Here is a 115,343-nt window from a genome sequence, read left to right on the forward strand (position 1 = left end):
GATTATGACGGACAAAGAGTATTCTAGAGTCGCTCCCAACGTTGATTTCTTCCCAAACGACATATAAATCACGATCACCCTGGGAAGATAATTGCGGATTTATTGATGGACCCGATATCTCACTGTTTAATTGTTTAATCTCAAACCAAGTACCGGAATCCTCCTTGTAGAGATTCGCCCATATATGGGAATCATCATTGGTATCACTCTCCTGCTGCCAGACCGCAATGGCGTGTCGCTGATCGTCTTTATCTATTACCATCTTTGTGGTCTTGCTCGCCACCTTTTGAAAAATCGCCTGCTCTGTACGCCAGGAACGACAACGAACCTCTATATCATCGATATTTTTTTCCAACACAACGCCAGTGCCGTTCTGAACCTTACAGATCTGCACACCCGGTTGTTCAGCAACATCTACAGAGTATGAATCACCTTCCCTTAGTTCTTTTTTAAAAGAAAACTGGCGACCGATTACATCAACCACTTCGCCGCTTTGACTGACAATTTTCAACCCCTCGGCTGCGAGTTCTCCTGAAATAAACCCGCCAATCCGATAGGTATCATCGGAATAGGGTCGTGTCTCACAGCTGGCACACAACACTGTCATCAGGCCGATCAAGACCGCCTTACAAAGGACTTGAATTTTATTATTGACATGCATGACGCAACCTCCAACCTGTTATTGCCATCCTCAGGTACGTTCACTGAATCGTTGATGACGTCCTTAACCATCGGGTAGATAAACATCAACGAAACTTCGACGGTGAAACCCATGTACCTCGATCACTTCCAATAATCACCGGGTATTCCGATGAGGCTGTCAATCAAACGCCGACTTCCGAACTCCTTTGCATCCGCGCTCTTCGATCGGAACTGACTTCACTCACCAACAGGCTGCCCAATAAATACTGAGCAATGCGATAGGGATCTGCCTTGGCACGAGGGCGTTGATCAACAACATATCCAGATCGTTCCATCACCACAGGAGCTGGAATTCGAAAGGCTGAATGGCGGCTGGTATAGCCCGGGTTAAGGTCTTCAGAACGATAGAACTGCCGCTTAAACTCGTTACTGCCCCTGTCCACTATTTCCAGGTTTTCGAGCACAGATATGATGCGCTGAATCTCTGCGATGCCACCCACTTTGCCTCTCGTTTTTAGCGTTGAAATACTGATACTTAACGGTGCCGGCGCGTTTAAGCTGTCGTAGACAACGCTTTGATGGTCGTGTTGTGCAGTCTGCTCCAACAAGTAGCGGGCAACCCATAGATCATCGGCGACTTTCAATGGGTCGTAGTGACTACTGTCATCACGCACACCCAACTGAAATACCCAGTGATCTTCATGCGACGACAGATGCCAACTGTGCAGATGCAAACCGGCACTCAAACAGGCATTGGCATGAGCTTCAGCAATACGGGCACTGGTGCTGGGTTGCAGGTCTTTGTCAAACGTCGGCGCGCCGTTACCACCCTCAGTCTCATCGGCAACCAGGCTATAGTGCTGCACAAAACCCACCCATGGCTGGTGAGCTATAAGGCTAATGTTGTCCAGCAACAGTCGCAACCCGGAACGATGGCTGGTTGCATGTGCATAGCCAGTGGCATCGTTAACCTCGCACAGTACGAGGTAATTTCGCCCACCTTTAAAAGGATTGACGTACTGCCGGACAGGCACCAGGTGCAAATTTTCGTTGCCACCTTGGTCAGTCAAGCTGCCATCAAATGTCCAGCTGGGATAATCCTCGATCTGAGGTTCATCTGGTAACGACAGGATACGCCCCTTACTTCTAATCCTCGCGGCGTACTGATTTCCATCCACCCATATATAATCGACCGAACTGAAGTTGTTGCGATTAAATTTCGTCATCTTCTCCCTCACTTGTCTTTCACATACCCGGGTTGTTTTACGATCACTTTCCAGGTAAAAATGTTCGCCAGTTGATGAGCTTCCATGCCACTGTTGGCTCTTCAATACGTCTCTACATCAGTGTTTTCACCGCAACACCCCCTTCTCCTGAGATGCCCCGATACGAACGAAGATAACTTAAGACCGTTTAATTGAACGTTTAAACCATCGTTGTATTTCTTTGGCTTCGTTTGAAAAAAGCTCGGTTTTAGGTGTCTTTACACTTATGACCCAGGGGTTCTATATGACACTGACGATCAGAACGATGGGCGGGCTGTCGATTTTCCAGGATGGCCGACGCCTCGACCTGCCACGCTCACGAAAGACAAGAGCACTCTTGGCTTACTTGGCGATCTCGGAAAAAACCTTTCGGCGTGACCAGTTGTGCGAGTTTTTCTGGAAGGAACCGAACGATCCGCGCAGCACCCTGCGCTGGTCGCTCAGCAAAATACGGCCGTTGGTCAACCAGTCCGACAAGAAACGGCTGGTCGCCGACCGCGAGCAAGTATCACTGCTGACTTATGATGTCTATATCGACATTCGCGAAATGGAACTGAAAACCAATGACCCCTTCACCACCGCGCAGGAGCTCGAGAGCATTAGCGAGTCTCTGGAGGAAACTTTTCTGGATGGCACAGAGCTGCCCGACCAGGACAAGTATCAACGATGGTTGATGGTCAAGCGCCAGAGCCTGGTGCAACTCAAAACCAGAGTTCTGCACCGGCTATCAACCCACCCCGAACTGTCCACCATAAAACGCTTGCAATGGGCCCGGCGAAGACTGCAGATGGAACCATTCAGTCCCTCTGCCGCCACTCGTCTGCTAACGCTGCTGGAATCGCTTGGGCTGAACAAGGAACTGGAAGAGCAAAGCATTGAGCTGACCATTCGTTTCCGCAATGCCGGTATTGCCTGGTCCGCAAAGAAACGAGATGACAACGTCATTAATGGCTCACTCAACGCCGACTTACAGGACTATAAACAAACACTCAGCAACACCGGCCCGAAACAGAAGATCGAGTTCTGTACCACCAAAGACAATGTGCGCATTGCCTATGCTTCCGCCGGCAGAGGCAAACCGATCGTCAAAGTTGCAAACTGGCCAAACCACATTGATTACGATTGGGATTCGCCCATTTGGAGCCCTCTGTTCCAGGACCTGGCAACAGACCATCGTTTTGTCCGCTACGATCAACGCGGCAGCGGCCTTTCCGAGTGGGAAGTTGATGACCTGTCTTTCGAATCCTCTGTCAGCGACCTGGAAACCGTCGTAGCCGCGTCCAATACGGATCAATTCGCATTACTGGGTATTGCTCAGGGCGCCGCTGTGGCCATCGCCTATGCAGTAAAACATCCGGAAAAAGTGTCCCACCTGATCTTATTTGGTGGCTATGCGGTCAGTTCAGGGTTAACCGCCAGCGCCGATACAAAACGCGAGAAGGAAGCACTGATTACACTTGCCAAGTCCGGCTGGTCGCGCGATAACCCGGCCTATCGGCAGATCTTTTCTTCGGTCTATATCCCCAACGCCAACACCAACGAGCTGGCTTGGTACAGTGAATTCCAAAAAGCAACGACGTCCCCGGGGAATGCCGCACGCCTGCTGACCAATATCGATCAGATTGACGTTCGCGATCTCCTGGCGAAGGTGACGGTTCCCACTCTGGTCATTCATGCCCGAGGCGACCAGCAAGTCCCTATCGGAAACGGGTTAGAACTGGCGGCACAAATTCCCAACGCGGAATTTCTCAGTCTCGACAGCAGTAATCACTCACTGCTGGGAAGGGAGCCCGCTGCGAAAGTGTTTCTACAGGCCATTAGAAATTTCGTAGACAAAGAGTCCTAGTCAGATGTACGAAGTTTAGTTGTCACCAGGTATTTTCACTGAATGGTAATGCAACGACGACTACTGAGTTAGAGCGAATGCGTGATCACTAACCTCAAGTATTCGTCGTTGAATACCATCATTCATGAAGTACAACTCTGTTTTTTAAAGCAGCGCCAAGACAGCTACAGAGTGTTGAGCTATCCAGAAACTGAACGCCTCTTTATTCCAGTCCAGCACCTTTCAATCAGTTTTTGAATGCCGCTCCCACTCTGGTGGCTTCCACAGATGTTGTAACCGCAGCAGCCACGGACCACCAGGGGCGGCCATGGCTTTGAACAGGTCGCGGTATTCATGACACCAGTTGACGATCAGGTTATGGCTATAGACCGGGCGAGTGATGCCGTATTCCACCGGTTCGTCATCGCGCTCCGATACAAAGGTTCCGAAGCAGCGATCGAAAACAATAAAGACGCCCCCGTAATTACGATCGATATAGCCCGGATTTCTGCCATGGTGCACCCGGTGGTGACTGGGCGTATTGAACAACCATTCGATCATCGGATGCAGTCGGCCCACCAGAGTGGTGTGAATAAAAAACTGATACACCAACGACAGCGCATAGCACACGCCGATCCATACCGGATTAAAACCAAGCCACGCCAATGGCACATAGACCAGCCAGCCACCGTTAAAAATATTGGTCGCGTTCTGACGCATGGCAGTGGAAAAATTCATGCGCTCAGAGGAGTGATGCGTCACGTGCGCCGCCCACAGCCAACGCACGCGATGCGACGCCCGGTGAAACCAGTAAAAACAAAAATCGGTCAGCACCCATAACAGCAAAACCGTTGCCCAGTTCAGCGGAATATCCATCACCCGATAGTGATAAGCCAGCGCATAAACCGGGAAGGAAATTACCCCGGCAAACAACAGCTCGGTGGTTTGGTAACCCGCGCCCAGCATGAAATTACGGACTGATTCACGAGCATCGACTCGCACCGGGTCGTGACGGATTTTGAAGTATTCCCACAAGAACAGGCCAATAAAGAAGGGCGTGGCGACCACGAAAATCAGCTGCCGCTCATCAATGGCCAGCCAGGGTGCCAGCGCTTGCCACCAGCTGGCGAGACCGCTGTCGTGCCAAACCGCCTGGAACATCGGCATCAAGGTCATAGAGCATCTCCGGTCTTATTATTATAGGTTTGGCGACGCCACCGTTTCGGCGGACGCCCGTTCATCGCTGCTTTTCATCTCCCCTATAGTGCGTTGCACCACTGATGTTTAATTGACGAATCGTGCCTAGTTTTTGACAATTTGTGCCAAGGTCAACAAGGAGATCCAAGATGGCCACAAACATCCGTGTCACCGGTGCCTGGGTACAGTTATTAAGCGATTGGCTGGATCAGCAGAACCTGCCGGCGCCAGAGCTGCGTGCGGTGCTCGATAGCCGTGGCCCGGCCGATGTGGTGGCTTTGCCGTTGTGGCGAAGCTTGCTGGCAAACGCCGTGGCACTGCGTCCGCAGCAGTTGGCGCCGGGTTTGGCGATTGGCGCGCTGGTACAACCGCGGCATTTGGGTGTTCTGGGTTATCTCAGCCTGACCTGCCAGACCTTGGGCGAAGCCATGCTGGCGTATCAGCGCTATGAAAGCCTGTTTTACGGCCAGGATCTGGTCGAGGTGATTGGCGAGGCAGAGGTCATCAACCTGCGCTGGCCAGCATCGGCTTCGGTGGGCGACCTGGCCGACAGCGTCTCCATTGCCGCTCTGATCAGCTTTATACGACGGCTGGTCTCACAACCACCAGCACTGACCGGAGTCAGCTTCGTCTTTCCTGCCCCGGCACCGGCTGTGCAGCAGACCTATGAAGACTTTTTCGGTTGCCCGGTCAGCTTCGGGGCCAGCCACACCAGCGTCCGATTTCCTCAGGCGCTACTCGCCGTTCGCCTGCCACACAACGACGCCAGCCTGCGAACTCTGCTCGACCGCCAGGCTCAGGCGCTGCTGCAAGCCCTGCCCGACTCAGACAACTTTGACCGCGCCCTGCAACACGCCATGGTTCGCTTACTGCATGAAGGCCAGGTCAGTCTGAAACGGGTAGCGGCGCAGCTGCATGTCTCAGTGCGCACTCTGCAACGCCGCCTGGCACTGCGGCAACTCAGTTGGCAAACCCTGCTCGATCGCACCCGCGAACAACTGGCCAATCATTACCTGGCCGACGCTTCTTTAACGCTCAGTGAAATTGCCCTGCTGCTGGGATATTCCGAGCACAGCGCCTTCAGTCGTGCTTATCGGCAGTGGACCGGGCAGACGCCCGCCCAGGTGCGGCGTACGACGACTCAGCAGTAACGGCAGTATTTCTAACCGTCGACGATATTCCCGCGGCGTCATGCTGGCTCTGGCCGCACTGCTGTTCGCCACCGCCATTATTGCCATTGGCACTGGGCCAGTTGGTTTCATCCAACAACGGTAGTGCGCGTGCTCGGGCATGTGCTGTTCAATCACTCCGCCCAGGCCGACTGGCCCGCCAGCACTGAAGCCATTATCCGGATCAGCCGTTTGCCTCGGGTGTTGATGACCATGGCGGTGGCGCCGCTCGGTAACGAAGATGAGCAAGGAAGCTCAGTCGTTAAAGTCGTTCCTTCGCTGCATTTTAAACTGCCCGATGAAACATTAATGTTCATTCTTCGGACGCGGCGGCAAGAATCAAAACGGATAAAATAACATTACAACGCCGGGATAGAACTCGCGCCCTTGGAATATTTCTCCGCAAGACATCAAGTATTCATAAGCATCTTCTTGATTACTATCGTTAACGACAAATAAGTGCGGCACAAATCAGCTAACTAGCGGACAGATGTTTCACCAAACCGGACAGATGTGACTACTGATTATTTGCTTTCAAAAGCGTGCCTTGCTTACAGTTTTAGTGCACCGAATAGAGGCGAATCCGACTAAAGGACATTACTGAACAATAGATCGCGGTGAACAACATACTGAGTTTCGATGCGAAGGTATAAATCGATTCTTAAACTCTGAAAGGAGGTGAATAGAAACGAAACAAACCTGATAGGGATATCACCAATGTACATCACCACAATCATTGAGCTATATCTTTAATAAAGGGATAACATCATGAAAAAATTAACGACAACGCTGTTAACGATAATTGGCTTTTCAGCCGCTATCCTCAACGTAAATGCAGCAGAGCTCTCCCAGGAAGTCTACGACCTTTCAAGCGCGGTCGTCGGTAATGCCGGTCGAAGTAGTGAGAGTGTAGCGGAACCAACCTATGCGCCTTCTGAGCTTGCAATAGCAGCCTCCAACCCCTCTTACGACTCCACTACGGTAACAGTAGGGGCTCGCGGTAACTATTACATTGGCTATTTGGTCACTACAGCGCCTTTTGGTTCCACCATTGATGGTGTCGAATTTTCTCTTCAAATTTATGGCATCGATTCAGTGGATGAAGAACATCTTCTCGTTTACTTCTGCCGAGGCAACGGAACCAACTGCCGTCAATTTATCGGTGAAGGAAACATCACCACAGACTCCTATGATGGTACTGCCACCTGGGCCGGAGGAACTGAGCTTTCCCCGGGATGGGAAGTCTGGGTTGGTGTTCAGCCCTATGATGGCCAACAAGTCCCAATGACGCAGTTTAGTGTTGATGCTGCCGTGTGGATGGGCTGGGAAGAGTAAGTAATCTTGAAACGCCAGAGCGCTACCTAGTAGGCTCTGGCATGATCGTCTTGTTAAATCACAGTCATTTGCTAACCACTTTCTATCCATAGAAAGGTACTGCTCCGCTCTGAACAGGCAACACCAGTTCAATCCCCTTATCAGAAAGCAAACCAATAGACGGAAAAATATAATCGCTAATTAGAACTGATCCAGATATTCCAGCTGCGCGAGATAGAGACAAATAAAGGCATCCTTAACAGACGCCCTTATCGCCACTTTAAAACCATTAAGACGTTTAAAACCAATGGCGCCGACATAGCCACCCGCTGATGTCGTCTTAGAAACGTATGAATAAGGTTGATTATAAAAATCGGTTTGCATGAAAATTCAGCGTATCGAAGTCAGCCTAAAAAGGCTCACAACCGCGTACGATTGCGGGCCCAGACAGCCGTTTTTAGACGGTAAAACGATCGACAGAAAGCTTCAGCGATGAAGATAGATTCACCAGCTCTCTAATCAGGCTCGATGTTTTCTTCGAGCCATCAGACGTTTTGATGGCCAGCTCATTAACAACACTGACGTTCTTGCTGATGTCTTCAACCACAATACTCTGCTCTTCAGCGGAGCTCGATATCTGAATGCTCATATCAGAGATGTTTTGAATCGCTTCCTGCATCGACGAAATCAACGCATCGGTATTCTGTACGCTTTCACTCACTGATTGTGATTGGGCCTGGCTCGAACTCATTGATTGAACGGCTTCCTGCACCACCGTCTGCAAGTTGGCAATCATGCCATTAATTTCGTTAGTGGAATGGCCGGTGCGTTCTGCCAGGGTTCTGACCTCGTCAGCCACCACCGCAAAACCGCGACCTTCTTCACCTGCACGCGCCGCCTCAATGGCTGCGTTGGCCGTCGTTTGTACGCTGCTAGCCACTTCCCGAACCGTAGCACTCATTTCTTCAATGGCGGTTGCCACCTGAGTGGTTTCAGATACCTGAATGCTGCTGGCGTTACTCGACTCTTCAGAAATGGTGGAGATTTTTTCCGCTTCACCGTTAATTGTATCGGCGGCACGTTTCACATCTGAAATCAGCGCTTTCAACTGCTCCACCATGTTCTGCAAAGAGCTGTACAGGCTGTTTGCCGGCGCCTTGCGATTCACATCAATATCTAGGTTGCCGTCGGCCACTTTACCCAGCAAGTGCGCCACCTCGTTTGGCTCACCACCCAGGGTATTCAACAGTTCCCCTATGACGAAGAGACCAATGCCAATAGCGATCAGAAAAGCGGCCAAAATGCTGTACATCAAAACCCGCTCGGTCTGCAGAATCGTAGCGGCGTTTTGTTGTTCACGCGTCGCCAATAAATCTGATTCGATTTGTTTAAATTCAGCGACTAGTTACCGCACAGAGTCGAAGTAAACCTTGCCTCGGGCTTCTGCCACCCGGTCGACAATGCCCATCATCTGGAGCGGCGTCTGCACATTCCGACGCATCTGGATAACCGGCTCGGTCACGTTCGCCTGCCACTCAGTCATGGTGGTTTTGACGGTCTGCAACCGCTCAACCTGAGGCGGGTTATCTGAAACGGTGTTCATCAACTCGTCCAGCAGAGTGTAGAGCCGGGTTTCGCCGCCTTTGTAAGGGTCGAGGAATTGCTCTTGCCCAGCGAGCAAGTAGCCCCGCATGCCGGTTTCCATATCCACCGCGGCTGCCATAATTGCATCCGCCTTGGCAAGAACACGGTAGGTATGCTGAACCCAGACTCCTGACTGCTCTATTTTTTGGACATTGGTGAATATCAAAGCGCAGGCAGAGGCCATTAATACGAACGGCATACCAATGGCAAAAGACAGCTTTGCCTTGGTCGACAGACGCGTCCAAAACATCTTTGGGTTCCTCTAACTGGATTGACTGAGTTGAAAAGAATACGCACCGGATGTGCTGAGAGGAAAGTTAGAACAGAATTCAGAAAATGCTAATTTTCTAAATTGAAATTTGTTAAAAAAAGTTAGGTCCAGGTAGGGCGGCAAACTAACCGGTGGTCGAAGACCCCAAGGCTGGCGCAGAACCTTTACGACGGTGGTTGAAATGCACAGGGAATAAAAGATCCCACACTGAAATTTGGATGCAGTGCAATATCGTCTTACCACCGCTCAGACTGAGAAGCGTCGTTCAGAAGCTCGCTTGAATTAATCCAGCGATAGCGCTTGACTCGCCAAGCGAGCCGAAGCCAGCAACCTTGCTACGTCATGCCCTTCGCGGGCTTTTGCCGAAAGACCCGCCATGACCGTGCCGATAAAATCGGTCACGCCGTCCGCTGCCCCAGGAAAACGTTCTGCCACATAAGAGTGAATCCTACTTTCCGCTGTACGGTGGAAGGTTCTTGCGGCATCGCGCGCTTTTTGGTCGTGACAGCGCGTTCCTTCCAGCACCAGACAACCCGGCGTTTCAGGGTTACTTCCATAGCGACGGGCAGCGTGCTCGAGCAGACTTTTCAGACACTCACCAACTGGCCGATCATCACGAAGAATATCCGTGAGCGGAATGGCGTCGGTTTCAGCGTAGCGGTCCAGCACCCGGGTGAAGAGCCCGAATTTATTGCCGAACGCTGAGTAAAAACTCGGTGGTTTTATCATCAGCGCTTGCGTCAGGTCGTCGAGGCTGACGCGGTCGTAGCCTTTGGCATGGAACAACTGCTGCGCCGTCGCGACAGCCTGCTCTGGATCAAAACGCCTGGGTCTACCGGGCGTGCGCTTATATTTTGTAGTGCTCACTATAAATACCTTGACCCTGTTCTCAAGCCATTTATATAGTAGCCACTACAAAACATCAATGAAGGGCGTTCAATCATGTCAACAGCAAGATCAGTATTGGTCCTCGGCGGCAGTCGGGGCATTGGTGCGGCTATCGTACGGCGCTTCGCCAGTGACGGCGAAAAGGTGACCTTCACCTACGCCGGATCAGCAGAGGCGGCAGAGCAACTTGCCCGCGAAACCGCCAGCACCGCCATCCTGACCGACAGCGCCGACCGGGATGCGGTGATCAATTGCGTCCGCGACTGCGGCCCGTTAGACGTCCTGGTGGTGAACTCCGGTATCGGTGTCTTCGGCGACGCTCTGGACCAAGACCCGAATGCCATCGACCGGCTGTTTCGAATCAACATCCATGCGCCTTATCACGCTTCCGTCGAGGCCGCGCGATACATGCCGGAGGGCGGCAGGATCATCGTGATCGGCTCTGTTAACGGCGACCGAATGCCGGTTCCCGGCATGGCGTCCTACGCCGTCAGCAAGTCTGCGCTGCAGGGACTGGCACGTGGCCTCGCCCGCGATTTTGGGCCGCGCGGCATCACTATCAATGTGGTACAGCCGGGTCCGATCGACACCGATGCCAATCCGGCAGACGGACCAATGAAAGACCTGTTGCACTCCTTTATGGCGATCAAGCGCCACGGCCGACCGGAGGAAGTTGCCGGCATGGTTGCCTGGCTGGCCGGGCCGGAAGCCAGTTTCGTCACGGGTTCCATGCACACAATAGACGGCGCTTTCGGCGCTTAAATTAGGATTATTTTAAGCCAGGGCAAACCCTGCACTGGCAGTGCGTGGCAGAACCGTTGCGCACGTTTGGGAGAAACAGCAATGAACACCATCGGCATCATCGGTGCGGGAGAAGTTGGTAGCCAGATTGCTCGTGCCGCCATCAAACACGGCTACCAAGTGGTGATCGCAAATTCGCGCGGTCCGGAAACATTGCTTGACCTGGTTGCCGAGCTAGGTCCATCTGCCCGCGCCGCGACCGCAGCCGAAGCGGCGCTAAGCGGAGATTTCGTAGTCATCGCCGTTCCGCTCAAACTGAACAACGACATGCCGGTGAAAGAACTCGCCGGCAAAATTGTGCTCGATACCAACAACTACATGCCCTGGCGTGACGGCAACTATCCCATGATCGATTCGGGCGAAAAAACCGAACACGAACTGAGGCAGGAACAACTCCCCAACTCGAAAATAGCCAAGGCTTTTACCCATATCCAAGCGCCAAGGTTATTTATTTCGGCAAGCCCGGAGGGAACACCAGGACGTCATGCGCTTTCGGTGTCGAGTAATTATCCTGAAGCCGTGGCACTGGTGCGCGAGTTCTACAACCAGCTCGGTTTCGATACGGTCGACAACAGCCCTCTCAGTGAATCCTGGCGCAGTGGTCCAGGACAACCTGCCTGGCATGCGCACGCCCACCAGAGTAAAGAAGAATTGGAGGCTAACCTGAAGAAAGCTCGTAGATTGTTTCGTCGTTGAGGTAGGTCGGAAAGAACGGCTACCTGCAAATGTTTTATGTAGAAGCCCAGCAATAAATCACTAACATCAAATACAACTTCAAAACTGAAAAACTGGACAACTTGAATCGCATTGCGACCATAAACTGTCCGAAGCGGACAAGTTATGGTCGCAACAACAAGATATCTAAAATGCGCCTTTCATGGTGGGCCCAGCTGGACTTGAACCAGCGACCAATCGATTATGAGTCGACTGCTCTAACCAACTGAGCTATGGGCCCTTAAGATCAGCCAGCGAACGCTGGTCTGAAAACGAAGGGCGGCATTATAACGTGGGTGACGGCCAAGTCTAGGTTTGGGTGGGTAAGGGCGCGATCCCGGCTCCGCGCTGTGCGCGGGCCGGGATGACAAGGGATTGAGTCGCGCGGTCCGGTATATAACAGCGCAGCCCGGGGTGATGGGCTTTATAGTGCCCCGCCGGAACTGGCCTGTGACATCAACGGGTGTGAGTGGTCACTTGCACTTTCAAACCCTGTTTTAACGTATTCGAGGCGATGCAGCCGCGCTCGGCAATGGTGACGAGTTTTTCCAGGTCGTCGATGCCGGCCGGGCCGGTGACGGCCATGTCGATGGCGTTGAAGACCGGTGGTGTGCCGTCCAGGTGGCCGGTGATGGCAACGTCGACTTCGCCCAGGTCGATGTCACGAGCCGCCGCGGCCGCTACCAGGTTGGACATAAAGCAGCCACCCAAGGCAGCCAGCAGGGTTTCGCCGCCCATGGGGCCTTGGTCTTCGCCGCCTTTTTCGGTGGGTCTGTCCATCACCACACTGTGGTTGCGGATGTGCGCTTCGCTGGCGGTAGCGCCTTTGCGGTTCAGGCTGATTTGGATCTCTGGCATGGTCACCTCTGTGTTTTTGGTGTGGTTTATGGCACTGCCCGGCTTGATCGAATAGCCCGGCCTGTGCTGATATTCCGTGCTTCATGGTAGCGTCGGCTACTGTCTCACCAAAGGATGAAAAAAGGGACCCTTGTGATGATTCGCCAATGTCGTGTGATCACCCGTCTGCTCAAAAGTTCCGTTGTGATGTTGTCTTTGCTGCTCTCGGCTGCGCCGGTGTTGGCGGTGGATGCCCTGGCCGTGAGTGAACGTGCCTGGCAGATTACTCAGGTGCTGGAAAAGCACCTGGGCAACCGCATGGCCGGAACCTATATAGAAGAAGCTACCGCCGACGTGCTGGCCGGTGCGTGGGAAGAAGCCGGTTTAAACATTGAATGGCAGACGTTCGAGTTTGAGTTCGCCAGCCGCACCCGCACCAGCCGTAATTTGTGGGTGACCATTGAAGGCGCGTCCGATCGCCATGTATTGATCGGTGGGCATTACGATAGCGCTGGCCAGATATTCGAGTCGAACGGCACCACCGATAACGGCATCAGCGTGGCGCTGATGGTGGCGTTGGCCGAATACCTGGTAATGAACGGTGAGCAGCCGCCCTTCACGCTGACCTTTGCCTTGTTCGGTGCCGAAGAATTGGGCATGTACGGTTCGCAGGCCTTTGTGCGCGCCGGGCACGCTGAGGGCGTGGATGCCATGATCAACCTCGATACCATCGCCGGAGGCGATCTGCTCTATATTCACAGTGCGCCCAGTACGCCGTCGGAACATTGCGCTGATGCATCGACCTACAGTGCCAGTGCTGAACTGCGCGAAGAATTGATAGCGGTATCGGAACAAGCCGGTCTGGCGTTTATTGAACACCCCGGTTACCCCGGATATGCACCGGGCGAAACCGGCGACTGGTCCGATCAGCGTCACTTTGCCTGCTCGGGCCTTCCCATCGCCTATGTCGAGGCCAGTAATTTCAGCATTAATGGCAAAGAAGGCCACGATGGCTATTCGCAAACCACGCACGAAGCCCTGTGGGATTGTTACGACGCCGAAGCCCGTACTGCCTGCAACCGCGATGAAGAAACTCAGTGGGGCAAAATCATTCACACCCGCAATGACCAGTTAGAGCGATTGCTGGAATTGTTCGGCAACCGAGTGCCGCAGCAGATGCATCAATCGTCGCAACTGCTGGCCGCCTGGCTGGATCAATAAAACTCAATCACCGGTTGCGACCCGCTAACCCCTAGGGTGATTTTTGCGGGTCGTTACCGACTTGCTATCAACTCCGCACAATGCCCGCTTGAACCGCCCGGGCGGCGTGCAGTTTCTGGTAGCTTTCAATCAAGCGCTGATGTTTTTCCAAGCCGTCCAACTGCATGTTGGTTTCGGTAAGTCCATGGAAACGCACGCTGCCGGCGCAGGAGCCGATCACCGCGTCCATGGTTTGTTCGCCATACATCCGACGCAAATTAGGCTCGAAATCATCGAGCTCAAGATCGTCATCAAGCACAATTTCCAGCACGGCGTTAACGGCACGATAGAACAGGCCGCGTTCGACGGTGTTGTCGTTAAATTGCAAAAAGGCTTCGACCAGATCGAGCGCATCCTGATGCCATTCCAGCGCCAGGCAGATCAGCAGTTTAAGCTCCAGAATGGTGAGCTGACCCCAGGCGGTATTCTCATCGAACTCGATGCCGATCAAGGTAATGATGGTCATATAGTCGTCGAGCTGACTGGCTTCGAGGCGTTGCAATAAGTCTTCTAATTCTTCATCGCTTAAGCGATGCAGGTTGAGAATGTCGGCGCGGTAATCGAGTGCCACATTGGTGTTGTCTTCGATCAGATCTTCGACCGGATAGACTTCCGAATATCCCGGTACCAGAATGCGGCAGGCCGGTGCACCGAGAGCGTCGTAGTTGGCGACGTAGGCTTCTTTGCCCAGCTCATCGAGAATACCGAACAGCGCTGCGACCTCTTCGCTGTTGGTTCCGGAAAAATCCCACTCTTCGAATTCGTAATCAGCTTTACTACTAAAAAAGCGCCAGGAAATTACGCCGGTTGAATCGATAAAGTGCTCCACAAAGTTGTTCGGTTCCGACACCGCCAGGCTGTTAAAAGTCGGCTGCGGCACGTCGTTCAAACCTTCAAAACTGCGGCCCTGCAACAACTCGGTCAGGCTGCGTTCGAGTGCGACTTCGAAACTCGGATGGGCACCGAAGGAAGCAAATACACCACCGGTACGCGGGTTCATTAAAGTGACGCACATCACCGGAAACTGACCGCCAAGTGAGGCGTCTTTGACCAGCACCGGGAAGCCCTGCTCTTCCAGGCCAGCAATGCCCGCTTCGATATTCGGGTATTTGGCGAGCACCTCTTTAGGTACATCCGGCAGCACCATTTCCTGCTCGATAATGTCGCGTTTTACGGCGCGTTCGAAAATTTCCGACAGACATTGCACCTGCGCTTCTTCGAGGGTATTACCCGCGCTCATGCCATTGCTGAGAAAGAGGTTTTCGATCAGGTTCGACGGGAAGTAAATCGTTTCACCGTCGGAGCGGCGCACGAACGGCAGTGAACAAATGCCTCTATCAGTGCGGCCGGAGTTGGTGTCGTACAGGTTAGAACCGCGCAGCTCGCCATCGGGGTCGTAAATGGCGCGGCAATGGTCGTCGAGAATGCCTTCGGGCAAGGCGTCGTCTTCGCCGGGCTGGAACCATTGTTCATCGGGGTAATGGACGAATTCGCTGTTGGCGATTGCTTCACCAAAAAACTGATCGTTGTAGAAGAAGTTGCAGTTCAGGCGTTCGATAAATTCGCCCAGTGCCGAACAGAGCGCCGCTTCTTTAGTCGCGCCTTTACCGTTGGTAAAACAGGCTGGCGAGGCGGCATCGCGAATGTGCAGCGACCAGACATTGGGCACGATGTTGCGCCAGGACGAGACTTCGATCTTCATGCCCAGATTCGCCAGAATGCCGGTCATATTGGCGATGGTCTGTTCCAGCGGCAGGTCTTTGCCTTCGATATAGGTTTGGGCGTCGCCTTCGGGCAGGTTCATCAACAGGGCGTTGGCGTCTTCGGCCAAGTGCTCGACCGATTCGATTTCAAAGCTGGGACCGGTCTGCACCACTTTCTTAACCGTGCAACGCTCAATGGCGCGCAAAATACCCTGGCGGTCTTTGTCGGAAATGTCTTCCGGCAGTTCCACCTGAATTTTGAAAATCTGGTTGTAGCGGTTTTCCGGGTCGACAATGTTGTTCTGCGACAGCTTGATATTATCGGTCGGAATATCGCGCGCCTTGCAGTACACCAACACAAAGTAGGCCGCGCACAGGGCAGAGGACGCCAGGAAATAGTCGAACGGGCTGGGCGCGGAGCCATCGCCTTTGTAGCGAATAGGCTGGTCGGTGATGACGCTGAAGTCGTCGAACAGCGCTTCGAGCCTGAGGTTGTCGAGAAAACGAACGTTGATTTCCATGACGAGAATACCGGGTAATGGGGTTTGCCTGGGGCTTGAACTGCGCCATTGTCCAGATTTTCAGCCGTTCGTCTTCCCTCATTATGTTTCTGTGCGTCGCCCGCGGGCGCTGCGGCCGTTAAAAGCGGTAATCGACGGTCCAGTAAAGCCGGTCATTATCGGCGGCGAGGCTTGGTAAAGCGGCGTCGCCCTCGCGGTAAATCACCCAGCCGGCTTCAGTTTGCCAGTGGTCACTCACCTCCAATTCCGCGGAAGTGCGCATCACCTGGCCTTCGTCCAAGTCGTTACCGAAGCCGAGCAGCATGGCTTTTAACGTCAAGCGGTCGTTCCAGCGGTTGTGCTCCAGACCGATGGCCCATTGCTGTTCGAACTCCTCACCGATGGATGCCATGGCTGCCTCGTAGTCGGGCAAATAGCGGCTTTGGTGTTCGACAATCAGCCGGCTGTCGGCGGGCAAGGTGATGTCGGCGCCGAGCGTCCAGGCGAGGCGCTTGGTCGTTTCGCCAGCGAAGACCAGGCCGTCTTCCCAGCGCAATTCGGCTTTTAATACCGCTTGATCGACGGGCACGCTCAGACCACCACCGACCTGGGTCAGGCGTTCGTACTGGCGGCGGCCACTGCCATTATCGATATGGCCGGTGCTGTTAAAGCCGCGCCAAACAAAAGCGCCGACATCGGCACCCAAGAGCAAACCGCTAAGCCGAACGCCACCGGATAAAGCGTCTGGATCGTCAAAAGGAGTGTCTGGAGTCTGGTCATCGATAGCGGCTGGCCCCGGATAATAGTCGCTGCCGAAAACCGGTTGTTCGGCAACGGCGTTATCGAGGGCGATAACGCCCTGCACCGTCCAGTCGCCGATATAGTAACGGCCTTCAGTTAACCAACGCGGCACAAAGGCATCGTCCGGGTCTTGCAGACCGGGCTGGCTGCGCTTGGGCGGATTGACCGGTTCGTTGACCGAGAGCACGTCGTTAAAACCCCAGGCCAGGGTTTGTTTGCCGATGGAAGCAGCACCGCCCAGGGAGCGATAACTGAACGTGGCCTGTTCAATGTCGAGCCGGGTTTCGCGTTCGTCGCGGTAATCGTCTTGCCAGTCGACATCGGGTTTCAAGACGAAAATCCAGTCCTGTTCCAGGCGCACATCCAGGACCGCTTCCAGTGCATCGCTCGGTCGCCATTCCAGCCGAGGTTGCCAGCCGGTGGTCAGGCTCGATACACCGCGGTGGTCGGTTTGGCCGGCGCCCGGTTTGTCATGCGCGAGATTCAGTTGGCCGCGGGTGAATAGCCGATGTGACAGATGCAAAGACTGTTGTTCCGGGGCGTCGATGCGCACCTCCTCGAAACCCGAGTCGAAGGCATCGCCAAAGGGATCGTCTTCGGCTCGCGCCGACAAAGAGATCAGGGCGATCAACACAGCGGCGGTCATCGATTGCGTCGTTTTCACAACCCTTGCTCCAGACGTTGCACGGAAAATTCGGCGTCCGGCGCATCAACATTCAGATCGATATTGCTGAACGTCAGTTGAGTGCGATGCACCGTTTGTCCGCCCTCCTGGCTGACCACCTGCATCACCTTGGGCAACCAGTAGCCGTCGCGCTGTTCCCACTGCGGAATGTTCAGCAGCTTGCGCTGGTTGGTGCCGGTCTGGGTGTGAATGGCGCGAATAACGCGGTAATTACTTTGTTGCACGTAAAGCAGCGATTCGGTGTAGCCGGTCTGGTCGATAACCTCGTCGTTGGCGGCCGTGGCGTTGATAACCCACACCGCTTCATCCCCGACGCTGTCTTCACGCACCAGCTCGTAAGTCCAGTCTTCCAGGTTGCGCGAGGCCAGGTCGGCGTAGGATAAATCGGACCCCATAAAGCTGCCGCTCTGGTCACTGCCAGCGATGCGTTTCGATTTATTCAGGCTGGGCAGAAACAGCCATTGGTCGTCATCGCGGTCGGCATCGTGGTAATCGACCACTAAGAAACCGGTGCCGCGTACGTCGGAAGGTTCCAGGAAAAACAGCCGCTGGCGGTCCGCTGCATCGAAAGTTTTACTCAAAGAACGCAGGGATCGTACGCGCTGATTATTGTTGCGGTCGATCAGCGACATAATCATATCGGCGGCCATAACGGGTGGATCTTCCTGGGCATCAACCTGCGTCATGATATCGAGCCCGGTTTCTGCCTGAGCGCAAAAACTGAGTGCTGCGGCCATCAGGATGATTAATAGCGCAATAACGGGGTTGAGCGAAAAACGGGTCATGGTTAGTGCTCCTGTTGCGAAGAAAAATGACGGAGTAACACCGGCGCATACCAACGCAGTAGCACCGGTGTCAGCGTAAAGTTGGACAGCAGCGCCAGCAAAAAGGCGGTGCCGCTGAGAAAACCAAAATTGAAAATGCTCGATACATCGCTGAACAAAAACACGTAGAAACCGGCGGTTAATACCACCGCAGTGGTCAGCAAGGCTTTGCCGGCATTTTGAAAAGCGATGTCGGTGGCGCGGCGAATATCGCGCTGTTCAAACAGGGCGCGACGGAAGTGATGCGCGAAGTGCACGGTGTTATCGACGGTGATGCCGATGGCGATGGTCGCCACCAGCATAGTGAATAAATCGAGCGGTATGCCGCTGTGGTGCATCAGGCCCATGACCACAACTATGGGCGCCAGATTCGGCAACATGGCCACCAAACCCAAACCGACCGAACGCAGCAACACCATCAGCATGATGGCAATCACCAGAGCCGCCAGCGCATAACTCCAGGCGGTGGTTTGAATCACCGCATTGAGTGCTTCGCTGAGCAGGGGCAATAAACCGGTAACCGACACCTCGGCCCAGGGTTCGACGGCATCACCCAGACGCTGCTCAACCACTTCAATAAAATCCTGATAGGCGAGAATATCCTGCCAGGGCACAATTAAAGTCACCTTGGTTTCACTGAAAGCCGGATCGACCAGACGGCTTAATTCATCGGCACCGCTGTTTTCAAACAACAGTAATTCTTCAGCCAGTAAACCGGCGTCATCGGGCAGGCGATAGAAAGCCGGATCACCTTCGTTCAATGCCTGATGCGTGCCTTTGACAATATCGATCAGCGAATTAACGTGACCAATGCGCACGCCGCCTGGCGCGCCGGCCTGCAATTCAGTCAGGGCGTTATCGAGTGCCTGTAACAGTTGCGGGTTTTTAATGCCGTTTTCGCGCTCGGTAGTGACCACCACATCCATATTAATGGTGCCGCTTAAGCGTGAATCGACGGTCTCGGTGGCCTGGCGAATCGCCGAACTGGCAGGCATCCAGTTCAGTGGGTTAAAGGAAAAACGCAATTGCAGAACACCGACCATGGCGATGGCAACCACCACCAACCACAGGCCAGCAAAGAGCGCCCCAAAGCGCCGGTTCAGGTTCGCCAGGTGCTGCAGCAACTGCTCCTGCTGCGCAGAATGCGTTGCCGCTTTCGGTGCGGCCAATGGCCAGAGAGCTATTAAGGTTGGCAACACCACCAGCGTTAATAGCAGCGCCAACATAACGCCAATGGCCGAGAAAATACCCAAATTGGCGATGGGAATTAAATCGCCGCTGGCGAGCGTTGCCAGGCCGGCGGCGGTGGTCAGTGAAGTTAATAAAATCGGCAAGGCGGTAACGCTAATGGCGTGCCTCATGGCATCACTGCGCGCTTCACCGGCGTTGTAGCGGTTAAAGAAATGCGTCAGCAGATGCACCGAATCGCCGACCGCAATGGCCAGCAAAAACGATGGCACCAGGATCAATGGCATTTGTACTTGCTGTCCGGAAATTGCCAGCAGCGAAAAGGTGATGATGATCGCCAGACTCACCGCTGCCATCGGTGCGACGACCGCGCTGACGCGGCGGAAAAACAATACCAGTACAACAACAATCAAGGCGACGGTAAGACGGATAAACGTCAGCATCTCCGTCTTCATGGTTTGTTCCAATTGCTGATTCACCACCGGCATACCGGCAACGACACTGTTCAGGTTCGAGGCCGCCAGTTGTTGCTGCAAAGCATCGATCAGTTCGTTGGTTTTTTCGATGGGCAGGAATTCATCGCGGGTGGTTAGCGTTTTGGACTCACCTGCGTCGGCCATAAAGCCATCGCCAAAAGCATCGCCGAAGGCGTCGTTATCCTGAGCAACAGACTTGGGATCAAAGTCGTAGGTGAACGGTTCAATGACCAGGGTGGTAAAGTTGTGGTCGGCATTAATCACCATGCCTTCCAGCGTCGGCGTTTGCGCCAGTCGCGCTTCGATCTCTGACCGGCTCAACGTGGCTACCGGTTGCGGTATCAAATCATCGACCAGCAACGAATCGCCCCGCCCTTCCTGATAGGGCGCGTTGATCAGGCTGTTCACGCGCTTAACCCAGGGCACATCCTGTTCAATATGGCGATGCAAATCGGCCAGTTCGGTCAGCGTCGATTCGGCCAACACATCCTCAGCGCTGATGCCGACGACGATGACATCGTTGCGACCGTAGATGGTTTTGACTCTGTCGTAGGCCTGACGCGCCGGATTTTCTGCGCTGATAAAATGCTCCAGATTAGTATCGAGCACCAGCGTCGGTAACTGACTGGCCAGTGCCACGACGAGCACCAGCACGGTCAGCAAAATACGTTTGGGATAGCGCATCAGCGCATCGCTGTAGCGGTCGAGCCAGCTTGCGTGGGTGTTCATTGGTCGGCCTCCGGTGCGAATGCCCGATCGAGCAGCAAACCGAAATAATCGGCCAGGCCATCAAAAAAGGCGTCGTCCATCGGTTCACCGCGCACCGATTCAAGCAGCGTCTGGCCGAGGATGGGAAACACCAGCAAAGATTGCAGCGCCAGCCGCGCCTGCTCCGGTCGATGCAGCGGGCCTTCGGGCAAGACGCGGCCAAAGCGTTGCTCCACTTCCGCCAGCAAGGGCCGCAGCAGATGATCGAGAATCCATCGCCAGTTTTCGTCTGGTTCAAAGAGGGCGTTGCGGATGATCAGCCGCATCAGGTCGCGCGGCGCATAACGGAAGAAATAGCGGAACAGTTCGGCGTAAGTCAGTTCCGGCGTTTGCACCAGCCGTTCGAGCATGGCGTTGCGCAGCGGGTCAACGTAGCTGAACAGCACCGCCTGAAACAGGCCGTTTTTGTCGCCAAAGTAATAGGCAATCATCGCCGAGTTCACTTCGGCACGTTCGGCCAGTCGCCGGATGGAAACGCGGTGGTATTCCTGGCGCAAAAACAGAGTGCGGCCGGCTTGCAATAATCGCTCGCGGGCGTTGTCGTCATTGAGTTCGACCATGCTGACTCCACATTAATCGGTTGATTAACGCGACTTTAGTCAGTCCCTGGGACCTCAGCCAGCACTGTTGTTCATCAAATCTCACGCAATGATCAATACCATTGGCAGTGGTGCTGTCCGGCTAAAGCATGGACAATGAAGCGATAACCACAGGACGGATTTTCGAATGCTCAACCCCTTGATCACGGCCAAGCGGATATTGCAGGCGGCCGCACAAGCGACCGACAGCAGCGCGCTGGTGCGGCTGATCGTGGAGCGCATCCGCACCACTTTGGCGGTCGATGTATGCAGTCTTTATGTTATGAACGAAGACGGCGAACTGGTGCTGACCGCGACCCAGGGCCTGGCCCCCGAAGCCATCGGCCAGATTCGGATGACACCCGGCCAGGGTCTGGTGGGTACCATCGCCAAACGCCAGCATCCGCTGAACCTGGACCATGCCGATAAGCACCCGGCGTTCCGCTATTTCAAGGAAACCGGCGAAGAGCACTATCAGGGTTTCCTGGGTGTGCCGATGATTCATCTGGGCCGGACGCTGGGCGTGCTGGTAGTGCAGGTGCGCGAAACCCGCCGCTTCACCGAGGAAGAAGAAGCCTTTTTGATCACCATGGCGGCGCATCTGGCGGGCAGCCTGGGTGGCAATATCAAAAAGTCGGTGCGGCCGGTGGACCCGAACCCGACGCAACAATTGCCGGTCACCCGTTATCAGGGCATCAAGGGCGCGCCGGGGATTGAAATCGCCCCGGCCTGGGTGGTGAAAGACGACATTCGACTGGACGACATTGCCGAACGCAGCGGCAGTGGTGAGGCCGTCGAGCGGCGACGCATCCGCGACGCCATCGACGAGACCCGCGAAGAGCTGGATTCCGGTCTCGACCAGTTGGGCAACAGCGGCGATGACACCCTCAATTCACTGCTTGATGTCTACAAACTGCTGCTCGATAGCCCCGAACTAAGCACTGCGATTGAAGCCGAAATCGCCACCGGCGTCAGTGCCAGTACCGCGCTCAAACACGCCATTCAACAGCAGGTTGATGTGTTCGAGGCGATGGCCGATCCCTATCTGAAAGCGCGCGCTGAGGATTTGCGCGTGCTGGCGATTCGTATCTATCGGCGTCTGCAGGACGATCTGAACGAACGCATCGATCCCGAGCAACCGGTCATTCTGGTCGGTCGTGAAATCAATATCTCGCACTTCACCCGCATCGACCGCAGCAAGCTCGCCGGCATTGTCAGCCTGGAAGGCTCGGCCTTGTCGCACACAGCGGTGCTGGCGAATGCTTTGGGTATTCCCGCGGTGGTCGGTATTGGCGATGAAGACCTGACCAGTGTGAACGGCTCGGAAATCATTCTCGACGGCTATCGCGGCCAGGTCATCGCCCATGCTCCGGCCAGTCTGGTGGCGGAATTCGAGCGCATGAAGCGCCAGCAAAAAGCGCTGCAGGCGGACTTATCGCATTTGAAAAAACTGCCGGCGGAAAGCAAAGACGGCACCACGGTGCAATTGCACACCAACACCGGTCTGCTCGCCGACATCACTCCAGGTCTGGAACGTGGCGCCGAAGGCATCGGCCTGTACCGCTCGGAAATTCCCTTTATGGTGCACAACAACTTCCCCACCGAGGAAGAACAGTTGCGCATCTATCAGGGTGTGCTCGAAGCCTACGCGCCCAAACCGGTGACCATGCGTACGCTGGACATCGGTGGCGACAAAGCCCTGCCCTACTTTCCGATCCAGGAACAGAATCCGTTTTTGGGCTGGCGCGGCATTCGTTTCACGCTCGATTACCGTAATATTCTGCTCGACCAAATTCGCGCCATGTTGCTGGCCAACCTGAATACTAAGAATCTGAAATTGATGATTCCAATGCTCAGCCGCGAAGATGAGCTGCTGAAATTCCACACCATTGTTGATGAAGCCGTTGCCCAGTTGAATGAAGAAGGGCATGCCGTCAGCAAACCGCCGGTGGGCATTATGGTGGAAGTGCCGGCGGTGTTGTGGCTGCTGCCCAGGCTGCGCGACAACATCGACTTTGTCTCCATCGGCTCTAACGATTTAACCCAGTATTTGCTGGCGGTCGATCGCAATAATCCGCGCGTGGCGTCGTTGTACAGCCATCTGCATCCGGCGGTTCTGGATGCCTTGCAAGGCCTGGTTCGCGAGTGCCGGCGGCTGAATTTACCGGTGAGTATTTGCGGCGAAATGGCGTCCGACCCGGCCGCGGTGATGCTGTTGCTGGGGATGGGTATTCGTACCCTGAGTCTGTCGGCGTTTCACCTGCCGCGCATCAAATGGCTGATTCGCCATCTGCATCTGGACGACTGCGTCGCCCTGCTCGATAAGTCACGCGATTGCAGCACCGAAACCGAGTGCCGCGAATTGTTGAACGCCCATATTCGCAGCCTGGGTCTGGGCGCACTGGTTCAATAACGGCTTTCAGTCAGCGCTGGCGTAACGCTCGATCAGTTTATCCAGCGGTGCAACGCCGCTGTCGTCGGCTTGTTTGAGCGCCTGCAAAGCACTCTGAAAACGTTCAACCAATTGCGGATCCACCGCTGGATGAAAGCCAAAATACGCTTCAGTGGACGACAGCACTTCCAGCACTTGCCAGTCTTCATGGCCGGGCAAGGCATCGAGCCGGCGTTGCGCCGGTAACTCTCCATAAGCCCAGACGTCGATGCGTTCGGCTTGCAACATGCGCGCAATCGACGCCGGGTACTGGCTGTACACCAACTGATCGTGGCGGTGACCGGCGGCAGTAACCAGACGCACGGCAACGTCATCGCGCACCACCCCAATGCGCCATTGTTCTGCGGGAATCTCAGCGGCGGTGGGCAAACCGATCATGACAATACGAATCGGCACCACCGGCCCAGCCCACTGATACTGCGCTTCACGCTGCTCAGTTCGTGCCAGACTGAACAACACGGATTGATCGATGCTGCCAGCGTTATGCACGGCGCGTGACCAGGGATAGACCTCAATGGTGTTTGGGTCGACCGGCTCTTCCAGCGCAGCGCTAACCGCTTGCAAAACATCGACCATCAGGCCGCCGGCGCCTTTGCCTTGAGCGTAGTTATAGGGCGGGAAATCTTCGGTGAACCAGCGCAGCTGGTTAAGGGTTTGCGCCGATGAGAAGCCGACGAAAAAGGCGGTCAGACAGAACAGCCAGGCTTGCTTCATCGAACCGCGACTCCTTCAGTCAAGGTGAAATGGTTACAGCAACACGATCAGTCCTTGCAGTACTACCCAGGCAAAAACGCCGGCGATGACATCATCAATCATGATGCCAAAACCACCGGCGACGCGTTGATCGATCCAACCAATCGGCCAGGGTTTGATGACATCGAAAAAGCGGAACAACACAAAGCCGCCGACCAACGTCCAGGCATTTAATGGCACCGCGATAAAGGTGATCCACAAGCCGACAAATTCATCCCAGACGATACCGCCGTGGTCGTGCACGCCCATGTCCTGGGACACCCGCTCACATAAATAACAGCCGAAGCCGAACGCCAGGATGACAATCAGCACATAAAGCCACAGCGGCAACGGCGCCAACAGTAACAAGAACGGCATCGACGCCAGAGTACCAAAGGTGCCCGGCGCTTTGGGGAAGCCACCACTGCCCAGCCCAAACGCCAGGAAGTGAGCCCAGTGGTTGTACCAACGGCGTTGACCGGGTTCGATCATGGTCTTCCTCAAATTAAAAATGGCTAAAGCCCGGCCAGGACGACCGATAGTGGTTGCCATTATGCCGAATCGAAACCGTCGCGTCGCCTGCCCGAGCGCGACCGATGCAAGTCAGCGGCAGCGCCAGCTCACGGCTGAGTTCGAGCAGTTCGTTATGACGCTCAGCCGGGGCGGTAAAGGCCAGCTCGTAATCGTCGCCCCCGGCGAGCACCTTGCCGACAGCCTCATCAAAACCGAGCCGTGCTGTCAGGCTTGAAGCCAGGGGCAATTGCTCCACGGCCAATTCGATATGCACTTGACTGGCCCGCGCCAAATGAGTGAGATCGGCGACCAGACCATCGGACACATCGATAGCCGCGTTAGCCAGACCCACTAAATGCTGACCCAGCAACAAGCGCGGTTCTGGTTGCCAATAGGCATCGAGCCAATCGGAGGGTATATCGGTTTCACGTCCAGCCAGAACCGCTGGCAACGCCGCCGCTGCCCGACCGGGCTGACCCGAGACCCAGACCTCGTCGCCCGGCACAACACCGCTGCGTTTCAACGGCTGGGTGACGCGGCCATGCATTTGCAGACTGATCACCCGCGCCGGGCCGGCCGTGGTGTCGCCACCGGCCAAAACCAGACCGTATTGATCGGCCAGTTGCACCAGGCGCCGGGCAAAATGACGCGTCCAGTTTTCATCCATCGGAGTCGGCAGTGTTAACGCCAGGGTGAAGAAGGCGGGCGTCGCGCCCATAGCAGCGAGATCGCTCAACGCCGGCAAAAAAGCGCGTTGGGCGACGCGTTCGGGAGCGGCGTCTTCGGGAAAGTGGCGGCCAGCAACGGCGGTGTCGATCGACATGGCCAGCGGCGCGGCATCCTGCCAGACCAGGCAGTCATCGCCATTAGCGACGATCAGGCTGGCGTCGCGCACTACGCCACTGCGGAAGCAGGCTTCGATCAATTCAAATTCAGTCATGATCGAAGTTTGACGAGCCGCCTGGGCGAAGGCAAGGCTCGTCGGTTTTATCGTGCAGGTCGCTCAGCGATCAGCCTTGTGGACCGGCGGCGACAATGGCATCGGCGACGTCGTACTTGGCAAAGTTTGCTTTGAACTCAGCGACCAGCGCCGCCGCGCGAGCATCGTAAGCAGCGCCGTCGGCCCAGGTCTGACGCGGGTCGAGCAACTGGCTGTCAACGCCCGGCACGGCCACCGGCACATCCAGATTCAAAGCATCCAAGTGACGGGTTTCAACGCCGGACAAAGCACCACGGGTAATGGCACTGATCACTGCACGAGTTACCGGAATGCTGAAGCGTTTGCCTTGGCCGTAGGCGCCACCGGTCCAGCCGGTGTTGACCAGGTAGACATCGGTGCCAGCCTCCTCGATGCGCTTCATCAACAGGTCAGCATAGACGCCGGCCGGACGCGGGAAGAAGGGCGCGCCGAAGCAGGTGGAAAAAGTCGTCTTAATGCCGGAGCCCGCACCCATTTCAGTGGAGCCCACCAGGGCGGTGTAACCACTCAAGAAGTGATAGGCCGCTGCTTCCTTGCTCAGTTTCGATACCGGCGGCAACACGCCGTTCAGGTCGCAGGTGAGGAACACAACGGCGCTGGGTTCTTCCCCCTGATTGGTCGGCTGACGCTTATCGATATGTTCCAGCGGGTAAGCCGCGCGTGAATTCTGCGTCAGGCTGTCGTCGCGGTAATCCGGGTCGCGATCGGCGTCGAGCACGACGTTTTCCAGGATGGTGCCAAAGCGAATGGCATTCCAGATCACCGGCTCGTTTTCGGCCGATAGATCGATGCACTTGGCGTAGCAGCCGCCTTCGATATTGAACACCACACCCGGACCCCAGCCGTGTTCGTCATCGCCGATCAAGAAGCGATCCGGGTCGGCACTGAGGGTGGTTTTGCCGGTGCCCGACAACCCAAAGAACAGCGTGGTTTTGCCATCGTCGCCGACGTTGGCCGAACAATGCATGGGCAGCGTTTCGCTCGCCGGCAGCAAGAAATTCTGCACCGAGAACAGCGCCTTTTTCATTTCACCGGCGTAGTACATACCGGCGATTAATACACGACGCTCTTCGAAATTGATGATCACCGCCGCATCGCTGTTGGTACCGTCGCGGTCCGGATCGCACACGAAGGATGGTACATTCAGCACCTGCCAGACGTTCTTACCGCGCTCATTCCAGTGCTCGGGCACGATAAACAAATTGCGGGCAAACACCTGATGCCAGGCTAACTCGGTGGTCACAGTAATCGGCAGCGCATGCTCGGCGGCTGAACCGACTTCCAAATGGCTGACAAAGTGTTCGCGGTCTTGCAGATAGTCACTGACGCGGCGCCACAATGCATCGAACCGATCAGCCGGATAAGGCTGGTTGACTGTGCCCCAATCGATTTCATCGCGACTGCCGGGGGCGTCGACAATAAAGCGGTCCTTGGGTGAGCGTCCGGTGCGCTCGCCGGTCCGGGCAACGAAGGCACCGTTGCGGGCGAACTCGCCTTCTTCACGGCGAACGGCGAATTCGAGCAACAAAGGGGTGCCCAGATCGAGGTGAGCATTGGGGGAAAAAGCGGCCATGACGGTTTCGACTCCAGCGGTTGGTCCAGCGTGTTAGGCCCAACCAGTCTAAGCCGCAACGACCTGCGTCTTAAAACGACAAAACGTCAATATATTTTTGACAAAGCTATAAAGCGGAAGCCGCACTGAAAGAAAACCACATTGACGCCGCCCAGGGGGCAGACCAGGCAACGGCATAGGTCGGCGAAAAAGCCCGCAGCAAAAGCACTGATAGAAAATAATACAGCCAACCATCCGCCGTCAGCCTGTTACCGACACACTCCATCCGCGCAATAGACAGACAAAAAATGTCAGTGGCAAACGGCCATTTGTTGTTATGTTACAAGATTATGAGGTCGCAGCGTCGATTTTGGTAAGGGAATTTCAATGATGCAAATTTTGAAACACAGCCTTTAAACCGACACCTCAGGCTGACAACGACCGTTAAATCGGCCGGCTGCCATATTGGTTGGACGGTGCCTTGGGTGGGTCGGCACGTTTGCCGCGCTCGACTTCTTTCACTTCACCGCCGGCCGCCAAAAAGGCTTCAACATCGCTGGCGACCTTGGCGCGCAATTCATCACGACTTTTCGGGGCTTGGCCGCTGTCCTTCTGGGCCTCGGTTTTCGACGTAGACTCGGTGCTCATCTTCACCTCTCCTGATCACACCCGTTGAAGATTCCCTCTTTATAGACCATCAGCGCCAGTTCGCCATCAAAAACACGACAAAATTTTACCCATTGTCACAGTAAAACCGACTGACTTTGCTAGCGCAGCTCTGCATAACCCGCAAGGCAGTTTTGCAGCGACCACCATAGCCAGCGACGGCAGCGGCTATATAATGCGCACTGAATCTTTGCCGGAATCTCTTTGTCATGTCTGACACCAACAATAAGGACACCAACGCTGCCTGGGGTGGACGCTTCAGCGAAGCAACCGATGCCTTTGTGGCCGAATTCACCGCCTCCATCGGCTTTGACCAGCGCCTGTACCGCCACGACATCGCCGGGTCCGTCGCTCACGCCACCATGCTGACCGAAGTCGGTGTGCTGAGCGAGGACGAAGGCCGCACCATTGTCGACGGGTTAAAAGCGGTGGAAGCCGATATCGATGCCGGTCGCCAGCAGTGGTCGGTGGCGTTGGAAGACGTGCATATGAATGTTGAAGCGGCGCTGACGGCCAAGATCGGACCGGTCGGTAAAAAACTGCACACCGGTCGTTCGCGCAACGACCAGATTGCCACCGACATCCGGCTCTATCTGCGCGCGGCCATCGACGGTTTGGTCGGCGAACTGAACCGCTTGCAGCGTGGCCTGATCACTCTGGCCGAACAACAGGCCGATACCATCATGCCCGGCTTTACCCATTTGCAGACGGCGCAACCGGTCACCTTCGGTCATCACCTGCTGGCCTGGAATGAAATGCTGCAACGCGACGCCGAGCGCTTTATCGATTGCCGTAAGCGGGTCAATGTTCTGCCGCTGGGTGCCGCTGCTTTGGCGGGCACCACCTACCCGATCAATCGAGCGCGCAGTGCCGAGTTACTCGGTTTCGACAAGCCCACCGAGAATTCCCTGGACTCGGTTTCCGATCGCGATTTCGCCATCGAATTCACCCACGCCGGTTCGCTGCTGATGATGCATCTGTCGCGCATGTCAGAAGAATTGGTGTTGTGGACCTCGGCGCAGTTCGACTTTATTAACCTGCCGGATCGTTTCTGCACCGGCTCATCGATCATGCCGCAAAAGAAAAACCCGGACGTGCCAGAACTGGTGCGCGGTAAAACCGGCCGCGTCTACGGCCATCTGATGAGTCTGCTGACGCTGATGAAAAGCCAGCCGCTGGCGTACAACAAAGACAATCAGGAAGATAAAGAACCGCTGTTCGACACCGTCGATACCCTCGCCGGCTGCCTGCGTGCGTTCGCCGATATGGTGCCGCACCTGGAACCGAAAAAAGACAGCATGCGCGCTGCGGCTTTGCGCGGTTACAGCACCGCCACCGATCTTGCCGACTACCTGGTAAAAAAAGGCATGGCGTTTCGCGATGCCCACGAAGTGGTCGGCAAGAGCGTCGCTTACGGCCTGCAAGCCGGCAAGGACTTGAGCGAGATGTCGCTGCAAGAACTGCAGCAATTCAGCGACACCATCAGCGACGATGTGTTCGAAGTATTAACGCTGGAAGGTTCGGTCGCGGCTCGCGATCACCTCGGCGGCACAGCGCCGAATCAGGTGCGCGCGGCGGCGAAGCGTGCCTTGGCGCGGCTCGACGCCTGACGGGAGACGGGAGACGGGAGACGGGAGACGCAAAACAGCGTCCTGCGTCTCCCGTTCAGCGTCTCCCGCCGAGGGCCCTACAGATTCCGCTGCAACCACACCACCAAATCATCCGCCGCCAACGGCTTGGAAAAGTAGTAACCCTGAATTGCATCGCACTGCATTTTAACCAGCTCAACCAGGGTGGCTTCGTCTTCCACCCCTTCGGCGATAATTTCCAGACCCAGATTGTGAGCCATCTTGATGGTCGATTCGACAATGATGCGATCCTGAGGGTCTTCCAACAGATCGGCGATAAAACTCTTGTCGATTTTCAGCGCATGAATGGGCAAGGATTTTAAATAGGCCAGGGATGAATAACCGGTGCCAAAGTCGTCCACTTCCAACTGCACGCCCAACTCCGCCAACTGCTCAATAATATCGACCGCGCGCAATGGATCGGACAGCAAGGTGCTTTCGGTTAATTCCAACACCAAGGCTGAGCCGGGCAAATCAAAATCGTCCAGCAACGCCGCGACCTGTTGCGGCAACGCATGGTCGAGCAAAACGCGCGACGATAAATTCACCGCCATATAGAGATCCGGTTTTACCTGTCGACGACACTGCGCCACCATGGCCAGACTGGTGCGCAGCACAAAGTCGGTAATCTGCCGGATGCCCTGCCCCATTTCCGCGATGGGAATAAAGTCAGCCGGCGACAATTCACCCAGCTCCGGATGACGCCAGCGCACCAGCGCTTCCAAACCGGTAACCCGGCCATCGCTGGAACAAATAACCGGCTGATAGGCCACCCATAAATCACCGGCCTGCAAGCCCTGATCGAGCTCGGACAGTACCGCTATACGTTGCGGCGTGCTGGCATCGAGATCGGCATTAAACACCACCACCGCCTGACCTTTGCTTTTGGCGGCGTACATGGCAACGTCGGCGCAGCGCAGCAGTTCGTGACCGTCCTTACCCTGTAGCGGGTAATGCGACAGTCCAATGCTGGCCTCGACCTGCAACTTCATGGTGTCGATCAAATAGGCTTCGCGCAGCGCTTCACCAATTAATTCAGCCAGCGCCAAAGCCTGCGCCGGTGTTTGGTCGGGCAGAAAAACCGCAAACTCATCGCCACCGAGACGAGCGATGCCCCAGGTGTCATCACGGTTCAATACCTCAACAATGCGCGGCCCAATTTCGCACAGCAGCCGATCGCCAAAGTGATGCCCGAGGGTGTCGTTGATTTCCTTGAAGCGGTTTAAATCGAACAACAATAAGGATGCCGTCTGTTCCGGTTTCTGCTCCAGAGACTCCCGGATCCAACGATGCAATTGCGCCCGATTCCCCAGGCTGGTCAAGCTGTCTTGCATCGCCTGCTGATGCAAAGTCAGCCGCTGCATCAGATTGTCGAATGCCAAACTGATGGTCTGGTACAACAAATCCATAAACTCACGGTCACTAAAACCCGATTCGCGGCTGCCGATCACCAATACAGCAACCGCCGTACCGCTATCGAAAAGCGGCAAATAAACCCAGGGTTCCGGTCCTTGCTGCAACAGCAGTTCACCGCTATTGATGACGCTCTGAATGGCTTGGGTGTGATACGCCAGGCTGTGACTGGGTTGTTGCGGATCGTTTAAATTGTGCCGCCACACATCGCGTTCTACCCGGTAATAAGCCACCTCACGGCAGCCATCCTGGCGCAGCAATTCCTGCAGGCAGGCGTGCAGGAAATCGTTCAAATCGCCCTGACGTTCGAGTTCGGTAGCCAGGCGCACCAAACCGCGCAAGCGACTTTGGCGTTCATTCATCAGGCGGTTTTGTTCCGCCAATACCAGTTCAGCTTTAAGTCGGTCGGTGATGTCTTCGATGGTCAGCAGCGCGCGCTCGGTCTGATTCATCATGGTGGGTGAGATGTGCAAGGTCACCGTCAACTCACGCCCACCCAGAGTGTGCATCTGCCATTGACTGGGCACAGCGCCGCTGTGGCGAGCTTCACGAACCCGACGCAGTAATTGATAGAGCGAACCACGACCATCGGGTTGATGACGCGGCAACAAATCAGCCAGTTGCAGATCGTCTCCGTCACCGACTTCAAACAGGCGTCGCACAGCCTGATTGAAGTTGGTCACCCGGCCGTGCGGATCAATCACCAGCGCTGGCTGCACAGCGGTATCAAAAAAGGCGCGATAACGCGCATCGCTTTCCTGTAACTGACGCTCCAGGCCGAGCCGCTCAATCTCGGTAATGGCCCGGTCGGTATAAAGCTCCAGCACCCGATCGAGTGTCTGACTGGTGGTAAATGGCTGATCATGTAACAGCAGCAAGGCGCCCAGCCACTGGCCCTGATGATTGTCGAGTCGGATAACGATGGTATGCGTCAGCTCATCTAGATTACTGAACCCCTCCAGCATAGAAGCGTCGAGTAAAAATTCAGCACGAGTCTGCTGCTGGATCACCGACAACTGGGAGGAACTGGTCAACACCGTATAGGGGGCAATCAATAACCCATCGTGCACCCGAGCCAGAGTTTCCAGATTGTTGCCTTCAACCACGCGCATGATGGCAACCTGACGAATGCTCAACAAATAGGCCAGGCGACGGCACAGGCTCTCCAAAAAAGCCTGACCGGTGGCAATAGCGACATCGGCATTGAGGTTTTCCAACCCCGCATCCAATTGAGCATGACGTTTCGACTGGCGCTGCAACTGATCGGCATCGAGCAAAGCGCCATAAGCATGCAGTTGCCCCTTGGCGTCACGTTTGAACGACGAGCGCTCTTCGACGACTCGATAGCCGTCATCGCAGTGTTTGATCCGGTAACGCAGACTGATCGGGCTTTCGGTAATGCGGCTGCGATCATACTCAGCCCCTACCCGAACCCGATCGTCCGGATGAATCATTTCATAGAGGAAGCGAGTGGGATGGGCACCAATAAAGTCCGACGCCGGATAACCGGTCAGCTCTTCCACCGCCGGGCTGACACTCAACAGGCGCCATAAATCAGGATTGTGTTCAGAAACCACTGCATCGTAGAGCACCAGTGGCAAATGCGTTAACCAAACCGAAGCGTCTATTGTCGCCGTCTGATTGTCACCGCTGTCAGCAGACTGTTTTACCTTCTCCACCATGCTTATCCGTACTGTTTGGCTACATCCTGTTTCGGCCAGAGTCTAGCGAGTCATTAGCGGCTTTGCTGATTTTTTGTAATTGGCAGGCATAAAAAAAGCGTGGCCGGAAGCCACGCTAAGGGTTTGCCTATCATTCGGCACGAACACCTGAACGGCGTTCGCCAGTGCTTAGATGCGGTTTTCAGTCTGAGCGTCGAAGAACACCGCCTTGCTCATATTGAACAGCAAGTCCATCTGTTCTCCCGGCTTGCCCGCTTCAGTCGGGTGAACCCGGCATTCGCATTCCTGACCGTTGATATGCGTCAGCACCAGAGTGTCGGCACCGGTCGGTTCAGTGACTTCGATCTTCACCGGCACGCGGGTGACAAACGGCTGGGTTTCAACATGCGGCATCACGTGTGTGATCTGCTCTGGGCGAATACCCAGCACGACGTTCTTGCCTTCGTGTGCAGACAGGTCGGCCTGACTCGGATCAACCGGCAGTTCGAAGTTTTTACCCTGAGATTCGATCTGTACCGCAAAGCCGTTCGCCGTTTTAATCACAGCGCATTCCAGGAAGTTCATCGACGGCGAACCCATAAAGCCAGCGACAAAGATGTTGGCCGGATCGTCATAGACTTCCTGGGGCGTGCCAAACTGCTGGACGATGCCGTCTTTCATCACCGCGATGCGATCGGCCAGGGTCATGGCTTCGATCTGATCGTGGGTCACATAAACGATGGTGGTGCCCAGACGCTGGTGCAGTTTCTTCATTTCGGTACGCATCTCGACGCGCAATTTGGCATCGAGGTTCGACAGCGGTTCGTCGAACAGATAGGTCTTGGGACGACGCGCCAAAGCACGACCCATGGCAACACGCTGACGCTGACCACCGGACAATTGCGACGGCTTGCGATCGAGCAGGTTTTCAATCTGCAACAGCTTGGCAACACGTTGCACTTCGGCAGCAATTTCGTCCTTCGGCATCTTACGGATTTCCAGACCGAAAGCGATGTTCTTGCGTACATTCATGTTCGGATAGAGCGCGTAGCTCTGGAACACCATGGCGATGTCGCGATCTTTCGGCGCGGCATAGGTGACGTTGTCGTCACCGATCATGATGTCGCCGGAAGTGACGTCTTCCAGACCTGCGATGCAGTTCAGCAGCGTCGATTTACCACAGCCGGACGGGCCGACCAGGATGATGAATTCACCGTCCTGGATATCCAGGTTGATGCCCTTGAGCACATCGGTGGTGCCAAAACTTTTATTGACGTTCTTGATGTTCAGTTCAGCCATGAGGGAACTCCATTAACCTTTAACAGACCCGGCCGTCAGGCCGCGTACGAAATACTTGCCGGCAACGACATAGACGATGATGGTAGGCAGCGCGGCGATAATGGCGCCGGCCATATCCACGTTGTAACGCGTCTCACCGGTGGTGCTGTTGACCATATTGTTCAGACCGACGGTCACCGGCTGCGATGACGGATCGGAGAACACCACCCCAAACAGGAAGTCGTTCCAGATCTGGGTGAACTGCCAGATTACCGTGACCACCAGAATCGGCGTCGAGATCGGCAGAATGATGCGGAAGAAAATGGTCCAGAAACCGGCACCGTCGAGCTTGGCCGCTTTGACCAGTTCGTGTGGCAGATTGACGTAATAGTTGCGGAAGAAGAGGGTGGTAAAGCTCACCCCGTAAGCCACGTGCGTCAACACCAGACCAGGAATGGTACCGCCCAGATTCAACCAGCCAAGCAATTGAGACTGCGGCAACAGAATGGCCTGGAAAGGCACAAAGCAACCGAGCAACAGCGCAGCAAAAAAGAAATCACTGCCGCGGAATTTGAAGAAGCTCAGCACATAACCATTCAGTGCACCCAGGATGGTGGAAATCGCCACCGCCGGAATCACAATCTTGATGGAGTTAAGGAAATAAGGTTTCAGACCGGTATCGCTGCGCGCACCGATCTGCACTTCACTCCAGGCCTGACGCCAGGCTTCGAGACTGAACGATTCCGGCCAGGCAATGAGTTGCCCCATGCGGATGTCTTCCATCGAACGCACCGATGTCAGGATCATCAGAATCAGCGGCAACAGATAATAAGCGGCCACAATAATCAGCACACCGTAGAGGATGGCGCGCCCGGTAACGGGTTGGTAACGCTTGCTAGTATCACGCATCTTTTGGCTTCCTCAATTCGGAGTACAGATAAGGAATCAGAATGGCCAGGATGGTCATCAACATAATGACCGCCGACGCCGCGCCCACACCCAGACGTCCACGCTGGAAGGAGAACTGATACATGAAAATAGCCGGCACGTCGGTGGCATTACCCGGACCGCCGCCGGTCAAGGCAACGATCAAATCGAAACTCTTGATCGCCAGGTGCGCCAGCATAATAAAGGCGGAGAAAAACACCGGTCGCATGGACGGAATAATGATGCGCGAGTATACCGAAAACAGGCTGGCACCATCGAGCTGGGCTGCCTTGATGATGGAGGTATCAATACCACGCAGACCGGCCAGAAAGATCGCCATGACAAAACCACTCGATTGCCAGACCCCTGCGATCACCACCGTGTAGATGGCCATATCCGGGTTAACAATCCAGTCGAACTGGAAACTTTCCCAACCCAGGTTATGAACAAACCGCTCGATACCCACGGTCGGGTTCAGCAACCATTTCCACACCGTACCGGTGACGATAAAAGACAGCGCCATCGGGTACAGATAGACAGTTCGCAAAGCACCCTCAGCACGAATCTGCTGATCCAGCAGGATGGCCAAAACCAATCCCACCAACATGCAGACACCGATAAACAGAGAACCGAATACCACCAGATTCCACAGCGAAGATAACCAGCGCGGGTTCTGGAACAGCTTGATGTACTGTTCAAAACCAACGAAGTCGTAACGCGGCAAAATGGTCGAATCGGTCAGCGAAATCACGCTGGTCCAGATAATAAAGCCGTAGATAAAAATGATGGCAATGGCCACCGTGGGCGACAACACCAGCTTGGGCAGCCAGTAGTCCAACCCCTTTTTGCTTGTTACCGACATAAGTCTTCCGTCCGTTCACACAAAGCAGATTCAAAAAGTAGTTCAGCAGCGCAAAGTCAGGTTGGCCGACTGAGCCCTTTTTGAAACAGCCTGGGTATAAAAAGGCGGCGCGGATGCGCCGCCTTGTATCACTGCGTTATGGCAGTGTTATGTCACTTACTGAGCCGCACGGATAGCGCGAGCCATTTGAGTGGCAGCTTGTTCAGCAGTCATGCTGCGAGAGTTGAAGTATTCAGTCACAGTATCGAAGATCGCACCCTGAACGCTGGAGCTGGTAGACATGCCGTGTGCCATGGAAGGAACCAGACCACCGGTTTCAGCGGTTGATTTGAAAGCATCCATCGCTTGTACCGCACAGCTGTCAAAAGCGCTCATGTCCATATCGGTACGAACCGGGATAGAACCTTTGTTCAGGTTGAAGGTCTGCTGGAACTCATCGGACAGTACCAGAGCAGCCATCGCCATCTGAGCTTCGGTGCTGTCTGCGTTCGGCTGTTTGAACATCGCCAGAGAGTCGATGTTGAAAGTGAACGCATCTTCAGTACCCGGGAACGGCGCACAGACGTAGTCAGAGCCCGGCTCCATGCCAGCGGCGGTGAATTCACCCTTGGCCCAGTCGCCCATGAACTGCATAGCGGCTTCGCCACGGATAACCATGCCAGTCGCTACGTTCCAGTCACGACCCGGAGCACCCTGGTCGATGTAGTTGCTGACGCGCTTAAACTGTTCCAGCGCTTCAATCATGGTGTCGCTTTGCAGCGCGTCCTGATCGTGGTCAACAAAGACGTCTTCGAAGAAGTCCGCACCACCGACAGCCAATACAATGCTTTCGAAGGTAGTCGCGTCCTGCCAGGCCTGACCGCCGTGAGCGATCGGAGTAACACCGGCCGCTTTCAGGGCGTCAGCGGCTGCCCACAGTTCGTCCATAGTGGTCGGGATTTCAACACCAGCACTTTCGAACACAGCCGGGTTCGCCCACATCCAGTTGACGCGGTGTACGTTAACCGGAGTCGCGACGTATTCGCCGTCGTGCTTCATGTAGTCAGCAACGATGGTCGGCAGTTGCTCGTCCCAGTTATTTTCTTCAGCCACGTCATCCAGGCTGGCCAGGAAGCCGAGGTCGCCCCATTCCTGAATTTCCAGACCTTTGATCTGGGCCGCTGCCGGCGGGTTGCCAGACACAGCGCGTGAACGCAGTACGGTATAGGCGTTTTCACCGCCGCCACCAGCGACCGCGAAGTCGATCCAGGTATGGCCTTCGTCTTCGACCATTTCTTTCAATACGGAAATAGCGCGTGCTTCACCGCCGGAGGTCCACCAGTGCATCACTTCGATTTCACCAGCTTGAGCGCCAGCAGCCAGGGTGCCACCCAGTGCCATTGCCATCATAGTTTTCTTAAACATATCGCTCAGTCCTTCTGTTGTTGTTGTGACTAGCTGTTCTTACTAGTTTTCGAGGCAAACCGAACCGGAATTGCCGGTCCAGCGCTTGGAAAGGGCATCGTTCGGACTCGGTACAACCGCCTTCCAACACCGGGACTCTAGTTGCAGCGAAGGTCAATGACACGTCTAAAAAGGCAACCGAGCGTAACAAAGGCTAACAGGGAGAGGGCAAAGCAAAGTGTTACCGGTGTTACTGTGAGTGACACAATATTTAGCCGTCGCCAACAGGCACAGCATTGGGTGGTTATTGGCGGAGCAAAACGGTGCAGAGGGTAACAGCCGGTAACGATGGTTACCGGCGCCATGTAACAAGGCTGTTACACTTGTGAAGTTTGAAACAGTTCACTGCACAGGCTGGCGATGGCCTGTAAGCCTTCGACGTCGGCTTCGGTGAAGTCATCAAGCTGGTCGCTGTCGATGTCCAGCACGGCAACGACATCGTCATCGACCAAAACCGGCACCACCACTTCCGAACGTGACTGGCTGCTGCAGGCAATATGACCCGGGAAGGCATCGACATCGGGCACCCACTGAGTGGTCGCTTCCTGCCAGGCCGCACCACACACGCCCTGGCCGAAACCAATGCGCGTACAGGCGATATCGCCCTGGAACGGGCCCAGCACCAGTTCATCGCCATCAACCAGATAAAAGCCCACCCAGAAGAAACCAAAAGTCTGACGCAAAGCCGCCGCCAGATTGGCCAGGTTGGCGGTGCGATTGGGTTCGCCACTGATCAGGCCACGCAATTGCGGCAATAAGTCAGCGTACTGCTGCTGACGATCAGCAGCGCGGTTGATGTTGAGAGTCTCAGCCAAGGTTAGGCGCTCCAGGTGCGGCGGCCTGCTGGGCCGCCAGTTGTTTGTAGATAGTCAGGGCGCGGTCTTTGTCACCGCGACGCTCATACAGCGCCGCCAGTGCCTGGCCAGCCTGAACCGACGGTTGTTGTTGCCAGGCCGCCTGCAAATAGTTTTCCGCCTGCCCCCACAGCGCCTCGCGCTCACTGAGCAAACCCAGGACCGTCTGCGCCGCAGCTGACGGCTGGCGGGAACGGGTCATAACCGACTCACCCAGACGCAAGGCATCGCTGTTGTTAAAGGGCAGCTCGGCCAGTAACTGCCAAAGCTCGTCCGCAGGCGCGCGCTCCAGGGCTTTTTTCAGCCGCTCATAGGCTTCATTCAAGCGCTCATGCCGCGCCAGACAACGCACTTCTGTGGCCACCAGGCCAGGCTTTTGGCGCATGCCGCGAGGCAAGGCTTTCAACACCGAACTGTTCGGCGTGCCCGAGGCGTAGGCTTGTTCGACCAAAGCGCGGCCGGCCAGCCGTTGCCACTGTTCACGATCGTCCGGGTTCAACGTCGGCGCCGCTTCGATACGACGCAGTGCTTTGTCGGCTTGGCCTTCATCGATCAGCGCGCGCCAATAAGGCGGCTGAATAAAACGCACCGCGGCCAGCTCCGGCTGACGTTCAACCAGATCGACCAGCGCCTGGCTGTTGCCGTGCTGAATCAGTTGATTAGCCTGCAGCGACCAGGCCGCCAACGCCATGCCCGGATCGGCTTCAATAAAGTCGGCCAGCCGTTCCGACCAGCTGGGATGATTACGATCGGGAACCAACGTCATCAAACGCGGCAGGCGCTCCGAACCGCCGGCTTTGACGACCTTGTTCAACGCCGACAAGGCAGTGGCATCGTCGCCGGTCAGCCAGGCACGCACCGCGCGCTCGGTTTCCACCCGGGCGGCGCGACGATCGCGATGGTCGCGATAACGCCGCACCAAGCGCACCGGATTCACACCGCGCCACAACCGCAGTACCAGCCACAGCGCCAGCAAGCCGACGACCAACAGACCGAGTGCCGCCCAGAGGGTGATTTCGACCATCCACTGACCCCAGGCCAGCATGACGTAACCCGGGTGACGCACCATAAAATGCGCCAGCACACCGGCGGCTAATAACAACAGGAACCAAAGGACGATTTTGACGACAAGACGGCTCATTGGTCAGCCTCCGTCGTGGCAGAACGGCTTAGATAATTCTCCAGTGCCTGAACGCTGGCGTTGATATCCGGCAAGTCCGGGTTCAATGCCGTGCCTTCCAATTCAGCCAATTGCTCAAGCAGCGGCTGCACATCCAGTTCCTGACGCATCGGCGCTAATTGTTCACTGAGCTGACGTAAGGCGGCATCGAACAACGCCTGCTCGCGCGACAGCAAGGCCAACTGCACTTCTTCGAGCAACAGACGGCTGTGCTGACGCCAACGTTCGAAATCATCCAGCAGCGGCGACGCCTGATGATCGGCTTCCAGACGGCTGATGGTCACCAGGCTGCCCAGGCTGTTGCGGAACGCGGCCCAGGGTGAGAGGTCTGCTTCGGTGTCTTCTTGCTGCTCCGGTGCCAGCCGTTGCGCGGGCGTCCATTGCAGGCCGGCCAAGCGTTCATCAATGGCATCGAGCCGGAAATAGAGTCCGTTGATATCCGGCGCATCGATGGACTGCAACGCCAGACGGTCCTGCGCAATTTGCCGACGCACCGGCAACACCGCAGCAGCGCTCAGATCAGCCAGTACCTGATCGGCGGCATCGAGCAGGTTCATGGCCACCTGAGCATTGCCGTCCAGTTGCAGGCGACGCTCGGCCAGGCGCAGCAGCGCCAGCGCTTCTTCCAACGGCCATTGGTCGGCACTCAGGTCTTCGCGGCGCGACAGGCGCTGAGCGGTATCGACCACCAACTGCTCCATCTCGTCGCGAGCGTTATTTAATTCGCTGCGCAGATCATCGCGCGCCTGCTCGGCCCGGTTCAGTTCATCGTTCAGCCGCGACACTTCAGCAGCCAGGCCAGCTTGCTGTTGTGGCAGGCTGGTCCAGGCGGACCACTGCACCATAAACTGCTGATAATAAGGACGACCCCAGTAGTAGCCGGCGGCGGCTAACAGGCCAATCACAATCAACAGCACCAGCACAATACGCCAGCCGCGACCACCGCCGTTGCGGCCCTTGGTTTTACGGGGTTTGGCTTTTGCTTTGGGTGGCGCTGTGGCGGCATGAGCTTCCGCGGTTTTGGACGACGCTGGCTCTGGCGTATCAGTCGTCGTGGTCTGCTTATCTTGATCGGTCATGGGCTCGCTTCAATCTCCGCTGGGCCGGGCACCGGCACAGTGTACGAGGTTCGACAGCAAGTCGTCACCTCAGCCTTGCTGCAAATAGTGCGCAACCAGTTCCAGCGCTGCACCACCGGTGTCTTCGCCATCGATGCCTTGTTCCTGCGCCCAATCGAGCAAACGCGCCGAGCTGAACAACCAACGACCGCGCCAATCACGCCAACCGGCATCCTGCGCCAGCAAGCCTTCAGCCAGGGTCAGCGATGACACCAGCACAGCGTCTGCCTGAGCACGCTGCGCGGAAAGCTCGATCAACGCCTCGGCTTTCAGTGCGCGTCGATAGACGGTCATTTCAGTCACTTCCGCGCCACGACGCTGCAGGGTTTCGGCAAAGACCGAACGGCCACCCTCACCTTTGACCACCAACCATTTCTGGCCGGCGACCTCGCGTGTGGACGGCAGTGTCAGCACCGCTTCGGCGGTGTTGGCCGAGTCCGGAAATTGCGCCGCCAGATCGGCTTGCGCCAGCACCTCGGCCGTGGCCGGACCGTTGCACAGCCAATGCAGGCGTACCGGCGGCATTGGCCAGTAGCGATCCAGCGCCTCGGTTAAGGCTTCGGCGGCGCGACGGCTGACGCAGATAACGCCGGCGAACTGATCCAGTTCCAGCCACAAACTGCGCTGAGCAGGCGTTTCTTCAAGCCGGGTCAGTCGCCATGGATCGACCAGCATCAGCTCAATGTCCAAAGCCGCCAGACCGTCGCGCCAACGCGACCAGTCGGTTTCCGGCTTGGGCAATAACAGACGCATCAGTCAGCCAACTGTGCCAGGATGGCATCGGCGCCTTGATGGATCAGCTCTTCGGCCAGCGACAAGCCGAGTTTTGACGCCTGATCCAGACGTTCGGCTTCGCTGGCCGCCAGAGCGACTTCGCCCTGAGCGCGCAGCAACGTCTTGCCATCGGGTCGACCAACGCGGCCTTCCATACTCAGACGACCATTACCCAGCACGGCAAAGCCGGCGATCGGCACCGAGCAACTGCCTTCCAAACGGCGGTTCATGGCGCGTTCAGCGGTCACACGCAAACGGGTATCGGCGTGCATCAACGGCAGCAGACGCTCGCGCACGGCCTCATCGCCGGCACGAATTTCAATGCCGACAGCGCCCTGGCCGACGGCTGGCAGGCTGAGCTCGGTATCGATGGTGTGACGAATACGGTCTTCGAGTTCCAAGCGGCGTAAACCGGCCGAAGCCAGCACGATGGCGTCGTAATCGCCGTTATCGAGTTTGCCCAGGCGGGTGCCAACATTGCCGCGCAAAAAGCGGATTTCCAGATCCGGCCGCGCCGCCAGCAATTGCGACTGACGCCGCAGCGACGAAGTACCGACGATGGCCCCCTGAGGCAAATTATTCAGGTGCGCATGGTTGTTGGAAACAAAGGCATCGGTCGGGTCTTCGCGTTCGCAGATCACCGCCAGTTCGAAACCTTCCGGCATCACCATGGGCACGTCTTTCATGGAGTGCACGGCGATATCGGCCTCGCCCTTTTCGATGGCGCGCTCCAGCTCTTTGATAAACAGGCCCTTGCCACCGACCTTGGCCAAAGGCTGATCGAGAATCTGGTCGCCGCGCGTGGTCAGCTTGACCAGTTCAATGACGAGATCACTGTGCAGTCGCTCCAGTTCCTGTTTAACGAACTCCGCCTGCCACAGAGCGAGTGGGCTTTCCCGGGTGGCGATGCGCAAGATCTCAGACATAAAAACGGCTCCTTTCAACAAGGCGCGCAGTGTAACAAATTCATGCCCGGCGACGGAAAAGCAATGACACAAATGCTGTGACCACCTACCACCCATGGCACTACGCCTCACGCCGTCATCCCGGACGAAGTTTAGTGAGGTGCCTTAAATTTGTTTATCCGACATACCAGCCCTGGACTATTTAGCTATGGACACAAAAAAGCCGGCACGTGGCCGGCTTGTTCATGCCCGACGCGATCAGTCGCGCAGCGTTTTCATCGCCCCGGTCCAGGCGACCAGTTCGTTGAGCATGGCGGTCAACGCATCCAGCTGCATGGCTTGCGGCTTGAACTCGCTGAAGTTTTCGAAATCGGTAAACAGGCTCAGTTGCACCTGGTCACGGACATGCGCCATGCGCAGTTCAGAGGCGATCTGACGCAGATGTTCAACCGCACGCACGCCACCCGCGCTGCCGAAACCGACAAAGCCGGCGACCTTGTTGTTCCATTCAGCGTTCAGGTAATCGAGGGCGTTTTTCAGCGCACCCGGCACGGTGTGGTTGTACTCGGGGGTGACAAAGACATAGCCATCGTACTGGGCGATTTCCGCCGACCAGGCTTTGGTATGTTCTTTGGTGTACTGCTGCATCATCGCCGGTGCCGGTTCGTCCAGCAGCGGCAGATTAAAGTCGGCAATATCGACCAGTTTAAATTCAGCGTCGCTGCGCTTGCTGGCTTCGGCCAACACCCAATCAGCAACGGCTTTGGCATTACGACCCGGGCGAGTGCTGCCCAGAATAACGGCGATCTTCAACATGGTTTGGCTCCTTTTGGCTGGCTGAGGTCAGCCTAGCGCTATTCATCAAAGCTGTGCCCGCAATATGACGGCTACCGAAAAGCAATCAATACTATTAAAATTCACGCAACATTTCCTGACAGGAAACCTTATGGATACCCTGACCAGCATGAAAGTCTTCGCCAACGTGGTGGAAGCCGGTACCTACGCAGCGGCAGCCCGGCAAATGGGACTGTCCAAAGCCATGGCCAGCAAGCACGTCATGCACCTGGAGCAGCGGCTGAATGCGCGCTTGTTGAACCGCAACAGCCGCCATCTGAGCCTGACCGAGTCGGGTCGGTTGTATTACGAACGCTGCCAGACACTGCTGGAAGATCTCGATGAAATGGACGCCATCGTCAACCGTTCGGCAGTCACCCCAAGTGGCACCATCCGCCTGACCGCCCCGATCTGGCTGGCCAATACGCGCTTTACCAGCCTGCTGGCAGACTACCGGCGGCTGTACCCGGAAGTGACCTTCGATCTGGACATCAGCGGCCGTTTCAGCGACATCGTCGAAGAAGGTTTCGATCTGGCATTGCGCGCCAGTAATGATCTCAGCCCCAACCTCATTGCCCGACCGCTGGCGGTACTGGGTTTTGCCCTGGTCGGCGCGCCGGATTATCTCGACCGTCGCGGCCGCCCAACCGCCATCAGTCAACTCGAGGAGCACGATGCATTGACCTATTCGCTGGTCAAACAGAGCGATCAATGGAGCCTGGAAGGACCCGAAGGTACAGTGCGAGCACCATTAAAACCGGTGCTGACCAGCAACAATGAAAACCTCTTGCTGGCGGCAGCCCAGGCGGGCATGGGCTTGGCCTTATTGCCGCGGGAGATGGCGCGACGTGAATTGGAAAACGATCGGCTGGAGGAAGTGTTGCCGGCTTATTCGCCCACACCAGGGCAGCTCTATGCGGTCTACACCAGCCGGCGTTTGCTGTCGTCCAAGGTGCGCACCTTTATTGATTTTCTGGCCGAGCACATGCCCGACCAGTGCGATGAGCAGTTGGGTTAGTCGGCATCCCGGCTGCCACTGGTCACCCGATTGACAGCGTCGGTGACCGCCTCACGGGTTTCGTCTTCCATCTTGGCCAAGGCGCTGACGGTCAGAAAGAACGCCATATCCACCGAGTGGCGGTAGTAGCGCGCCGGCAGATTGCTCAGCGCCAGGCAGGCGATGTCGGCCAGCGTATCTTCATCGAGTGAGCGCGCTTCTGGTCGTTTCAGCAGGTCTTCCACCACCAGTTTTTCATAGTAATTGGCAATCTGACTATCCAGGCTCATTGCGCCTTCTCCATACGTTTAAGACGGCCTACGTAGCGGACACCGCAGGCGATGCCCAATCAGCTTAGCGTTCGACATCCATACTCGCCACGCTTTGGAAACCGCGCGGCAATTTATTACCTCGGCGACCCCGCTCACCCAGATAGTGCTCCAGATCAGCGCCTTTGAGTTTCAATTTGCGTTTGCCCGAATGCACCACCAGGGTGTCATCCGCACCGAGCACCACAACAGCAACCATAAATTCTTCGTGCTCCGCCGCCCGCGACGCTGGCACGTTGATAATTTTGTTGCCCTTGCCTTTGGCCAGTTCCGGTAAATCGCGCACCGGGAACACCAAGAGGCGGCCTTCGTTGGTCACCGCAGCCAGATAATCACTGGCCAATTGAGTGATAGGTGATGGCGGCAACACCTGAGCGTTGGTCGGCAAACTCAGCACGGCCTTACCGGCTTTTTTATTGCCGGTCAGATCGCTCAATTTGCCAACAAAACCATAGCCCGCGTCCGAGGCCAGCAGGTACTGTTTATCCGGTTCACCGATCAACAGGCCTTTCATTTCTGCGCCCGGCGGCGGGTTAACCGTCTTGGAAATCGGCTCACCCTGACCCCGCGCCGACGGCAAGGTATGAGTCGGCAAGGTGTAGGTGCGACCCGTGGAATCGAGCAGCACCGTCGGCTGATTGCTCTTACCGGGGCCGGCAAAGGCGAAACCATCGCCGGCTTTATAGCTCAGACCGTGCGGATCGATATCGTGGCCTTTGGCGGCACGAATCCAGCCTTTTTTCGACAACACTACTGTGACCGGTTCGGACGGCAGGATCTGATTTTCGTTAAAGGCCTGAGCCTCTTCGCGCACCACCAAACGGGTGCGACGGTCATCGCCAAACTGATCGGCATCGGCAAGAATTTCTTTCTTGATCAGGGTGCGCAGACGCGCTTTGGAGCCGAGTGTTTTTTCGATGCGATCGCGTTCAGCCGACAGCTCATCCTGCTCACCGCGAATCTTGATCTCTTCCAGTTTCGCCAACTGCCGCAAGCGAATTTCCAGAATGGCTTCGGCCTGAATTTCGCTCAACCCGAAGCGCTTGATCATTTCCTGCTTGGGTTCGTCTTCGGTGCGGATGATGTGGATCACTTCATCGATGTTCAGATAAGCGATCAACAAACCATCGAGAATATGCAGCCGGGCGAGAATCTTATCGAGCCGGTGCTGCAGACGACGCGTCACCGTCGTAGTCCTGAATTCCAGCCACTCGCGCAGGATGTGATCCAGCGATTTCACCTGAGGACGGCCATCGATACCGATCATATTCAGGTTGATGCGGATGGTTTTTTCCAGGTCGGTGGTGGCGAACAGATGGTTCATCAGGTCATCGACATCAATACGATTCGAGCGCGGCTCAATCACCAGACGGGTCGGGTTTTCGTGATCCGACTCGTCGCGCAGATCCGACACCATCGGCAGCTTTTTGTTCTGCATCTGCTGGGCAATCTGCTCGATCACCTTGGAGCCAGAGACCTGATAAGGCAGCTCATAAATCACGATGTCGCCGTTTTCGACCTGATAGCGGGCACGCATCTTTACCGTGCCACGACCACTTTCATAGATTTTGCGGATGTCGTCGCGCGGCGTAATCAGCTCGCCGCCGGTGGGGAAATCCGGGCCTTTGATATGCAGCATTAAATCCGGTACCGAGGCATCGGGCGTATCCAGCAGATGCACGCAGGCCGCGGCGATTTCCTTGATGTTGTGCGGCGGAATGTCGGTGGCCATACCCACGGCAATACCGGTGGTGCCGTTCAGCAGAATATGCGGCAGGCGCGCCGGCAATACCGCCGGCTCTTCCATGGTGCCATCGAAGTTCGGCACCCAATCGACCGTACCCTGGCCGAGCTCTTCGAGCAGCAGCGCTGCGTGGGCGTGCAAACGCGATTCGGTATAACGCATCGCCGCGAAGGATTTGGGATCGTCCGGCGAACCCCAGTTGCCCTGGCCGTCGACCAGCGGATAGCGGTAGGAGAACGACTGTGCCATCAGCACCATGGCTTCGTAACAGGCGCTGTCACCGTGCGGATGGTACTTACCGAGCACATCACCGACGGTCCGCGCCGACTTCTTATATTTGGCCGAAGCGCGCAGCCCCAGCTCGCTCATCGCATAGACAATGCGCCGTTGCACCGGCTTCAGGCCATCGCCAATGTTCGGCAAGGCCCGGTCCAGAATGACGTACATGGAGTAATCCAGATACGCCTTCTCGGTGAACTGGCTTAACGAGAGGGTTTCAGTGTATTCGGTGCTTTGATCGGTCATTCGCGCGCCTCAGAGGAAAACAGCTCGGGCGGCCAACACAACCCGCCCCGGCAATTCAGGCAGAAGTGTCGCAATTTCAGGGGGTTATGACAATCGGGAAGGGCATTAGTTTGCCAGCTCCAGCAACGGCAGAGGGCGCCGGTCGGCCAATGGCATCATCGATGAATGTGGGCATAATCGACGACAGACAAGCGACTAAAGGTTAAACAGCCCGCCATGTTTCAAAACGGCGCTCTATTAATTCTCGCCGGTGGTCGCAGCCGCCGTATGGGCAGCGACAAAGCTCAGTTGGTGGTGGCTGGTACGTCTTTGCTGAACTGGCAGCGCGAACGCTTGAGCAGCTTGGAACTGCCGGTCTGGCACAGCGGGCCGGATGGCATAACGGATCAGTGGCCCGACTTCCAAGGGCCGCTGGCCGGGTTACACAGTGCGCTGCAAAAACATCCTGAAATTGGCTTTTGGTTACTGATGCCGGTGGATATGCCCGCGCTGCCGGTAGCGCGATTGCGTCAACTGGCAATGAGCATAATGGACAAAGCGGTACCAGTGGCGTTCCAGCATTCACCGCTCCCTTTGGCGGTTCCCGCCAGCACCCAACTTTTCGATACGCTAACCAACTGGTTGCAACAGGTCGATGGCCCGAGGTCGATTCGTGCCTTGATGACAGAATTTAACGGCTGCTGGCTGCAAGAATCGCTCAGCGAAAACGAGCAACTCAATGTGAATACCCCGGAAGACTGGCAGATGTTTTTGCAGGCTGTGAAATAAAAAGGTTACAACAAACGCACTGCCTTAGCGGCCAATCTATTTAATTCACAGCCATCATTTTCCAGATAATCTTTGATGTCTGCGCGCATCGGTGGCGCCCAGAATTTTGTGACGTGTGCGGCCACAACCTTGGCGGCGTTTTCTTCGCCATCTTTAAGCGGGGTGTGATCGGCGATCTGATTGATCATCTTGATCAGGTTTTGGGTTCGGTGACTCATGCTAATCACTCATTCAAAGACGGATGCTGTTTTATCAGCAATAAACCAACTGACGCTGATCACGGGCAAAACCGACCAGACGAATGCCGTAGTTTGTCGCCTGTTGTACCGCCAGGCTGGAGGCGCCACTGACGGTCACCATCGCGCCCAGATCACACTGGGCGGCCTTGGCAATCAGTTCAAAACTGGCGCGGCTCGACAGCAATAAAAAACCGCTGTCGGTGTTGATCTGTTCGCGGCTTAACGCGCCGATGAGTTTATCCAACGCATTGTGTCGACCCACATCTTCACGCGCCGCTTTAATAGTGCCCGTTTCATCGCACCAGGCCGCGGCGTGAATGGCGCCGGTCAGTTGCTGCAAAGGCTGATGGTGCCGCAGATGATTTAAAGCAGCTTGCACTGACTCGGCCGTCGGTACCGATCTTGGTGTGACCTTCGGCAAATCACGCATCACCTGATCGAGCGAATCCTTACCGCAGAGACCACAACCGCTGGGACCAGCCATGGTTCTGCGTTGCTGTTTCAACGCATCCAGGCGTGCGCCGTGAATATGCAGGTCGAGTTCAAGGCCTTTGTCGCCGTGATCAACAAGGTTCAGATCGTAGAGCTCCTTGGCGTTTTCGATAATGCCTTCGCTCAGGCTGAAGCCCAGGGCAAAGTCTTCCAGATCCGTCGGCGTTGCCATCATCACCGCCTGGGTCTGGCCGTTGTAACTGAAGGCAACGGGCAGCTCTTGCGCCAGGCTGTCATCCTGCTGAGTTTCATTCCAGCCCCGATCAGCGCGGTGGCGCACGCCTACCTGAGCGATTCGGTAACCCCGGTGGCCGGTCTCTTTCAGTGCCTTGATCGCCATCTTTATTTCACTGCGGTCGCGTCGGCTTCAACAGCGGTTTTCAAAAAGCCCCATTGCTTTTTATGGTGTTCGCGATGGCGCTGCTGCCAGGCACTGGGGTTGGCGACTTTTTCACATTGCACTGCGGTTACCTTGTATTCCGGGCAGTTGGTGGCCCAATCGGAATTATCGGTAGTGATCACATTGGCACCGCTGACCGGGTGATGGAAGGTGGTATAGACCACGCCCGGTTGCATCCGTTCGCTGACCTTGGCTTGCAGCACGGTGTCACCGCTACGGCTGGTAATGCCGACCCAGTCACCGTCGTTAATGCCGCGCTCGTCAGCGTCGTGCGGATGAATTTCGAACCAGTCCTGATCGTGCCAGCTTTGGTTATCGGTGCGCCGGGTCTGAGCACCGACGTTGTACTGACTGAGAATTCGGCCGGTGGTGAGCAGCAACGGAAAACGGCGATTGGTGCGTTCGGTCGTGGGCACATAATCGGTGACCACAAAGCGGCCTTTGCCGATGGGGAAATCCTGTTCGTGCATGATCGGTGTGCCATTCGGATGGTCGTCGTTGCACGGCCACTGAATGCTGCCCAGTTCATCCAGCTTTTTATAAGTCACGTTTTTAAAAGTCGGCGTCAGGCTGGCGATCTCGGCCATGATCTGCTCCGGGTGCTGGTAATTCATGTTGTAACCCAGCGCCTTGGCTAAATCCTGAGTGATTTCCCAATCGGCTTTGCCCGCTAAGGGTGGCATCACTTTGCGCACGCGATTGATGCGGCGCTCGGCGTTGGTGAAGGTGCCATCTTTTTCCAGGAACGACGAACCGGGTAGTAAGACGTGCGCGAACTTGGCGGTCTCGTTGAGAAAAATATCCTGAACAATTAAACATTCCAGCGAACCGAGTGCTTGTTCTACATGCTGGGTATTGGGGTCGGACTGAGCGATATCTTCGCCCTGCACATAGAGCCCTTTAAAGCTGCCGTCGATGGCGGCGTCGAACATATTGGGAATGCGCAAGCCGGGTTCGTGATCAATAGTTACGCCCCAGGCGGCTTCAAAACGCTGACGCGAATCGTCCTGCGCCACGTGCTGATAGCCCGGCAATTCGTGCGGAAAACTGCCCATGTCACAACTGCCCTGGACATTATTCTGACCACGCAGCGGATTCACGCCGACGCCTTCGCGACCAATGTTGCCGGTCGCCAAAGCCAGGTTGGCGATGCCCATCACCATGGTCGAACCCTGGCTGTGTTCGGTCACACCCAGGCCATAATAGATGGCGCCATTACCAGCGGTGGCATACAACCGCGCGGCTTCACGGACGCGCTGCGCGGGCACGCCGGTAATGCTCTCAGTCGCTTCCGGTGAGTGACGTTGTTCGCGAATAAAAGCATTCCAGGCGGCGTATTCGTCGGCGTCGCAACGCTCGGCAATAAAGCGGCGATCTTCCAGCCCTTCGCTGACCACCACATGCGCCAGCGCATTGACCAGAGCAACGTTGGTACCCGGACGCAACGGCAGATGCAAACCTTCGGTTCCGTGCGGCGTTGTTAGCAGATCGATGGCGCGCGGATCGGCAACAATCAGCTTGGCGCCCTGGCGCAAACGACGACGCAATTGCGAGCCGAATACCGGATGCGCATCGGTCGGGTTGGCGCCGATGACGATGATGCAATCGGCCTGCATGACCGAATCGAAGGTCTGAGTGCCGGCGCTTTCGCCGAGCGTCTGTTTCAGGCCATAACCGGTCGGCGAATGGCAGACGCGCGCGCAGGTGTCGGTGTTGTTATTGCCGAAGGCGGTGCGCACCAGTTTCTGTACCAGATAAGCTTCTTCGTTGGTGCAGCGCGAACTGGTAATGCCACCGACGCTGTTGCGTCCATGTTTAGCTTGAATGGATTTAATGCGTTCGGCGGCGAACTGAATGGCGTCTTGCCAACTGACCGGCCGCCAGGCTTCGTCGATATGATCGCGAATCATCGGCGTGGTCAGTCGATCTGGGTGCGTCGCATAACCGAAGGCAAAGCGCCCCTTCACACAGGAATGGCCATGATTCGCCTGGCCGTCTTTGAACGGCACCATACGCACTACCCTGTTGCCTTTTAGTTCGGCCTTGAACGAGCAACCGACGCCGCAGTAGGCGCAGGTGGTGACCACCGAACGATCCGGCTGACCCTGTTCGATGACCGAGTTTTCCATCAGCGTCGCGGTCGGGCAGGCCTGCACGCAGGCGCCGCAGGAGACGCATTCGGAAGCCATAAAGTCTTCGTCCTGGCCAGCGGCGACGTGCGAATCGAAACCACGGCCGTCGATGGTCAGCGCGAAGGTGCCCTGCACTTCTTCGCAGGCGCGCACGCAACGCGAGCAAACGATGCACTTGCTGGCATCGAAAGTGAAATAAGGGTTGCTGGTGTCTTTGCCAGCGTCTAAATGATTTTTGCCATCATAGCCATAACGCACTTCACGCAGGCCAACGGCACCGGCCATATCCTGCAATTCGCAATCGCCATTGGCGGAACAGGTCAAGCAATCCAGCGGGTGGTCGGAGATATACAGCTCCATCACATTGCGGCGTAATTTGGCGATGCGTTCGTTCTGAGTGGTAACGCTCATGCCTTCAGCCACCGGTGTGGTGCAGGACGCCGGCAAACCGCGCCGACCTGCAATTTCGACCGCGCATAAACGGCAGGAACCGAAGGCGTCGAGATTATCGGTGGCGCACAGTTTGGGAATCTGAATGCCGGCGATGGCAGCGGCGCGCATCACCGAAGTACCTTCGGGTACGACAACGCTTTGACCATCAATACTCAGCGTAACGGATTGACCCGTTTCAACCGGCGGCGGTGTACCCAGGTCGCGGTCGGAACGGGTGCCGGGATCGTAGATATGCAACATGGTCAGGCCTCCGTGACGCGGGCTGCGTCGCGTTGGAAATCGTCGGGGAAATGGTTGAGCGCGCTGCGCACCGGATTCGGTGTCATGCCGCCCATGGCACAGAGCGAACCGTCTTCGAGGGTGTCGCACAGATCGCGCAGCAAAATAAGGTTGTTGTCGCGTTCGTCATTGGCGCGAATGCGATCGATCACTTCCACGCCGCGCGTCGAACCGATGCGGCACGGCGTACATTTACCGCAGGATTCCACAGCGCAAAACTCCATGGCAAAACGCGCCTGCTTGAGCATGTCGACGCTGTCATCGAACACCACGATGCCACCGTGACCGACCACGGCGCCGACCTCACCGAAGGCTTCATAATCGAGCGGGGTATCCCACTGACTTTCTGGCAGATAAGCGCCGAGTGGTCCGCCGACCTGAACCGCGCGCATGGGCCGACCGGTTGCAGTACCGCCGCCGTAGTCTTCCAGTAATTCACGCAGCGTGACGCCAAAAGCCAGTTCAACCAGACCGCCGCGTTCGATGTTTCCCGCCAACTGAAACGGCAAGGTGCCGCGCGAGCGACCCATGCCATAGTCGGCATAGGCCTGACCGCCATTGGCCATAATAAAGGGCACTGCTGCAAAGGTGAGGACGTTGTTGACCACCGTCGGTTGACCGAAAGCGCCATGCAATGCCGGCAATGGAGGTTTCACCCGTACCTGTCCGCGCTTGCCTTCCAGACTTTCCAACAGCGACGTTTCTTCACCGCAGATATAGGCACCGGCACCGAGGCGAACTTCCAGATGAAAAGCGCGACCGCTGTTAAGGACGTTCTCGCCCAAATAGCCCGCGGACTCTGCTACCGCTATAGCTTCATTCAAAATCTCAAACGCAACCGGGTATTCCGAACGCAGATAAATAAAGCCGGTGTCAGCACCCACCGCCAAGCCCGCGATGGTCATGCCTTCGATCAGCATAAAGGGGTCGGCTTCCATCACCAGCCGGTCGGCGAAGGTGCCGGAGTCGCCTTCGTCGGCGTTGCAGACAATAAATTTGCGGCCGGAATAACGGCTGTGTTCGCGACTGGCATCGGCATCCAGTACCGTCTGCCATTTAATACCTGCCGGGAACGCCGCCCCGCCACGACCACGCAGGCCGGAGGTTTTTACTTCCTCGACAATCTGCTGCTCGGTTTTATGCAGCGCCTGGCGCAAGCCAACATAACCACCGTGCTGACAGTAATCATCCAGCGACACCGGGTCGGTAATGCCGGCACGGGCGAAGGTCAGGCGTTGCTGGTTTTTTAAATAGGGGTGCTCTTCAATCGGTCCCAGATAGAGCGCGTGGCCGGGCTGGCCGTCGAGCAAACCGCTGTCGAGCAAGGCCGGGATGTCTTCAGGTGTGACCGGGCCATAGGCGACGCGACCGGCGTCGGTTTCCACTTCGACCAGAGGCTCTAACCAAAACAGGCCGCGCGAACCGTTGCGCACCAGATCGAATTCAGCGCCGCTGTTCAGCAGGGCGGCCGCCACTTCATCGGCACCGAGCGATAAAGCCGTGGTGTCACGCGGCACAAATATACGCGTCATGCTTCCGGCTCCTGAATGATCAACGGACGAGTGGCAGCCTGGTCCAGCAAGGCATCCAGCCGCTGATTCGTCACCCGGCCATAAATGCGGTTGTTCAAGCGCACCGCCGGGCCAGTCGCGCAATTACCCAGGCAATAAACCGGCTCCAGGCTCACTTCACCATCGGCCGTGGTCTGATGGAAACCAATGCCGAGTTTTTCCTGAACATAGGCTTCCAGCGACTGGCAACCGCGCGCTTGGCAGGCCTCGGCCCGGCAGATTTGCAGGCGGTTACGACCGGTCGGCTGGGTATGAAAATCGTGATAAAAACTGATCACCCCATGCACTTCGGCGCGGGTGATTTGCAGACCCTCGGCAATAACCGGCACCGCCGCTTCGGGGATATAACCCAACTGGTCGCGGATGCGGTGCAACAGTGGCAACAGTGGTCCCGGCCGGGCTCTAAAGGCCACAATTTCGGCGTTTAACCAGTCCAGCGGAAAATCCGACTGGGCGGGCGAAGATTGAGAGGCATCAGACATAATGATTCTTGTACGGCACGGTCGTTATTATTGTGAATGGCGCTTATCGAATGTGGCGATCACGCTGTAGCAGTATAGCTGGGCCAGCTGAGCAACACCGCGCTATTGTGATCCGAACACCATCGCAAAGCCCGACCCCGGCCGCAAATAGACCGAATAGCGTCGGTGCTGAGCATCCCGGCCGCAGTGTGCCACGCCGGAATGCTCTGGCTTCGGTTTTAAGCAGCCACCGAACCGTGCGGGTCAATCACAAACTTCTTCGCCGCCCCGCCGTCAAAATCGGCATAGCCTTGCGGCGCCTGGTCGAGGCTGATCAGCTGCACATTCACGGCCTCGGCAATCTGCACCCGATCGAATAAAATCGCCTGCATCAGCGCGCGGTGGTATTTCATCACCGGGCACTGGCCAGTATGGAAGGAGTGCGACTTGGCCCAGCCCAAACCAAAACGCATGCTCAGTGAACCCTGCTGAGCAGCCGCTTCGGCCGCGCCCGGATCTTCAGTCACGTACAAACCCGGAATACCGATTTCGCCACCGGCACGGGTGACCTGCATGGCCGAGTTCAACACCGTGGCCGGTTGCTCAACATGGTGATGATGGCCGCAGGCATGCGCTTCGAAACCAACGCAATCAACAAAGCAATCGACTTCCGGCTCACCGAGAATCTGCTCCAGCATCTCGGGCAATTCGGCATCCTGTTTCAAATCGATGGTGGCGCAACCAAAACTGCGCGCCTGGGCCAGCCGCTCATCGATCATATCGCCGACAATCACACAGGCCGCGCCAAGCAACTGCGCACCCGCCGCCGCAGCGAGACCAACCGGACCGGCGCCGGCAATATACACCGTTGACCCCGGACCAACACCGGCAGTCACGCAGCCGTGGAAGCCGGTCGGAAAAATATCGGACAACAACGTCAGGTCGCGGATTTTTTCCATCGCCTGATTCGGGTCAGGAAATTTCAGCAGGTTAAAGTCAGCATAGGGCACCATCACATATTCGGTCTGGCCGCCAACCCAGCCGCCCATATCGACATAACCATAAGCAGCACCCGGACGTGCCGGATTCACATTCAGACAGATGCCAGTTTTGCCTTCTTTGCAATTCCGGCAACGGCCACAGGCAATATTGAAGGGTACCGACACCACATCGCCGACGCTCAGAAATTCCACATCACGGCCGCACTCGATGATCTGACCGGTAATTTCATGGCCCAACACCAGCCCCTGAGGCGCAGTGGTACGGCCGCGCACCATATGCTGATCGGAGCCGCAGATATTAGTAGTGAGCACTTTCAGAATAACGCCGTGATCGCAACGGCGCTTACCGATGGCAAGCTCGGGAAAGGCAATGGATTCGACCGAGACCTTGCCCGGACCCTGGTAAACAACACCGCGATTAGATGCTTGAACACTCATCACTGTGATCTCCTGTCATTATTGTTGTTGTCGGCGTATCGAGCCTAACGGGGTGCCGGGATCAAACACCGAAGCTGCATACTAGAACTTTGAGTGCCCGCGAAGATTCCGCAAACGACATTCCTGCGTCGTTTTATTCCCCTAAACGTCATCCGTGGAAACGGCATTCAGACAGCTGGATAAAAGAGGAATTAAAACGACCCGGCCGTGATAAGTGACCGCTGTTCGAACCCAGCAAAAACGCTCCTTTCTATTAGGGCGAGTATTGACCTGTTTGAAGACTAAAGTGGCCGTTCAATTTTCATAAGCAAGGAACCCGATGAGCAACGCAAACCACTTCCCCAAACCCAGTTTTGTTTCTGTTAATGGCGTGGAACTCGAGGTCTTCGAAGCCGGCCAGGAAAACGCCGGAAAACCAGTCGTTCTGTGCCACGGCTGGCCAGAACTGGCCTACACCTGGAAAGAGCAAATACCGGCACTGGTCGACGCCGGCTACCACGTCATCGCTCCCAACCAGCGCGGCTTTGGCAACTCCTCCCGCCCCAGCGAAGTAACCGCTTACGACCTGGAACACTTGAGCGGCGACCTGGTCGCCCTGCTCGACCACTACGACTATAAAGAGGCCGTCTTTATCGGCCACGACTGGGGCGCCATGGTGGTGTGGGGATTGGCGTTGTTGCACCCGACCCGCGTCAGCAAAATCGTCAACCTGAGCGTGCCCTATATGGACCGCGGCGAAATGCCCTGGATCGACATGCTCGAAGCCATCATCGGCGCCGATTACTACATGGTCGACTTCAACCGAAAGCCAGGCGTCGCCGATGCCATTTTGGAAGCCAATACCGAAAACTTCCTGCGCAATCTTTATCGTAAAAACGAACCCATGGCCGCTCCAGCACCGGGCAATATGATGAGCAACCTGGCTCAGTCCGACAGCCCGGCCGGCGAGCCGTTATTGAGTGACGAAGACCTGAGCGTCTTTGTTGAAGCCTTCAAAACTTCTGGCTTCACCAGCAACATCAACTGGTACCGTAACCTCGACCGCAACTGGCATTTGCTGGCCAACGTCGACCCCATCATTCAAAAACCGGCGCTGATGATTTACGGCGCACGCGATATGGTTCAGCCCTCTCCGACGCTGGCGAACTCTGTGCCCCAGGTTGAAGTAACAACCCTGGACTGCGGCCATTGGATCAGCCAGGAAAAACCCATCGAAACCAACCAGGCCATTATCAGCTGGCTGGAAAAGAACTAACCCATCCCCGCAGCAACCCTAGTTAAAGGTTTGGCGCTCTCTTTCACAGAGAGCGCCACAACCATTTATTTCATTTTTTAAATAAGGAAATTCCGCTTTGGAAGACGCCATTTTCTTCGCCAGCCAGGAAGAATTCAGCCAATGGCTGGAACAACACCATCAAAGCGAAACGGAAGTCTGGGTTGGCTATTTCAAAAAAAGCACTGGCCGAGCCACCCTGAGCTGGTCAAATTCTGTAGACGCTGCGCTGTGCATCGGCTGGATCGACGGCATCCGAAAAACGGTTGATGCTGAACGCTATAAAATTCGTTTTACGCCGAGAAAAGAAGGCAGTGTTTGGAGCGCGGTTAATGTTAAAAAGGTAGAGGCTTTGATCGAAAGTGGGGATATGCGACCTGAAGGATTAGAGCTGTTTTACGCCCGCAAAGATGCTGAGGGGTACTCAGTTGACAGTATGAATGTAGAACTGGCCAAAGCGTATCAAGATCGCCTCAAAGCCAACGCAAAAGCCTGGGAATTTTTTGAAGCACTGGCGCCTTCTTATCGAAGACAGTCGGTTTATTGGGTAATGAGTGCAAAGCGGGACGTGACTCAATTACGGCGACTGGAGACATTGATTGCGTCGTTTGAGGCTGGGGAGAGAGTGGGGGGTCTGGGTTAAGTCACTGAGCCTATATTTTAAGATAGATACCGCATGAATTAATTTTCTGACAGCGATGAAATAGATTTCACTATCTGCATTACGCTTTCAGTCGACGGATCTTCGAGATCATCATAAAACACATGTAGATATTGAGGGTATCCTATAGTGTCAGAGAAATCAGCAATAACGCTCCCACTACTACCCAAGTCGCTATCCCATAAAAATCCATAAACCAGGACTTGGTTATGCTCCCACTCTACCACTTCAACATCTTGCGACGGTGGATCTGGAAGATTTGGCTGATTTCCTACGTAGAAATTAACATAACCACCACCTTCCAGAACCGCATCAATCAGAATAAAATCATCTAATGGATGACGCACCTCTGCCATAACAACTGGATCTAGATATATAGAAATACCGAGTTCATTAAAAAGACTCGCCAATTCCGATTGACTTAGTTGCTGGTTATTTATTGTGTCACCAGCAGTCACATAGCCAATCGATAGAAAAAGTATCAATAATAAATTTCTTATAAACATCGTGAGTACTCCATCATTAACTCCTGCAATTTTATAGAGTCATAATAGTTACCCTGATATTTTCCTTCCTTATCGGCGAGCATCAAGGTGCACCAGGCCAGTAACTGTAGAGCAACAGGTGGCGTTGACTGGCAGCGCTCGTGCATTGCTATGAATGCATTGACGGTCGATCGGGCCGACCGCTAGAGCGCACTTAGCAGCAGCGCTGTGCCGCTGAGGTAAAGCAGTATCAACACCACGCTCTCAACCCCAATCCGCCCCGGCCCCAGACGTTCGCGCCGGAGTAATCCCATCATCAACACCGCAGCCATCAACAGCGTCAAAGAGACCCAAAGCTGAGCCGATTTAGTCATGGTGTGATAGATCGAGCCATCACGATAGGCGATGTCTGAAGCCGCCATAAAAAGCGTATCGAAGGCGTTACCACCGATAATACCGCCGACCGCCAGAGTCAGGGCGCCTCGTCGAACCGCCGCTATGGACGTCACCAGTTCAGGTATGGACGTAGAAATAGCCGTCAACATCACCCCAACAACGGTCTGGGTTAAACCCGTCTTTGCTGCGATCACAGTCGCCGCCGGTTCGAGCGTCCACCCCGCCAAACCGAGCACCACAAATAACAGCGTGAATTCAACCCACAAACGCACCGTCGACGGCATACGGCTGGTATCGTCTGGCTGGTCTGCACGGGTTTCCCGGGTTTGAGTCGGCGTCCACATCGGTTTGTTATGCGCACCCTGCGCCAGATGGAGGCCATACACATAGAAAATAAACAGCAGTGGGGAGGCAAAATGCACCTGCCACAGAGTGACCTCAGGCAGCAGAGGCGTAATCATAATTAACGCCAGCAACATGATCAGTAATGCATTCTGGATCATGTTGGGTACCGAAGCCGCCGCGTGTTCCAGATTGGCTCGGCGGTAGACCATATCGGCTACGGCCAGAAAGAAGGTTTGCACGGCGATGCCGCCCAAGGCGTTACTGACAGCCAGTTCCGCATTGCCGTTCCACGCAGCGGTGACCGACAATACCGAGCCACCAATAGAGGTGCTAAAGCCAAGCAACACCGCCCCTGCTGCCGCTTCACCGATGCCGGTACGATCCGCCAGTTGGTCAACCACCGCAGTGATACGAGTACCGGCCAGAGCAATAACCAGAGCGCAGCCCGCAAAGACCAGCAACCCTTGCACCAGGGTCCAGCTGTCAGGATTCAGCAAGGAAGCGCTCCTTCTTTGACTGGAAGAATTTGGGTAAGTGGCGTGATACCGATAGAGGCAGGCTAACCGTGGCTATGCCCGGTGACAAGTCCGCCGTCAGCGTCCCCCGAAGCATCTTATTAGGAGGTGAAATAAATAAGACCTTCGGAGAACCAGTACTCTCAACTCTTATCTTATGTCGTTCAGGTGTTCTCTTCAGATTGAGAGTCTGTTTTGGTTTTATGCGTTTTGAAACCCCTCGCCAAAATAAACAGAAACACCGGAATCAGAAAGTAAGGCAATGCGATTACAAACGCCAAGGTTTCCGGATCAGACTCGCCACGCGATCCAAAATAAGCGTTGATGAAACCGACGGCGACGCCTCCGATAAAATTACCGATCGCAAAGCGTGTCACTGACATCCCTGAAAGACCAGCCACGCAAGCGAGAATCTCTGGCACCCAAGGCAAGAGACGCGAAACAGCGATTGCCCACATACCGTAATGCTCGAAGAATCCGCTCAATCGCTTTATCTCACTCTCGCTGGCAATCCAAGCGGCAGCGCGTGGCCCAATGGCTCGGCACAGAGTAAAGGCTAAGAATCCCGACAGGAAGCTGGCTAAGGTTGCGAGCAAAGCGCCCGGCAAGAAACCATAAATAAGCCCCAGCCCTGCCATGATAGCGGGCCCTGGCATCGGTACAAAAAGGTCAGCACATACCAGCGCAATGCCGACGATTGCAGCCCAGGGGCCTTGTGCGCGGAGATATTCAACAACGTTAGTGCTGTCCCAATAGCGTTCAATTTGCTCACCCCAGAACATATAGGGCACAGCCAGAACGGCGACGACAGCGAGAATTAGGAGCAGGATTCGAACAGGACCGCTTTGAGGAAGTATCGTCATTATATGTTTACTCCAAACAGTTTTTGAGCATTTCGGAACGCAATTTTTTCTTTGACTTCACGAGGTAAGTCCACGGCCCGGAACCAATCGGTTTGTTGCTTCATGTCTGCAAACGGATAGTCGGTTGCAAACATGACTCGGTCTTCACTGATGTAACTCAGCAAAAGATGGAGCAAATTGTCTTGAGGGAATGCGCTGGTGGTGTACCAAAAGTTATCGTTAAAATATTGTTCGATGGGTTTGTTGAGCGAGTGTTGAGTCTTGTCACCCAAGTCTTCTTTGATACGCTCGAAGAAGAATGGAATACCTTCTCCCATGTGACCCACAATGAACTGCAGCTTCGGAAATCTGTCGAGTACCCCGTTTAGAATCAGTCGCAGGCATTGAGTGACCACCTCTTGATGCCATCCATAACCTGATCCACTGAAAATGTAATCTTGGTACTGATCGTTGTATTCCGGCCGCGACATTCGGTAGTAAATGTTAAAGACGTCGTCTGGCGGAAAAGCAGGATGCAAATACAAAGGCGCTCCGAGCGATTCAGCGCGCTCAAGCAGAACGTCAAAATCCGGATCATCTAAAAATTTCTTATTAATAAATCCGTTGATCATGGCTCCCACAAAGCCGTCTTCTCGCATAGCCCGTTCCAACTCATCCGCTGCTGCACCTGGCGTTTGCAGTGGCAAGGTTGCAAAGGCCTGGAACCGACCTGGGTAATTGACCATCGGACCCTCGGCAATCGCCTTGTTGAGACGATGCGCCAAATCAATCCCTTGTTGACCGGGTATGTGTTGCACACCCGGCGAATGCACAGAAAGGATTTGAACATTGAGCCCTGCTGCGTCCATCGCTTCTAGGCGGGCTGGACCTAATTCACTGAGTCCAATTTTCTTAAGATAGTTAGCGTGCTGATCGTTGATGGCGACCAATTGCATCAATTCGTCGGTGGAATAAGTTTCTTCCGTACCGATGAACGGCAGGTCTTGATCTCGCAGCGAGATACTTGACGGCTGTTTCGATGCCTGTCTTTCTTGGTTTTCACTCTGTTTCATATCAATGTCTTCTCCGGTATTGCCGCAATTAACAGCGCCACTTAGCTGTTCACAAGCAGCCGTTGCGCGCCTAGATGTCGGAGGATGTTCCGGCCGAACAATAGGGTTAGCCTCCTCGCGACTTATCCAGGACGCAGTAAGCCCGTTTGTTGGATTGAATTGGGTTTTGTTTTATTAAGAAATATTTCGATGCCTGAAACTGTACGAAACATCCGTAGTCAGGCTTTGGCGAGGAAGTGATTCAGTGCAGATCATCGCTTTATAGTCGAGGTCGTAGAGTAAGTCGATACACCAAGGCGGCGGCGACTGATGCTTGGCAGGTCGGTACAGATTGAACGGAAAACCTGGCTGAAGTTGAACGGTCAGAACTTGGTTAAGGTGCGTCTTAGCCGATAACACGAAAGGCTTGGTTTATAAGCAAATTCTAATTTGGGGGCAGTTCGATCACCGCGGTGAGTCCGGTTGGCTCCCGCTGGCTTAAGCTGAGTTGTCCACCATGACCTCTCACAATGTCCTGAGCAATGGACAGCCCCAAACCGAAACCAACATTATGAACACTTTGCCTGGCGGGATCGGCCTTAACGAAGGGTTCCACCACCTTATCCAATAGATGGGCGGGCAGGCCCGGACCATTATCTGAAACCGCCAGCCGGATGCCTCCGTCTGGTAGAGGCATCAGCGAGACCTCTACTTGATCACCGTATTTAATGGCATTGTCTATTAAGTTCGAAATGGCTCGAGACAACATTTTGGGACGACACTCATAGCTGAGTCGCATCGGGCCAGAATAGACCACAGAGAAACCATCGTCGGAATATTGCGAACAAAGGGTTTCGAGGAGACTGGGCAAATCCGATTTTTTCAGCGGCTTGGTTTTACTGTCGTTACGTAAATAATCGAGCGTCTCGTCGATCATCTCGTTAATTGCATCTATGTCTTTTATCAAGACGCTGGCGCTTTGCGATGACACTGAACGTTCGACTCGTAACTTGAGTCGCGTTAGTGGCGTGCGCAGATCATGACTGACGGAGCGAAGCATGGTCGTTCTCTCATTCAGCATAAGATTAAGGCGTCGTTGCATGTCGTTTAGCTGTCGAGCAAGGTCACGCAGTTCACGTGGGCCCGATTCATCAAACGCCGAAAATTCCGAGTCGAAGGTACTTTGGTTAAGCGCTGCTGCTGACAGCTTAGCGAGTGGCGAGGCAATCAACTGCGCAGCGTAAAGTGAAAGCAGTATGATGGGCGCTGTTATAAGCAATACATAGAGAAGAATGTTCACAGCATTTTCATTCAGAACAGTTGCCGGCCCCTCAGCCGGAAGAGTAATCAAAAGCTTTTTACTGCCGGCTTCAACAACAATTCCAGGAATCCCGCCTGACGACAATACCGCCCAGGCTTGTCGACGGTGAATGTCATTCAGCGCAGAGATCAGCGGTTCTTCAAAGTCCGAATTGGCGTGTTCGGTGGCATCAATACCGCTATCTACCACCACAACATCCAACTCGGACTGCCGGGTCGTTTCTATAATATCGGAGACGACTTGGGTAGAAGAAGCGTGCTCTATTTGATCGGCAAGCAAATCAATTTTTGCTGACAGTATTTCAGCGCGTGAAGGCTCTATTTCTTCCGAAAACAGCGGCTCAGTCAGTATGCCCAATGCACCAACAAGCACGACCGGCAGCACGGCCAAGGTGACAATTTGCCAGCGTATTGAGCCTTCGCGAAACTTTTGAAACATCATTCTGACTCCACTTTTGGAGTGAAGATGTAGCCACCCATACGAACGGTTTTGATCAGAACCGGATCATGAGGATTCTGTTCAATCTTTTGTCGAACGCGGCTGATGTGGACATCAACACTGCGCTCCACTGGGCCGGCAATGCCGACATGCGTCAGCGCCAGTAGCTCCGAACGGCTGAGGATCTGCTGTGGCTTCATGCAGAATGCGAGCAGTACATCAAATTCTGTAGAGGTCAGAGAGATTTCTACGCCTTCAGGATCGATCAATTGCCGCGAATGCGGATCAATTTGCCAGCCATCGAACTTCATCACCGAAGGTGACTTTCTTTGTTGCTCACCCAAGGTTGCTCTGCGCAGCAGAGCACGAACCCTAGCAAGCAGCTCCCTGGAGTTAAACGGCTTGGTCACATAGTCGTCAGCGCCAAGCTCAAGCCCTAATATGCGATCCAAATCTTCACCCAGTGAAGTAACCATTATAATGGGCAATGAGGATTGGGACCGAATGCGTCGGCAAATACTCAAACCATCTTCGCCTGGCAACATAATATCGAGCAACAGCAAGTTGAAAGAGGAATCCTTCAACATCAAGTCCATTTCTCTGGCAGAGCCCGCTACAGCGGCCTCGAAATTATGCTCGCGGAACATAGCAGCAAGCATCTCAGCGATCTGCGAGTCATCTTCAACAATTAGGATGCGGCTTACTTGGTTCGACGTCCCGGGCATGGTGATAAAGCTTTAGAAATCGTGAGGGATGACTTTATATATATCTGAATCACCACCAGTTTGCTAGAAACCGTCCATTCATACAAAAAAGCTAACAGAACTCCCAAATTGATTATCAGCTACCTGTTAGAGAGCAACGCTCGCGCTAATGTAGTGTCTGGATTGATGGACCTGCCTAAACCAAGGATGAGCCCGGTCTCATCCGAGGCAATGCCCTACTCAGGTAATAACCGTGGTGGAACAAATTTTGGAGCGATACCGCGCAGGCCGACGGTTCCAATTTCTCAAAGCTTACGATGAGTTTCCTGCTGATGGTTTATGAATCGCCACTTAAATTGACCTTATCCAGTGAGTCACACTCACGTTAATCACTTCTGCAGCCCGTGGATATTGGCACGTCAGAGTTCAGGGGTTGATGACCTGACAAGATTTTCGCTCAACAGCATTTGCACTATGGCGTCGGCTTTTTCTCGATCGGTACCACTGCTAATCACCTGACCTCCCCGGCCTGCGGGTTTGGCAGTCGCCGCTTTAAATCGGTCTGCGGCGTTCTTGGCTTTGACGACGTTGAGGCGTTTTGGTTTGGCTTTGGCGGGGCTTTGTTGCCATTCCTGGCGAGTGGTATCGACCGGGGCATCGACAGCTTGCTCGGTGATGGTGGCGCGGCGGGCGGCGCCGAAGGCGGATTGGCGAGGGGTAGCTGCGGCGTTATCGACGCTGGCGATGAATGGCAGTGGCACACGCAGCAGGCGGCGCTGGCCGCGTGGCAGGGCTTGTAGAACTTCGGCTTTACCGTCGGCAATTTTTTGAATATCGGCGATACGATCGACGATGGGCCAGCCGAGTTTTTCGGCGAGTTGATAAGGCAATAGGCCGGAAGCTTCGCCATTTTCAGCGCGGATTCCGGTCAGTACTATATCCGTTGTCGTGGTTTTTAAATGATCCAATAACACAGCCGTTGCATCTGAATTTTCAGCTGCTGTCAACAGAGTTAATTCTGGCAGGCCCATACCTAGGTATTGCTTTAAGGCGGCGTTTTGGTGAGCACCGACATGCAGTAATTTGACCTGAGTGCCGACTAATTTAAGACCCAGTTCAACTGCACGGGCATCCTGACTGGCGCGTTGTTCGCGGCCAGATTTTTCATGTTGGCCGATGCTGACCAAGGCAGTCACATTCAAAGTTGCATCAAGCGACATGACGGGTCTCCGAGTCTGCGGCGGATGTTTCGGTTGCACTCTCACCCAACAAATTTAATAACTCAGCAAGGATGGCCTGACTGTCACCGATCACCGACAAGTCTGCACGTTTCACCATATCGCAACCCGAGTCCATATTGATGGCGATAACCTTGTCGCACTGGCCGATGCCTTGCAGATGCTGGATGGCGCCGGAAATACCGACGGCAATATAGACCCGCGCGGTCACCCAGGTACCGGTGGCGCCCACCTGGCGGAAGCGCGGCATATTGCCATCGTCGACGGCGACGCGGCTGGCGCCTTCGGTCGCGCCCAGCACGCGGGCAACTTCATGGAATTGATCCCAGTCGCGCACGCCGTTACCGGCCGAAATAATGAATTCGGCTTCGGCCAGGGCGATCTGGCTGGGGTCAACTTCGACCGGACCGAGGTCTTCAATTTGAGCATTAATAGCCGTCACCATCGGCGCGACAATCGGCTTGGCTTCATGACGTCGTTCACTGACGGGCATGGCGCATTCTTCGGCCAGTAGCAGCAAACGAGGTGTGGAGCGCTGCCAGTCGATTCGGTCACGACCACCGCGACTGATCGTCGTACTTACATCCACCTGCCAGGCATGAGTAGCGGCACGAATATCCAGACGGACAGCAAGACGGCGGCCCAGGTCGGCACCGCCTTGAACGGAATCGGGGAACAGCCAGAAACGGATTTCGTGTTCGGCTTCTAGCGCTTCGAGCACGGCCAGTTTTTGTTCGGGGCAATAGCCGCTGTAGTCCGGCAGATGCAACAGACGGTCGGCACCGGCGGCGGCGAAATCAACTTCGCGGCTTTCACCAAAAGCAATGGCCAGCACCGCGCCTTTTCCACCTAATTCAGCCACAAGTTGATGCGCCTGGCCGAGCACATCTTTGTCGTGGCCACTTAACCGACCGGCGGCTAAATCGACCACCACCGCAATACAATAATCCGGCGCATCTACTTTATGTAATGGCAGCTCAACAGTTTTTGTGGAAGCCTGTTGAGCAGAACGGCGCATCAAAACATTCATGCCGCCTTTGGCACTGCTATCAATGCGCTTAATCCCATTCGGGCCAATAAAACCCACAGCGTGTGGATTCTTGCGCAGCAAACCGGTTGGCCCACGCACCTCGCCGACCATCGTTAAGGCGGCGTGTTGAGGATGCAGACGATTACGCGCTATGCGTTCCAGGCGCGGGTCGCGACGAATCACATCGGCCATCAATGCACCTCCACAATTTGCTCGGCCACCAGCTCGGCCAGGTCGCGAATCTGCGGTCGTGGTTCGACCACGCCTTCGAGCATGGCGGTGCATTGCTGGCAGGCTACCGCGATCGTTTCAGCCTGCACTTCGCGGGCATCATCGACGCGCATATCGGCAATGCGTCGCTCGCCGGGCACGTCGGTTATGGGTGCACCGCCACCGCCACCACAGCAGCGCGAACGATGACCGGAGCGCTGCATTTCGCTGACTTCTATACCGAGCGCACTCAAAACCGCTCGTGGTGATTCGTACTCGCCGTTATAGCGCCCCAGGTAACAGGGGTCGTGATAGGTGACGGTACCGCCATTAAAACCATCGAGTTTTAACTGACCGTTTTCGATCAGTTCGTTAATAAACATCGAATGGTGCAGCACCTCATAATGCCCACCCAGCTCGCCGTATTCATTGCGCAACACATGGAAGGCGTGCGGATCGGTGGTGACGATACGGTTAAACTGATAACGGCTCAGCGTCTCGATATTTTGTTTCGCCAGTGACTGGAACGTTGCGTCATCGCCCAGGCGGCGGGCGACATCGCCGCTGTCTTTTTCTTCATCGCCGAGTACGGCAACATCGACCTTGGCCGCGCGCAGAACTTTCACAAAGGCTCGTAAAATGCGCTGGCTACGCATATCGAAAGCGCCGTCGCTGACCCAGAATAAAATATCGGTTTTTTGTTTATCTTTCATCAGCGGTAAATCCAGGTCCGCTGCCCAGTTGGTGCGACTGGCTGGATCGAAACCGTTGGGGTTATCGGTAGCGATTAAGTTCTCTAATACTTCGGCACCCTTGTTCGGTGTTTCACCACGCTCCAGTGTTAAAAACCGACGCATATCGACAATGGCATCGACGTGCTCAATCATCATCGGGCATTCTTCGACGCAGGCTCGACAGGTGGTGCAGGACCACAGAGTTTCGGCACTGACCAGACCATCGACAATCACCTGCCCGGGCCCACCCTTGGCATCGCCGATTGACTTACCCGGGTAGGGACTACCGGCGTAGTTAGCATCACTGCCACCGGCCAGGCCGACCACCATATCCTGAATCAGTTTTTTCGGGTTCAGCGGCTGGCCCGCAGCGAATGCTGGACATACAGCTTCACAACGACCGCATTGCACGCAGGCATCGAAACCAAGCAACTGGTTCCATTTAAAATCCTTGGGTTCGGCAACACCCAGAGCGCCATCCAGGTTGACCGCTTTCAGGCCAGTGGAACGACCACCGCCAAAGCGTTCCGGGCGACGATGAAACGCCAGGTGCAAGGCGCCGGCAAAGGCATGTTTCATCGGCCCGCCCCAGCCCATGCCGAACATTAACTCTGCCAGACCGAAAGCCACGCCAATTAACAAAACAACGGCTAACACCGTGCCGCCAAAATTCTCAGGCAGCCAGCCAGAAGCAATTAAGGTGAGTAAGAAAAACGACGCGGAAAACGCCAGCAGGTTTTTCGGCAAGCGCATCCAGGGGCCTTTGGATAAACGCTCTGGCGGGTTAATGCGGCGGCGCGTTACAAAGAGCGCACCGATAAACATTAAGGCTGTGGCGAGCAACAAAGGCGCAATCAACAACGGGCTACGCAGATCGAATAAGTAGACAGGAAGAATCAGCAGCATGGCCAGCACATAGCCACCGGCCGTGGCCACATGCGTGCGCGACATGGCTTTATCGCGGTCGACCACATGGTGCAGATCAACCAGATAACGGCGCGGCATGGCCAGCAAACCGGCCAGTAGATTTACCGACTCTGGCTGGCCCGCCCGCCATAAACGGATGCGGCGTAACGCTCCGAGCAACAGCAATAACAGCGCGGCGATCAGTAAGGTTGGTAAAGCACGATCAAGCATTGGTTTTCTCGCTTTGCTCGAATTGGAAGACGCCTGATGGGAGACGGGAGATGCTGGTTTAGGTGTTGCCTTTGCGTCTCCCGTCTCCCGTTCAGCGTCTAGCGTCAAATCACAAATCCTTGCACAACCGCAACGCATCATAGATGGCCGCGTGCGTATTGCGCTGCGATACGCAATCACCCAGACGCCACAGAATCATGCCGTCTTTGGCCTCGCTGAGTACCGGCTGAGCAGCGCTGTCGAACAGAGCTTCAACATCGATCTGGCCTTTATTAATCGAATCGGCTTTCAGTTCGTAATACAGCGCTTCGTTAGGACGCGTGCCATTCTCAACAACGATTTGATCGACCACCCGCTCCTCTTTCTGGCCGGTGTATTCGTTCTCCAGCACAGCGACTTTCTTGTCACCTTCGGCGTAGACTTTTTCCAACATCATGTCGGAGGTCATCACCACTTCGCGTTCGTACAGACTGCGGTAATAGGTTGGGAAAGTCGTACCGCCGATACCGACGCCGGGTTTGATGTCGTCGGTGACCAGCTCGACCAAACTGCCTTTGCTGGCCAGGTAATCGGCGGCCGACATACCGGAGAATTCACAGATAGTGTCGTACACCAGCACGTTTTCGCCCGGCTCGACCGCACCGCTAAGAATGTCCCAGGTCGATACGACTAAGCCTTGGTCGAAGCCCCATTCCGGGTTCTGTTCGAGGAAAGGCGTACCGCCGGTCGCAAGGATGCACACATCCGGATTCAGGTCGCGAATTAGGGCGGCATCGGCAGCGGTGTCGAAGCGCAATTCCACCTTCAGCCGCGCCAGCTCTAGAGCGTACCAACGCGTAATGCCGGCAATCTGATCGCGCTGCGGGGCTTTGGCCGCCAGCGTAATCTGGCCGCCCAGCTCACTGCCTTTTTCAATCAGCGTCACCTTATGGCCACGCTCGGCGGCCACACGCGCGGCTTCCATACCACCCGGTCCACCACCGATAACAACCACCTTACGAATCGGCCCGGTGGTTTTTTCGATAAGGTGCGGCATGCCCATGTATTCGCGCGAGGTGGCCGCGTTCTGGATGCACAACACATCGAGGCCCTGGTACTGGCGGTCGATGCAGTAGTTGGCGCCGACGCACTGACGAATCTGATCGACCTGATCCATTTTAATCTTGGCAATAAAATGCGGGTCGGCAATGTGCGCCCGAGTCATGCCCACAAAGTCGACGTAACCGGCTTCCAGGATACGCTCAGCCTGGTTCGGGTCTTTGATGTTCTGAGCGTGAATCACCGGTACATCAACCACTTCCTTAATACCCGCCGCCAGATGCAAAAACGGCTCCGGCGGATAGGACATATTGGGAATCACATTGGCGAGCGTGTTGTGGGTATCGCAGCCGGAACCGACGACGCCGAAGAAATCGAGTTGGCCAGTGGCGTTGTAGTATTTGGCGATTTCTTTCATGTCGTCGTGGGTTAAGCCATCGGGGTGGAATTCATCACCACAGATGCGCATGCCGACGACAAAATCGCGGCCGACTTCAGCGCGTACGGCCTTTAATACTTCCATACCAAAGCGCATGCGGTTCTCGAAGGTGCCGCCCCATTCATCGGTGCGTTTGTTCACCCGAGGAGACCAGAACTGATCGATCATATGCTGGTGCACGGCCGAGAGTTCGACGCCGTCTAAACCACCTTCTTTGGCACGGCGCGCGGCCTGAGCGAAGTCGCCGATCACGCGCCAGATTTCTTCTTCTTCGATGGTTTTACAGGTAGCGCGATGCACCGGTTCACGAATACCAGAAGGTGACATCAGGTTCGGCCAATTCTCGCCATCCCAGCGTGAGCGGCGGCCCATGTGGGTGATCTGAATCATGATCTTGCCGCCGTGCTTGTGCACGGCATCGGCGAGATTTTGGAAGTGCGGGATAATGCGGTCGGTCGATAAATTCACCGAGCTCCACCAGCTTTGCGGACTATCGATCGATACCACGCTGGAGCCGCCACAGATGCACAGGCCACAGCCGCCCTTGGCTTTTTCTTCGTAATATTTCACGTAGCGATCGGTAGTCATACCACCGTCGGTCGCGTACACCTCGGCATGAGCCGTACTGACAACGCGGTTACGAATGGTGAGCTGATTGATTTTCAGCGGCGTGAACAGTTTTTCAAACTGGGACATAACACGGCTCCCGGTGAACCTGGCCCAGGGCGAACTGAACCGGTTAATAGTGATTCAAAAATTACAGGGGCGTCACTTCAAACAGGCCGTAATCGACACCCGTTTGCGCAGCACACTGAGTTTGTTTGGCTTGGGTTTTAATCGTCAGGCCTTCGGCTTGCGCAATCTGATCCATGGCACCGGCAAACCAGCCGGTAAACATATAGTCGACCATGCGATCGACCTTGCCGTAGAAGTACACAAAGGCCGAATGGTCGAGACGAACCCGGGCAGTGCCAGCGGCGATATCGAGCTGTTCAATGCTGAACAAACCCCAGCCACGTTGCGACAGACGGCGCATGTAATGCTCGAACACCTCGGCGCCTTTCATGCCATGCAGTTCGGCTTCTTTTTCACACCAGTGCCAGGCCGATTTGTAACCGGCTTTATAGAGAATTTCGGCGTAACGCTCTGCGCCGATTTCCTCTTCAATGGCCTGATGATTGTTGATAAAGAAATGCCGGGGCACGTACAGCATCGGCAACGCATCGGTGGTCCAGACGCCGGTTTCGTCGTCGACCTGGATGGGCATTTCGGGCGCATGATGGGACATTTTATTTCCTTCGGAATGCTAGACGCTTAACGGGAGCGGAACGCCGCCCGGACGAGAGAAGCTAAAAGCATTAGGCCTCGCCCCAGACTTCGCCCAGAATCCGCAGCCAGTTTTCACCCATGATTTTTTGCGTGACGCGTTCGGAGAAGCCGTTGCGTAACAGCGCTTCGGTCAGGTTGGGGAATTCGCCGACGGTACGGATGCCTTCGGGGTTGACGATCTTGCCGAACTGGGTGAGTTCGCGGGCATAGCCTTTGTCGTGCACCAGATAGTCGAAGAAGGCTTTGTCCTGGCCCTGGGTGAAGTCGGTGCCGATGCCGATCTGGTCTTCACCGACGATGTTGAGGATGTAGGCAATGGCTTCGACATAGTCGTCGATGGTCGCATCCGGACCTTTGGCCAGAAACGGCGTGAACATGGTGACGCCGACAAAGCCGCCGTGGTCGGCAATAAACTTCAGCTCTGCATCGGATTTATTACGCGGGTGTTCTTTCAAACCGGACGGCAGGCAGTGCGAATAGCACACCGGTTTTTTCGATTCGAGAATCACTTCTTCGGAGGTTTTACTGCCCACGTGCGACAGGTCGCACATGATGCCGACGCGGTTCATTTCGGCGACCACTTCGCGGCCAAAACCAGACAGTCCGCCGTCGCGCTCGTAACAGCCAGTGCCGATCAGGTTCTGGGTGTTGTAACACATCTGTACGACACCGACGCCGAGATCTTTGAATATCTGTACGTAACCGAGCTGGTCTTCAAAAGCATGGGCGTTTTGAAAGCCGAAGATGATGCCGGTCTTGCCCAGCTCTTTGGCTTTGCGGATATCGGCGGTGGTTTCGACTTTCATTACCAGATCGCTGTTGGCTTCAATCAGCCGGTTAACCTGGACGATGTTATCAACGGTGTCTTGAAAATCTTCCCAGACTGAAACAGTGCAGTTGGCCGCCGTCATCTGGCCTTTGCGCATATCTTCGAACAGTTCACGGCCCCATTTGGCGATGATCAGGCCGTCGATAATGATGGAATCCTGGTGCAGTTTGGCGGCAGTCATGGCGAACCTCTGGCGTCTTAAAATACGGTTATGGCTGGCAGTGTATCCAGCGTCTTTAGGGTCAGGGTCACTGGAAGCGACAACGGCAAACCCAAAATCGGCATGGCAACGCGCGACTAACCTAATAGCGGCCAGCCAATAAAAAGCCCGCCATAAAGGCGGGCCTGAATTTCACACTGTAGAGTCAGCCGGAAACCGCCAACGCTGGCTCTGGTTTCAACGGATTCGCAGCAAAATTGACCGCACCGTAAGTCGGTTCCGCCTGAGCCAGACGCAAGGCATTGACCGAGGAAGATGGCAGTTCGGCAACATTGTCGGTCGAGCTGGTTTCCAACGGCCCAATCGCCCAGATCGCCAGGCGTTCTTCTTTAGGCGACACACCGATGTACTTGCGGTAACAGCGACTGAAATGCGGCGCCGATACAAAACCACACATGGCGGCCACTTCGATGATCGAACAACTGGTCTGTTTAAGCAGCTGACGGGCACGGTCCAGTCGCAATTTCAGGTAATAGCGCGATGGTGTGCAGTTGAGATGTTTGAGGAACAACCGCTCCAGCTGGCGGCGGGAAATACCGACGTAAGCCGCCAACTCTTCCAACTCAATCGGCTCTTCGATATTGGATTCCATCAGCTCGGTCACTTCAGCCAGCTTGGGCTGAGCGCTGGTCAGAAGACGCCGCAGTGGCGCGCGTTGCTGTTCGCTGTCGGCGCGTACGCGGTCGCACAGGAACATATCACAGATGGCAGACGTCAGGGCTTTGCCGTGCTGACGACTGATCATCGACAGCATCATATCCATGGGCACGCCGCCGCCGGTGCAGGTCATGCGGTCGCGATCGAGTGAATACAGATGATTGGTGCAGTTCACGCGCGGGAAACGTTCCTGCAACGACGCTAGGCATTCCCAGTGCGCGCTGCAGTTATAGCCGTCGAGCAAGCCAGCGGCGGCCAACACATAAGCGCCGGTGCAGACCGCGCCCATCAACACTTTTTTATGCGCCTGGGATTGCAGCCAACTGATCTGGGCTGGGGTGTAAGAACGGGTAATGTCGACGCCACCGACGACAATGACAATATCGAAGGCGTCGGCATCGGCGATGGAACCATCCGGGGCGATGGCAATGCCGTCGCTGGCTTTGGTGATGCCGCCATCAGCAGAGATCAACCGCCAGGTGTAGAGTTCACGACCGGTCAACTGGTTGGCCATGCGCAATGGATCAATGGCCGAAGCCAACGCCACCATGGTGAAGTTATTGATCAGCAAGAAACCCACGCGATAAGGCGCGGTGCTCATCACACCAGTGGGAGCTGCAGCGTTTGCATTCATGGACTTACCCCTCTGTCTTTACCGTAAGCCCAGTCGCCGGTTCAGTTGCGACTGTTTGTGTTTGAACTCGGGGGTCGCCATGGCGTTGATGCCTGGTCGAGTACCCCCTTCACGGGATACACATATTGCCTCTATTCATTTGAGGAGAGGTTCAGCACCGATGACCATTGTCGTCGTCGGCCGACGCCTCTACCGTGATTTCGCATAGCAAGTCCTGGGCCATTTTATTGTTTTGGTATCACCCGGAAAGCCGCATGCTAGACAGCCGGGACGCCTGCGCCCCGAACTGCCAAAAACAGCTGAATAGCTGCGGCGAATGCGTCCATGGTATGACGGGTATGGGCAGGGAAGTTATCTAAAAACGTCACAAAAACGCACGCAAACCGTCCACAAACGACACACGGCTTGCGCGCTGGTAACAGCTATGGTCCCACTGATGAACCTAACGCATTAACACAGTTCGAATTTCGTTCTGTGCGTCATCAATGCGCCTAGCCTTCGATGGCCAGGTCCGACAGTGGCGTACTGCAACAGGAAAGAATGTAGCCGTCGGCCAGATCATCTTCGGTGATACCACCGTTATGCTGAATATCGACCTTGCCGGATTTTTTCATCACCTTGCAGGTGCCGCAGATCCCCACACCACAGGCCTTGGGAATGTTCAGCCCCAGACGGCTGGCCGCCACGTGTACGGTTTCACCCGGTGGCACCTGAACACTCATGCCGGAATTCACGAACTCGACGGTGAACAGATCGCCCTCTTTGATTTCCTCGGCTTCTTTGACCGCTATCTCGGCCTGTTCCAGCGCTTCTTCGGATACAGCCACCGGCGTCGCCCCGAAGGACTCTTCGTGATAACGCTCCATGTCGAAGCCAACGTCTTTTAAAAGCGCCTTAATGGTGCGCATATAGGGCGTCGGTCCGCAGCAGAAAATGCGCCGGCTCATAAAGTCCGGCGCAATCATTTCCAGCTTCGACAAGTCCAGATAACCGCGATAGCCGTTCCAGGCCTGACCGACATCTTTGCGCTCACAAATAACCGACAGCTCGAAGCCCTGAACCCGCGAGCACATGTGCTCCAGTTCGCGCCAAAAAATAATGTCGTCGGGTGTGCGAGCGCTGTGCACAAAAGCCATATCAACATCGGTGTTGGTATCGAAAAACCAGCGCGCCATCGACATCAGGGGCGTGATACCCACGCCGCCGGACAACAGCAACACCTTATCCGCCGGATGGTCGATGCAGTTGAAGTTACCGACCGGACCATGCACCGCCAGTTCATCGTGCTCTTTTAAGTTATCGTGCAGCCAGTTCGATACCTGGCCGCCGGGTACGCGTTTGACCGTAATCGAAAAACTGTAAGGCACCGAAGGCGAACTGGAGATGGTGTAAGACCGCATCACCTGTTCGCCTTCAATCTCCAGCTCGAGCGTGACGAACTGGCCGGGCTTGAAGAAGAACATCACCGGCTGCTCGGCATTGAAGCAGAAGGTCTTCACATCGGCGGTTTCTCGAATCACCCGCACACAACGAACCTGGTGACGGCCATTGGCCCAGACTCGGGTATTGAGTGGGTTAAACGGGGCCAGGGCGGATTCTGTGCTCTGCACTTCACTGGTCATCTGGTTGTTTTCTCCGGCAAGGCAAAGGCCGTCGGCGACGGTCGATGCTCGCATTCTCGGCAAAACCGAAAACGACGAGTTAACCAAATACGACATTCTGTTGATCAAGTCGTCCACTGCTCAGGCCTGTACGCGACATCAGCCGGGGCGGCGTCGAAAAGAAATCCTCGAATGTCGTGATTGGATAATTACCACTGTCATGCCTTACCGAGAATGAGCGCATTGATTAACAGTGGCCGAACCCGATAGCAGGTAATAGTTGCCCAGGTACCCACGGCCACGCTCAGGCACTGTTGTCCTTACTGGAAGCACACTCATGACCGAAACCGACCTGCTGAACCTGTCTTACTCCAACATCGATGAAGCCCGCCAGGCCATGGACAGCCGGCTTAAAGAGCGTTCGCGTTACCTGTCACTGCCACGGGAACTCTATAACGACCCGCTGCTGTTCCGCGTCGACATGGAAGAAATCTTCTTAAAGGAATGGTTGTTCGCCGGCATGACCTGTGAAGTGCCGGACCCGGGTTGCTATATGACCATCGAGATCGGCCAGAACCCGGTGCTGATCGTGCGCGACCGCGATGGCGAAGTGCGCGCCTTTCATAACGTTTGCCGTCACCGCGGTTCACGCGTCTGCACCGGCGATAAAGGCAAGGTTGCCAACCTGGTGTGCCCCTATCACCAATGGACTTACGACCTTAAAGGCCAGTTGTTGTTCGCCGGTAACGAGATGGGTGACGACTTCGATAAAACCCAACACGGCTTAAAACCGGCGCACTGCAAAACCGCCGGCGGCTTTATTTACATCAGTCTGGCCGAAGGCGAACCACCGGAAATCGACGACTATCTCGCCGCGCTGGCGACCTATATGGAACCCTACGATATGGAAAACGCCAAGGTCGCCGTCGAATCCACGCTGGAAGAAAACGCCAACTGGAAACTGGTGATCGAGAACAACCGCGAGTGCTATCACTGCTCTGGCTCGCACCCGGAATTGCTGCGCACCTTGCTGGAATGGGACGACACCAACGACCCGCGCGCCACCCCGGAATTTCTGGCCTTATGCGAAACTCAGGCCGCTGCCTGGGACGCCGAAGGCATTCCCCACAAGCACGTCGAGTTTGGCTTGCGCAATCGCATGGTGCGCATGCCATTAAAAGAAGGGACGGCGGTGATGACCATGGACGGCAAGCCAGCGTGCCGAATCAATATGGGCCGGATTGAAAACCAGACGCTGGGCTCGCTGCGCATCTTGCACCTGCCGAATTCGTGGAACCATATGCAGAGCGATCACGCCATCGTCTTTCAGGTGCTGCCGATTTCAGCGCAAAAAACTCTGGTGACGACCAAATGGCTGGTGCACAAAGACGCGGTGGAAAACCACGACTACGCGCCGGGCAAACTGCGTTACGTCTGGGACCAGACCAACCAGCAGGATCGCACCCTGGCCGAGCAAAACCAGCGCGGCATTAATTCACTGGCTTACCAGCCGGGCCCTTATTCGAAGACCTTCGAGTTTGGTGTGATTAACTTCCTCGACTGGTACAGCGCTGCGGTGCAGAAAAACCTGAAGGGCTGAGCCGTGCTGCTTTAACCGAGGTTCTTTTACGAGACTCTTCACGACGATCTTCACGAAACCCCAGCCTGAGGCTGTCGCAAATCAGCGCCGGGGTGTCGTGCCAAAGCAGTTAGCCAGAACGGGGCGGCCCTAAGATGAGCAGCATCCATGCACTCATCACAGGACGCCGCTCATGTTCAGCCGCACTCGCAAACTGGCCGATTACGACGCCGCACTTTGGTCGGCGATCAGCGCCGAAACCGAACGCCAGGAAGACCACCTGGAACTGATTGCCTCGGAAAACTACACCAGCCCGCTGGTGATGGAAGCCCAGGGCACGGCCTTGACCAACAAGTACGCGGAAGGTTATCCGGGCAAGCGTTATTACGGCGGTTGCGAGCACGTCGATGTGGTCGAAGAACTGGCGATTGATCGCGCCAAAGCCTTGTTCGGCGCCGACTACGCCAACGTCCAGCCGCACTCGGGCTCCCAGGCCAACGCTGCGGTTTATATGGCCTTGTGCGAACCGGGCGCGACGGTACTGGGCATGAGCCTGGCGCACGGTGGCCATTTGACTCACGGCGCCCACGTCAGCTTTTCCGGCAAGCTTTATAACGCCATCCAATACGGTCTCGATGAAAGCACCGGCGAGATCGATTACGACCAGGTCGAAGCGCTGGCGAAAGAACACAAGCCGGCGATGATCGTCGCCGGTTTTTCCGCCTACTCTCGTATCGTTGACTGGGCGCGCTTCCGGAAGATTGCCGATGCGGTTGGTGCTTACCTGATGGTCGATATGGCACACGTCGCTGGCCTGGTCGCCGCCGGCGCCTACCTCAGCCCGATCCCGCACGCTCATGTGGTCACCACCACCACGCACAAAACCCTGCGCGGTCCACGCGGTGGTCTGATACTGACCAAAGGCCAGCCGGAGCTGGAGAAAAAACTCAACTCGGCCGTCTTCCCGGCCGGTCAAGGCGGTCCGCTGATGCACGTTATCGCGGCCAAAGCCGTGGCCTTTAAAGAAGCCGCCGAAAGCGACTTCCGCGATTACCAACATCAGGTGGTACGCAATGCTCAGGCGATGGCTGATGTTTTTGTGAAGCGCGGTTACGACGTCGTCTCCGGCGGTACCGACAACCATCTGTTCCTGCTCAGCCTGGTCAAACAAGGTCTGACCGGTAAAGACGCCGACGCCGCTTTGGGCGAAGCGCACATCACGGTGAACAAAAACGCCGTGCCGAACGATCCGCAGTCACCGTTCGTGACCTCTGGTCTGCGCATCGGCTCGCCGGTGATCACCACCCGCGGTTTACAGCAAGCCGAATCGGCCGAGCTGGCCGGTTGGATTGCCGACATCCTCGATGCCATGCAAGCCGGCGATGCCACCAGTGTGATTGCCGAAGTGCGCACCAAAGTCAGCCAGTTGTGCCGAGACTTTCCGGCGTACGGTTAACTGACTAAAAGCCTGACTCAGAGCCTAACGACAGCCTCCGGGCAAGCGCTGGCAGTCCGGCCAGTTCGTTAGAGGATGTCCGCAGCATGGATGCTGCGGACAAGGCCCCAGGGAAGGGTTCACGCCGACCTCTAACGGACTGGCCGGGCTGCAAGCGCGAATTCCACCTCCATCACTTAATCAACAGCCGGAGCAAAATGCCATGGCCATCAGCCTGTTCGACATGTTGAAAATCGGCATCGGCCCGTCCAGTTCGCACACCGTCGGACCGATGGCGGCGGCCTACCGTTTTGCCGAAGGCTTAAAAGACGACGGCGACCTGACACGGGTGCAACGCATCGACATTCAGTTGTATGGCTCACTCGGCGCCACCGGCAAAGGCCACGGCACGGGACCGGCGGTGTTGATGGGACTGGAAGGCCACCTGCCCGATCAGATCGATCCGACCATTGTCGGCCCGCGCACCGAAAGCATTCGCGAACAGTGCGAATTACTGCTCGGCGGCGAGCATGCCATCGCTTTTAACGAACGCAATGATCTGACCTACCACAAGCGCGAGACACTGCCTTATCACCCCAACGGCATGACCTTTTTTGCCTTCGATGGCGAGGGCAACAGCGTGCGCGAACGCACCTACTATTCGGTGGGCGGCGGATTCGTGGTCGATGAAGATGCCGCCGGCGCCAATCGCATTGTCGAAGACAAAACGCCACTGCCCTACCGATTTAAAAGCGGCGATGAGTTATTGCAGCTATGTCGCACCCATCAGTTAAGCATCGCCCAAATCATGCTCGCTAACGAACAAGCCTGGCGCAGCGAAAGCGAGGTGCGCGACGGCATTCTGCATATCTGGCAGGTGATGCAGGAGTGCGTGCAGAACGGTATTAAACATGAAGGCGTTTTACCTGGCGGGCTGAAGGTGAAGCGTCGGGCCGCCATCCTCTATGCATCGCTGACGGCACATGACCGCCTCGATCTGATTTCGCCGTCATTAAGCGCCATGGACTGGGTCAATCTCTATGCATTGGCAGTGAACGAAGAGAACGCCGCCGGTGGTCGTATGGTCACCGCGCCAACCAACGGAGCGGCCGGTATTATTCCGGCGGTGCTGCATTATTACTGGCACTGGTGCCCAAACGCCGACGAAGAAGGCGTGATCCGCTTTCTGCTCACCGCCGCCGCCATCGGTATTCTGTTCAAGGAAAACGCCTCGATTTCCGGCGCCGAAGTCGGCTGCCAGGGTGAAGTCGGTTCGGCCTGCGCCATGGCCGCCGCTGGCCTGGCAGCCGCCACCGGCGCCACACCGGAGCAAGTGGAAAATGCTGCTGAAATCGGCATGGAACATCACCTGGGCTTAACCTGCGACCCGATCGGCGGACTGGTGCAGGTGCCGTGCATTGAGCGCAATGCCATCGGCGCAGTCAAAGCCATTAACGCGGCGGTGATGGCGATGCGAGGCAACGGCGAACACTTTGTGTCGCTCGATAAAGTGATCCGCACCATGCGCGATACCGGTCGCGACATGCTCGATAAGTACAAAGAAACCTCGCGCGGTGGTCTCGCCGTCAACGTCATTGAGTGCTGAGTCATTCTTCACTTTAGGGCCCCGTCTTTCGGGGCTTGTCGCAAATCAACACCCGGGTGTCGTCGCCAAGCAGTTGGTTTAGCCCGCGCCCGCCTACCATCGCTTCAAACTGCGTCGACCCTGGCGCTTGGCTTGTTGAACTCTTGTTGAAGAACAGCCGAGTCGCTAGGGTCGACAAGCGGCCACTTCAGAGGACCCGAGATCATGCAGAAGTATTCCGGCTTCGGATTGCTCAAACACGCCCTGAGTCATCACGAAAACTGGCAGCGGGTGTGGCGTAACCCCAAACCGAAAAAACACTACGACGTTATTGTTGTCGGTGGCGGCGGCCACGGTTTGGCGACCGCTTATTACCTGGCCAAGGTGCACAAGGTGAGCAATGTTGCGGTGATCGAAAAGGGTTACCTCGGGGGTGGCAACACAGCTCGTAACACCACCATCGTACGCTCCAATTATTTGTGGGACGAAGCGGCCTTTCTGTACGAACACGCGATGAAATTGTGGGAAGGTCTGGCGCAGGATCTGAACTACAACCTGATGTTTTCGCAGCGCGGTGTTTTGAACCTCGGCCATACTTTGCAGGATATGCGTGACATCGAACGACGCGTCAATGCCAACCGCTTAAACGGCATCGACAGTGTCGCGCTCGACACCCAAGGCGTGCAGGACATCGTGCCGATTATGGATTGCTCCAGTCGCGCGCGTTATCCAATTCTCGGGGCCTCCTGGCAACCGCGCGCCGGTGTCGCGCGACATGATGCCGTGGCCTGGGGTTTTGCCCGCGCTGCTGATGCGCTGGGTGTCGATCTGATTCAGCAATGCGAAGTCGACGACATCCTGATGCAAAACGGCAATGCCGTTGGCGTCAACACCAAGCAATACGGCGAGATTCACGCCGACCGCATCGGCTGTGTGGTGGCGGGCAATTCCGGTGTCGTCGCCAAGATGGCCGGCTTTGAATTACCGGTCGAATCGCATCCGCTGCAGGCACTGGTCTCCGAACCGATCCGCCCGATTCTGGATACAGTAGTGATGTCGAATCAGGTGCACGGTTACATTTCCCAGTCGGATAAAGGCGACCTGGTCATCGGTGCCGGTATCGACGGCTACAACGGTTACGGCCAGCGCGGTTCCTACCCAACCATCGAACACACCTTGCAAGCCATCGTCGAAATGTTTCCGATTTTCAGCCGGGTGCGGATGAATCGTCAGTGGGGTGGCATTGTCGATACCACGCCCGATGCCTGTCCGATTATTTCTGACACGCCCGTTGGCAATCTGTTTTTCAATTGCGGTTGGGGCACCGGCGGTTTCAAAGCCACGCCCGGTTCCGGTCATGTCTTTGCCGAAACTCTGGCCAAGGGTGAAGCCAACGAGTTGGCGAAACCGTTTTCCATGTTCCGTTTCCACAGCGGCGCTCTGGTTGACGAGCACGGCGCCGCTGGCGTTGCCCACTGATTCAGGAGCGCATCGATGTTTTATATCCATTGCCCTTATTGCGATGAACACCGCGAAGAGGAAGAGTTCCACGCCAAAGGTCAGGCACATATTGCCCGGCCGTTGGATCCGGATGCGTGCAGCGACGAAGAGTGGGGAAATTTTTTGTATTTCCGCGCCAACCCCAGAGGCATTCATCATGAACTTTGGGTGCACGCCGCTGGTTGTCGCAAATTTTTTAATATCACCCGCGACACCCAGACCTACGCCATCCTCGAAACCTATCGCTTGGGTGAACAACCCAGCGTGACGTCCCAGTCGTGAGAGACGCCCTATGACTCAACCTAATCGTCTCAACTCCGGTGGTCGCATTGATCGCGATCAGCCGCTGCAGTTTGAATTCAACGGTCGCCGTTACAGCGGTTATCAAGGTGATACTTTGGCGTCAGCGATGCTCGCCAATGGTATCGATCTGGTCGGCCGCAGTTTTAAATACGGTCGCCGTCGCGGCATTGTTGCCGCCGGTGCCGAAGAGCCCAATGCCATCTTGCAACTGGGTGCCACCGAAGCTACACAAGTGCCTAACGTACGCGCCACTCAGCAAGAATTGTTCGATGGTTTGGTGGCGCAACCGACCTCGGGATGGCCATCACTGAACAACGACGCACTCGGTATGGTGGGCAAAGTCTTTGGCTCACTGTTGCCGCCAGGGTTCTACTATAAGACCTTTATGTTTCCGCGTTTCGGCTGGAAGCTGTACGAAAAATACATCCGCAAAGCCGCCGGTTTTGGCCGTTCGCCACGCGCTGAAGACGTCGATCAATACGATCATCTAAACCAGCACGCCGATGTACTTATTGTCGGTGCGGGGGCTGCTGGTTTGGCCGCTGCTTTATCCGCTGCCCGGTCCGGCGCGCGCGTTATTCTGGCCGATGAACAGTCGGAAATGGGTGGCGCTTTATTGCACAGTCGCGACCTGATCGGTGGTAAACCGGCCAGTCAATGGGTCGTCACTACGCTGGCGGAACTCAGTGGTCGCGACAATGTTTTGTTGTTGCCTCGTTCAACCGTCAACGGCTACCACGACCATAATTTCCTGACCATTCACGAACGCCGTACCGATCATCTTGCCGACCGGGCGCCAGAAGGTATGAGTCGGCAGCGCCTGCATCGCGTTCGCGCTCGCTGGGTGGTGTTGGCTACCGGTGCGCACGAACGCCCGCTGGTGTTTGCCAATAACGATCTGCCTGGCTGCATGTTGGCATCAGCAGTCTCGACTTATATCAATCGTTACGCCGTCGCGCCGGGAGACAAGCTGGTATTAATGACCAGTAACGATTACGCCTACCGCACCGCTTTCGACTGGCAAGACGCCGGCCGCGATGTTGTCGCCATTGTCGACAGCCGCGCCGATGTCAGCGGTCACTATCAGGATGAAGCCAAGCGCCGTGGCATTGCTTTAATGCTGGGTCAGGGCGTGATTGAAGCACGCGGCGGCAAAAAGGTAACTGGTGCGGTAATAGCACCGCTCAATGCCGATGGTTCCGCCGTCACTGGCGGCAGCCGCACACTCAGTTGCGACCTGATCGCTTCCTCCGGTGGCTGGAGCCCGGCGGTGCATCTGTCGGCTCACACCGGCAGCCGTCCTGTCTGGAACGACGACATTCTCGGTTTTGTTCCCGGCGAAACGCTGCAACAAATGAAAACGGCTGGTGCGGTTAAAGGCAGTTACGATCTGGTAGCCTGCCTGCGAGATGGCGCTGAGCAAGGCGCCGAAGCGGCCAAGCTGGCCGGTTTCGATGCCACCCCGGTTATGACTCCGGACGTCGACAGCTGGCCAGAAGCCAAAGCCATGGCGCTGTATTGCATTGCGCATACGCAACCGAACAGCCGAGCGCCCAAACAGTTTGTCGATTTGCAAAACGACGTGACCGCCGCTGCTATCGAGCTGGCAACGCGCGAAGGTTTTGAATCCATCGAACACGTCAAGCGTTACACCGCCATGGGTTTCGGCACCGATCAGGGCAAGCTGGGCAACATCAACGGCATGGCGATCGCTGCTAAATCCTTGGGCCAAAGCATTCCTGAAACCGGCACCACCATTTTCCGACCGAACTACACCCCGGTCACCTTCGGCGCCATCGTCGGCCGTCATTGCCGCGATCTGTTCGAACCGGAACGTTACACCGCCATGCACGAATGGCATGTAAAAAATGGCGCTGAATTCGAAAACGTCGGCCAGTGGAAGCGTCCCTGGTATTACCCCAAAGCGGGTGAAACCATGCAGCAGGCGCTCGACCGTGAATGTCTGGCGACGCGCGAAAGCATCGGCATTCTCGATGCATCGACGCTCGGAAAAATTGACATTCAGGGCAAAGACGCACGCGAATTTATTGGCCGCATCTACACCAACGCCTGGGCCAAACTCGCCGTCGGCAAATGTCGCTATGGCTTAATGTGTCACGAAGACGGCATGGTGTTCGACGACGGCGTCACCTCCTGCCTGGGCGAAAACCACTTCCTGATGACCACGACCACCGGCGGTGCGGCTGGCGTGCTGGAATGGTTGGAGTTGTATCACCAAACCGAGTGGCCGGAGCTTGAAGTTTATATGAATACCGTCACCGACCACTGGGCAACCATGACCATCGCCGGTCCCAACGCGCGCAAATTGCTGTCTGAACTGTGCGACGACATCGACCTCGATAAAGACAGCTTCAAGTTTATGGATTGGCGTCAGGGCACTGTTGCCGGCGTGCCGGCGCGTGTGTTCCGCATCTCCTTTACTGGTGAGTTGTCGTACGAGATCAACGTTCAGGCGAACTACGGTTTGCACGTTTGGGAAAAATTGTTCGAGCACGGCGAGAAATATAACCTGACGCCATACGGCACCGAAACCATGCACATTTTGCGCGCCGAAAAAGGTTTTATTATCGCTGGGCAAGATACCGATGGTTCGGTGCACCCCTACGATCTGAATCATGGTTGGGCGGTAAAAGAAGACAAACCATTCAGCTTTATCGGCAAGCGTGGCATGAAACGCCAAGACTGTGTGCGCGAAGGTCGTAAGCAACTGGTTGGCCTGAAGACCAAAGATCCGAAAGTTGTTTTGCCCGAAGGTGCGCAAGCGGTGGATGATCCGAAACAAGCTTTGCCGATGGCGATGCTGGGACATGTAACCTCGAGTTACTACAGCGCCAACCTGGGTCGTTCCATTGCTATGGGGATGATCAAAGATGGTCTGAATCGCACCGGCGATACCGTCTACTATCCACTGTCGAACGGGCAAGTTGTGGAGGCGGAAATTTGCAGCACTGTTTTCTTCGATCCTAAGGGAGACCGCCAGAATGTCTGACACCCTCATTGCCATCATGGATCAACTGCCCACCGCTGAGGTTCCGGCACGCAGCCCGCTGCACCCAAAAAACACACAGCGCAGCGATGGCTTGCAGTTAAGCGAAGAGGCGCTGGCCACTCACCTGGTTATTCGCGGCAATGCTGCTGATTCAAGCTTTGCTCAAGGCGTGGAAAAAGCCACCGGGCTGGCACTGCCCGGCAAGCTGCACAGTGCATCAAATAACGACTGGAGGCTGCGCTGGATTGCACCCGATGAATGGTTGCTCACCGGCCCTGGCAGCGCTGCTTTTACTATGGAAACCGCGCTGCGCGACAACCTCAGTGGCCACTATGCGGTGATTAACGTCAGCGGCGGCCAGACTCTGGTTCGCCTGAGTGGCGCCAAGGCGCGTACTGTGTTGATGAAAAGCTGCCCTTACGACGTGCACGACCGTAACTTCCCGGTCGACAAGGTAGTCTCCACCGTCTTTGCCAAGTCACAAGCGGTCGTGTGCCGCCTCGGCGAAGACGAATGGGAACTGGTGGTACGCCGCAGCTTTGCCGATTACATTTGGCGCTGGCTGGTCGATGCCGGCCAGGAATTCGGTTTGAGCGAGCGCGCATGAACAGCAAAGAAAAACTCTGGATATTAACCGCCCAGTGCCCCAGTCGTTTGGGCACGGTCGATGTGGTGACGCGCAGCCTGGCGGAAACCGAAAACTATGTGGTGGCGATGAACTCCTTTGATGATCGCGCCACCAACAGCTTCAGCATTCGCGTCGAATTTCGTCCGCAAAAAGGTGAAGAGTCGTTGCAACAACTGCGCGAACTTTTCACCAGCCGGGCAACCGACTTTGACATGGACTGGCAGATCACCGAGCCAGAACATCGCACCCGCGTTGCTATTCTGGTCTCGAAATACGATCACTGCCTGAATGACTTGTTGTACCGCTATCGCACCGGCGAACTGGCGATTGATATCCCGCTGATCATTTCCAACCACCCTGATTTGCAACACCTGGCCGACTGGCACGGTATCCCTTATCACCACTTGCCGATTACGCCGGATACCAAAGCCAAACAGGAAGCGCAGATCTGGAATCTGATCACTGACGCTCAATGTGAACTGGTGGTATTAGCGCGCTATATGCAGGTGCTGTCGCCAGAAATGTCAGCCAAACTCGACGGCTGGGCAATCAATATTCATCACTCTTTATTGCCGGGTTTTAAAGGCGCCAAGCCCTATCACCAGGCCTGGGCGAAAGGCGTCAAACTGGTCGGTGCGACTGCTCACTACGTGAATGATGATCTGGATGAAGGGCCGATTATTACTCAGGGCGTGCAGGCCGTAGATCACAGCCATTATCCGGAAGAACTGGTTGCCAAGGGTCAGGATATTGAAAGCCAGACTCTCGCCAAGGCGGTGCGTTATCACATCGAGAAGCGCGTATTTTTGACGGGGAATCGGACGGTGGTGTTTCCGGATTAGCCAAGCATTAAAATCCAGGCCCTGTCTAAGTATATCCACCATTGCTCACTTTTCTGCGGGGAGCGCAATCATACGTCACCCCGCAGAATATAGGTTAGAGCAACCGACGTTATAACTTCAGCTCAGCTTTAATACCAAAGGTGAACGCCCCTGCCTCAAGACTTGAGTCATCTTTATCTTCGGCTTTAACGTATTGGATTAACCCACCTACTTGAGTATGAGGCGAAGTTTCATATCCAACACCAACAATAAAAGCCTGCCCCAGACCGTTAAAAACATCAACCGCTGCGTGAGAAATGTTACCCAACCCGAATCCAGCTTCAACATATGCGCCGCCTTGATCACTTAGGTAATAAGTTCCGCCCAAACCCATTAACCTAGAGAGCACCAGATATGAGCTGTCAGAGCTATTTAAACTGTCATCTACAAATAGAGACTGTTCCATTTGATAGTAGAGGGCCAGGTTTTGATTTACATAGCCGCCTAATTTAAAAGACGTACTGATACCACCAAAACTATCGTCCGCTTCATTGCCATTCTGAGACAGTGTGAGGCTGGTCCGCTGCAATCCTAATCCGCCACTTAAATAGACTCCAGACCGGTCATCAGCAATGGTACTTAAGCTCAACACCAACAATATCCCTGCCAATCCGAACCTTACAACATTGTTTTGCATAGTGACTCCATATCTCTATTCATTTAGAGGGGTTTTCGGGCTCTGTCCACTTATCATTATATTCACATTAAAACCCAATATACACTTAATGGTGTCGCTTCTTTCTGCGCTGTCATGCATGCGCAGTAATCAAATAGGAAGCAGGAACAGCCGTAGAACTCTCTACTAAGTGGCTGGAAATTTAAAGGATCTGTTGATTTTCATACTTTGTTATTAAGATGATTTTTTACAATAAAACCTTCCATACCAATCCGTTAATAGAAACGTCAATAATACGCCATCTGAGTAACAAAATGTTTCACAGAGTTCTTTAGCATATTCGAGCATGTCTATTACCGCTTCCTCTACATCTAGCTCGTGGGCTTCACTTCCCCCTCCTAACATTTAATGACCGGATCAAACTGGTACTGACTTTGATAACTATCCTGATGACGGATGGCGCTGCTTCGGCGTGCGGTTTTACTTCTGTTTATAAGGCGTACGTCAAGAATCGAGGGTGACGGGGAATCGGATGGTGACCTCCAGACTGAAGCTGCACAACGGGCACGTCCTTATAGTGCCGAAGTATATCCACTCAGTTGACAGATTATTGCGTACAACGCGACCTTGCTGAGAATCAGCTAATTCTTACTACTTTTTCTTGGCCTTCAAATTATTGATGGCGAAATTCTTTTCGATTCCTATACTGGGTCGGTGGGTAAGACTCACATCCCTCAAAAAAATACAGCAAGGAGTGTTTATGAAGTCGATTAAACTAGCTCTGGCCTTTGTTGTCGTCCTGTCTGCGGCAAATACGGCATCGGCGGCGGACCGCAGTTTCGGGGAAATGTACGTAGAGTGTGGCTTCGGTGCGGCAGTAAACCGTGTTTTCTTATTGGACACTGTGGAAGGTTCAGGCGCCGTCGCAGTGTTATTAAATTTATTTACCTTATCAGGTGGCTTGGCTACAACTTCTGGTTTTACCACCCCTAGGCTCTGTTTAGGTGGTCGCGCTCAAATGGCGCAGTTTATTATCGAAACCCACCCGCAAATTGAACAGAACCTGAGCGTAGGCTCTGGTACTCATCTAAGCTCCATGATGACCATGATGGGTTGCGGTGATAACTCTGCGGCAGCGGCAATCGCTCTGCGTGCTGAATTCAGCAAATCCATCGCTGAAGATGGTTACTACGAAAACGACTACCTCGGAAAATCAGAGCTGCTGTTCAACGCCGCTGTCGATGTTTCCACCCAGTATTGCACCGTCTAATCCACATTAGTAACGCCCTGATGGATATTACTACGCCCCCAAATTGGGGGCGTTATACTCTATGAGCTATTGTATTCGCTGTTTCTTGTTGGTTTGTCTGAGCGGGTTTGTACTACCAACACTGGCATCAAACACTGCCATTCCAAGTGAGAAAATCGTCGCCCTTGCTGAATCGGATAACTGGTATCGACAGTTATATCTTAGCAACACTGAACCCGGCCCTTCTGCCCCACGGATCCAAGATGATCAGTTCTACTTTTCGCCGGGTCCGATCATCGATCCACTCGAAGAATTGAGGGCAACACTTGGTGCTTTTCGCTCCAACCTAGATTCGATTGACGATGCCCACCCTATTTGTCGGTTCCCGTCACGCTTTATTTATCTACAGCGCCAACTGAACTTGTTTCCTGATGTCGATGTACTGCAACAATGCCCAACTTTTGCGACCTGGGCCGACTTACATCCAGATACCCATGTAACAGTAGTGATGGTCGATGGTTACTACGGCAATCCTGCCTCTTCATTCGGCCATTTGATTGTAAGAATTGGCCGGGATAGCCCAGGGCGGGCTCTACTGGACACTAGCGTCACCTACGGTGCAGAGACTCCCGCAGACGAAGACATCCTTACCTACCTGACCAAAGGGTTAATAGGTGGCTATCTGGCTGGCTTTACAGTCGAAGATTTTTATCACCAGGATTTGATCTATACCCGCACTGAATTTCGCGATATGTGGAATTATCAGCTAGCGCTTTCTGCCGAACAGAAACTGCAATTTACTGCCCATATTTGGGAGGTTCTGGGTCATCCAACAACCTACTATTTCGCTAAAAACAACTGCGCCTACGCGATCGCGGAAGCTCTTGAATTCGTGCTCGATACAGAAATCATCGATCGCAACGTTCACTGGTACGCACCAGTTACCCTTTTGCAGGAATTAGAACAACTCGACGCAAAAGATCCTGGCCACATCATCGCGCGGCGAGAATTTATACCATCGAAAATGCGTCAATTGGAAAACCTGCTCTATGCATTAAACCCGGTTCAAGCTCGGGCAGTGCAGCAGTATCTATATACTGAGGGGGAGAATTTAGACGAACTTTTATTGTCTCTCGACGATACCGATTCAGCCATCACCCTGGAAGCCTTGCTCGTATACCACGACTACCTGATTCGTGGCTATCCCGAGCTCGGCACTGACCTCTATGATCGTCGCCAGCAATTGCTGATAGCACGACTTGCGCTGCCACCGGGACAGCGATTAGAGGTTGAACCCATCGAGCCGGGAATGCCGGCAGGACTGACCGCTCGAACATCGCGACTCAGCCTGGGGGCTGCTTACCGTGATGACCAATTGCTTACGGTCCTCGGCTTTACTCCTTATCAACAGACAGCAACCGATCTGGGTAACGATGATCTTTCGGAACTGACCGCCTTTCATACCGAAATTGCGTTTGATGACGAACACATTGATCTCAACCGCTTCACTTTTATTCGTATATCGCAACGCAGTGACTGGCGTCGTCGCTTACCAGAACAAAGGCCTATCAGTTGGGACTTAGGCGTGGCTGCAGATTGTCTTATCGACTGCCAGTCATCAGAAGGTATTCAGCTCGAAGGGGGGTTGGGACAAAGCTTAGGTTTTGGGCCGTTGCTGTTCAGCGGACTGGGTCGAGCCAGCTTGACTGGGCGCGAACTTCAAACCGGTTTCGATCTGGAAGTCGGCTTACCGGAGCGCTTTGGCTGGTCAGTGCAAAGTTCCGTCGGTTATTGGTTGCCAGTAACCAATAACGCCATCGATGGCTGGCTGGCGCAATCCGATCTTCAGTTTTCAGCTAACCAGAAGCACAGCTTCCTGCTTAGCGCCAACCTTACTGACAACGATTGGCAGGCTCAGCTCAACTGGCAATGGCATTACCGCTGATCGCTCAGCGGTGATACTTCGGACTCAACTCCACCACCGCCTCAACATAAGCGCCGGCGTGTTCCGGGTCGATCTGCGGATGAATGCCGTGGCCCAGGTTGAACACATGGCCGCTGCCTTTGCCGAATTCGGCGAGGATACGTTCGACTTCGTCGCGGATGCGTTCCGGAGATGAATACAACACCGCCGGGTCGAGGTTGCCTTGCAGGGCGACCTGTTTACCGACCCGCGCGCGCGCGGTATCGAGCGGAGTGGTCCAGTCGAGGCCCAGTGCGTCAGCGCCACTGTCGGCCATCGCTTCCAGCCATTGGCCGCCGCCTTTGGTGAATATAATCACCGGGACTTTTTTGCCTTGGTGAGTACGTTTCAAGCCGGCGACGATCTTACTCATATAGGCCAGCGAGAAGGTTTTGTAGGCATCGTGCGCCAGGGCACCGCCCCAGGTATCGAAGATTTGTACGGCTTGGGCGCCAGCTTCGATCTGAGCATTTAAATAGTCGGTCACCGCATCGGCCAGTCGGCTGAGCAGTGCATGCAGCACCTCTGGTTGATCGTAGAGCATGCCTTTGGCGTGGCGGAAATCTTTGGAGCTGCCGCCTTCAATCATATAGGTCGCCAGCGTCCAGGGGCTGCCGGTGAAACCGATCAGCGGTACATCGCCATTCAATGCCTGGCGAATGGTGCTGACCGCTTTCATGACATAACCCAGATCGGTTTCCATCGACGGCGTTTTCAGCGCTTCAACCTCGGCCATGGAGCGGACAGTGCGTTCAAAACGCGGGCCTTCACCGGTTTCAAAATACAGACCCAGACCCATAGCATCGGGGATGGTGAGGATGTCGGAAAACAGAATGGCGGCGTCGAGCGGGTAACGGCGCAGCGGCTGCAATGTCACTTCGCAGGCCAGCTCAGCGTTTTTGCACAGACTCAGAAAATCGCCGGCCTGAGCACGCGTATCGCGGTATTCTGGCAGATAGCGACCCGCCTGGCGCATCATCCATACCGGGGTGCGGTCTACGGATTCGCGCAACAGGGCGCGCAAAAAGCGGTCGTTTTTCAATTCAGCCACAATCACTTATCCCACTCATCAAAGTGCGCGCATTATACGCATGCAGGCCTGCGCTGACGAATGCAGTGACCGCCCAAGGGCGTGTTAGACTGACGCCAATCAAATTTCAGGAGCAGCGGTGAACTTTCTCGGCCACTGGTTATTTTCCGACCCGGATGCAGATTCTCTGCTGGGCAGTCTCTGGCCCGATTTCGCGCTGCGGCCCGATCCGAACGATGTTTCATCCCGTTTTATCGATCATTTCGATCGCCACCAATGGATTGACCGCACCACCGACGCCAGCCCGGAACTGGAATCGCTGCGCCAGCGCTTGCGGCCCAAGCTGCGCAAAACCACGCCCATCGTGGTCGACATGCTGCTCGATCACCATCTGGCGTTGCACTGGACTGACTACCATCGACAAGCGCTGGCTGTCTTCACCGAAGAACGCTATCGCGAAACTCGCCGCTTCGACACGCTGCCATTACCGCCTCGTTTGGAACGAACGCTGCATTGGATCATTGAAGACGATTGGCTGGGTGGCTACCAACGGCCAGAGAATATCGTCCGGGCGCTCGGCGGTTTGTCGCGCCGGCTAAGGTTTGCAGATGAGATGGAAGCGCAGGGATTTTGGGCGATTGAGCAGCTGTTGCTTGAGAGAACAGCGGTCGATGAGTTTATAATGCGGGTGATGGGAGAGATCCCGGATAAGCCTGACGGCTTTCCGGGATGACGGTACCTGGGGTTGACGGCTTTCTAGGATGACGGCGTCTGTTTCAGACGCCTTGGTTTAGCTGACGCTTAAACGCCCAGATAATCCAGAATGCCATCGGCTGCCTGACGTCCTTCCCAGATGGCGGTCACCACCAGGTCGGAACCGCGCACCATATCGCCGCCGGCGAAAATTTTGGCGTTGCTGGTCTGGAAAGCGAACTCCTGTTCTTCCGGCGCTTTAACGCGTTTCCAGTCGTCCAGTTGAATCTCGGCTTTATCGAACCAGTCGGCCGGGCTCGGCTGGAAACCGAAGGCAACGATGACCGCATCGGCGGGCAGAATTTCTTCCGAACCAGGTACCACTTCGGGGCGACGGCGACCGTTTTCATCCGGCTCACCCAACTGAGTGCTCACCAGCTTAATGCCTTCCACCTTACCATCACCAACGATTTCAACCGGCTGGCGGTTGAACAAAAACTGCACGCCTTCTTCTTTGGCGTTGGCGACTTCTTTGCGCGAGCCAGGCATATTGGCTTCGTCACGACGATAGGCACAGGTGACGCTCGCCGCCTGCTGACGAATGGACGTGCGGTTGCAGTCCATGGCGGTGTCACCACCACCAAGAACCACCACGCGCTTGCCGGCCATATCGACAAAGTCGGCCGGGTCTTTTTCCCAGCCGTGACTGTGATTGACGTTGGCGACCAGGAACGGCAAAGCATCATAAACACCGTCCAGTTCTTCGCCGGGAAAACCACCTTTCATAGAGTTATAGGTGCCCATGCCCATAAAAACGGCATCGTATTCGGCGAGCAGGTCGTCGAATTCAACGTCGACACCGATCTCAGTATTCAGCCGGAATTCCACGCCCATGCCTTCGAACACTTCACGGCGCCGCGCCATGATGGATTTTTCCAGCTTGAATTCGGGAATGCCGAAGGTGAGCAGGCCGCCGACTTCCGGGTAACGATCGAACACCACCGGTTTAACGCCATTGCGCACCAGCACATCGGCGCAACCGAGACCGGCCGGACCGGCGCCGATAACGGCGACTTTTTTATCGGTCCAGACCACCTTCGACATATCCGGCTGCCAGCCCATGGCGAAGGCGGTGTCGGTGATGTATTTCTCGGCGTTGCCGATGGTCACCGCACCGAAGCCATCGTTCAGCGTACAGGCGCCTTCGCACAGACGATCCTGCGGGCAAACACGACCGCAAACTTCTGGTAGGGAGTTGGTCTGGTGACAGAGTTCCACCGCTTCGAGCACATTGCCTTCGCTGACCAGTTTCAGCCAGTTGGGAATGTAGTTGTGCACCGGGCACTTCCACTCGCAATAGGGATTGCCGCAGTGCAGGCAGCGATGCGATTGCTCAGCCGCCTGTTTTTGCGCGAAAGGTTCGTAAATTTCCACGAACTCATGTTTGCGGGTGTGAATGTCTTTTTTGGCCGGTTCGCGACGGCCAACATCGACAAACTGAAAATCGTTGTTCAGTCGTTGAGTCATCTTGGTTTCTCCGTCGGTTATTCCGGACGAGCCCGGGTGTTGGACAACAAATCCGACAGGCTCGATGCCTTCGGTTTGACCAGCCAGAAACGACCGACGTAGTCGTCGTAGTTATCCAGCAATTCCGCGCCCCAGGCGCTCTTGGTGTCGTCGACAAATCGGCCGATCACACCAAATAAATGATCGCGATAGGTTTCCATGCTTTCGGTGCCGATGCGCTGGATATCCACCAGTTCGCGGTTGTATTTATCCGGGAAGGTGTTTTCCAGATCGAGCACGTAAGCAAAGCCACCGGTCATGCCCGCACCGAAGTTGCCACCGACATTACCGAGCACAGCCACCATGCCGCCGGTCATATATTCGCAGCAGTGATCGCCGGCGCCTTCAATGACCGCGACCGTGCCAGAGTTACGCACCGCAAAGCGTTCGCCGGCACAGCCAGCGGCGAACAAGGTACCGCCGGTCGCGCCGTACAGGCAGGTGTTACCCATGATCGACGTCTGCTGAGTTTCAAAAGCTGAACCCTTGGGCGGACGGATGACGATCTTGCCGCCGGTCATACCTTTACCGACGTAATCGTTGGCATCGCCATCGAGCACCATATTCAAACCACCGGCATTCCAGACACCAAAACTCTGACCGGCAATGCCGTTGAGTTTCAGCGTGATCGGCCGGTCGGCCATGCCTTGGTTGCCGTAGCGCTTGGCGATTTCACCCGACGCCAGTGCACCAATAGAGCGGTCGCAGTTACCGATATGGAATTCAAATTCGCCACCGGTTTTGTTTTCGATCGCCGGCAAAATCGCCTTGAGAATTTCGCGCTGTTTGCCACCTTGGTCAAACGGCTTGTTACGCTCAACCTGACATTGCTGCGGCTTGCTCGGATCGATCTGATCGTTCGACAAAATCGGCGACAAGTCCAGGCTCTGCTGCTTGGGCGTCTCGCCTTTTTTGACGCTGATCAAGTCGGTACGACCGATAATTTCGCCCAGGCTGCGATAACCCAACAAGGCCAACTGCTCACGCACTTCTTCGGCGACAAAACGGAAATAATGTTTGACCATTTCCACGGTGCCACGGAAGTGTTGATCGCGCAGATTATCGTCCTGAGTGGCAACACCGGTGGCGCAGTTATTGAGGTGGCAAATACGCAAGTACTTACAACCCAGCGCAACCATCGGCGCTGTACCAAAGCCGTAGCTTTCGGCGCCGAGCAGCGCGGCCTTGATAACATCCAAGCCGGTTTTCAGACCGCCATCGGTTTGCAGGCGAACTTTGTCGCGCAGGTCATTGCCGCGCAGCGTTTGCTGCACTTCGGCCAAACCCAATTCCCAAGGCGAGCCGGCGTGTTTGATCGAGGTCAGCGGACTGGCGGCGGTACCACCGTCGTAACCAGAGACGGTGATCAAATCGGCGTAGGCTTTGGCCACACCGGCGGCGACGGTGCCGACGCCAGGCTCACTCACCAGCTTCACCGAAATCAGCGCGCTCGGGTTGATCTCTTTCAAATCGAAAATCAGCTGTGCCAAATCTTCGATCGAATAAATGTCATGGTGCGGTGGCGGTGAAATCAATGTCACGCCGGGCACTGAATAGCGCAGCTCGGCAATCAGTTTATTAACCTTGCCGCCGGGCAACTGACCACCTTCGCCGGGCTTGGCGCCCTGAGCGACTTTGATCTGAATAACGTCAGCGCTCATCAGATAAGCCGGCGTTACGCCGAAACGACCGGACGCCACCTGCTTGATTTTGGAGCGGCGATTGGTGCCGTAGCGTTTCGGATCTTCGCCACCTTCACCCGAGTTGGAGCGGCCGCCGAGTTCGTTCATCGCCATCGCCAGCGCTTCGTGCGCTTCTGGGGACAGTGCGCCGAGTGACATGGCGGCGGAGTCAAAACGCGGGAATAATGCTTCGGCCGGTTCGACTTCTGAAACCGGTATGGCTTTGCGATCCGACTTCAATTCGAACAGATCGCGGATGGTCGCGACCGGACGCTGGTTGACGTAGTTGGCGAAATCGCGGAAGCGCGCTTCGTCGCCATTTTGCACCGCGTCCTGCAGCGCCTTGACCACATCGGGGTTGTAGTTGTGGTATTCGCCGCCGTGGACGTATTTCAGCAAACCGCCCTGTTGGATTGGCTTGCGCGGCTTCCAGGCGTTGTCGGCCAGGGTGCACAGGTCGTCGTGAATATGCTCAAAGCGCGCGCCCTGAATACGGCTCTGCACGCCTTTGAAACACAGATCGACGACATCGGAATGCAATCCAACGGCTTCGAACAACTGCGCTCCGCGATAGGACGCCAGGGTCGAGATGCCCATCTTGGACATGATCTTAAACAGACCTTTATTAATGCCCTTGCGGTAATTTTTGTGCAACTGGCGCGGGTCACCCTGCAGCTCGTTGGTGCGGATCATGTCGTCCAGCACTTCGTACGCCAGGTAGGGATAGATCGCCGTAGCGCCAAAGCCAATGGCGACAGCAAATTGGTGCGGGTTACGAATATCACCAGTATCGAGCACGATATTGGTATCGCAACGCAGGCCTTTTTCCACCAGACGGTGATGCACTGCGCCGGTTGCCATCACGGCTGGAATAGCGACCTGGCCGGCTTGCAGATCGCGATCCGACAAGACGACGATCTTAACGCCATCGCGACTGGCCGCTTCGGCGGTATCGCACAGCGCTTCGATGGCCGCACGCAAATCACCGTCAGCCGCGTAAGCCAAGGGCAGATGCTGATGGCGGAACTCAGGCGCTTCCTGATGCAAAAAGTTTTGATACTTCAACGGCGATAACACCGGCGAAGTCAGGATCAGGCGTTTGGCGTGATCGGCGCTCGGCTGGAACAGATTGCGTTCCGGGCCCAGACAGGTTTCCAGCGACATCACCACGGCTTCACGCAATGGATCGATCGGCGGGTTGGTCACCTGGGCAAACTGCTGACGGAAATAATCGGTGACCGGACGTACCTGGCGCGACAACACCGCCATCGGCGTATCGTCGCCCATGGAACCAACCGCTTCCTGGCCGCTTTCGGCTAGCGGGCGCAACACCTGGTCGCGCTCTTCAAAGGAAATATGGAACAGCTTTTGGTAGGCCAGCAGTTGTTCCGGCGACAGCGACGAACCGTTGACTTCCTCAGCCAGTTCCAGCTTGGAACGCAGACGCACGGCGTTGGTTTTCAGCCAGTCTTTATAAGGATGAGCGCGTTTGAGGCGATCGTCGATTTCTTCGGTTTGCAGGAATTCACCGGTCTGGGTATCAACAGCAACGATACGGCCAGGACCGACACGGCCTTTGGCGACCACGTCTTCCGGCTTGTAATCGAAGGTGCCGATTTCTGACGCCAGGGTGATGTAACCGTTTTTGGTAATAACCCAGCGCGCCGGGCGCAGACCGTTACGGTCGAGCATGCACACCGCATAACGACCGTCGGTCAGCACGATGCCGGCCGGGCCGTCCCAGGGTTCCATATGCATGGAGTTGTATTCGTAAAAGGCTTTCAGATCGCCGTCGATGTTTTCGACGTTATGCCAGGCCGGTGGAATCATGGTGCGCGCAGCACGGAACAAATCCATTCCGCCGAGCAACATCAACTCCATCATGTTATCCATGCTGGAGGAGTCCGAACCGGTGGTGTTCACCACCGGCTGCAATTCATCCAGGTTGGGCAAATAAGGCGAGGCAAACTTGGACGCGCGCGCCTTGGCCCAGTTGCGGTTGCCCTGGATGGTGTTGATCTCACCGTTGTGCGCGATCAACCGGAACGGCTGCGCCAGCGGCCACTTCGGCATGGTGTTGGTGGAAAAGCGCTGGTGGAACACGCAGATGGCGGTTTCCATGGTCTTGCTGGCGAGGTCCGGATAGAAGGCCGGCAAGTCGACCGGCATCATCAGGCCTTTATAAGACAGCACGGTGTCGGACAGCGAGCAGATATAAAACTCTTCGTCGTGCGCCATGGCCTGTTCGGCTTTGCGACGGGCCACATAGAGTTTGACGGCCAGGCCTTCACGCGATTCCGCGCGGATAAACACCTGCTCGATGGTCGGCATACAGGCCAACGCCATCGGACCACAGACCGATTCATCGGTCGGCACCAGACGCCAGCCGAGAACCTCCAGACCCTGATCGGTCAAGGACGACTCCAGCGCCTTGCGACCTTCGGCGGCGCGGCTGGTTTCGGCGCTGAGGAAAATCATACCGACGGCGTAGGCGTCGCCCAAGTCAGCATCAAAATGCGTTTTGGCTTCGGCGCGGATAAACGCATCGGGCATTTGCAGCAACAGGCCGCAGCCGTCGCCGGTTTTGCCATCGGCAGCGATACCGCCGCGGTGAGTCATGCAGGTCAGCGATTCGATCGCCGTTTGCAGCAGATCGTGGCTGGCCTGGCCTTCCATGTGAGCGATAAGGCCGAAACCGCAGTTGTCGCGAAATTCAGCCGGATTATAAAGACCGTTTGTCATTGTAATAGAGCCTTGCTGGGCCGGTGACCGAGCGCTGCCTTCCCGTAAAACTGGGGGCATCACAGTGCGCAAAGGAAACCGGGGGTTGAACGGCCGGGTACAGAAAAATCCCGACGCCCCTACTGAAGGTTTGCATCCGAGTCTATTCAGTGACGGACGTCACACAAACAATAACGGTATATTAAGAGGATGAATTATAGAATTGCCCGATTTTCGCTCATCTCAGTTGTTACGCAGACTGCCAAAAGTCCGCGCCCAAGGCTCCTGATCGCGAAAACGGGCGGGCAACCTGGCGATGTCGGCACGGGCTGCGGATGGCCCGGCATAACGGCCGTGAATCAGCACATACCAGGGGCGGCCCTGATAGCTGGAAGTGACGATGTCGTAACGCTCGGCATTATCCAGTTCCGCCAGGATGGCCTCGACTGAAGCGCGATTGCGCACCCCGACTAACTGCAGGGTGTATTCATTATCGGCAGCGCTGGCCAGCAAACTCTGTGACGTGGCCGGAGTGGGTGACGCGGCCGGAGTGGGGGCAGGCTGGGATGCCGCCTGTGGTTCAGGTGCGCTTGGTGGTACCGGTTCAGGTTGTGGCTCTGGGGACGGCGTCACTTCGTTCGCTGCCGCGTCGGCTTCTGCCTGAGCGGCCGCTTCGGCGGCTGCGGCTTCCTGGCGACGCGCCTCCACCCGGGCGACGGCATCGGCCAGGCGTTGCTGAACTTCAGATTCCAGCGGCTCCTCGGCTTCTGGCGTCAGCGGCTCGATTTCCGCCAGTTCCACGGCATCGTTGGCCTCATCCGGCGAACCACCCTGGTTAGAGTAGAGCACCGTCAAAACGATCAGCGTTACCACACCCGCGCCAGCCAACACATGCGTCAGCGGAAAACCCTGCTTGCGCTCGGTGGTTTTAAAGGTGCCGGCGATCAGGTAATCGCGCACCACCTGGTTCAGTTCACCGGGCAAACCACCGGCCAGATCATTGAGCCGGGCAACATCGTTGTCGCCGATGGGCGTGCCATTGGGTTGACCGGACGCGGCAAAGCGATCATTAAGGTAAACCACAGCATCGGCACCGCTTAAAGGTTCCAGCACCAGGCGATACCAGTGATCGTCGTTATCGGATTGGGCGATTGCGGTGGCCGAGCTGGCTAACCACAGCTGCCGCAGACGACTTTCGGTACGCGGCGCCAGAGTGCGCATCGACTGCAGCCAGGTTTGTACATCGGCTGGCAGCAAGTCCGCTTGCTGAACAATCAACAGAAAGTTTTCGCCATCTTCCGTGCGCTGCGCAATGGCGTCGGCCATATTGCGATAGAGGCTGGCGGTATCGCCGTCGGTTTTCAGTCCCAGCCCCAACTGACCAATGAGTTCGCGGCTGGCGCCGTCGAGGCGATCGATCTCGCCGCCGTCGATCCAGGCAATGCGCCAGTCGTCATCCAGCAAGCGAATCACCTGATGGGAAATGGCGCGCTTGCCGCCACCGGTGGGCGCCATCAATAAACAATCCTGGGGGCTGAAGCTCAACAGATGACGTATATGCTCGGCCAACTCCAACCGTTCACCAGCGCCGCTGAATACCGAAGCATCCACCAGTTCACCGAAAGGATCCTGGTAAAGGCCGTAGTAATCGAGCATGCGCTGGGTCTGGTCAGTAAAGTCTTGCATAACATCCACCTGGACGAATGAATTCCGTTTTAACGATAAAGAGTAACGATAACGAGAGTTACGATAACAACAGTACCGATCTCAATCGCTGAATTAGCTTTGGACCAAGCGACTGAGTTCGTCAAGGTCGCAGCATCAAAAGCGTGCCGTCAGACACGCCTGTAACTGGTTGGCATCGAAGTCTGCGGTGACCACAGCCCGACCCAGCGCCTGCAACAATACCAAACGCAACTGGCCGGATTCGACTTTCTTATCGCGACTCATCTGATTCATAAAATCATCGGCGCTCATCGTCGACGGTGGCGCCACCGGCAAGCGTGCGCGTTCGATCAGGGTGCGGGCGCGATCAAAAACCGATTCATCAATCCAGCCCAAACGCCGCGACAGATCACACGCCATGACCATGCCGGCACCGACCGCCTCACCATGCAGCCAAGCGCCGTAACCTTGTTCGGCTTCGATGGCATGGCCGAAGGTGTGCCCCAGATTCAAAATAGCGCGAATGCCTTGCTCGGTTTCATCCGCTGCGACCACCTCGGCTTTAAGCTCACAAGAACGAGCGATGGCCTGAACCAGGGCTTCGGGTTCTTGCGCCAGCAATTCATCCAGGTGCTGTTCGAGCCAGACAAAGAAGTCGGCATCATAGATCAGGCCGTATTTAATCACTTCGGCCAGACCGGCGGATAATTCGCGCTCAGGCAAGGTATTAATCACCTGCGGATCGATCATCACCGCGATCGGCTGTTTAAAGGCGCCGATCATATTTTTGCCCAATGGATGATTGATGCCGGTTTTGCCGCCGACCGAGGAATCGACCTGCGATAACAGTGTGGTTGGCACCTGAACAAAGTCGATGCCTCTTTGATAGGTGGCCGCCGCATAGCCGGTCAGATCACCAATAACGCCTCCGCCAAGGGCTACCAGAACCGCCTTGCGTGAGAAGCGTCGCTCCAGCAAAGCGTCGTAGATCAGGCCAAGAGTGTCGGCATTTTTGTGCGCTTCACCGTCCGGCAATACCAGACTTTCCAAGCGCCGACCCGGAGCTTCCAGGGTTGCCAGCAACGCGTCCAAATACAGTGGCGCCACGGTTTCGTTGGTAACAATCAACACTTCGTGGTGCTTGACTAAAGACTGCCAGGCTTTGGCGTCGGCGAGAATTCCAGATTCAATTATGATGGGATAGGAACGATCACCCAGATCGACACTCAGTTGCATGATTCAACGCTTCAATTTTAATTGTTTGATGATTTCCCGGACCACTGCCCGGGGCGATTGGCCATTGGTGTCAATGGTCAGATGAGCGGTCGCTTCATAAAAAGGACGCCGTTCACTGGCCAGGCGACGCAAGGTCCCTTCCGGGTCCGGACCGTTCAGCAGCGGCCGGTTGCGATCCTTGGCGGTGCGCACCAATTGTTGCTCCACCGAGGTTTTAAGATAGACCACCTGTCCTTTGGTTTTCAGCAGTTCGCGGTTTTCCGGACGAATGATAGCGCCACCGCCGGTAGCGATCACCTGACGACCCTCGTCGACCAATTCTGCCAGCACCGCAGTCTCACGGTCACGAAAACCGGACTCGCCTTCAAGATCAAAAATCCACGGAATATCGGCGCCGGAACGGGCTTCGATTTCGCGATCGGAATCGATAAAGGGCAGCCCCAGGCGCGTCGACAATAATCGACCGATGGTACTTTTACCCGATCCCATAGGACCAATGAGAATAATGGAAGTGTGATTCATCGCGCCAGTTTATCACTGTCCGGCAGACAGGTAACGGTTCAGCGCCGCATGAATGGGTGCAGGAAAGAAAGGTACGATTAGGAGGGCGTCAGTTTGCGGCGATGTAATCGGCAACCAGACTGGGCGTAATAAAGACCAGCATCTCAGTTTTCTCTTCCGCCTCAGAAGTGCGACGGAACAAGCGACCGAGGACGGGCAGATCGCCCAGCCAGGGTGTCTTTTCCACCGTAGTCACCGTCTCGGTTCGATAAACACCACCCAGCACCAGGGTTTCGCCATCGTTGACCAATACCTGAGTGGTCACCGAATTGGTGTCGATGGCACCGCCACCGGCGGCCAACGAATCCTGAGTCACGACCAGATCGAGAACGACATGACTGTCGGGTGTGATCTGGGGCGTAACACGCAACGACAAGCCAGCATCGACAAAGGTGGTGCCGCCTTCAGCACCATCAAAGGCGATGGTCTGGCCGGAATTGATAAAGGCTTCCTGGCCGTTGGAGGTCACCACTCGAGGTTGCGATATCACTTCGGCCGAGCCTCGGGTTTCCAGTGCAGACAGCTCCAGATCCAACGCATAATCAAAGGCAGCAACGCCGATGGCGAAGGAGGTTGCGCTCGGATTGACCACCGGCAAATCGACCACCAACGCATCGGGATATACCTGTTCATAAGAGGTACCGCCGGAGTTGTGCAAGGCGCTGCCGATGCTGGATGTTGACTCCACTGACCCGGACGCCACCAGCGGGGAACTGCCGCCGCTGTTGATGTTGCCACCCCAGCGAACGCCGAATTGCTCACCTACCGAAGTGCGAGCTGCAACAATACGAGCTTCGATCAGCACCTGGCGCACCGGCACATCAAAGTGTTCCACCGCGCGACGAATATCGGCCAGGTTGTCCGCTGTATCGCGGATGATCAACGTATTGGTGCGGGTATCGATGGACACAGCGCCGCGTTCAGACAAAAAACCCAGACTGGTCTTATTAACAGCACCTTCCTCGCTATCGGACGGGTTATTCAGTATGCCCAGAATATCGTCAGCCTTGGCGTAGTTAACCTGAATAAAGTCGGTTTGCAGCGGCGCCAACTGCTCGGCTCGTTGTTGATTTTCCAATGCCAACTGTTCCTGCTCGGCCAGTTCCTGGGCCGGCGCAACCAAGAGCACATTACCGTTCAGACGTTTGTCGAGGTTTTTGCTGCGCAGCACCAGGTCGAGAGCTTCCTGCCAGGGTACTTCCTGCAACCGCAACGTCATCCTGCCCTGCACCGAATCGGCGGCGACCAGATTCAAGCCGACATAGTCAGCGATCTGCTGCAGCGCAAAGCGCACCTCAACATCCTGGAGGTTCATGCTCAGCCGGCTGTCGTCATCGACCGCAGTGGAGGCTTCCAGCGCACTGGCAATAGTGGTTTCCGGTTGCAAGGCGAGAGTCAACACACCGGCTACCTGATAAGCCTCTAGTTCAAGTTGACGCGACAACTGCAGCTGGATGACCGCATCGTCGTCATCCTGAAACACATCCATCGACTGAACCGCAGATGGCAACGCCAGGGCGTCCCAATGCTGAGCCACGGCCGGCGATACTCGATACTGGGCCAGACGCAGCTGCACGCTATGACCACTCTGGTAAATCCTTGCCTGGGCCCGATCATTCGACAGCTTCAGTTGCAATTGCTTGTCGCCGAGCCAGTGGGCAGTCAACAAGCTCGGCGCGGGTTCGGCCGAGGTCGGCGACGCCGACGAATAGCTGACTTTCGCAGAGTGCGGATTAACCACATCTTCGAGCGGCGGCATTGAATCGTTCAACCGACTTTGTTGCACGCCAGGGCCAACAACAATTCGAACACGCCGACCCGAAACCGTCGTGTCGTAGGGCATCAACGTTGCCATACTGAGCACCAGTCGGGTGCGATCGGCGGTCGACACCACTACCGCATTGCGTAAATTCCCGCTACCGATGGGAAAGCGCTTTTGCTGCAATCGGTTTTCGGTGCCGGCAAAATCCAAAGCGATACGCGCCGGACGCTCAACGCTGTAACCGACCGGTTCTGGCGCGGGGCCATCGAAGGTCATTTCCAACTGAGTTCGACCCGCTGACAAGGCGGAAACATCCAGTTTGATCAGCGCCACAGCCTCGGCCTGCAGACTGATTGTTGCCAGAGTTGCCGCTGCTGCGATAGAGCGCAGTATTTTCCTGAAAATCATGAGTCTCTTCTTTTGCCTTATGCTTTGTTATTAAAAATCTGACGGTTTTTGCTGCAACAGTAAAAAGGTTCGTGGTTGTACGATCCAGCCACCGTCTTCCTGCGGTACTTTTTCCAACAGCTCCACCCGGGTTTCGCTAACCGCGACGATGCGAGCACTGTTGGCTCCGATCACATCACCGACTGACAAGCGATGAATATGACCATCGCCATCACGAAACAAGGCTTGAATCGAGGCTGACTGTATACCGCTCAAGGTTCCCACCATGGTCAGCTCATCCAGTTTCATGGCCGCTGATTTGGCTTGATCGGAAGGCCCAACCGGTTCAAGCGATGTCACCGCAGAAGGTTGTAGAAGTTGCGGCTGCGGTGTCGAGGTCAGAGGATTTTGAAAAGGTGAACGCTTATCTTGCGCAGCGTATTGGATCTTTCGTCCGGCCTTCCCGGATGCAGCGGCGGTTAGCTTAGCGGAGGCAGGAGCGTCAGTCTCGGCTACCAGCGCCTGCAGATCCGTCATCGCCGCCTGGCGTTCGCAACCTGATACCAATGCAGCGAGTAAGACGATCATTAACAGAGCACGCATTATTCCTCACCTGCTGATGTCTGGCGATAGGCTCGCGCTTCCAAAGTAATAAGCAATGGCCCCGCCAAGTCGGTTGTTTGTTCGCTGACACGGGTACTGGTCATCGTCAGTTGGTGCAGACTGATCTGTCCAGGCAAAGCTGACAGCGCAGCGATAAAACCACCCAGTTGATGATAACCACCGCGCATCACGATACGCATAGGAGTTTGAGCGACAATACTCTGCTGGTGTTCTTCACCGGGGGTGATTTGATCGATTATCAGGCCGGCTGCAGTCGCCGCTCGACTGATATCGTCAATCAGCTCGGGCAAATCCAGCTGACTTGGCAATGACGTCAAGGCAGCATCGATGCCCTGTTGCAGGGTTACGAGCTCAGCGCCAAGCACTTCAGGGTGGTCGGTTTGACCGAGTTGCTGTCGATATCGCTGCTGTAATTGCACCTCGCTCGAGACAGCACGCGCCAGTCGTTCCTGGTGGTTAGCCAACACCAAAAACCAGCCAGCGCCCAGCATCAGTACCACGATACCCAGCAACACCAACAGCCGTAACAGCCGTGGCCAGGAACCCAGATTATCGACATTGAGGTGTTGATAATCGAAGCGCCGCACTTCCTCAACCAGAGCCGCCATTCCCTGTCGTCTCATTCAGCGCTCTCCTGTGCCAGGTCGATGCTGCGCACTTCCAATCTGAACTGACTGTCAGCGGCCGAGGTTTGCGCATGATCGGTTTCAAGCGTCACCAGAGTTGCGTCCGATATCAGGGTGGAAGCACCCAGATTGCGCAACAGGGGCGTTAAACTGGCCGGCTGATCAACCCGCCCGGCAATTTCGATGCGCTCGCCCGACTGCTTCAAAGCCGTCAGATAGACGTCTTGCGGTACTGCCCGGGCCAGCGTTTCCAGCAACTGAACAAAAACTTCCGGGTTACGTTGCGCCGCTTCGAGTTGTCGCTTTTGCTGCGTCAGTACAGCGAGCTGCTGTAGCTGTTGCTGCTGTTTTTGATAGCGTTGCTCCAACTCAGCCAGGTGTTGCTGTAAAAAGGCATTACGTTGTTGTTGATGATCTATTTGCTGACTGATTTGCCGGTGCCAAAGCCACAAGACGGCCAGCGTCAGTAATGCCACCAGCAACAGGCTGCGCATAAACTGTCGTTGCTGTTGATAACGCTGACGTTCACGCCAGGGCAGCAAATTAACGGTGGCCATGATCAAAACTCCTCAATGCCAAACCGCAGGCAACCAAGAGCGCGCTGCTGTCATCTTTTAACTGATGGCGATTAACCGCAGCCGCACACTCCAGTTTGGAAATCGGGTCGACCAGAACGGTCGGTAGCGCCGTTGCCTGCGCCAAAGGTTCGGCCAACGCAGCCAGTGCCGGGTGATCGCCAGCGAGCAGAACGGCATCCAGTGGTCCCGATTGCGAGGTGGCATAGAAAAACTGCAGGGTCTGTTGAACGGCCTCACTCAAGTGCTGCAGTTGAGGGTCCGGTTGATCCGACTGATCGCCATCAGCGTGTTCCGAATCGCTGAAGAATGGCACCGTCTCGGTAACGCCGATCAGCGGTTGCTCTCGACGATTCAGCGACTGCTCACGACGATAAAGTGTCTGCTGAGCTTTAAACACACTGAGCGTCAGGCGGTTATGACTGATATCCAGCAGAGCAACGGCCTTATCCGGGTTAGTGTCATACTGATGGCGAACCAGGGCCAGCGACCGCTCCAGCGCCAGGGTTTCCACATCCACCAATTGCGCATCCAGTCCGGCCGACTGGAGCACATCGTCCAGGGCATCAACCTCCTCGCGCCGGCTGGCGGCCAATAACACCTGTAACCGACCGGGTTGACCAGGCGCCGGGCCCAGGACATCAAAATCGAGCGCAACGTCTTCCAGCGGATAGGGAATATGCGGCGGCGCCTCCAACTGAATCAGCTGTTCCAGTTCGAGATCGGTGGGTAAGTCGTCCACCTCAATCACCTTGGTAATGACCGATGAGCCGGACACCGCCACCGCTGCCTGCCTAATGCGACTGCGTGAACGCTGCACCAGCCGGGCGATCGACTGTCCCAGCTGTTCAGGGTTTCTAATGGCCCGCTCTACCACTATGCCGTCGGCCAAAGGCTCGCAGGCATAGGCCTCAACACGGTGTGAACGACCGGAAACACTTAGCTCAACCAGGCGAATAGCAGACGAACTGATATCAATGCCGAGCACAGGCGCCGGCTTTTTGCGGAATAGAGTTGTCACTGATAATCCTTTCAATAACAATCACTTAGAGATGTTGTATATCCATATACAGCCTTGATTACAGCGTACGTAAAATCAATTCGCAATGTATAAAAAAGACGCGATTCCCCCTATAATGGCCGGCCGTTAAGGCGTCATGCTGCTAACCCTTTCATTTAATTGGGAAAACATGAAGTTTCTGGCCAAAAGCACCAAATTCATTTTGTGGACGCTCTATGCCCTGATTTGCGCCCTGGTTCTCATTTCTGCCAGCGTCTACCTCTATTTGTCTCCGACGCTGCCTGAAGTGGAAACACTCAGAGACATACGCCTGCAGACACCGATGCGCATTCTCAGCGCTGATAACGAGCTGATTGCTGAGTTCGGTGAACAACACCGCAGCCCCTTGCATTACGAGCAGATCCCCACCCAGTTTATTCAGGCACTGACCGCGGTCGAAGACAGTCGCTTCGAAGAACATTTTGGTGTGGACCCGATTGGTTTTACCCGTGCCGTACTGACGGTGCTGATGACCGGCGAGACCGACGGCCCCGGCGGCTCAACCCTGACTCAGCAGGTAGCGCGTAATTTCTTCCTGACTCGCGACAAAACCATCACCCGCAAATTCACCGAAATTCTGCTCGCCTTCCAAATGGAGCGCGAACTGACCAAACAGCAGATTTTCGAGCTGTACGTTAACAAGCATTTCCTCGGTTACCGCTCTTATGGCATTCAGGCCGCAGCGGATGTCTATTACGGTCGGGATATTAACGATCTGACCCTGCCAGAACTGGCGATGATTGCCGGCCTGCATCAAGCGCCATCGGCGGCCAACCCGCTGGCCAATCCGGACCGCGCTATACGCCGGCGCAATTTCGTATTGGGCCGCATGCACGAGATGAACTATCTCTCCGATGCCAGCTACGAAGCGGCAATAAGCCAACCGCTGACGGCCCAATATCGCGGCAACGGACCCGGACTGGAAGCCGCCTATCTGGCCGAGATGGTGCGCGCCTTTATGATCGAACGCTATGGCGATGCCGCCTACAGCGATGGTTATACCGTCCACACCACCCTGAATTCGAAACTGCAAGAAGCCGCCACCCGCGGTCTGCGCAAAACCTTGAGCGAATACACCCGGCGTCACGGTTATCTCGGCGTCGAAAATCATTTTGCCGCCGCTGGCCGTACGCCGCCGGAGGCCTACGCCTACTGGCGCGAAGTGGTCAATGGCACACCGCGTTTCGGCGGCCTGACGCCGGCCATCGTCGTGCGTGCCGAAGACCGCCGCCTGTGGATTCTGCCGCGCGATGGCCAACTCACGACGCTGGCGCTGGACGACATGGAGTGGGCGCGCGAACGCATTGATGTCGATACGCTCGGACCTGCGGTGACCACGCCCTTCTCCATTGCTGTGCCGGGCGATCTGATCCGTATCGAGCAGGTCGACGGCCGCTGGCAGCTGGCGCAGATCCCGGACGCTCAGGGCGCCATGGTGTCACTGTCACCGAACGACGGCGGCATCCTGGCGCTGGTCGGTGGCTATGATTTCCTGCTGTCAAAATACAACCGCGCCATCCAGGCCAACCGCCAACCGGGTTCCAACTTCAAACCCTTCGTTTATGCCGCCGCCCTGGATAAAGACTTTACTCCGGCAACCATCGTCAACGACGCACCCATCGTGCGCGCCGATGATGCCTTGGAAGATGTCTGGCGCCCACGCAACTCCGGCGACCGCTACCTGGGGCCAATCCCTTTGCGCCAGGCGCTGTATCAGTCGCGTAACCTGTCGAGCATCCGGGTGCTGGAATCCATCGGCGTCAATTACGCGCGCCGTTACGCCGAGCGCTTTGGTTTCGATCGCGACAAAATGGCCAACGATATGACGCTGGTACTGGGCAGCACCGTCGCCTCGCCGCTGGAAGTGGCACGTGGTTATGCCGTTTTTGCCAATGGCGGCTATCGCATCGAGCCGTACTTCATCTCCAGCATCGAAGACAACAACGGCAACGTGATTTTTGAATCCAATCCAGCGGTTGTCTGTCGGGGCTGTCCGGAAACGCCAACACCCTATTGGGATAACGAAAATACCGCAGCCGCCAGCGCTACCGGTGTCGACATCGCGCCGATCGAGCTTGATCTGGAAGGCGAAGTCGAAGATCAGCCACAGCGCGCCGAACGCCGCTATGCACCTCAGGTACTGACCCCACAAACCACCTACCTGATCGATTCCATGCTCAAGGATGTGGTGCGTCGCGGTACTGGTCGGGCAGCTTATCAGGCGCTGGGACGTGACGATCTGGGCGGCAAAACCGGTACCACCAACGACGCCGTCGATGCCTGGTTTACCGGCTATAACGGCGATGTCGTCGCCTCCACCTGGGTTGGTTACGACAACAACATGGGCCTGGGGCAGATCGAATTCGGTGGTCGCGCAGCACTGCCAGGCTGGATCGAATATATGAAGACAGCGCTGGATGGTCAGCCGAGCAACAGCCTGTCGCAACCGGTCGGCATTGTTCGAGTGCGTATCGATCCACAAACCGGCCTGTTGGCACAGCCGGGTCAGGCCGGCGCCATCTTCGAGATATTCAAAGCCGAAAACGCACCGACCGAATACAGCCGTGAAAGCGTCACCATCGATTTCTCTGGTGGCGAAGGCAGTGACTCCGGTAATGGCGACGACAACATTACACCGCAAATGCTGTTCTAAACAGAACACCCGCCACGCAAAAAAAAAGCCACCCTAGGGTGGCTTTTTTTATCCAAACAACCGATCAGATTTTATATTTTTCCGGCAATGGCGCCCGCGCTACGCCAGTTTCAACCGCTGCCCGTGCAACCGCACCGGCGACACGATCAAGCAGACGCGCATCCATCGGCTTGGGAATGATGTAGTTACGACCAAAGGTCCACTGCTCGCCGCCATACGCCGCCACCACTTCCGGCAATACTTCTTCACGCGCCAGATCTTTGATGGCGTAAGCCGCCGCCAGCTTCATGGCTTCGTTAATCGCCGTAGCACGCACATCCAGCGCACCACGGAAGATGAACGGGAAGCCGAGGACATTATTCACCTGGTTCGGATAGTCCGAACGGCCAGTGGCCATCACCAGATCATCGCGCGTTGCCAGCGCCAGCTCCGGACGAATTTCCGGATCAGGATTGGCGCAGGCAAAGACGATGGGGTTGGGTGCCATCTTCTTCAGTTGCTCGGCGGACAACATATCCGGGCCGGACAAACCCAGGAAGATATCGGCGCCGTCAATGGCGTCATCCAGAGTGCGGGCTTCGGTAACCGGGTTGGCAAACTCAGCCTTGTATTGGTTCAGGTCGTCGCGACCGGCGTGAATCACCCCTTTACGGTCGACCATCAGAATATTTTCCAGCGGCATGCCGGCTGACATCAGCAGACGCGAGCAGGAAATGGCCGCAGCGCCCGCTCCAAGCACAACCAGCTTGGCCTCGGTCAGCGATTTACCTTGCACTTCCAGGGCGTTCAGCATGCCCGCCACAGTGACAATGGCGGTACCGTGCTGGTCGTCATGGAAGATCGGAATCTTGCAGCTTTCGATCAGACGACGCTCAATTTCAAAGCACTCTGGTGCTTTGATGTCTTCCAGGTTAATGCCGCCAAAGGATTCAGCGATCAGTTCCACCGTACGGACGATTTCATCAACATTCTCGCTGTCGACTTCGATGTCGATGGCATCAACATTGGCAAACCGCTTGAACAACAGTGCCTTGCCTTCCATCACCGGCTTACTGGCCAAAGACCCCAGGTTACCCAAGCCGAGAATCGCCGTACCGTTAGAAATCACCCCAACCAGATTGCCCTTCATGGTGTATTTGAAGGCATCTTCGGGATCTTCGGCAATGGCTCGTACCGGTTCGGCAACGCCCGGACTGTAAGCCAAAGACAGGTGGCGGGAAGTTTCCGCCGGCGTGGTGATCTCGATACTTAGTTTTCCCGGCGTTGGCAGGGCGTGGTATTCAAGCGCGTCGCGCTTTAAGTCATCCGACATGTCCGTCTTCCATCTGTTCTTATTGGGTGGGGGAGGCTAGGAAACTAAGTGAAGCTAGCATAAACAACGCACTAAAGCCGCTCAAGCCAGCGGCCGCGCTGTTCGTGCATGACTGTTTTGCCTGTCAGGCAAGGCCCGACCAGACCGCGTGATTCGGCCCCTTAGGTCAGCTGCGACAAGCGTTCCAGGGGATGTCTGCTGTGTCCTGTGCTGGAGCCGTCGAGGCGGGAAAAATAACGGACATAAAAAAACCCGGCGATGCCGGGTTTTCGATAACGCAGACTCAGTCTTACTTGTTGATGCTGCGCGCGCCGAAGCGAGACTTGAAGCGATCGATACGGCCGCCGGAGTCAACAATCTTCTGCTTACCGGTGTAGAAAGGGTGGCAAGCCGAGCAAACGTCAAGGTGCATTTCACCGCCACGGGTAGAATGAGTCTTTATAACGTTGCCGCAAGAACAAGTAGCGGTCAGTTCTTCGTACTTAGGATGGATGTCAGCTTTCATGGGTCACCTCGCTGTGCCGCCACCCGGTCGTTATTGCCGGGCACCGCAACTTTGACGTAAGAATCGGCTTCGGGGCACAATGCTGCGGCCTTATTTCGAACAGATCGCGCATCAGGCCCCAAAAATGGGAGCGCAATCATACCAGAGTCTTCCCGATTGACAACCACCGCCGTACGTATCGCTGATATTGTCGTTCCCGGCCCTTTTGCCGGCCCTCTCAGCTATCGAATTCCCGATGATCTGACGCCTGAAATAGGCGCGCGTTGCCAGGTTCCGCTGCGCAACAAAACCGTGCTGGGCGTCCTCGTTGGACTGCGCGAGGCTGACGACGGTGACAAGCTCGATAAACTCAAAGCCATCGAAGCCGTCCTCGATACTGAACCTCTACTCGACAAGGCCCTGCTCCAGGTCGCCCAATGGATGTCTCGCTACTATTTATACGACGCGGCCAGCGCCTACTTATTAGCCCTGCCCGCCTTGCTGCGCAACGGCGAAGCCGCCGAACTGGTGACCGAGGCGCGGGTGGAACTGACCATCGCTGGCGCACACCTGGAAGCCGATCAGCTCAAAGGCAAACGCCAGCGTGAAGCGCTGCATTGGCTGCAAACTCACGGTGCAGCGACGCCTTCCGAACTGCGCCGCCACGGCATCGACCGTGCGCACTGGCGCGGGCTGGTCGAAAAACGTCTGGCGCACGAAGTCGCTCTGAGCACCGAACCGCGTCAGCCCAGCGGCCAACTGCGCCAACAACCCTTGGCTTTGAATGCTAACCAACAAAGTGCGTTGGACCAACTCAGCGACGACGCCTTCAATGTGCTGTTGCTCGAAGGCGTCACCGGCAGCGGCAAAACCGAAGTCTACCTGCAAGCGATGACCCGTACGCTGGCCGCCGGCAAAAGGGTCCTGGTGCTGGTGCCGGAAATCGGCTTAACGCCGCAAACCCTGGAACGTTTTCAACAGCGCTTTGCCGATGAACTGGTCGCGCTGCATTCGGGCCTTACCGATAAAGAACGCCACAACGCCTGGCTGCGCGCACAACATGGCGAGGCGGCGATCGTGGTCGGCACCCGTTCGGCAGTACTCACGCCCCTGCCCGATCTGGGTTTGATCGTTATCGACGAAGAACACGATGCGTCCTTTAAACAGCAGGATACGCTGCGCTATCACGCTCGCGATGTCGCCATTTTTCGCGCCAATCAGGCTGGCATTCCGGTGATCTTAGGTTCCGCCACGCCCTCTTTGGAATCGCTGCATAACGCCCGCAATGGTCGTTATCGTCATGCTTTATTAAATGAACGCGCTGGTGGCCGCTCGCGGCCCCAGCTGGAAACCATCGACATGCGCCGTCAGCAACACGAGCACGGCATATCCGAACGCCTGCGCTTTCGCATCGGCGAGCATCTGGAGCAAGGCCAGCAGGTGTTGCTGTTTTTGAATCGACGCGGCTATGCGCCAAGCTGGTTCTGCAGCGCCTGCGGCTGGATGGCCGATTGCCCGTTCTGCGATTCGCGGCTGACCTATCACCGCGGTCGTCACCAGACGATCTGCCATCATTGCGGTTACCAGTCGCGCCCGGAAACGGTCTGCCCGGATTGCGGCAGCCACGAGCTGATGCCGCTGGGCGCTGGCACCGAACGTGCCGAAGAAGCGCTGGAACAATGGTTTCCGCAGGTGCCGATCATCCGCTTTGATCGTGATGCCATCACCAATGCCGATTCGCTCAATCGGCAACTGGAACGCACCCGCGAAACCGGACCTGCGATCCTGGTCGGCACCCAGATGCTGGCCAAGGGGCACCATTTCGAGAAGGTCACCCTGGTCGGCATTCTCGATCTGGATGCCGGGCTGTTCAGTGCCGACTTCCGCTCGCGCGAGCGCACTGGTCAATTGCTGGTGCAGGTCGCTGGTCGCGCCGGTCGTGGCGATGCCGCTGGTGAAGTCTTGCTGCAAAGCTGGCACCCGGATCATCCGTTTTTCGAGCCCTTGCTGAAACAGGATTACCAGCGTTTCAGTGACCAGCTGCTCAGCGAACGCCAACCGGCTGGCCTGCCGCCCTACGGTTTTCTCGCCTGCCTGCGCAGCGATTCGGCCTATCCGCAACAGGCCGAAGCCTTGCTGGCGGAAATGGCCGACTATTTATTGCAGCAAACCGGCATCCGGGTGTTCGGTCCGCTGCCTGCGATTCTGTCACGCCGCGCGGGCAAGCATCGTTTTGTGCTGGTGGTACAGAGCGATAAGCGCAGCCAATTGCACAACGCCCTGGAGCCCTTGGTGCGACATTACCCCCGCCAGCAGCGCCAATTGAGCTGGCATCTCGACATCGATCCGCTGGAAACGCTCTGATCGAGCCGCAGCATCGGTGGTTGAGACACCCCATTTTGTGGATAATGCGGCCCTTTCCTTTTCTTCGCTCGATCCGGAGTAGCCAGACCCATGAAAGACGCGGTTGTTGAACTTTTGAACCAGGCCGTAGCGCGGCTGAAAGATGATGGCGTGATCCCGCAGGATCACCCGGTGCGCGTGATGGTCGACAACAGCCGAGACAAAGCCCATGGCGATCTGGCCTCCAACCTGGCACTGACGCTGGCCAAGCCGTGCGGGCAGCCACCGCGCAATCTGGCCGAAGCGGTGATCAATGCCTTGCCCGAAAACAGCCTGATCGAGAAAGTCGAAATCGCCGGCCCCGGCTTTATTAACTTTTATCTAGCCAGCGAATCTCAGGCGGAGATCGTCAAAGACATCCTCGCCGCCGGCAAAGACTTCGGTCGCAACCAAAACGGTCAGCAGCAAAAGGTGCAGGTTGAGTTTGTCTCTGCCAACCCGACCGGCCCGTTGCACGTTGGCCATGGTCGCGGTGCAGCGGTCGGTGATTCACTGTCGCGGGTGCTCGAAGCCAATGGCTGGGAAGTCACCCGCGAGTTTTACTACAACGACGCCGGCGCCCAGATTCAGAACCTGGCGCTGTCGGTTCAGGCACGCGCCAAGGGTCTTGGCCCGGATGACGCTGGCTGGCCGGAAGACGGCTACCGCGGCGATTACATCAGCGACGTCGCCACAGCTTACATGGACAAAGCCACCATCGATGCCGACGACCGCCATGTAACTGGCAGCGGCGATGCCGATGACCTGACCGCCATCCGCGATTTCGCCGTCGCCTATCTGCGCCGCGAACAGGATCTGGATTTAAAAGCCTTCGGCGTCGAGTTCGATGTGTTCTATCTGGAATCCTCGCTCTATGAGACCGGCAAGGTCGAAGCCACGGTCAAGCAGTTGATCGAGCAAGGCCACACCTACGAACAGGATGGCGCGCTGTGGCTGCGCACCACCGATTTCGGCGACGATAAAGACCGCGTCATGCGCAAACAGGACGGTCTCTACACCTACTTCCTGCCCGATGTTGCCTACCACAAAGACAAATTTGAGCGCGGCTTCAAGCGTGTGATCAACGAACAGGGCGCCGACCACCACTCCACCGTCAACCGCGTGCGCGCTGGCTTGCAGGCGTTAAACGAAGGCATCCCCGACGGCTTCCCGGATTATGTGCTGCACCAGATGGTGATGGTCACCAAGGGCGGCGAAGAGGTAAAACTGTCGAAGCGTGCCGGCAGCTATGTGACGCTGCGCGATCTGATCGACGAAGTCGGCCGCGACGCCACCCGTTATTTCCTGGTGTCACGCCGTGCCGATTCTCAGCTCACTTTCGACATCGACCTGGCGCGCAGCCAAAGCAGCGACAACCCGGTTTACTACATCCAATACGCCCACGCCCGCGTTCATGCGCTGCTGCGCAAACTGAACGAACAAGGCCATGATTACGATCAGGCAGCCGGTATCGAAGCGTTGAGTCAGTTGGAACTGGATGACGAACGCGAGCTCATTACCCAGTTGCGTCGCTACCCTGAAGTAGTGGAACATGCCGGTAACAGTCTGGAACCAGCCGTCATTGCCACCTATCTGAAAGACTTGGCGGCGCTGTTCCACGCTTACTACAACAACAACCGCATGCTGGTCGAAGAGGCATCACTGCGTAACGGCCGTGTCGCCTTGTCGGTTGCCATCAGCCAGGTGTTGTTCAACGGTCTCGACCTACTCGGCGTCAGCGCCCCGGAGACAATGTAAGTGGCCAGAGATTACGCCAACAAACGCCAGCCCGAACCACCGGAACGTTCCCGCGTGCCGCGCTGGGTGTGGATCTTTACCGCCTGCGCGTCCGTCGCCTTTGTCGGCTTCCTGTATTACTTAAGCCAGGTACCGAGCGAAGGCGGCGGTGGCACGGCCCTGCGTGAGCGCCTGAAACAGGCACTGCCGGAAACCACCACCCGCGATGGCAGCAGCAGCGGTGAAGTTGAAGGTGAAAGCGCGGTGCGCACACCCAGCCTGGAAGAAGCCTTCGAGTTTTATCAATTACTCAAAGACGACGAAGTGCCGGTTCCTGCGCCGCCGGCACCATCGGCCAACAGTGGCAGCAGTTCTTCACCGGCGACGACACCCTCCAATCGCCGCTGGGAAATTCAAGTGGCCTCATTCAGCGACGCCTCCGATGCCGAACGTCTGCGCGCCGAACTGATCATCAACGGTCTGACCACCACCCACCTGACCGAAGCGGACCTGGGTGATCGCGGTGTCTATCATCGCGTTATGGTCGGCCCCTTCAATGACCGCTCCCAACTGAATAAGGCGCAGGACATTCTGGTCGGCCTGAATCATCAGGTGATGGTGCGCACCCTCAACTGAGCACCACCACCGAAAGCGGGTCTCTTTAATCGGGTCAAAGGTCACAGCTTGACCCGCTCTCCCTTTGAAATCCTATCCCTGCCCCCACCTAGCTGGCTTGAAGTCAACTCTTGACGTCAACTTTTAAAGTCACCCAAGGTAAGTTCGCATGACTACGATTGTTTCTGTGCGCCGCGATGACGCTGTTGTCGTCGGTGGCGACGGCCAGGTCTCTCTCGGCAACACCGTCATGAAAGGCAATGCGCGCAAAGTTCGCCGCCTTTATAACGACCGCGTCATCGCCGGGTTCGCCGGCAGCACCGCCGACGCCTTCACGCTCTTTGAAAAATTCGAAGGCCACCTGCAACAGCACAGCGGCCACCTGACCCGCTCCGCCGTCGAGCTGGCCAAAGAATGGCGCAGCGATCGCGCGCTGCGGCGGCTCGAAGCCATGCTCATCGTCGCCGACAAAGACGCCACTCTGGTGATCTCCGGTAACGGCGATGTGGTCGAGCCCGAACACGGCATCACCGCCATCGGCTCCGGCGGCAACTTTGCACTGGCCGCAGCCCGCGCTTTGCACGAGAACACTGAGATGGGTGCCGAAGAAATCACCCGCAAGGCGCTCGATATCGCCGCCGATATCTGTGTGTTCACCAACCACAACGCCATCTACGAATCGCTCTGAGGTCTCATTGATGTCGATTATGACTCCCCGTGAAATTGTCCATGAACTGGACAAGTTCATCATCGGCCAGGACAACGCCAAACGCGCTGTCGCCATTGCTTTGCGTAACCGCTGGCGTCGGATGCAACTCGACGAGAGCATGCGCGAGGAAATCACCCCCAAAAACATTCTGATGATCGGCCCGACCGGTGTCGGTAAAACCGAAATCGCCCGTCGCCTGGCGAAGCTCGCCAACGCGCCTTTCATCAAAATTGAAGCGACCAAGTTTACCGAAGTCGGTTACGTCGGCCGTGACGTCGAAAGCATCGTCCGCGACCTGGTCGAAACCGGGATAAAAATGTTCCGCGAACAGGCCATGCAAAGCGCCCGACCGCGCGCGGAAGATGCCGCCGAAGATCGCATTCTCGACATTCTATTGCCGCCGGCACGCGACAGTAATTTCGGTGACGATGGCGTG

Annotated in this window: 95 protein-coding genes and 1 tRNA gene (2 of these 96 only partly in view); 30 read left to right on the plus strand and 66 right to left on the minus strand. The window is 55.8% G+C overall.

All coding sequences use genetic code 11. The features are described 5' to 3' along the window. Both ACXAE6_RS01585 and ACXAE6_RS01590 read right to left on the minus strand, forming a co-directional pair. Positions 1–661 carry the beginning of a hypothetical protein gene (locus ACXAE6_RS01585; protein ID WP_475143623.1) on the minus strand. It extends 992 nt beyond the left edge of the window, so 661 of the gene's 1,653 nt are visible here — the first part of the coding sequence; the start codon lies at positions 659–661; its stop codon lies off the left edge, out of view. 163 nt (positions 662–824) lie between these two features. Continuing rightward, positions 825–1,868, minus strand: coding sequence for a glutamine synthetase (locus tag ACXAE6_RS01590; RefSeq protein ID WP_475143625.1), 1,044 nt, complete (start codon positions 1,866–1,868; stop codon positions 825–827). Positions 1,869–2,151: 283 nt separating this feature from the next. On the opposite strand from ACXAE6_RS01590, the gene ACXAE6_RS01595 reads away from it, so the two are divergent. Beyond that, a complete protein-coding gene (locus ACXAE6_RS01595; protein WP_475143627.1) occupies positions 2,152–3,753 on the plus strand; it encodes a bifunctional AfsR/SARP family transcriptional regulator/alpha/beta hydrolase in 1,602 nt (533 codons plus the stop codon). Positions 3,754–3,975: 222 nt separating this feature from the next. On the opposite strand, the gene ACXAE6_RS01600 is transcribed toward ACXAE6_RS01595, so the two are convergent. Next, the gene (locus ACXAE6_RS01600) at positions 3,976–4,908 is read right to left on the minus strand and encodes a sterol desaturase family protein (protein WP_475143629.1); all 933 of its coding nucleotides are present in this window, start codon (positions 4,906–4,908) and stop codon (positions 3,976–3,978) included. Positions 4,909–5,078: 170 nt separating this feature from the next. On the opposite strand from ACXAE6_RS01600, the gene ACXAE6_RS01605 reads away from it, so the two are divergent. The 3 genes from ACXAE6_RS01605 (at position 5,079) to ACXAE6_RS01615 (ending at position 7,433) form a co-directional block, all read left to right on the plus strand. Then, positions 5,079–6,080: a helix-turn-helix domain-containing protein gene (locus ACXAE6_RS01605; RefSeq protein ID WP_475143631.1), complete on the plus strand. Its 1,002-nt coding sequence runs from the start codon at positions 5,079–5,081 to the stop codon at positions 6,078–6,080. A 129-nt stretch (positions 6,081–6,209) separates the two neighbouring features. Continuing rightward, positions 6,210–6,455 carry a hypothetical protein gene (locus tag ACXAE6_RS01610; RefSeq protein ID WP_475143633.1) on the plus strand — a complete coding sequence of 82 codons (246 nt, stop codon included), beginning with the start codon at positions 6,210–6,212 and terminating at the stop codon, positions 6,453–6,455. 411 nt (positions 6,456–6,866) lie between these two features. Beyond that, a complete protein-coding gene (locus tag ACXAE6_RS01615) occupies positions 6,867–7,433 on the plus strand; it encodes a hypothetical protein (protein ID WP_475143635.1) in 567 nt (188 codons plus the stop codon). 180 nt (positions 7,434–7,613) lie between these two features. Here ACXAE6_RS01615 and ACXAE6_RS01620 read toward each other — a convergent pair whose 3' ends face one another. The 4 genes from ACXAE6_RS01620 to ACXAE6_RS01635 form a co-directional block, all read right to left on the minus strand. After that, complete coding sequence (locus ACXAE6_RS01620) at positions 7,614–7,796, minus strand: hypothetical protein (RefSeq protein WP_475143637.1); 183 nt, start codon at positions 7,794–7,796, stop codon at positions 7,614–7,616. Between the two features lie 73 nt (positions 7,797–7,869). Beyond that, a complete protein-coding gene (locus tag ACXAE6_RS01625) occupies positions 7,870–8,724 on the minus strand; it encodes a methyl-accepting chemotaxis protein (protein WP_475143639.1) in 855 nt (284 codons plus the stop codon). 93 nt (positions 8,725–8,817) lie between these two features. Next, positions 8,818–9,306, minus strand: a complete 489-nt coding sequence (locus tag ACXAE6_RS01630) for a CHASE3 domain-containing protein (protein ID WP_475143642.1) — start codon at positions 9,304–9,306, stop codon at positions 8,818–8,820. Positions 9,307–9,609: 303 nt separating this feature from the next. Then, positions 9,610–10,194, minus strand: coding sequence for a TetR/AcrR family transcriptional regulator (locus tag ACXAE6_RS01635; protein WP_475143645.1), 585 nt, complete (start codon positions 10,192–10,194; stop codon positions 9,610–9,612). A 75-nt stretch (positions 10,195–10,269) separates the two neighbouring features. Here ACXAE6_RS01635 and bdcA point away from each other — a divergent pair, with 75 nt between their 5' ends. Both bdcA and ACXAE6_RS01645 read left to right on the plus strand, forming a co-directional pair. Continuing rightward, on the plus strand, positions 10,270–10,977 hold the full coding sequence (gene bdcA, locus ACXAE6_RS01640) for an SDR family oxidoreductase (protein ID WP_475143648.1): 708 nt from the start codon (positions 10,270–10,272) through the stop codon (positions 10,975–10,977). A gap of 9 nt (positions 10,978–10,986) precedes the next feature. Further along, on the plus strand, positions 10,987–11,712 hold the full coding sequence (locus tag ACXAE6_RS01645; RefSeq protein ID WP_475151688.1) for an NADPH-dependent F420 reductase: 726 nt from the start codon (positions 10,987–10,989) through the stop codon (positions 11,710–11,712). 182 nt (positions 11,713–11,894) lie between these two features. Here ACXAE6_RS01645 and ACXAE6_RS01650 read toward each other — a convergent pair. Then, positions 11,895–11,971, minus strand: a tRNA-Ile gene (locus ACXAE6_RS01650). A gap of 215 nt (positions 11,972–12,186) precedes the next feature. Further along, complete coding sequence (locus ACXAE6_RS01655) at positions 12,187–12,588, minus strand: OsmC family protein (RefSeq protein ID WP_475143650.1); 402 nt, start codon at positions 12,586–12,588, stop codon at positions 12,187–12,189. A 135-nt stretch (positions 12,589–12,723) separates the two neighbouring features. Between ACXAE6_RS01655 and ACXAE6_RS01660 the strand changes: the two genes are divergently transcribed. Next, complete coding sequence (locus ACXAE6_RS01660) at positions 12,724–13,788, plus strand: M28 family metallopeptidase (protein WP_475143651.1); 1,065 nt, start codon at positions 12,724–12,726, stop codon at positions 13,786–13,788. A gap of 67 nt (positions 13,789–13,855) precedes the next feature. Here ACXAE6_RS01660 and ACXAE6_RS01665 read toward each other — a convergent pair whose 3' ends face one another. The 5 genes from ACXAE6_RS01665 to ACXAE6_RS01685 form a co-directional block, all read right to left on the minus strand. Then, positions 13,856–16,051, minus strand: a complete 2,196-nt coding sequence (locus tag ACXAE6_RS01665) for an OsmC domain/YcaO domain-containing protein (protein WP_475143653.1) — start codon at positions 16,049–16,051, stop codon at positions 13,856–13,858. Between the two features lie 118 nt (positions 16,052–16,169). Next, on the minus strand, positions 16,170–17,495 hold the full coding sequence (locus ACXAE6_RS01670; RefSeq protein ID WP_475143655.1) for a hypothetical protein: 1,326 nt from the start codon (positions 17,493–17,495) through the stop codon (positions 16,170–16,172). After that, positions 17,492–18,301 (minus strand): outer membrane lipoprotein-sorting protein, encoded by an 810-nt coding sequence (locus tag ACXAE6_RS01675; RefSeq protein WP_475143657.1) that lies wholly within the window; start codon positions 18,299–18,301, stop codon positions 17,492–17,494. Before ACXAE6_RS01675 ends, ACXAE6_RS01670 begins: the two co-directional genes overlap by 4 nt. A 2-nt stretch (positions 18,302–18,303) precedes the next feature. After that, the gene (locus ACXAE6_RS01680; RefSeq protein ID WP_475143660.1) at positions 18,304–20,733 is read right to left on the minus strand and encodes an efflux RND transporter permease subunit; all 2,430 of its coding nucleotides are present in this window, start codon (positions 20,731–20,733) and stop codon (positions 18,304–18,306) included. Beyond that, positions 20,730–21,332, minus strand: coding sequence for a TetR/AcrR family transcriptional regulator (locus tag ACXAE6_RS01685; RefSeq protein WP_475143662.1), 603 nt, complete (start codon positions 21,330–21,332; stop codon positions 20,730–20,732). The genes ACXAE6_RS01680 and ACXAE6_RS01685 overlap by 4 nt, the downstream gene beginning before the upstream one ends. Before the next feature lie 166 nt (positions 21,333–21,498). Between ACXAE6_RS01685 and ptsP the strand changes: the two genes are divergently transcribed. Further along, positions 21,499–23,763 (plus strand): phosphoenolpyruvate--protein phosphotransferase, encoded by a 2,265-nt coding sequence (ptsP, locus tag ACXAE6_RS01690; RefSeq protein ID WP_475143664.1) that lies wholly within the window; start codon positions 21,499–21,501, stop codon positions 23,761–23,763. Between the two features lie 6 nt (positions 23,764–23,769). Here the strand turns inward: ptsP and ACXAE6_RS01695 are convergent, their stop codons facing one another. The 5 genes from ACXAE6_RS01695 to ACXAE6_RS01715 all read right to left on the minus strand — a co-directional run bounded on the left by ACXAE6_RS01695 (position 23,770) and on the right by ACXAE6_RS01715 (position 28,226). Further along, positions 23,770–24,516 (minus strand): substrate-binding periplasmic protein, encoded by a 747-nt coding sequence (locus ACXAE6_RS01695; RefSeq protein ID WP_475143666.1) that lies wholly within the window; start codon positions 24,514–24,516, stop codon positions 23,770–23,772. A 33-nt stretch (positions 24,517–24,549) separates the two neighbouring features. Further along, a complete protein-coding gene (locus ACXAE6_RS01700) occupies positions 24,550–25,026 on the minus strand; it encodes a phosphatidylglycerophosphatase A family protein (RefSeq protein WP_475143667.1) in 477 nt (158 codons plus the stop codon). 13 nt (positions 25,027–25,039) lie between these two features. Then, positions 25,040–25,987 (minus strand): thiamine-phosphate kinase, encoded by a 948-nt coding sequence (thiL, locus tag ACXAE6_RS01705; RefSeq protein ID WP_475143669.1) that lies wholly within the window; start codon positions 25,985–25,987, stop codon positions 25,040–25,042. A gap of 70 nt (positions 25,988–26,057) precedes the next feature. Continuing rightward, entirely contained in the window at positions 26,058–27,599 is a 1,542-nt protein-coding gene (locus tag ACXAE6_RS01710) for a phosphoenolpyruvate carboxykinase (RefSeq protein WP_475143672.1), read from the minus strand. 423 nt (positions 27,600–28,022) lie between these two features. Further along, positions 28,023–28,226 carry a hypothetical protein gene (locus ACXAE6_RS01715; RefSeq protein ID WP_392799683.1) on the minus strand — a complete coding sequence of 68 codons (204 nt, stop codon included), beginning with the start codon at positions 28,224–28,226 and terminating at the stop codon, positions 28,023–28,025. Positions 28,227–28,453: 227 nt separating this feature from the next. Here ACXAE6_RS01715 and argH point away from each other — a divergent pair, with 227 nt between their 5' ends. After that, on the plus strand, positions 28,454–29,854 hold the full coding sequence (gene argH, locus ACXAE6_RS01720; protein WP_475143674.1) for an argininosuccinate lyase: 1,401 nt from the start codon (positions 28,454–28,456) through the stop codon (positions 29,852–29,854). A 77-nt stretch (positions 29,855–29,931) separates the two neighbouring features. Here the strand turns inward: argH and ACXAE6_RS01725 are convergent, their stop codons facing one another. The 11 genes from ACXAE6_RS01725 to ACXAE6_RS01775 form a co-directional block, all read right to left on the minus strand. After that, positions 29,932–32,967, minus strand: coding sequence for a bifunctional diguanylate cyclase/phosphodiesterase (locus ACXAE6_RS01725; protein WP_475143677.1), 3,036 nt, complete (start codon positions 32,965–32,967; stop codon positions 29,932–29,934). Between the two features lie 168 nt (positions 32,968–33,135). Then, positions 33,136–34,245 (minus strand): ABC transporter ATP-binding protein, encoded by a 1,110-nt coding sequence (locus ACXAE6_RS01730; protein WP_475143679.1) that lies wholly within the window; start codon positions 34,243–34,245, stop codon positions 33,136–33,138. 12 nt (positions 34,246–34,257) lie between these two features. Continuing rightward, positions 34,258–35,133 carry a carbohydrate ABC transporter permease gene (locus ACXAE6_RS01735; protein ID WP_392799674.1) on the minus strand — a complete coding sequence of 292 codons (876 nt, stop codon included), beginning with the start codon at positions 35,131–35,133 and terminating at the stop codon, positions 34,258–34,260. Continuing rightward, complete coding sequence (locus tag ACXAE6_RS01740; RefSeq protein ID WP_475143682.1) at positions 35,126–36,013, minus strand: carbohydrate ABC transporter permease; 888 nt, start codon at positions 36,011–36,013, stop codon at positions 35,126–35,128. Before ACXAE6_RS01740 ends, ACXAE6_RS01735 begins: the two co-directional genes overlap by 8 nt. 156 nt (positions 36,014–36,169) lie before the next feature. Further along, positions 36,170–37,417, minus strand: a complete 1,248-nt coding sequence (locus tag ACXAE6_RS01745) for an ABC transporter substrate-binding protein (RefSeq protein ID WP_475143683.1) — start codon at positions 37,415–37,417, stop codon at positions 36,170–36,172. A 356-nt stretch (positions 37,418–37,773) separates the two neighbouring features. Further along, the gene (locus ACXAE6_RS01750; RefSeq protein ID WP_475143684.1) at positions 37,774–38,271 is read right to left on the minus strand and encodes a GAF domain-containing protein; all 498 of its coding nucleotides are present in this window, start codon (positions 38,269–38,271) and stop codon (positions 37,774–37,776) included. Further along, on the minus strand, positions 38,264–39,451 hold the full coding sequence (locus ACXAE6_RS01755) for a heme biosynthesis HemY N-terminal domain-containing protein (RefSeq protein ID WP_475143686.1): 1,188 nt from the start codon (positions 39,449–39,451) through the stop codon (positions 38,264–38,266). The genes ACXAE6_RS01750 and ACXAE6_RS01755 overlap by 8 nt, the downstream gene beginning before the upstream one ends. Next, positions 39,448–40,569 (minus strand): uroporphyrinogen-III C-methyltransferase, encoded by a 1,122-nt coding sequence (locus tag ACXAE6_RS01760; RefSeq protein WP_475143689.1) that lies wholly within the window; start codon positions 40,567–40,569, stop codon positions 39,448–39,450. The genes ACXAE6_RS01755 and ACXAE6_RS01760 overlap by 4 nt, the downstream gene beginning before the upstream one ends. Before the next feature lie 69 nt (positions 40,570–40,638). Then, entirely contained in the window at positions 40,639–41,361 is a 723-nt protein-coding gene (locus tag ACXAE6_RS01765; protein ID WP_475143691.1) for a uroporphyrinogen-III synthase, read from the minus strand. Further along, on the minus strand, positions 41,361–42,308 hold the full coding sequence (gene hemC, locus ACXAE6_RS01770) for a hydroxymethylbilane synthase (protein WP_475143694.1): 948 nt from the start codon (positions 42,306–42,308) through the stop codon (positions 41,361–41,363). Before hemC ends, ACXAE6_RS01765 begins: the two co-directional genes overlap by 1 nt. 237 nt (positions 42,309–42,545) lie before the next feature. Beyond that, entirely contained in the window at positions 42,546–43,103 is a 558-nt protein-coding gene (locus tag ACXAE6_RS01775) for an NADPH-dependent FMN reductase (RefSeq protein WP_392799650.1), read from the minus strand. A 130-nt stretch (positions 43,104–43,233) separates the two neighbouring features. Here ACXAE6_RS01775 and ACXAE6_RS01780 point away from each other — a divergent pair, with 130 nt between their 5' ends. Further along, a complete protein-coding gene (locus ACXAE6_RS01780) occupies positions 43,234–44,139 on the plus strand; it encodes a LysR family transcriptional regulator (protein ID WP_475143699.1) in 906 nt (301 codons plus the stop codon). Here the strand turns inward: ACXAE6_RS01780 and ACXAE6_RS01785 are convergent. Both ACXAE6_RS01785 and parC read right to left on the minus strand, forming a co-directional pair. Beyond that, on the minus strand, positions 44,136–44,408 hold the full coding sequence (locus ACXAE6_RS01785; protein WP_475143703.1) for a late competence development ComFB family protein: 273 nt from the start codon (positions 44,406–44,408) through the stop codon (positions 44,136–44,138). The two genes, ACXAE6_RS01780 and ACXAE6_RS01785, sit on opposite strands and share 4 nt — an antisense overlap. A gap of 64 nt (positions 44,409–44,472) precedes the next feature. Next, positions 44,473–46,716 (minus strand): DNA topoisomerase IV subunit A, encoded by a 2,244-nt coding sequence (gene parC / locus ACXAE6_RS01790; protein ID WP_475143706.1) that lies wholly within the window; start codon positions 46,714–46,716, stop codon positions 44,473–44,475. 216 nt (positions 46,717–46,932) lie between these two features. On the opposite strand from parC, the gene mobA reads away from it, so the two are divergent. Further along, positions 46,933–47,484, plus strand: coding sequence for a molybdenum cofactor guanylyltransferase (gene mobA / locus ACXAE6_RS01795; RefSeq protein WP_475143709.1), 552 nt, complete (start codon positions 46,933–46,935; stop codon positions 47,482–47,484). A 5-nt stretch (positions 47,485–47,489) separates the two neighbouring features. Here mobA and ACXAE6_RS01800 read toward each other — a convergent pair whose 3' ends face one another. The 6 genes from ACXAE6_RS01800 to fdhA all read right to left on the minus strand — a co-directional run bounded on the left by ACXAE6_RS01800 (position 47,490) and on the right by fdhA (position 54,950). Then, complete coding sequence (locus ACXAE6_RS01800; protein ID WP_475143713.1) at positions 47,490–47,702, minus strand: formate dehydrogenase subunit delta; 213 nt, start codon at positions 47,700–47,702, stop codon at positions 47,490–47,492. A 34-nt stretch (positions 47,703–47,736) separates the two neighbouring features. Next, positions 47,737–48,555 (minus strand): formate dehydrogenase accessory sulfurtransferase FdhD, encoded by an 819-nt coding sequence (gene fdhD / locus ACXAE6_RS01805; RefSeq protein WP_475143715.1) that lies wholly within the window; start codon positions 48,553–48,555, stop codon positions 47,737–47,739. 2 nt (positions 48,556–48,557) lie between these two features. Then, the gene (gene fdhF / locus ACXAE6_RS01810) at positions 48,558–51,440 is read right to left on the minus strand and encodes a formate dehydrogenase subunit alpha (RefSeq protein ID WP_475143717.1); all 2,883 of its coding nucleotides are present in this window, start codon (positions 51,438–51,440) and stop codon (positions 48,558–48,560) included. A 2-nt stretch (positions 51,441–51,442) separates the two neighbouring features. Beyond that, a complete protein-coding gene (locus ACXAE6_RS01815; RefSeq protein ID WP_475143721.1) occupies positions 51,443–53,011 on the minus strand; it encodes a formate dehydrogenase beta subunit in 1,569 nt (522 codons plus the stop codon). Beyond that, positions 53,008–53,532, minus strand: coding sequence for a formate dehydrogenase subunit gamma (locus tag ACXAE6_RS01820; RefSeq protein ID WP_475143724.1), 525 nt, complete (start codon positions 53,530–53,532; stop codon positions 53,008–53,010). The genes ACXAE6_RS01815 and ACXAE6_RS01820 overlap by 4 nt, the downstream gene beginning before the upstream one ends. Before the next feature lie 218 nt (positions 53,533–53,750). Beyond that, positions 53,751–54,950: a formaldehyde dehydrogenase, glutathione-independent gene (fdhA, locus tag ACXAE6_RS01825; RefSeq protein ID WP_475143727.1), complete on the minus strand. Its 1,200-nt coding sequence runs from the start codon at positions 54,948–54,950 to the stop codon at positions 53,751–53,753. Between the two features lie 319 nt (positions 54,951–55,269). On the opposite strand from fdhA, the gene ACXAE6_RS01830 reads away from it, so the two are divergent. After that, positions 55,270–56,205: an alpha/beta fold hydrolase gene (locus ACXAE6_RS01830; protein ID WP_475143730.1), complete on the plus strand. Its 936-nt coding sequence runs from the start codon at positions 55,270–55,272 to the stop codon at positions 56,203–56,205. A 97-nt stretch (positions 56,206–56,302) separates the two neighbouring features. Beyond that, positions 56,303–56,866, plus strand: coding sequence for a YdeI/OmpD-associated family protein (locus ACXAE6_RS01835; protein ID WP_475143733.1), 564 nt, complete (start codon positions 56,303–56,305; stop codon positions 56,864–56,866). 38 nt (positions 56,867–56,904) lie between these two features. On the opposite strand, the gene ACXAE6_RS01840 is transcribed toward ACXAE6_RS01835, so the two are convergent. The 14 genes from ACXAE6_RS01840 to ACXAE6_RS01905 form a co-directional block, all read right to left on the minus strand. Then, on the minus strand, positions 56,905–57,390 hold the full coding sequence (locus tag ACXAE6_RS01840; RefSeq protein WP_475143736.1) for a hypothetical protein: 486 nt from the start codon (positions 57,388–57,390) through the stop codon (positions 56,905–56,907). A gap of 182 nt (positions 57,391–57,572) precedes the next feature. Further along, entirely contained in the window at positions 57,573–58,607 is a 1,035-nt protein-coding gene (locus tag ACXAE6_RS01845; protein ID WP_475143739.1) for a sodium:calcium antiporter, read from the minus strand. A gap of 182 nt (positions 58,608–58,789) precedes the next feature. After that, positions 58,790–59,488 carry a TVP38/TMEM64 family protein gene (locus ACXAE6_RS01850; RefSeq protein WP_475143742.1) on the minus strand — a complete coding sequence of 233 codons (699 nt, stop codon included), beginning with the start codon at positions 59,486–59,488 and terminating at the stop codon, positions 58,790–58,792. Continuing rightward, positions 59,488–60,540, minus strand: a complete 1,053-nt coding sequence (locus ACXAE6_RS01855) for an amidohydrolase family protein (RefSeq protein WP_475143744.1) — start codon at positions 60,538–60,540, stop codon at positions 59,488–59,490. Before ACXAE6_RS01855 ends, ACXAE6_RS01850 begins: the two co-directional genes overlap by 1 nt. Before the next feature lie 424 nt (positions 60,541–60,964). Then, entirely contained in the window at positions 60,965–62,281 is a 1,317-nt protein-coding gene (locus tag ACXAE6_RS01860; RefSeq protein WP_475143746.1) for an ATP-binding protein, read from the minus strand. Next, the gene (locus ACXAE6_RS01865) at positions 62,278–63,003 is read right to left on the minus strand and encodes a response regulator (RefSeq protein ID WP_475143748.1); all 726 of its coding nucleotides are present in this window, start codon (positions 63,001–63,003) and stop codon (positions 62,278–62,280) included. The genes ACXAE6_RS01860 and ACXAE6_RS01865 overlap by 4 nt, the downstream gene beginning before the upstream one ends. A 398-nt stretch (positions 63,004–63,401) precedes the next feature. Then, entirely contained in the window at positions 63,402–64,202 is an 801-nt protein-coding gene (etfB, locus tag ACXAE6_RS01870; protein ID WP_475143752.1) for an electron transfer flavoprotein subunit beta, read from the minus strand. Next, on the minus strand, positions 64,192–65,442 hold the full coding sequence (etfA, locus tag ACXAE6_RS01875) for an electron transfer flavoprotein subunit alpha (RefSeq protein WP_475143756.1): 1,251 nt from the start codon (positions 65,440–65,442) through the stop codon (positions 64,192–64,194). Before etfA ends, etfB begins: the two co-directional genes overlap by 11 nt. Then, the gene (locus ACXAE6_RS01880; protein ID WP_475143760.1) at positions 65,442–67,331 is read right to left on the minus strand and encodes a (Fe-S)-binding protein; all 1,890 of its coding nucleotides are present in this window, start codon (positions 67,329–67,331) and stop codon (positions 65,442–65,444) included. The genes etfA and ACXAE6_RS01880 overlap by 1 nt, the downstream gene beginning before the upstream one ends. A 109-nt stretch (positions 67,332–67,440) precedes the next feature. Next, positions 67,441–69,504: a dimethylglycine demethylation protein DgcA gene (gene dgcA / locus ACXAE6_RS01885; RefSeq protein WP_475143762.1), complete on the minus strand. Its 2,064-nt coding sequence runs from the start codon at positions 69,502–69,504 to the stop codon at positions 67,441–67,443. A 61-nt stretch (positions 69,505–69,565) separates the two neighbouring features. Next, complete coding sequence (locus ACXAE6_RS01890) at positions 69,566–70,096, minus strand: DUF5943 domain-containing protein (RefSeq protein WP_475143765.1); 531 nt, start codon at positions 70,094–70,096, stop codon at positions 69,566–69,568. A gap of 70 nt (positions 70,097–70,166) precedes the next feature. Beyond that, the gene (locus ACXAE6_RS01895; protein ID WP_475143767.1) at positions 70,167–71,147 is read right to left on the minus strand and encodes a dipeptidase; all 981 of its coding nucleotides are present in this window, start codon (positions 71,145–71,147) and stop codon (positions 70,167–70,169) included. Between the two features lie 184 nt (positions 71,148–71,331). Continuing rightward, positions 71,332–72,477, minus strand: a complete 1,146-nt coding sequence (gene gbdR, locus ACXAE6_RS01900) for a choline metabolism transcriptional regulator GbdR (protein ID WP_475143769.1) — start codon at positions 72,475–72,477, stop codon at positions 71,332–71,334. Positions 72,478–72,968: 491 nt separating this feature from the next. After that, positions 72,969–74,099 (minus strand): FAD-binding oxidoreductase, encoded by a 1,131-nt coding sequence (locus tag ACXAE6_RS01905; protein ID WP_475143772.1) that lies wholly within the window; start codon positions 74,097–74,099, stop codon positions 72,969–72,971. 316 nt (positions 74,100–74,415) lie between these two features. On the opposite strand from ACXAE6_RS01905, the gene ACXAE6_RS01910 reads away from it, so the two are divergent. The 8 genes from ACXAE6_RS01910 to purU all read left to right on the plus strand — a co-directional run bounded on the left by ACXAE6_RS01910 (position 74,416) and on the right by purU (position 84,960). After that, positions 74,416–75,678 carry an aromatic ring-hydroxylating oxygenase subunit alpha gene (locus ACXAE6_RS01910; RefSeq protein ID WP_475143775.1) on the plus strand — a complete coding sequence of 421 codons (1,263 nt, stop codon included), beginning with the start codon at positions 74,416–74,418 and terminating at the stop codon, positions 75,676–75,678. Between the two features lie 172 nt (positions 75,679–75,850). Next, positions 75,851–77,113 (plus strand): serine hydroxymethyltransferase, encoded by a 1,263-nt coding sequence (gene glyA, locus ACXAE6_RS01915; RefSeq protein ID WP_475143778.1) that lies wholly within the window; start codon positions 75,851–75,853, stop codon positions 77,111–77,113. A 202-nt stretch (positions 77,114–77,315) separates the two neighbouring features. Next, complete coding sequence (locus ACXAE6_RS01920) at positions 77,316–78,698, plus strand: L-serine ammonia-lyase (protein ID WP_475143781.1); 1,383 nt, start codon at positions 77,316–77,318, stop codon at positions 78,696–78,698. Positions 78,699–78,902: 204 nt separating this feature from the next. Then, a complete protein-coding gene (locus ACXAE6_RS01925; RefSeq protein ID WP_475143784.1) occupies positions 78,903–80,156 on the plus strand; it encodes a sarcosine oxidase subunit beta family protein in 1,254 nt (417 codons plus the stop codon). 15 nt (positions 80,157–80,171) lie between these two features. Continuing rightward, positions 80,172–80,459, plus strand: a complete 288-nt coding sequence (locus ACXAE6_RS01930; protein WP_475143789.1) for a sarcosine oxidase subunit delta — start codon at positions 80,172–80,174, stop codon at positions 80,457–80,459. Between the two features lie 10 nt (positions 80,460–80,469). Continuing rightward, entirely contained in the window at positions 80,470–83,490 is a 3,021-nt protein-coding gene (locus tag ACXAE6_RS01935; protein ID WP_475143793.1) for a sarcosine oxidase subunit alpha family protein, read from the plus strand. Then, positions 83,483–84,097 carry a sarcosine oxidase subunit gamma gene (locus ACXAE6_RS01940; protein ID WP_475143795.1) on the plus strand — a complete coding sequence of 205 codons (615 nt, stop codon included), beginning with the start codon at positions 83,483–83,485 and terminating at the stop codon, positions 84,095–84,097. The genes ACXAE6_RS01935 and ACXAE6_RS01940 overlap by 8 nt, the downstream gene beginning before the upstream one ends. Then, a complete protein-coding gene (gene purU, locus ACXAE6_RS01945; protein ID WP_475143797.1) occupies positions 84,094–84,960 on the plus strand; it encodes a formyltetrahydrofolate deformylase in 867 nt (288 codons plus the stop codon). Before ACXAE6_RS01940 ends, purU begins: the two co-directional genes overlap by 4 nt. Before the next feature lie 109 nt (positions 84,961–85,069). On the opposite strand, the gene ACXAE6_RS01950 is transcribed toward purU, so the two are convergent. After that, entirely contained in the window at positions 85,070–85,636 is a 567-nt protein-coding gene (locus tag ACXAE6_RS01950) for an outer membrane beta-barrel protein (protein ID WP_475143799.1), read from the minus strand. Between the two features lie 739 nt (positions 85,637–86,375). Between ACXAE6_RS01950 and ACXAE6_RS01955 the strand changes: the two genes are divergently transcribed. Beyond that, positions 86,376–86,885, plus strand: coding sequence for a hypothetical protein (locus tag ACXAE6_RS01955; RefSeq protein WP_475143803.1), 510 nt, complete (start codon positions 86,376–86,378; stop codon positions 86,883–86,885). Positions 86,886–86,946: 61 nt separating this feature from the next. Then, complete coding sequence (locus ACXAE6_RS01960) at positions 86,947–88,809, plus strand: Lnb N-terminal periplasmic domain-containing protein (protein WP_475143806.1); 1,863 nt, start codon at positions 86,947–86,949, stop codon at positions 88,807–88,809. A gap of 4 nt (positions 88,810–88,813) precedes the next feature. On the opposite strand, the gene hemE is transcribed toward ACXAE6_RS01960, so the two are convergent. Continuing rightward, entirely contained in the window at positions 88,814–89,878 is a 1,065-nt protein-coding gene (gene hemE, locus ACXAE6_RS01965; RefSeq protein WP_475143809.1) for a uroporphyrinogen decarboxylase, read from the minus strand. Positions 89,879–89,996: 118 nt separating this feature from the next. Here hemE and ACXAE6_RS01970 point away from each other — a divergent pair, with 118 nt between their 5' ends. Next, positions 89,997–90,590, plus strand: coding sequence for an acyl carrier protein phosphodiesterase (locus tag ACXAE6_RS01970; protein WP_475143812.1), 594 nt, complete (start codon positions 89,997–89,999; stop codon positions 90,588–90,590). 68 nt (positions 90,591–90,658) lie between these two features. Here the strand turns inward: ACXAE6_RS01970 and ACXAE6_RS01975 are convergent, their stop codons facing one another. The 10 genes from ACXAE6_RS01975 to pilM all read right to left on the minus strand — a co-directional run bounded on the left by ACXAE6_RS01975 (position 90,659) and on the right by pilM (position 104,976). Then, positions 90,659–92,077: an FAD-dependent oxidoreductase gene (locus ACXAE6_RS01975; RefSeq protein WP_475143816.1), complete on the minus strand. Its 1,419-nt coding sequence runs from the start codon at positions 92,075–92,077 to the stop codon at positions 90,659–90,661. Positions 92,078–92,094: 17 nt separating this feature from the next. Next, positions 92,095–96,540: a glutamate synthase large subunit gene (gene gltB / locus ACXAE6_RS01980; protein ID WP_475143819.1), complete on the minus strand. Its 4,446-nt coding sequence runs from the start codon at positions 96,538–96,540 to the stop codon at positions 92,095–92,097. Between the two features lie 222 nt (positions 96,541–96,762). Beyond that, positions 96,763–98,205 (minus strand): SPOR domain-containing protein, encoded by a 1,443-nt coding sequence (locus ACXAE6_RS01985; protein WP_475143821.1) that lies wholly within the window; start codon positions 98,203–98,205, stop codon positions 96,763–96,765. Positions 98,206–98,340: 135 nt separating this feature from the next. After that, positions 98,341–99,423, minus strand: coding sequence for a 3-dehydroquinate synthase (gene aroB, locus ACXAE6_RS01990; protein WP_475151691.1), 1,083 nt, complete (start codon positions 99,421–99,423; stop codon positions 98,341–98,343). Then, positions 99,424–99,942 carry a shikimate kinase AroK gene (gene aroK, locus ACXAE6_RS01995; protein ID WP_392799530.1) on the minus strand — a complete coding sequence of 173 codons (519 nt, stop codon included), beginning with the start codon at positions 99,940–99,942 and terminating at the stop codon, positions 99,424–99,426. Positions 99,943–100,030: 88 nt separating this feature from the next. Further along, on the minus strand, positions 100,031–102,151 hold the full coding sequence (locus tag ACXAE6_RS02000) for a type IV pilus secretin PilQ (protein ID WP_475143824.1): 2,121 nt from the start codon (positions 102,149–102,151) through the stop codon (positions 100,031–100,033). Positions 102,152–102,181: 30 nt separating this feature from the next. Further along, a complete protein-coding gene (locus ACXAE6_RS02005) occupies positions 102,182–102,667 on the minus strand; it encodes a pilus assembly protein PilP (RefSeq protein WP_475143826.1) in 486 nt (161 codons plus the stop codon). Between the two features lie 65 nt (positions 102,668–102,732). Then, positions 102,733–103,377, minus strand: coding sequence for a type IV pilus inner membrane component PilO (locus tag ACXAE6_RS02010; RefSeq protein ID WP_475143828.1), 645 nt, complete (start codon positions 103,375–103,377; stop codon positions 102,733–102,735). Further along, positions 103,374–103,937 (minus strand): PilN domain-containing protein, encoded by a 564-nt coding sequence (locus ACXAE6_RS02015; RefSeq protein WP_475143829.1) that lies wholly within the window; start codon positions 103,935–103,937, stop codon positions 103,374–103,376. The genes ACXAE6_RS02010 and ACXAE6_RS02015 overlap by 4 nt, the downstream gene beginning before the upstream one ends. Beyond that, positions 103,924–104,976: a type IV pilus biogenesis protein PilM gene (gene pilM / locus ACXAE6_RS02020; protein ID WP_475143831.1), complete on the minus strand. Its 1,053-nt coding sequence runs from the start codon at positions 104,974–104,976 to the stop codon at positions 103,924–103,926. Before pilM ends, ACXAE6_RS02015 begins: the two co-directional genes overlap by 14 nt. 169 nt (positions 104,977–105,145) lie before the next feature. Here pilM and ACXAE6_RS02025 point away from each other — a divergent pair, with 169 nt between their 5' ends. Then, positions 105,146–107,668 carry a penicillin-binding protein 1A gene (locus ACXAE6_RS02025; RefSeq protein WP_475143833.1) on the plus strand — a complete coding sequence of 841 codons (2,523 nt, stop codon included), beginning with the start codon at positions 105,146–105,148 and terminating at the stop codon, positions 107,666–107,668. Between the two features lie 64 nt (positions 107,669–107,732). On the opposite strand, the gene ACXAE6_RS02030 is transcribed toward ACXAE6_RS02025, so the two are convergent. Further along, positions 107,733–108,980: a malic enzyme-like NAD(P)-binding protein gene (locus ACXAE6_RS02030; RefSeq protein ID WP_475143835.1), complete on the minus strand. Its 1,248-nt coding sequence runs from the start codon at positions 108,978–108,980 to the stop codon at positions 107,733–107,735. Positions 108,981–109,269: 289 nt separating this feature from the next. After that, entirely contained in the window at positions 109,270–109,485 is a 216-nt protein-coding gene (gene rpmE / locus ACXAE6_RS02035) for a 50S ribosomal protein L31 (RefSeq protein ID WP_392799510.1), read from the minus strand. Between the two features lie 156 nt (positions 109,486–109,641). Between rpmE and ACXAE6_RS02040 the strand changes: the two genes are divergently transcribed. The 5 genes from ACXAE6_RS02040 to hslU all read left to right on the plus strand — a co-directional run. Next, positions 109,642–111,828, plus strand: a complete 2,187-nt coding sequence (locus ACXAE6_RS02040) for a primosomal protein N' (protein ID WP_475143837.1) — start codon at positions 109,642–109,644, stop codon at positions 111,826–111,828. A gap of 90 nt (positions 111,829–111,918) precedes the next feature. Then, entirely contained in the window at positions 111,919–113,604 is a 1,686-nt protein-coding gene (gene argS / locus ACXAE6_RS02045; protein ID WP_475143839.1) for an arginine--tRNA ligase, read from the plus strand. After that, positions 113,605–114,219: an SPOR domain-containing protein gene (locus ACXAE6_RS02050; protein WP_475143841.1), complete on the plus strand. Its 615-nt coding sequence runs from the start codon at positions 113,605–113,607 to the stop codon at positions 114,217–114,219. A 148-nt stretch (positions 114,220–114,367) separates the two neighbouring features. Continuing rightward, positions 114,368–114,886 (plus strand): ATP-dependent protease subunit HslV, encoded by a 519-nt coding sequence (gene hslV, locus ACXAE6_RS02055; protein WP_108164233.1) that lies wholly within the window; start codon positions 114,368–114,370, stop codon positions 114,884–114,886. A 10-nt stretch (positions 114,887–114,896) separates the two neighbouring features. After that, positions 114,897–115,343: the 5' end (the start) of an ATP-dependent protease ATPase subunit HslU gene (gene hslU, locus ACXAE6_RS02060; RefSeq protein WP_475143843.1), read on the plus strand. The gene runs 900 nt beyond the window's last position; only the first 447 of its 1,347 coding nucleotides appear in the window; the start codon lies at positions 114,897–114,899; its stop codon lies off the right edge, out of view.

Source organism: Saccharospirillum sp. ABV4_185 (assembly GCF_056159245.1).

Coding starts and splice junctions, on each gene's coding strand:
- ACXAE6_RS01590 (WP_475143625.1), bottom strand. CDS start 1,868: ATGACGAAATTTAATCGCAACAACTTCAGTTCGGTCGATTATATATGG.
- ACXAE6_RS01595 (WP_475143627.1), top strand. CDS start 2,152: ATGACACTGACGATCAGAACGATGGGCGGGCTGTCGATTTTCCAGGAT.
- ACXAE6_RS01600 (WP_475143629.1), bottom strand. CDS start 4,908: ATGACCTTGATGCCGATGTTCCAGGCGGTTTGGCACGACAGCGGTCTC.
- ACXAE6_RS01605 (WP_475143631.1), top strand. CDS start 5,079: ATGGCCACAAACATCCGTGTCACCGGTGCCTGGGTACAGTTATTAAGC.
- ACXAE6_RS01615 (WP_475143635.1), top strand. CDS start 6,867: ATGAAAAAATTAACGACAACGCTGTTAACGATAATTGGCTTTTCAGCC.
- ACXAE6_RS01620 (WP_475143637.1), bottom strand. CDS start 7,796: ATGCAAACCGATTTTTATAATCAACCTTATTCATACGTTTCTAAGACG.
- ACXAE6_RS01625 (WP_475143639.1), bottom strand. CDS start 8,724: ATGTACAGCATTTTGGCCGCTTTTCTGATCGCTATTGGCATTGGTCTC.
- ACXAE6_RS01630 (WP_475143642.1), bottom strand. CDS start 9,306: ATGTTTTGGACGCGTCTGTCGACCAAGGCAAAGCTGTCTTTTGCCATT.
- bdcA (WP_475143648.1), top strand. CDS start 10,270: ATGTCAACAGCAAGATCAGTATTGGTCCTCGGCGGCAGTCGGGGCATT.
- ACXAE6_RS01655 (WP_475143650.1), bottom strand. CDS start 12,588: ATGCCAGAGATCCAAATCAGCCTGAACCGCAAAGGCGCTACCGCCAGC.
- ACXAE6_RS01660 (WP_475143651.1), top strand. CDS start 12,724: ATGATTCGCCAATGTCGTGTGATCACCCGTCTGCTCAAAAGTTCCGTT.
- ACXAE6_RS01665 (WP_475143653.1), bottom strand. CDS start 16,051: ATGGAAATCAACGTTCGTTTTCTCGACAACCTCAGGCTCGAAGCGCTG.
- ACXAE6_RS01675 (WP_475143657.1), bottom strand. CDS start 18,301: ATGACCCGTTTTTCGCTCAACCCCGTTATTGCGCTATTAATCATCCTG.
- ACXAE6_RS01680 (WP_475143660.1), bottom strand. CDS start 20,733: ATGAACACCCACGCAAGCTGGCTCGACCGCTACAGCGATGCGCTGATG.
- ACXAE6_RS01685 (WP_475143662.1), bottom strand. CDS start 21,332: ATGGTCGAACTCAATGACGACAACGCCCGCGAGCGATTATTGCAAGCC.
- ptsP (WP_475143664.1), top strand. CDS start 21,499: ATGCTCAACCCCTTGATCACGGCCAAGCGGATATTGCAGGCGGCCGCA.
- ACXAE6_RS01695 (WP_475143666.1), bottom strand. CDS start 24,516: ATGAAGCAAGCCTGGCTGTTCTGTCTGACCGCCTTTTTCGTCGGCTTC.
- ACXAE6_RS01700 (WP_475143667.1), bottom strand. CDS start 25,026: ATGATCGAACCCGGTCAACGCCGTTGGTACAACCACTGGGCTCACTTC.
- thiL (WP_475143669.1), bottom strand. CDS start 25,987: ATGACTGAATTTGAATTGATCGAAGCCTGCTTCCGCAGTGGCGTAGTG.
- ACXAE6_RS01710 (WP_475143672.1), bottom strand. CDS start 27,599: ATGGCCGCTTTTTCCCCCAATGCTCACCTCGATCTGGGCACCCCTTTG.
- ACXAE6_RS01715 (WP_392799683.1), bottom strand. CDS start 28,226: ATGAGCACCGAGTCTACGTCGAAAACCGAGGCCCAGAAGGACAGCGGC.
- argH (WP_475143674.1), top strand. CDS start 28,454: ATGTCTGACACCAACAATAAGGACACCAACGCTGCCTGGGGTGGACGC.
- ACXAE6_RS01725 (WP_475143677.1), bottom strand. CDS start 32,967: ATGGTGGAGAAGGTAAAACAGTCTGCTGACAGCGGTGACAATCAGACG.
- ACXAE6_RS01730 (WP_475143679.1), bottom strand. CDS start 34,245: ATGGCTGAACTGAACATCAAGAACGTCAATAAAAGTTTTGGCACCACC.
- ACXAE6_RS01735 (WP_392799674.1), bottom strand. CDS start 35,133: ATGCGTGATACTAGCAAGCGTTACCAACCCGTTACCGGGCGCGCCATC.
- ACXAE6_RS01740 (WP_475143682.1), bottom strand. CDS start 36,013: ATGTCGGTAACAAGCAAAAAGGGGTTGGACTACTGGCTGCCCAAGCTG.
- ACXAE6_RS01745 (WP_475143683.1), bottom strand. CDS start 37,417: ATGTTTAAGAAAACTATGATGGCAATGGCACTGGGTGGCACCCTGGCT.
- ACXAE6_RS01755 (WP_475143686.1), bottom strand. CDS start 39,451: ATGAGCCGTCTTGTCGTCAAAATCGTCCTTTGGTTCCTGTTGTTATTA.
- ACXAE6_RS01760 (WP_475143689.1), bottom strand. CDS start 40,569: ATGACCGATCAAGATAAGCAGACCACGACGACTGATACGCCAGAGCCA.
- ACXAE6_RS01765 (WP_475143691.1), bottom strand. CDS start 41,361: ATGCGTCTGTTATTGCCCAAGCCGGAAACCGACTGGTCGCGTTGGCGC.
- hemC (WP_475143694.1), bottom strand. CDS start 42,308: ATGTCTGAGATCTTGCGCATCGCCACCCGGGAAAGCCCACTCGCTCTG.
- ACXAE6_RS01775 (WP_392799650.1), bottom strand. CDS start 43,103: ATGTTGAAGATCGCCGTTATTCTGGGCAGCACTCGCCCGGGTCGTAAT.
- ACXAE6_RS01780 (WP_475143699.1), top strand. CDS start 43,234: ATGGATACCCTGACCAGCATGAAAGTCTTCGCCAACGTGGTGGAAGCC.
- ACXAE6_RS01785 (WP_475143703.1), bottom strand. CDS start 44,408: ATGAGCCTGGATAGTCAGATTGCCAATTACTATGAAAAACTGGTGGTG.
- parC (WP_475143706.1), bottom strand. CDS start 46,716: ATGACCGATCAAAGCACCGAATACACTGAAACCCTCTCGTTAAGCCAG.
- mobA (WP_475143709.1), top strand. CDS start 46,933: ATGTTTCAAAACGGCGCTCTATTAATTCTCGCCGGTGGTCGCAGCCGC.
- ACXAE6_RS01800 (WP_475143713.1), bottom strand. CDS start 47,702: ATGAGTCACCGAACCCAAAACCTGATCAAGATGATCAATCAGATCGCC.
- fdhD (WP_475143715.1), bottom strand. CDS start 48,555: ATGGCGATCAAGGCACTGAAAGAGACCGGCCACCGGGGTTACCGAATC.
- fdhF (WP_475143717.1), bottom strand. CDS start 51,440: ATGTTGCATATCTACGATCCCGGCACCCGTTCCGACCGCGACCTGGGT.
- ACXAE6_RS01815 (WP_475143721.1), bottom strand. CDS start 53,011: ATGACGCGTATATTTGTGCCGCGTGACACCACGGCTTTATCGCTCGGT.
- ACXAE6_RS01820 (WP_475143724.1), bottom strand. CDS start 53,532: ATGTCTGATGCCTCTCAATCTTCGCCCGCCCAGTCGGATTTTCCGCTG.
- fdhA (WP_475143727.1), bottom strand. CDS start 54,950: ATGAGTGTTCAAGCATCTAATCGCGGTGTTGTTTACCAGGGTCCGGGC.
- ACXAE6_RS01830 (WP_475143730.1), top strand. CDS start 55,270: ATGAGCAACGCAAACCACTTCCCCAAACCCAGTTTTGTTTCTGTTAAT.
- ACXAE6_RS01840 (WP_475143736.1), bottom strand. CDS start 57,390: ATGTTTATAAGAAATTTATTATTGATACTTTTTCTATCGATTGGCTAT.
- ACXAE6_RS01850 (WP_475143742.1), bottom strand. CDS start 59,488: ATGACGATACTTCCTCAAAGCGGTCCTGTTCGAATCCTGCTCCTAATT.
- ACXAE6_RS01855 (WP_475143744.1), bottom strand. CDS start 60,540: ATGAAACAGAGTGAAAACCAAGAAAGACAGGCATCGAAACAGCCGTCA.
- ACXAE6_RS01860 (WP_475143746.1), bottom strand. CDS start 62,281: ATGATGTTTCAAAAGTTTCGCGAAGGCTCAATACGCTGGCAAATTGTC.
- ACXAE6_RS01865 (WP_475143748.1), bottom strand. CDS start 63,003: ATGCCCGGGACGTCGAACCAAGTAAGCCGCATCCTAATTGTTGAAGAT.
- etfB (WP_475143752.1), bottom strand. CDS start 64,202: ATGTCGCTTGATGCAACTTTGAATGTGACTGCCTTGGTCAGCATCGGC.
- etfA (WP_475143756.1), bottom strand. CDS start 65,442: ATGGCCGATGTGATTCGTCGCGACCCGCGCCTGGAACGCATAGCGCGT.
- ACXAE6_RS01880 (WP_475143760.1), bottom strand. CDS start 67,331: ATGCTTGATCGTGCTTTACCAACCTTACTGATCGCCGCGCTGTTATTG.
- dgcA (WP_475143762.1), bottom strand. CDS start 69,504: ATGTCCCAGTTTGAAAAACTGTTCACGCCGCTGAAAATCAATCAGCTC.
- ACXAE6_RS01890 (WP_475143765.1), bottom strand. CDS start 70,096: ATGTCCCATCATGCGCCCGAAATGCCCATCCAGGTCGACGACGAAACC.
- ACXAE6_RS01895 (WP_475143767.1), bottom strand. CDS start 71,147: ATGACTGCCGCCAAACTGCACCAGGATTCCATCATTATCGACGGCCTG.
- gbdR (WP_475143769.1), bottom strand. CDS start 72,477: ATGAATGCAAACGCTGCAGCTCCCACTGGTGTGATGAGCACCGCGCCT.
- ACXAE6_RS01905 (WP_475143772.1), bottom strand. CDS start 74,099: ATGACCAGTGAAGTGCAGAGCACAGAATCCGCCCTGGCCCCGTTTAAC.
- ACXAE6_RS01910 (WP_475143775.1), top strand. CDS start 74,416: ATGACCGAAACCGACCTGCTGAACCTGTCTTACTCCAACATCGATGAA.
- glyA (WP_475143778.1), top strand. CDS start 75,851: ATGTTCAGCCGCACTCGCAAACTGGCCGATTACGACGCCGCACTTTGG.
- ACXAE6_RS01920 (WP_475143781.1), top strand. CDS start 77,316: ATGGCCATCAGCCTGTTCGACATGTTGAAAATCGGCATCGGCCCGTCC.
- ACXAE6_RS01925 (WP_475143784.1), top strand. CDS start 78,903: ATGCAGAAGTATTCCGGCTTCGGATTGCTCAAACACGCCCTGAGTCAT.
- ACXAE6_RS01930 (WP_475143789.1), top strand. CDS start 80,172: ATGTTTTATATCCATTGCCCTTATTGCGATGAACACCGCGAAGAGGAA.
- ACXAE6_RS01935 (WP_475143793.1), top strand. CDS start 80,470: ATGACTCAACCTAATCGTCTCAACTCCGGTGGTCGCATTGATCGCGAT.
- ACXAE6_RS01940 (WP_475143795.1), top strand. CDS start 83,483: ATGTCTGACACCCTCATTGCCATCATGGATCAACTGCCCACCGCTGAG.
- purU (WP_475143797.1), top strand. CDS start 84,094: ATGAACAGCAAAGAAAAACTCTGGATATTAACCGCCCAGTGCCCCAGT.
- ACXAE6_RS01950 (WP_475143799.1), bottom strand. CDS start 85,636: ATGCAAAACAATGTTGTAAGGTTCGGATTGGCAGGGATATTGTTGGTG.
- ACXAE6_RS01955 (WP_475143803.1), top strand. CDS start 86,376: ATGAAGTCGATTAAACTAGCTCTGGCCTTTGTTGTCGTCCTGTCTGCG.
- ACXAE6_RS01960 (WP_475143806.1), top strand. CDS start 86,947: ATGAGCTATTGTATTCGCTGTTTCTTGTTGGTTTGTCTGAGCGGGTTT.
- ACXAE6_RS01975 (WP_475143816.1), bottom strand. CDS start 92,077: ATGACTCAACGACTGAACAACGATTTTCAGTTTGTCGATGTTGGCCGT.
- gltB (WP_475143819.1), bottom strand. CDS start 96,540: ATGACAAACGGTCTTTATAATCCGGCTGAATTTCGCGACAACTGCGGT.
- ACXAE6_RS01985 (WP_475143821.1), bottom strand. CDS start 98,205: ATGCAAGACTTTACTGACCAGACCCAGCGCATGCTCGATTACTACGGC.
- aroK (WP_392799530.1), bottom strand. CDS start 99,942: ATGAATCACACTTCCATTATTCTCATTGGTCCTATGGGATCGGGTAAA.
- ACXAE6_RS02000 (WP_475143824.1), bottom strand. CDS start 102,151: ATGATTTTCAGGAAAATACTGCGCTCTATCGCAGCAGCGGCAACTCTG.
- ACXAE6_RS02005 (WP_475143826.1), bottom strand. CDS start 102,667: ATGACGGATCTGCAGGCGCTGGTAGCCGAGACTGACGCTCCTGCCTCC.
- ACXAE6_RS02010 (WP_475143828.1), bottom strand. CDS start 103,377: ATGAGACGACAGGGAATGGCGGCTCTGGTTGAGGAAGTGCGGCGCTTC.
- ACXAE6_RS02015 (WP_475143829.1), bottom strand. CDS start 103,937: ATGGCCACCGTTAATTTGCTGCCCTGGCGTGAACGTCAGCGTTATCAA.
- ACXAE6_RS02025 (WP_475143833.1), top strand. CDS start 105,146: ATGAAGTTTCTGGCCAAAAGCACCAAATTCATTTTGTGGACGCTCTAT.
- ACXAE6_RS02030 (WP_475143835.1), bottom strand. CDS start 108,980: ATGTCGGATGACTTAAAGCGCGACGCGCTTGAATACCACGCCCTGCCA.
- rpmE (WP_392799510.1), bottom strand. CDS start 109,485: ATGAAAGCTGACATCCATCCTAAGTACGAAGAACTGACCGCTACTTGT.
- argS (WP_475143839.1), top strand. CDS start 111,919: ATGAAAGACGCGGTTGTTGAACTTTTGAACCAGGCCGTAGCGCGGCTG.
- hslV (WP_108164233.1), top strand. CDS start 114,368: ATGACTACGATTGTTTCTGTGCGCCGCGATGACGCTGTTGTCGTCGGT.